The sequence below is a fragment of the Streptomyces sp. NPDC042364 genome (assembly GCF_056437585.1).
This window is the reverse complement of sequence record NZ_JBWKAJ010000009.1, coordinates 115,344-230,686: the sequence shown is the minus strand read 5'-3', so window position 1 is coordinate 230,686 and position 115,343 is coordinate 115,344. Positions and strand designations below refer to the sequence as shown.

Annotated in this window: 104 protein-coding genes and 5 tRNA genes (2 of these 109 cut by a window edge); 81 read left to right on the top strand and 28 right to left on the bottom strand. The window is 71.1% G+C overall.

Annotated features, from left to right (window positions below):
- On the bottom strand, nt 1–1,282 hold the 5' portion of the coding sequence (locus tag AC067N_RS20380) for a purple acid phosphatase family protein (protein ID WP_478680283.1). It extends 320 nt beyond the left edge of the window; only the first 1,282 of its 1,602 coding nucleotides appear in the window; it begins with the start codon at nt 1,280–1,282; its stop codon lies off the left edge, out of view.
- 144 nt (nt 1,283–1,426) lie between these two features.
- Between AC067N_RS20380 and AC067N_RS20375 the strand changes: the two genes are divergently transcribed.
- The 9 genes from AC067N_RS20375 to AC067N_RS20335 all read left to right on the top strand — a co-directional run bounded on the left by AC067N_RS20375 (nt 1,427) and on the right by AC067N_RS20335 (nt 12,584).
- The gene (locus tag AC067N_RS20375) at nt 1,427–2,470 is read left to right on the top strand and encodes a 3-isopropylmalate dehydrogenase (RefSeq protein ID WP_478680282.1); all 1,044 of its coding nucleotides are present in this window, start codon (nt 1,427–1,429) and stop codon (nt 2,468–2,470) included.
- A 317-nt stretch (nt 2,471–2,787) separates the two neighbouring features.
- A complete protein-coding gene (locus AC067N_RS20370) occupies nt 2,788–3,876 on the top strand; it encodes a branched-chain amino acid aminotransferase (protein ID WP_478680281.1) in 1,089 nt (362 codons plus the stop codon).
- 189 nt (nt 3,877–4,065) lie between these two features.
- Nucleotides 4,066–4,746 carry an urease subunit gamma gene (gene ureA / locus AC067N_RS20365; protein ID WP_478680280.1) on the top strand — a complete coding sequence of 227 codons (681 nt, stop codon included), beginning with the start codon at nt 4,066–4,068 and terminating at the stop codon, nt 4,744–4,746.
- Complete coding sequence (locus AC067N_RS20360; protein WP_478680279.1) at nt 4,743–6,449, top strand: urease subunit alpha; 1,707 nt, start codon at nt 4,743–4,745, stop codon at nt 6,447–6,449. The genes ureA and AC067N_RS20360 overlap by 4 nt, the downstream gene beginning before the upstream one ends.
- 12 nt (nt 6,450–6,461) lie before the next feature.
- Nucleotides 6,462–7,523, top strand: coding sequence for an agmatine deiminase family protein (locus tag AC067N_RS20355; RefSeq protein WP_478680278.1), 1,062 nt, complete (start codon nt 6,462–6,464; stop codon nt 7,521–7,523).
- Nucleotides 7,520–8,038, top strand: coding sequence for a hypothetical protein (locus AC067N_RS20350; protein WP_478680277.1), 519 nt, complete (start codon nt 7,520–7,522; stop codon nt 8,036–8,038). The genes AC067N_RS20355 and AC067N_RS20350 overlap by 4 nt, the downstream gene beginning before the upstream one ends.
- Nucleotides 8,039–8,088: 50 nt before the next feature.
- On the top strand, nt 8,089–8,625 hold the full coding sequence (locus AC067N_RS20345; protein WP_478680381.1) for a TetR/AcrR family transcriptional regulator: 537 nt from the start codon (nt 8,089–8,091) through the stop codon (nt 8,623–8,625).
- Between the two features lie 420 nt (nt 8,626–9,045).
- Entirely contained in the window at nt 9,046–10,650 is a 1,605-nt protein-coding gene (cimA, locus tag AC067N_RS20340; protein WP_478680276.1) for a citramalate synthase, read from the top strand.
- A 554-nt stretch (nt 10,651–11,204) separates the two neighbouring features.
- Nucleotides 11,205–12,584: a hypothetical protein gene (locus AC067N_RS20335; RefSeq protein ID WP_478680275.1), complete on the top strand. Its 1,380-nt coding sequence runs from the start codon at nt 11,205–11,207 to the stop codon at nt 12,582–12,584.
- A gap of 179 nt (nt 12,585–12,763) precedes the next feature.
- On the opposite strand, the gene AC067N_RS20330 is transcribed toward AC067N_RS20335, so the two are convergent.
- On the bottom strand, nt 12,764–13,549 hold the full coding sequence (locus tag AC067N_RS20330; RefSeq protein ID WP_478680274.1) for a S1 family peptidase: 786 nt from the start codon (nt 13,547–13,549) through the stop codon (nt 12,764–12,766).
- A gap of 248 nt (nt 13,550–13,797) precedes the next feature.
- Between AC067N_RS20330 and AC067N_RS20325 the strand changes: the two genes are divergently transcribed.
- Complete coding sequence (locus AC067N_RS20325; protein WP_478680273.1) at nt 13,798–14,409, top strand: YdeI/OmpD-associated family protein; 612 nt, start codon at nt 13,798–13,800, stop codon at nt 14,407–14,409.
- Between the two features lie 50 nt (nt 14,410–14,459).
- On the opposite strand, the gene AC067N_RS20320 is transcribed toward AC067N_RS20325, so the two are convergent.
- Nucleotides 14,460–15,080, bottom strand: coding sequence for a YceI family protein (locus AC067N_RS20320; RefSeq protein ID WP_478680272.1), 621 nt, complete (start codon nt 15,078–15,080; stop codon nt 14,460–14,462).
- Nucleotides 15,081–15,227: 147 nt separating this feature from the next.
- Between AC067N_RS20320 and AC067N_RS20315 the strand changes: the two genes are divergently transcribed.
- The 3 genes from AC067N_RS20315 to AC067N_RS20305 all read left to right on the top strand — a co-directional run bounded on the left by AC067N_RS20315 (nt 15,228) and on the right by AC067N_RS20305 (nt 19,558).
- On the top strand, nt 15,228–17,561 hold the full coding sequence (locus tag AC067N_RS20315) for a polysaccharide lyase 8 family protein (protein WP_478680271.1): 2,334 nt from the start codon (nt 15,228–15,230) through the stop codon (nt 17,559–17,561).
- A 164-nt stretch (nt 17,562–17,725) separates the two neighbouring features.
- On the top strand, nt 17,726–19,309 hold the full coding sequence (locus AC067N_RS20310) for an acyl-CoA carboxylase subunit beta (RefSeq protein WP_478680270.1): 1,584 nt from the start codon (nt 17,726–17,728) through the stop codon (nt 19,307–19,309).
- A 57-nt stretch (nt 19,310–19,366) separates the two neighbouring features.
- A complete protein-coding gene (locus tag AC067N_RS20305) occupies nt 19,367–19,558 on the top strand; it encodes an acyl-CoA carboxylase subunit epsilon (RefSeq protein ID WP_478680269.1) in 192 nt (63 codons plus the stop codon).
- A 313-nt stretch (nt 19,559–19,871) separates the two neighbouring features.
- Here the strand turns inward: AC067N_RS20305 and AC067N_RS20300 are convergent, their stop codons facing one another.
- From AC067N_RS20300 to AC067N_RS20265, 8 genes are all read right to left on the bottom strand, one after another.
- The gene (locus AC067N_RS20300) at nt 19,872–20,453 is read right to left on the bottom strand and encodes a GTP-binding protein (protein ID WP_009314218.1); all 582 of its coding nucleotides are present in this window, start codon (nt 20,451–20,453) and stop codon (nt 19,872–19,874) included.
- Nucleotides 20,434–21,003 (bottom strand): DUF742 domain-containing protein, encoded by a 570-nt coding sequence (locus tag AC067N_RS20295; protein WP_478680268.1) that lies wholly within the window; start codon nt 21,001–21,003, stop codon nt 20,434–20,436. Before AC067N_RS20295 ends, AC067N_RS20300 begins: the two co-directional genes overlap by 20 nt.
- A gap of 98 nt (nt 21,004–21,101) precedes the next feature.
- Complete coding sequence (locus AC067N_RS20290; RefSeq protein WP_004983065.1) at nt 21,102–21,515, bottom strand: roadblock/LC7 domain-containing protein; 414 nt, start codon at nt 21,513–21,515, stop codon at nt 21,102–21,104.
- A gap of 10 nt (nt 21,516–21,525) precedes the next feature.
- Nucleotides 21,526–24,738, bottom strand: coding sequence for a sensor histidine kinase (locus tag AC067N_RS20285; protein WP_478680267.1), 3,213 nt, complete (start codon nt 24,736–24,738; stop codon nt 21,526–21,528).
- 398 nt (nt 24,739–25,136) lie between these two features.
- Nucleotides 25,137–25,712 (bottom strand): GTP-binding protein, encoded by a 576-nt coding sequence (locus AC067N_RS20280; RefSeq protein ID WP_055714096.1) that lies wholly within the window; start codon nt 25,710–25,712, stop codon nt 25,137–25,139.
- Nucleotides 25,693–26,091, bottom strand: coding sequence for a DUF742 domain-containing protein (locus AC067N_RS20275; protein WP_009314205.1), 399 nt, complete (start codon nt 26,089–26,091; stop codon nt 25,693–25,695). The genes AC067N_RS20280 and AC067N_RS20275 overlap by 20 nt, the downstream gene beginning before the upstream one ends.
- A gap of 111 nt (nt 26,092–26,202) precedes the next feature.
- A complete protein-coding gene (locus AC067N_RS20270; RefSeq protein ID WP_003973453.1) occupies nt 26,203–26,616 on the bottom strand; it encodes a roadblock/LC7 domain-containing protein in 414 nt (137 codons plus the stop codon).
- Nucleotides 26,617–26,625: 9 nt separating this feature from the next.
- Complete coding sequence (locus AC067N_RS20265) at nt 26,626–30,504, bottom strand: sensor histidine kinase (protein WP_478680266.1); 3,879 nt, start codon at nt 30,502–30,504, stop codon at nt 26,626–26,628.
- Nucleotides 30,505–31,107: 603 nt separating this feature from the next.
- Here AC067N_RS20265 and AC067N_RS20260 point away from each other — a divergent pair.
- From AC067N_RS20260 to AC067N_RS20220, 9 genes are all read left to right on the top strand, one after another.
- Entirely contained in the window at nt 31,108–31,287 is a 180-nt protein-coding gene (locus AC067N_RS20260) for a hypothetical protein (protein ID WP_478680265.1), read from the top strand.
- 232 nt (nt 31,288–31,519) lie between these two features.
- On the top strand, nt 31,520–32,314 hold the full coding sequence (locus AC067N_RS20255; protein WP_478680264.1) for a fumarylacetoacetate hydrolase family protein: 795 nt from the start codon (nt 31,520–31,522) through the stop codon (nt 32,312–32,314).
- Nucleotides 32,307–33,782, top strand: coding sequence for a glutamate--tRNA ligase (gene gltX, locus AC067N_RS20250; RefSeq protein WP_478680263.1), 1,476 nt, complete (start codon nt 32,307–32,309; stop codon nt 33,780–33,782). Before AC067N_RS20255 ends, gltX begins: the two co-directional genes overlap by 8 nt.
- A 93-nt stretch (nt 33,783–33,875) precedes the next feature.
- Nucleotides 33,876–34,604, top strand: coding sequence for an HAD family hydrolase (locus AC067N_RS20245; RefSeq protein WP_478680262.1), 729 nt, complete (start codon nt 33,876–33,878; stop codon nt 34,602–34,604).
- A gap of 90 nt (nt 34,605–34,694) precedes the next feature.
- Nucleotides 34,695–34,766: transfer RNA gene (locus AC067N_RS20240), tRNA-Gln, on the top strand.
- A gap of 39 nt (nt 34,767–34,805) precedes the next feature.
- Nucleotides 34,806–34,878: transfer RNA gene (locus AC067N_RS20235), tRNA-Glu, on the top strand.
- Nucleotides 34,879–34,940: 62 nt separating this feature from the next.
- Nucleotides 34,941–35,013: transfer RNA gene (locus tag AC067N_RS20230), tRNA-Glu, on the top strand.
- Nucleotides 35,014–35,033: 20 nt separating this feature from the next.
- Nucleotides 35,034–35,105 (top strand) — tRNA-Gln (locus AC067N_RS20225).
- A 44-nt stretch (nt 35,106–35,149) separates the two neighbouring features.
- A tRNA-Glu gene (locus AC067N_RS20220) sits at nt 35,150–35,222 on the top strand.
- Between the two features lie 99 nt (nt 35,223–35,321).
- Here AC067N_RS20220 and AC067N_RS20215 read toward each other — a convergent pair.
- Nucleotides 35,322–35,966: a MerR family transcriptional regulator gene (locus tag AC067N_RS20215; RefSeq protein ID WP_478680261.1), complete on the bottom strand. Its 645-nt coding sequence runs from the start codon at nt 35,964–35,966 to the stop codon at nt 35,322–35,324.
- Nucleotides 35,967–36,048: 82 nt separating this feature from the next.
- On the opposite strand from AC067N_RS20215, the gene AC067N_RS20210 reads away from it, so the two are divergent.
- A complete protein-coding gene (locus tag AC067N_RS20210; protein ID WP_478680380.1) occupies nt 36,049–36,555 on the top strand; it encodes a DUF4188 domain-containing protein in 507 nt (168 codons plus the stop codon).
- A 112-nt stretch (nt 36,556–36,667) separates the two neighbouring features.
- Here AC067N_RS20210 and ndgR read toward each other — a convergent pair whose 3' ends face one another.
- The gene (gene ndgR, locus AC067N_RS20205; protein WP_009320373.1) at nt 36,668–37,384 is read right to left on the bottom strand and encodes an IclR family transcriptional regulator NdgR; all 717 of its coding nucleotides are present in this window, start codon (nt 37,382–37,384) and stop codon (nt 36,668–36,670) included.
- 200 nt (nt 37,385–37,584) lie between these two features.
- Here ndgR and leuC point away from each other — a divergent pair, with 200 nt between their 5' ends.
- From leuC to AC067N_RS20185, 4 genes are all read left to right on the top strand, one after another.
- A complete protein-coding gene (gene leuC, locus AC067N_RS20200; RefSeq protein WP_478680260.1) occupies nt 37,585–39,009 on the top strand; it encodes a 3-isopropylmalate dehydratase large subunit in 1,425 nt (474 codons plus the stop codon).
- A gap of 5 nt (nt 39,010–39,014) precedes the next feature.
- A complete protein-coding gene (gene leuD / locus AC067N_RS20195) occupies nt 39,015–39,608 on the top strand; it encodes a 3-isopropylmalate dehydratase small subunit (RefSeq protein ID WP_478680259.1) in 594 nt (197 codons plus the stop codon).
- A gap of 287 nt (nt 39,609–39,895) precedes the next feature.
- Nucleotides 39,896–40,126, top strand: a complete 231-nt coding sequence (locus AC067N_RS20190) for an SCO5555 family protein (protein ID WP_478680258.1) — start codon at nt 39,896–39,898, stop codon at nt 40,124–40,126.
- A 137-nt stretch (nt 40,127–40,263) separates the two neighbouring features.
- Nucleotides 40,264–40,911: an HU family DNA-binding protein gene (locus tag AC067N_RS20185; RefSeq protein WP_478680257.1), complete on the top strand. Its 648-nt coding sequence runs from the start codon at nt 40,264–40,266 to the stop codon at nt 40,909–40,911.
- Nucleotides 40,912–41,104: 193 nt separating this feature from the next.
- Here AC067N_RS20185 and AC067N_RS20180 read toward each other — a convergent pair whose 3' ends face one another.
- Together AC067N_RS20180 and cofC are read right to left on the bottom strand one after the other, a co-directional pair.
- On the bottom strand, nt 41,105–41,308 hold the full coding sequence (locus AC067N_RS20180) for a hypothetical protein (protein WP_478680256.1): 204 nt from the start codon (nt 41,306–41,308) through the stop codon (nt 41,105–41,107).
- 9 nt (nt 41,309–41,317) lie between these two features.
- The gene (gene cofC, locus AC067N_RS20175) at nt 41,318–41,968 is read right to left on the bottom strand and encodes a 2-phospho-L-lactate guanylyltransferase (RefSeq protein ID WP_478680255.1); all 651 of its coding nucleotides are present in this window, start codon (nt 41,966–41,968) and stop codon (nt 41,318–41,320) included.
- A 161-nt stretch (nt 41,969–42,129) separates the two neighbouring features.
- Here cofC and AC067N_RS20170 point away from each other — a divergent pair, with 161 nt between their 5' ends.
- Genes AC067N_RS20170 through AC067N_RS20160 form a run of 3 tightly spaced genes read left to right on the top strand, consistent with a single transcriptional unit; the run spans nt 42,130 to nt 45,166 of the window.
- Entirely contained in the window at nt 42,130–42,942 is an 813-nt protein-coding gene (locus AC067N_RS20170) for a lysophospholipid acyltransferase family protein (protein ID WP_478680254.1), read from the top strand.
- Entirely contained in the window at nt 42,939–43,949 is a 1,011-nt protein-coding gene (locus AC067N_RS20165) for an NAD(P)H-dependent glycerol-3-phosphate dehydrogenase (protein ID WP_478680253.1), read from the top strand. Before AC067N_RS20170 ends, AC067N_RS20165 begins: the two co-directional genes overlap by 4 nt.
- 59 nt (nt 43,950–44,008) lie before the next feature.
- Nucleotides 44,009–45,166 carry a D-alanine--D-alanine ligase family protein gene (locus tag AC067N_RS20160; RefSeq protein ID WP_478680252.1) on the top strand — a complete coding sequence of 386 codons (1,158 nt, stop codon included), beginning with the start codon at nt 44,009–44,011 and terminating at the stop codon, nt 45,164–45,166.
- A gap of 71 nt (nt 45,167–45,237) precedes the next feature.
- Here AC067N_RS20160 and AC067N_RS20155 read toward each other — a convergent pair whose 3' ends face one another.
- Together AC067N_RS20155 and AC067N_RS20150 are read right to left on the bottom strand one after the other, a co-directional pair.
- A complete protein-coding gene (locus tag AC067N_RS20155; protein ID WP_478680251.1) occupies nt 45,238–45,759 on the bottom strand; it encodes a DUF3515 domain-containing protein in 522 nt (173 codons plus the stop codon).
- 20 nt (nt 45,760–45,779) lie between these two features.
- Nucleotides 45,780–46,013, bottom strand: a complete 234-nt coding sequence (locus AC067N_RS20150; protein WP_055512560.1) for an Lrp/AsnC family transcriptional regulator — start codon at nt 46,011–46,013, stop codon at nt 45,780–45,782.
- A gap of 218 nt (nt 46,014–46,231) precedes the next feature.
- Here AC067N_RS20150 and AC067N_RS20145 point away from each other — a divergent pair, with 218 nt between their 5' ends.
- Nucleotides 46,232–47,197 carry a thiamine-phosphate kinase gene (locus AC067N_RS20145; RefSeq protein ID WP_478680250.1) on the top strand — a complete coding sequence of 322 codons (966 nt, stop codon included), beginning with the start codon at nt 46,232–46,234 and terminating at the stop codon, nt 47,195–47,197.
- On the top strand, nt 47,194–48,012 hold the full coding sequence (gene thiD, locus AC067N_RS20140) for a bifunctional hydroxymethylpyrimidine kinase/phosphomethylpyrimidine kinase (RefSeq protein ID WP_478680249.1): 819 nt from the start codon (nt 47,194–47,196) through the stop codon (nt 48,010–48,012). Before AC067N_RS20145 ends, thiD begins: the two co-directional genes overlap by 4 nt.
- Before the next feature lie 602 nt (nt 48,013–48,614).
- Here the strand turns inward: thiD and rpmB are convergent.
- A complete protein-coding gene (rpmB, locus tag AC067N_RS20135) occupies nt 48,615–48,800 on the bottom strand; it encodes a 50S ribosomal protein L28 (protein ID WP_003993230.1) in 186 nt (61 codons plus the stop codon).
- Between the two features lie 296 nt (nt 48,801–49,096).
- Here rpmB and AC067N_RS20130 point away from each other — a divergent pair, with 296 nt between their 5' ends.
- Nucleotides 49,097–50,872, top strand: coding sequence for a DAK2 domain-containing protein (locus AC067N_RS20130; protein ID WP_478680248.1), 1,776 nt, complete (start codon nt 49,097–49,099; stop codon nt 50,870–50,872).
- Nucleotides 50,873–51,072: 200 nt separating this feature from the next.
- On the opposite strand, the gene AC067N_RS20125 is transcribed toward AC067N_RS20130, so the two are convergent.
- Both AC067N_RS20125 and AC067N_RS20120 read right to left on the bottom strand, forming a co-directional pair.
- A complete protein-coding gene (locus AC067N_RS20125) occupies nt 51,073–54,039 on the bottom strand; it encodes a tetratricopeptide repeat protein (protein ID WP_478680379.1) in 2,967 nt (988 codons plus the stop codon).
- Between the two features lie 8 nt (nt 54,040–54,047).
- Nucleotides 54,048–55,892, bottom strand: a complete 1,845-nt coding sequence (locus AC067N_RS20120; protein ID WP_478680247.1) for an HSP90 family protein — start codon at nt 55,890–55,892, stop codon at nt 54,048–54,050.
- A gap of 201 nt (nt 55,893–56,093) precedes the next feature.
- Here AC067N_RS20120 and recG point away from each other — a divergent pair, with 201 nt between their 5' ends.
- The 8 genes from recG (at nt 56,094) to mutM (ending at nt 63,694) form a co-directional block, all read left to right on the top strand.
- Nucleotides 56,094–58,307: an ATP-dependent DNA helicase RecG gene (gene recG, locus AC067N_RS20115; protein WP_478680246.1), complete on the top strand. Its 2,214-nt coding sequence runs from the start codon at nt 56,094–56,096 to the stop codon at nt 58,305–58,307.
- A 104-nt stretch (nt 58,308–58,411) separates the two neighbouring features.
- Nucleotides 58,412–58,999 carry a 16S rRNA (guanine(966)-N(2))-methyltransferase RsmD gene (rsmD, locus tag AC067N_RS20110; RefSeq protein ID WP_478680245.1) on the top strand — a complete coding sequence of 196 codons (588 nt, stop codon included), beginning with the start codon at nt 58,412–58,414 and terminating at the stop codon, nt 58,997–58,999.
- A gap of 26 nt (nt 59,000–59,025) precedes the next feature.
- Nucleotides 59,026–59,505 carry a pantetheine-phosphate adenylyltransferase gene (gene coaD, locus AC067N_RS20105; protein WP_468082169.1) on the top strand — a complete coding sequence of 160 codons (480 nt, stop codon included), beginning with the start codon at nt 59,026–59,028 and terminating at the stop codon, nt 59,503–59,505.
- Between the two features lie 133 nt (nt 59,506–59,638).
- A complete protein-coding gene (locus AC067N_RS20100) occupies nt 59,639–60,742 on the top strand; it encodes a cell division initiation protein (protein ID WP_478680378.1) in 1,104 nt (367 codons plus the stop codon).
- 149 nt (nt 60,743–60,891) lie between these two features.
- The gene (locus AC067N_RS20095) at nt 60,892–61,545 is read left to right on the top strand and encodes a YceD family protein (protein ID WP_478680244.1); all 654 of its coding nucleotides are present in this window, start codon (nt 60,892–60,894) and stop codon (nt 61,543–61,545) included.
- A 2-nt stretch (nt 61,546–61,547) separates the two neighbouring features.
- Nucleotides 61,548–61,721, top strand: a complete 174-nt coding sequence (gene rpmF / locus AC067N_RS20090) for a 50S ribosomal protein L32 (protein WP_003951102.1) — start codon at nt 61,548–61,550, stop codon at nt 61,719–61,721.
- A 19-nt stretch (nt 61,722–61,740) separates the two neighbouring features.
- The gene (gene rnc, locus AC067N_RS20085) at nt 61,741–62,583 is read left to right on the top strand and encodes a ribonuclease III (RefSeq protein ID WP_478680243.1); all 843 of its coding nucleotides are present in this window, start codon (nt 61,741–61,743) and stop codon (nt 62,581–62,583) included.
- A gap of 250 nt (nt 62,584–62,833) precedes the next feature.
- Nucleotides 62,834–63,694 carry a bifunctional DNA-formamidopyrimidine glycosylase/DNA-(apurinic or apyrimidinic site) lyase gene (mutM, locus tag AC067N_RS20080; RefSeq protein WP_478680242.1) on the top strand — a complete coding sequence of 287 codons (861 nt, stop codon included), beginning with the start codon at nt 62,834–62,836 and terminating at the stop codon, nt 63,692–63,694.
- On the opposite strand, the gene AC067N_RS20075 is transcribed toward mutM, so the two are convergent.
- Together AC067N_RS20075 and AC067N_RS20070 are read right to left on the bottom strand one after the other, a co-directional pair.
- The gene (locus AC067N_RS20075) at nt 63,667–64,116 is read right to left on the bottom strand and encodes a winged helix-turn-helix transcriptional regulator (RefSeq protein WP_478680241.1); all 450 of its coding nucleotides are present in this window, start codon (nt 64,114–64,116) and stop codon (nt 63,667–63,669) included. The genes mutM and AC067N_RS20075 overlap by 28 nt on opposite strands.
- Before the next feature lie 94 nt (nt 64,117–64,210).
- Nucleotides 64,211–65,179, bottom strand: a complete 969-nt coding sequence (locus AC067N_RS20070) for a CAP domain-containing protein (protein ID WP_478680240.1) — start codon at nt 65,177–65,179, stop codon at nt 64,211–64,213.
- Between the two features lie 191 nt (nt 65,180–65,370).
- On the opposite strand from AC067N_RS20070, the gene AC067N_RS20065 reads away from it, so the two are divergent.
- From AC067N_RS20065 to AC067N_RS20050, 4 genes are all read left to right on the top strand, one after another.
- Nucleotides 65,371–65,652, top strand: a complete 282-nt coding sequence (locus tag AC067N_RS20065) for an acylphosphatase (protein WP_478680239.1) — start codon at nt 65,371–65,373, stop codon at nt 65,650–65,652.
- 399 nt (nt 65,653–66,051) lie between these two features.
- Nucleotides 66,052–66,255, top strand: a complete 204-nt coding sequence (locus AC067N_RS20060) for a hypothetical protein (protein WP_009327638.1) — start codon at nt 66,052–66,054, stop codon at nt 66,253–66,255.
- Between the two features lie 225 nt (nt 66,256–66,480).
- Nucleotides 66,481–70,089 (top strand): chromosome segregation protein SMC, encoded by a 3,609-nt coding sequence (gene smc, locus AC067N_RS20055; RefSeq protein ID WP_478680238.1) that lies wholly within the window; start codon nt 66,481–66,483, stop codon nt 70,087–70,089.
- Nucleotides 70,090–70,309: 220 nt separating this feature from the next.
- On the top strand, nt 70,310–71,728 hold the full coding sequence (locus AC067N_RS20050; RefSeq protein ID WP_478680237.1) for a sugar porter family MFS transporter: 1,419 nt from the start codon (nt 70,310–70,312) through the stop codon (nt 71,726–71,728).
- A 124-nt stretch (nt 71,729–71,852) separates the two neighbouring features.
- Here the strand turns inward: AC067N_RS20050 and AC067N_RS20045 are convergent, their stop codons facing one another.
- Nucleotides 71,853–72,824, bottom strand: a complete 972-nt coding sequence (locus AC067N_RS20045; protein WP_478680236.1) for an LLM class flavin-dependent oxidoreductase — start codon at nt 72,822–72,824, stop codon at nt 71,853–71,855.
- A 282-nt stretch (nt 72,825–73,106) separates the two neighbouring features.
- On the opposite strand from AC067N_RS20045, the gene ftsY reads away from it, so the two are divergent.
- Complete coding sequence (ftsY, locus tag AC067N_RS20040; RefSeq protein ID WP_478680235.1) at nt 73,107–74,315, top strand: signal recognition particle-docking protein FtsY; 1,209 nt, start codon at nt 73,107–73,109, stop codon at nt 74,313–74,315.
- A 270-nt stretch (nt 74,316–74,585) separates the two neighbouring features.
- Here the strand turns inward: ftsY and AC067N_RS20035 are convergent, their stop codons facing one another.
- On the bottom strand, nt 74,586–75,236 hold the full coding sequence (locus AC067N_RS20035) for a bifunctional DNA primase/polymerase (protein WP_478680234.1): 651 nt from the start codon (nt 75,234–75,236) through the stop codon (nt 74,586–74,588).
- Between the two features lie 426 nt (nt 75,237–75,662).
- On the opposite strand from AC067N_RS20035, the gene nsdA reads away from it, so the two are divergent.
- From nsdA to ffh, 5 genes are all read left to right on the top strand, one after another.
- On the top strand, nt 75,663–77,138 hold the full coding sequence (gene nsdA, locus AC067N_RS20030) for a transcriptional repressor NsdA (RefSeq protein ID WP_478680233.1): 1,476 nt from the start codon (nt 75,663–75,665) through the stop codon (nt 77,136–77,138).
- A 517-nt stretch (nt 77,139–77,655) separates the two neighbouring features.
- Complete coding sequence (locus AC067N_RS20025; protein WP_478680232.1) at nt 77,656–78,951, top strand: ammonium transporter; 1,296 nt, start codon at nt 77,656–77,658, stop codon at nt 78,949–78,951.
- Entirely contained in the window at nt 78,948–79,286 is a 339-nt protein-coding gene (locus AC067N_RS20020) for a P-II family nitrogen regulator (RefSeq protein WP_003997576.1), read from the top strand. Before AC067N_RS20025 ends, AC067N_RS20020 begins: the two co-directional genes overlap by 4 nt.
- A gap of 26 nt (nt 79,287–79,312) precedes the next feature.
- Entirely contained in the window at nt 79,313–81,790 is a 2,478-nt protein-coding gene (locus AC067N_RS20015; protein ID WP_478680231.1) for a [protein-PII] uridylyltransferase, read from the top strand.
- Between the two features lie 142 nt (nt 81,791–81,932).
- On the top strand, nt 81,933–83,483 hold the full coding sequence (ffh, locus tag AC067N_RS20010; protein WP_478680230.1) for a signal recognition particle protein: 1,551 nt from the start codon (nt 81,933–81,935) through the stop codon (nt 83,481–83,483).
- Between the two features lie 357 nt (nt 83,484–83,840).
- On the opposite strand, the gene AC067N_RS20005 is transcribed toward ffh, so the two are convergent.
- Entirely contained in the window at nt 83,841–84,701 is an 861-nt protein-coding gene (locus tag AC067N_RS20005; protein WP_478680229.1) for a class I SAM-dependent methyltransferase, read from the bottom strand.
- A gap of 202 nt (nt 84,702–84,903) precedes the next feature.
- On the opposite strand from AC067N_RS20005, the gene proS reads away from it, so the two are divergent.
- The 18 genes from proS to AC067N_RS19915 all read left to right on the top strand — a co-directional run bounded on the left by proS (nt 84,904) and on the right by AC067N_RS19915 (nt 100,100).
- Entirely contained in the window at nt 84,904–86,319 is a 1,416-nt protein-coding gene (gene proS, locus AC067N_RS20000; protein WP_478680228.1) for a proline--tRNA ligase, read from the top strand.
- 276 nt (nt 86,320–86,595) lie between these two features.
- Entirely contained in the window at nt 86,596–87,192 is a 597-nt protein-coding gene (locus AC067N_RS19995) for a hypothetical protein (protein WP_055541811.1), read from the top strand.
- 348 nt (nt 87,193–87,540) lie between these two features.
- A complete protein-coding gene (gene rpsP / locus AC067N_RS19990) occupies nt 87,541–87,969 on the top strand; it encodes a 30S ribosomal protein S16 (RefSeq protein WP_468078786.1) in 429 nt (142 codons plus the stop codon).
- A gap of 2 nt (nt 87,970–87,971) precedes the next feature.
- Entirely contained in the window at nt 87,972–88,211 is a 240-nt protein-coding gene (locus tag AC067N_RS19985; protein ID WP_003973401.1) for an RNA-binding protein, read from the top strand.
- Between the two features lie 103 nt (nt 88,212–88,314).
- Complete coding sequence (gene rimM, locus AC067N_RS19980; protein ID WP_478680227.1) at nt 88,315–88,857, top strand: ribosome maturation factor RimM; 543 nt, start codon at nt 88,315–88,317, stop codon at nt 88,855–88,857.
- Nucleotides 88,857–89,690 (top strand): tRNA (guanosine(37)-N1)-methyltransferase TrmD, encoded by an 834-nt coding sequence (trmD, locus tag AC067N_RS19975; RefSeq protein ID WP_478680226.1) that lies wholly within the window; start codon nt 88,857–88,859, stop codon nt 89,688–89,690. The genes rimM and trmD overlap by 1 nt, the downstream gene beginning before the upstream one ends.
- 134 nt (nt 89,691–89,824) lie before the next feature.
- Nucleotides 89,825–90,175: a 50S ribosomal protein L19 gene (rplS, locus tag AC067N_RS19970; protein WP_053848457.1), complete on the top strand. Its 351-nt coding sequence runs from the start codon at nt 89,825–89,827 to the stop codon at nt 90,173–90,175.
- Nucleotides 90,176–90,221: 46 nt separating this feature from the next.
- The gene (gene lepB / locus AC067N_RS19965; protein WP_478680225.1) at nt 90,222–90,968 is read left to right on the top strand and encodes a signal peptidase I; all 747 of its coding nucleotides are present in this window, start codon (nt 90,222–90,224) and stop codon (nt 90,966–90,968) included.
- Nucleotides 90,961–92,079 carry a signal peptidase I gene (gene lepB, locus AC067N_RS19960; protein WP_478680224.1) on the top strand — a complete coding sequence of 373 codons (1,119 nt, stop codon included), beginning with the start codon at nt 90,961–90,963 and terminating at the stop codon, nt 92,077–92,079. The genes lepB (AC067N_RS19965) and lepB (AC067N_RS19960) overlap by 8 nt, the downstream gene beginning before the upstream one ends.
- Nucleotides 92,045–92,932, top strand: a complete 888-nt coding sequence (gene lepB, locus AC067N_RS19955) for a signal peptidase I (protein ID WP_478680223.1) — start codon at nt 92,045–92,047, stop codon at nt 92,930–92,932. Before lepB (AC067N_RS19960) ends, lepB (AC067N_RS19955) begins: the two co-directional genes overlap by 35 nt.
- Before the next feature lie 81 nt (nt 92,933–93,013).
- Nucleotides 93,014–93,757 (top strand): signal peptidase I, encoded by a 744-nt coding sequence (gene lepB, locus AC067N_RS19950; protein ID WP_478680222.1) that lies wholly within the window; start codon nt 93,014–93,016, stop codon nt 93,755–93,757.
- 148 nt (nt 93,758–93,905) lie between these two features.
- Complete coding sequence (locus tag AC067N_RS19945; RefSeq protein WP_478680377.1) at nt 93,906–94,391, top strand: NUDIX hydrolase; 486 nt, start codon at nt 93,906–93,908, stop codon at nt 94,389–94,391.
- Between the two features lie 56 nt (nt 94,392–94,447).
- Complete coding sequence (locus AC067N_RS19940; protein ID WP_005311352.1) at nt 94,448–94,756, top strand: DUF2469 domain-containing protein; 309 nt, start codon at nt 94,448–94,450, stop codon at nt 94,754–94,756.
- Nucleotides 94,757–94,926: 170 nt separating this feature from the next.
- Entirely contained in the window at nt 94,927–95,292 is a 366-nt protein-coding gene (locus tag AC067N_RS19935; protein WP_478680221.1) for a YraN family protein, read from the top strand.
- Nucleotides 95,292–96,914 carry a YifB family Mg chelatase-like AAA ATPase gene (locus tag AC067N_RS19930; protein WP_478680220.1) on the top strand — a complete coding sequence of 541 codons (1,623 nt, stop codon included), beginning with the start codon at nt 95,292–95,294 and terminating at the stop codon, nt 96,912–96,914. The genes AC067N_RS19935 and AC067N_RS19930 overlap by 1 nt, the downstream gene beginning before the upstream one ends.
- A 34-nt stretch (nt 96,915–96,948) precedes the next feature.
- The gene (dprA, locus tag AC067N_RS19925; protein WP_478680219.1) at nt 96,949–98,109 is read left to right on the top strand and encodes a DNA-processing protein DprA; all 1,161 of its coding nucleotides are present in this window, start codon (nt 96,949–96,951) and stop codon (nt 98,107–98,109) included.
- A gap of 272 nt (nt 98,110–98,381) precedes the next feature.
- Nucleotides 98,382–99,218 (top strand): RNA polymerase sigma factor WhiG, encoded by an 837-nt coding sequence (gene whiG, locus AC067N_RS19920; RefSeq protein ID WP_478680218.1) that lies wholly within the window; start codon nt 98,382–98,384, stop codon nt 99,216–99,218.
- Between the two features lie 324 nt (nt 99,219–99,542).
- Nucleotides 99,543–100,100: a TetR/AcrR family transcriptional regulator gene (locus AC067N_RS19915; protein ID WP_478680376.1), complete on the top strand. Its 558-nt coding sequence runs from the start codon at nt 99,543–99,545 to the stop codon at nt 100,098–100,100.
- Between the two features lie 332 nt (nt 100,101–100,432).
- Here AC067N_RS19915 and AC067N_RS19910 read toward each other — a convergent pair whose 3' ends face one another.
- Nucleotides 100,433–100,963: a murein hydrolase activator EnvC family protein gene (locus AC067N_RS19910; protein WP_478680375.1), complete on the bottom strand. Its 531-nt coding sequence runs from the start codon at nt 100,961–100,963 to the stop codon at nt 100,433–100,435.
- Between the two features lie 652 nt (nt 100,964–101,615).
- Between AC067N_RS19910 and rpsB the strand changes: the two genes are divergently transcribed.
- From rpsB to AC067N_RS19850, 12 genes are all read left to right on the top strand, one after another.
- Entirely contained in the window at nt 101,616–102,503 is an 888-nt protein-coding gene (gene rpsB, locus AC067N_RS19905) for a 30S ribosomal protein S2 (RefSeq protein ID WP_478680217.1), read from the top strand.
- 180 nt (nt 102,504–102,683) lie between these two features.
- Nucleotides 102,684–103,520, top strand: coding sequence for a translation elongation factor Ts (gene tsf / locus AC067N_RS19900; RefSeq protein ID WP_478680216.1), 837 nt, complete (start codon nt 102,684–102,686; stop codon nt 103,518–103,520).
- A 190-nt stretch (nt 103,521–103,710) separates the two neighbouring features.
- A complete protein-coding gene (gene pyrH / locus AC067N_RS19895; protein ID WP_055517171.1) occupies nt 103,711–104,469 on the top strand; it encodes a UMP kinase in 759 nt (252 codons plus the stop codon).
- A 155-nt stretch (nt 104,470–104,624) separates the two neighbouring features.
- On the top strand, nt 104,625–105,182 hold the full coding sequence (gene frr, locus AC067N_RS19890; RefSeq protein ID WP_055517210.1) for a ribosome recycling factor: 558 nt from the start codon (nt 104,625–104,627) through the stop codon (nt 105,180–105,182).
- Nucleotides 105,182–106,309, top strand: a complete 1,128-nt coding sequence (locus AC067N_RS19885) for a phosphatidate cytidylyltransferase (protein ID WP_478680215.1) — start codon at nt 105,182–105,184, stop codon at nt 106,307–106,309. The genes frr and AC067N_RS19885 overlap by 1 nt, the downstream gene beginning before the upstream one ends.
- A 169-nt stretch (nt 106,310–106,478) precedes the next feature.
- Nucleotides 106,479–106,928 (top strand): SRPBCC family protein, encoded by a 450-nt coding sequence (locus AC067N_RS19880; protein ID WP_478680214.1) that lies wholly within the window; start codon nt 106,479–106,481, stop codon nt 106,926–106,928.
- 218 nt (nt 106,929–107,146) lie between these two features.
- Entirely contained in the window at nt 107,147–107,773 is a 627-nt protein-coding gene (locus tag AC067N_RS19875) for a hypothetical protein (protein ID WP_478680213.1), read from the top strand.
- Between the two features lie 98 nt (nt 107,774–107,871).
- Nucleotides 107,872–108,978 carry a dual-specificity RNA methyltransferase RlmN gene (gene rlmN / locus AC067N_RS19870; protein ID WP_478680212.1) on the top strand — a complete coding sequence of 369 codons (1,107 nt, stop codon included), beginning with the start codon at nt 107,872–107,874 and terminating at the stop codon, nt 108,976–108,978.
- Nucleotides 108,979–109,254: 276 nt separating this feature from the next.
- Nucleotides 109,255–110,334, top strand: coding sequence for a thiamine ABC transporter substrate-binding protein (locus AC067N_RS19865; RefSeq protein WP_478680211.1), 1,080 nt, complete (start codon nt 109,255–109,257; stop codon nt 110,332–110,334).
- Entirely contained in the window at nt 110,310–112,052 is a 1,743-nt protein-coding gene (locus tag AC067N_RS19860) for an ABC transporter permease (protein WP_478680210.1), read from the top strand. Before AC067N_RS19865 ends, AC067N_RS19860 begins: the two co-directional genes overlap by 25 nt.
- The gene (locus AC067N_RS19855) at nt 112,052–113,086 is read left to right on the top strand and encodes an ABC transporter ATP-binding protein (protein ID WP_478680209.1); all 1,035 of its coding nucleotides are present in this window, start codon (nt 112,052–112,054) and stop codon (nt 113,084–113,086) included. The genes AC067N_RS19860 and AC067N_RS19855 overlap by 1 nt, the downstream gene beginning before the upstream one ends.
- An 11-nt stretch (nt 113,087–113,097) precedes the next feature.
- Nucleotides 113,098–113,913: a maleylpyruvate isomerase family mycothiol-dependent enzyme gene (locus AC067N_RS19850; RefSeq protein ID WP_478680208.1), complete on the top strand. Its 816-nt coding sequence runs from the start codon at nt 113,098–113,100 to the stop codon at nt 113,911–113,913.
- Nucleotides 113,914–114,025: 112 nt separating this feature from the next.
- Here the strand turns inward: AC067N_RS19850 and AC067N_RS19845 are convergent, their stop codons facing one another.
- Both AC067N_RS19845 and AC067N_RS19840 read right to left on the bottom strand, forming a co-directional pair.
- Complete coding sequence (locus AC067N_RS19845) at nt 114,026–114,718, bottom strand: LAETG motif-containing sortase-dependent surface protein (RefSeq protein WP_478680207.1); 693 nt, start codon at nt 114,716–114,718, stop codon at nt 114,026–114,028.
- Nucleotides 114,719–114,912: 194 nt separating this feature from the next.
- On the bottom strand, nt 114,913–115,343 hold the final stretch of the coding sequence (locus AC067N_RS19840) for an LOG family protein (protein WP_478680206.1). The gene runs 694 nt beyond the window's last position; only the last 431 of its 1,125 coding nucleotides appear in the window; the start codon falls outside the window, past its right edge; the stop codon is at nt 114,913–114,915.

Genomic DNA, 115,343 nt, shown 5'->3' with positions numbered 1-115,343 from the left:
CGATCGGCACCGGCTTGCCGACCCCGCCGTTCTTGATGGCGTCGGTCCGCTCGTACGCGTGGTTGTGCCCGTTGATCACCAGGTCCACCTGGTGCTTGGCGAACAGGGGCACCCACTCGGCGCGCACACCCCCGTCGGACGCGTGGCGCGAGGTGGAGTACGCGCAGTGGTGGAAGTAGACGACGACGAAGTCGACCGACTTGTCGGCCCGCAGCTCGCCGAGCCGCTTGTCCAGCCACTTGGTCTGCCTCCCGTCCGTGTAGCCCAGGTTGGCCGGGATCTCGTACGAGACGTCGTTCGCGTCGAGCGCGACCACGCCGACGTTGCCGTAGACGAACGAGTAGACGCCCGGCGCCCCGCGCGGGTCGAAACCGCTGTCCGGGAGCGACCAGCGGGCCACCTGGCCGCCGTACCCGTCCGGTGAGTACCAGGCCTCCATGTCGTGGTTGCCGGTCGTCACCATCCACGGCACCGACTTCGCCACCAGCTCGTTCTGCTTGAGGAACAGGTCCCAGAAGCCGGGGTCGTAGGAGTCCGACTTCTCGCCGTGTCCGGTGGTGTCCGCGTAGCAGATGTCGCCGGCGTGGAGATGGAAGGCGGGGCTCTCCCGCAGCAGCACATGGTCGTTGGCGAGCGCGTCCTTGCCGACGCCCTGGTCGCCGAAGGCGGTGAACACGAACCGTTCCGGGCGGGCGGGGGCCGTACGGAAGGACGTGATCGTCTTGCGGTGGTCCGGCGCGGCCGGGTCGAAGCCCTCGTGACCGACGCCGTAGTAGTACGTCGTGCCGGGCTTCAGGCCGTCCAGGGCCGCGTGCACGTAGTACTGCTCGAACGCCGGGCGCACACCCTGGAGTTCCGGGGTGTGCAGATCGCGGATCTCGGCGTCGACGCGCCGGCTCAGCTCCTCGGGCCGCAGCCCCACCCGCACGAACGGCTTCCTGACGGCCGCCGGCAGCTGCCAGGAGATCCGCATCTGGGTCTTGGGATCGGCGCCGAAGGCGAGATGGCGGCCGAAGGGGACGACGGCCGAGGCGGGCACCCGCCCGGTGGCCGTGACGGAGGGGGAGGCGGACCGCCGCCCGGTCGTCGTGTCCGAACGGGAGCAGCCGGTCAGCAACCCGCCGGCCACCGCCCCGGCGGTCACCAGCGTGCGCCGCCGCGTCAGCTTGGCGTGCAGGTACTCGTACTGTTCCGGCATGCTGAGACGGCGGGCCAGCCGCTCGGGAATGCCGACATCGGGGACGGGGAGCCCGGGGGGCGTCCCCCTGGATGGCGCAGTCATGGTGGGCAACTTCCCAGCAGAGGCCAACTCCCCGCAAACACACGGGTGAACGCCGGTCAACGGATCGGTGCCGAGGTCACCCCGACACGTCCATATCGCGGACAGCCCGTGTCATCCCGTGGGACAAGGAGTACGGTGCCGCACATGTCTCGCAGCCTCAATCTCGCAGTGATCCCCGGTGACGGCATCGGTCAGGAAGTCGTGGCCCAGGGTCTCAAGATCCTCTCCGCCGTCCTTCCGCAGGATGTGAAGCTGGAGACCAAGGAGTACGACTTCGGCGCCAAGCGCTACCACGCCACCGGTGAGACCCTCACCGACGCCGACCTCGACGCGCTGAAGCAGCACGACGCGATCCTGCTGGGCGCGATCGGCGACCCGAGCGTCCCCTCCGGCGTCCTGGAGCGCGGCTTCCTGCTCAAGCTCCGCTTCGCCTTCGACCACCATGTGAACCTGCGTCCGTCGAAGCTGCTGCCGGGTGTCGCCACCCCGCTCGCCGGCCAGCCGGAGATCGACTTCGTGGTGGTCCGCGAGGGCACCGAGGGCCCGTACACCGGCAACGGCGGCACCATCCGCAAGGGCACCCCGCAGGAGGTCGCCACCGAGGTCTCCGTGAACACGGCCTTCGGTGTCGAGCGCGTGGTCCGCGACGCCTTCGCCCGCGCCCAGGCCCGCCCCCGCAAGAAGCTCACGCTGGTCCACAAGAACAACGTGCTGACCTTCGCGGGCCACCTGTGGACGAACATCTTCAACCGGGTGGCCGAGGAGTTCCCCGAGGTCAGCACCGACTACATCCACGTCGACGCCGCGACCATCTACCTGGTCACCGACCCCGGCCGCTTCGACGTGATCGTCACCGACAACCTCTTCGGTGACATCATCACCGACCTCGCCGCGGCCGTCTCCGGCGGCATCGGCGTCGCCGCCTCCGGCAACATCAACCCGTCCGGCGAGTTCCCGTCCATGTTCGAGCCCGTCCACGGCTCGGCTCCGGACATCGCCGGCCAGGGCAAGGCCGACCCGTCCGCCACGGTCCTGTCCGTCGCCCTGCTCCTGCGCCACCTCGGCTACGAGGCCGAGGCCGCGCGCATCGAGGAGGCCGTCTCCGCCGACCTCGCGGAGCGCGTGGGCAAGCCCGCCCGTACGACGGACGAGATCGGCGACGCCCTCGCCGTACGAGTAGCCGGCTGACCCGCCGAGCACTCGAAACCTCCCCAGGACCCGGAGCCCCCGCGGCCTCGGTCCACCAGGGGAGTCCTTCGAAAGCCGCCGGGTCGCATCGCACCCGGCGGCTTCCGCATGTTCCCGCCGGGTGTCACCATCATCCCCTGGGCCGCATCGCACCGTTTTCGTCCACGGTCATCCACGTTTCGTCCCCGCCCTCCCCCGGGCGATAATCGAACGAGGTGCCGCGGATTGAGGGAATGCTCGGACGTCCTAACACTGGCCACTGGCAGTGCGGGACGTGAGCGCGGCCCGTCACACACAACCGGTGAAGGACATCACTCATGACGACGCCCACGATCGAGCTGAAGCCGTCCGCCCGTCCGCTCTCGGATGCCGAGCGCGAGGCGATCCTGGCCAACCCCGGCTTCGGCCGCCACTTCACCGACCACATGGTGACGATCAAGTGGACCGAGGGCCGCGGCTGGCACGACGGTCAGCTCGTGCCGTACGGCCCGCTCTCCCTCGACCCCGCGAACATGACCCTGCACTACGCGCAGGAGATCTTCGAGGGGCTCAAGGCGTACCGCCGGCCCGACGGCTCCGTGGCCACGTTCCGCCCGGAGATGAACGCCGGGCGCTTCCAGAAGTCCGCCCGGCGCCTCGCGATGCCCGAGCTACCGGTGGAGACCTTCATCGAGGCGTGCGACCTGCTGGTCCGGCAGGACAAGGCATGGGTGCCCGCGCACGGCGGCGAGGAGTCCCTCTACCTGCGCCCCTTCATGATCGCCACCGAGGTCGGCCTGGGCGTGAAGCCGGCCAACGAGTACCTCTTCCTGGTCATCGCCTCCCCGGCCGGCGCCTACTTCCCCGGCGGCGTCAAGCCCGTCTCCATCTGGGTCTCCGAGGACCACGTCCGCGCCGTCCCCGGCGGCATGGGCGACGCCAAGACCGGCGGCAACTACGCCGCGTCCCTGCTGGCCCAGGCCGAGGCCGCCGCCGAGGGCTGCGCCCAGGTCTGCTACCTCGACGCGGTCGAGCGCAAGTGGGTCGAGGAACTCGGCGGCATGAACCTGTACTTCGTGTACGGCGACCGCATCGTCACCCCGTCCCTCACCGGCTCGATCCTGGAGGGCGTCACCCGTGACTCCCTGCTGGCCGTCGCCGCCGACCTCGGCTTCGCCGCCGAGGAGGGCCGTATCTCCATCGACCAGTGGCAGGCCGACGCCGAGAGCGGCGCCCTCACCGAGGTCTTCGCCTGTGGCACCGCCGCGGTCATCACCCCCGTGGGCACGGTCAAGCGCACCGGCGCCGCCTGGCAGCAGTCCGGCGGCGAGCCGGGCCCCGTCACCCTCAAGCTCCGCGAGGCGCTGCTCGACATCCAGCGCGGCACGGTCGAGGACAAGCACGGCTGGATGCACGTCCTGGCCTGACACCCACACCGGCTCGGCCCAGGGGCCGCCGCGGACCACGCGTCCGCGGCGGCCCCTTTCGTATGCCGACCCCGGCGCGATTTTGAATGATGCTCAAAAGTAATTCATTAGATGAGATGAAGGCTTCCCCTGTCTTTCCTCCTGCATTTAGAGTGACGCTCTAAATCCGTCCCGCAGAAGGTGCCGCCCATGCGACTCACCCCCACCGAGCGCGACCGACTGCTGCTCTTCGGCGCCGCGGAGCTTGCCCGGGCCCGGCGGGCGCGGGGTCTCCGGCTGAACGTGCCCGAGGCGACCGCGCTCGTCGCGGACACCGTCTGCGAGGCCGCGCGGGACGGGGCGCGGCTCGACGAGGCGATCGCACGGGCGCGGGCGGTGCTCGGGCCGGACGACGTCCTGCCCGGCGTCGCGGACGTCGTCACCGAGGTGCAGGTCGAAGCGGTCTTCGACGACGGTTCCCGGCTCGCGGTGGTCGCGGACCCGATCGGCGGCGGTCTCGGCGAGCGGGCGCCGGGCGCGCTGCTCCCGGGGCCCGCGCACGCCGACCCCGGGGCGGTCGCGCGGCTGACGGTGACCAACACGGCCACCGTGCCCGTCTCCGTCACCTCCCACTTCCACTTCTTCGAGGCCAACCCGCGCCTGGACTTCGCGCGGGCCGCGGCGTACGGGATGCGGCTGGCCGTGCCCGCCGGGTCGTCGGTGCGGTTCGGGCCGGGGGAGAGCGTCGAGGTGGGGCTGCTGCCCATCGGCGGTGAGCGGATCGCGATCGGCTTCGCCGGACTCGTCGACGGGCCCCTCGACGCGCCCGGAGCGAAGGAAGAGGCCCTGCGCAGGGCCGCCGCCTGCGGATACCTGGGAGCCACGCGATGAACCCGTCCACGAGCGGCCCGGCCGGCTCCCCGGTCGACCCTCACGCGTACGCCGCCACCCACGGCCCCCGCGCCGGGGACCGGCTCCGGCTCGGCGACTCGGGCCTCGTGATCCGGGTCGAGTCCGACGCCCAGCGGTACGGCGACGAGTTCCTCGCCGGTTTCGGCAAGACCGCGCGGGACGGGCTGCACCTCAAGGCGGCGGCGGTCCGGGACACCTGTGACGTCGTCATCAGCAACGTCGTCGTGATCGACGCGGTGCTGGGCATCCGGAAGGTCTCGATCGGCATCCGGGAGGGGCGGATCCACGCCGTCGGGCGGGCCGGGAACCCGGACACGCTCGACGGGGTCGACGTCGTGGTCGGCACGGGCACCTCCATCGTGTCCGGCGAGGGACTGATCGCCACCGCAGGGGCGGTGGACACGCACGTCCATCTGCTGTCGCCACGGATCATGGAGGCCTCGCTGGCCTCCGGGGTGACCACGGTCATCGGGCAGGAGTTCGGGCCGGTGTGGGGCGTCGGGGTCAACTCGCCGTGGGCGCTGCGGCACGCGTTCGCCGCGTTCGACGCCTGGCCGGTCAACATCGGTTTCCTCGGCCGGGGTTCGTCGTCGCACGAGGCCCCGCTGGTCGAGGCCCTCGCCGAGGGCGGCGCCTGCGGTTTCAAGGTGCACGAGGACATGGGCGCCCACACCCGCGCGCTGGACACGGCGTTGCGCGTCGCCGAGGAGCACGACGTCCAGGTGGCCCTGCACAGCGACGGGTTGAACGAGTGCCTGTCGGTCGAGGACACCCTGCGCGTGCTGGAGGGCCGTACGATCCACGCCTTCCACATCGAGGGCTGCGGCGGCGGCCATGTGCCCAACGTGCTGAAGATGGCCGGGGTGCCGAACGTCATCGGCTCCTCCACCAACCCGACCCTGCCCTTCGGCCGGGACGCCGTCGCCGAGCACTTCGGGATGATCGTCTCCGCCCACGGCCTCAAGACGGACCTGCCCGGTGACGCCGCCCTGGCCCGCGAGCGCATCCGCGCCGGGACGATGGGCGCCGAGGACGTGCTGCACGATCTGGGCGTCATCGGCATCACCTCGTCCGACGCGCAGGGCATGGGGCGCGCGGGCGAGACCGTGCGCCGGACCTTCGCCATGGCCGGGAAGATGAAGGCCGAGTCGGGCGCCCCGGACGACCACGACAACGAGCGCGTCCTGCGCTACATCGCCAAACTCACCGTCAACCCGGCCATCGCACACGGCCTCGCCCATGAGATCGGCTCGCTGGAGGTCGGCAAGCTCGCCGACATCGTGCTCTGGCGCCCGGAGTACTTCGGCGCCAAACCCCAGCTGGTGCTGAAGTCCGGCTTCCCGGCGTACGGCGTCGTCGGTGACCCGAACGCGGCCACCGACGCCTGTGAACCCCTCGTGCTGGGCCCGCAGTTCGGGGCGCACGGGGCGACGGCCGCCGACCTCTCCGTCGCGTTCGTGGCGCGCGCCGCGCTCGACGCGGGTGCCGACCGGCTGCCGACCCGCCGCCGCAGGGTCGCCGTGCGCGGCACCCGGGGCATCGGCCCCGCCGACCTGGTCCGCAACTCCCGTACCGGCTCGGTCGACGTGGACCCGCGCACCGGCCTGGTCACCCTCGACGGGGAGCCGCTCCGCTCCGAGCCGGCCGACTCCGTCTCCCTCAACCGGCTGTACTTCCTCTGAGAGGCCCTTGTGATGTCCGCTGCCGCCGACGGCTTCCGCATGCCCGCCGAGTGGGCCCCGCACGAGCGCACCTGGATGGCGTGGCCCGGCCCCAACCCCACCTTCGAGGACCCCGGCGACCTCGCCGCCGCCCGGACCGCCTGGGCCTCGGTCGCCCGCGCCGTCCGCCGCTTCGAACCGGTGACGGTGGTGTGCGGGCCGGGTCAGGCCGCCGAGGCCGCGGCCCTCCTCGGCCCCGGCGTCGACACCGTCGAACGCGACCTGGACGACGCCTGGATGCGCGACATCGGCCCCACCTTCCTGACCGACGGCCGGGGCCGGCTGGCCGCCGTCGACTGGCGGTTCAACGGCTGGGGCGCACAGCAGTGGGCCCGCTGGGAGCACGACGCCAGGATCGCCGCGTCCGTGGCGGACCTCGCCGGGGCCCGGACGTACGCCTCCACGCTCGTCAACGAGGGCGGCGCGATCCACGTCGACGGCGAGGGCACCGTCCTGCTGACGGAGACCGTGCAACTCGGGCCCGAACGCAACCCCGGCTGGACCCGTGAGGAGGTCGAGGCCGAGATCCACGCCCAGCTCGGCACCCGCAGGGCGATCTGGCTGCCGCGCGGTCTCACCGGCGACTATCCGCCCGGCGGCTTCGGCACCCTGGGCCACGTCGACATCGTCGCCGCGTTCGCGCGCCCCGGCGTGGTCGTCGCCCACTCCCAGCCGGACCCCGCCCACCCCGACCACGAGATCAGCAAGGAGATCATCGGACTGCTGCGGGCCCAGACCGACGCGCACGGACGGCGCCTGGAGGTCGTCGAGGTCCCCGCACCGACCGAGCTGGAGGCGGACGGCCGCTGGTCCGACCACTCCTACATCAACCACTACCTCTGCAACGGCGGAGTGGTCCTCTGCGGCTTCGACGACCCGCGCGACGAGGATGCCGCCGCGATCTTCCGCCGGCTGTTCCCCGACCGTACGGTCACCCTGGTCGACGCCCGCACGATCTTCGCCGGCGGGGGCGGCATCCACTGCATCACCCAGCAGCAGCCCAGGGCCCGGCGTCAGGTAGAAACGTACGGATGACCACACCACCGAGCGTCCCCGAGCGCGTCCTGAGCTGCGCCGCCTGCGACCGGCCCCTCACCGGGCCGCTGCGCCTGCTGCCCGAGGTGCCCGAGCGTCCGCTCTACGACGGGCGGAAGAACCCGGACGGCTCGCGGGGCGCCCCGTCGACGATGCCGCTCGGGACGTACGCGGTGGATCCGCTGCCGTGCGGGGCACCGTACGTTCCGCACCCCGATCCCGAGTGGATGGACGTCGCCCACCCCGGCAACGCGGTGACCCTGGACCCCGACGGGCCGGGCTGTCTGATGTCCGCCGGGCCGCGCGACACCCTGGTCGTGCACCCCGAGGACACCCGGCGGTACCTGTCCCCCGACCCGGCCGTGCAGGAGCCCGGATGCTGCGAGGTGGGACGCGCGGGGCCCAACGAGCTGTGCGGAGGGTGCGGCGCGGTGGTCGCGACGCTGTTCGCCGGCTGCACCGGCCCCTACGAGACCCACTTCCTGCCCGACGCCGTCCGCGTGGCCGCCCCGTGACCCGCCGCCGCAACACCGCTCCGCCCCGCGAGGAGGTCCTCGGCGCTGCCATGGCCATGATCGCCGAGCGGGGTCTGGAGAAGCTCACCATGGCGGCGCTCGGCCGCGAGGTCGGCATGAGCAGCGGCCATCTCCTCTACTACTTCCACTCCAAGGACGAGCTGCTGCTCGAGACCCTGGAGTGGAGCGAGGGCCGGCTCGGCGCCGAGCGCGCCCGGCTCCTCACCCGGACCGTCCCGGCCCGCGAACGCCTGGACGCGTACGTCGACCTGTACGTCCCCGACGGCCACCGCGACCCCCACTGGACGCTCTGGCTGGAGGTCTGGAACCGCTCGCAGAACGCCGACGACGAGGCCCGCGACCGCCAGGCCGCTATCGAGGGAGCCTGGCACCGCGACCTGGTGGCGCTGCTCGCCGAGGGCATGTCGCGCGGCGAGTTCCGGACCGTCGACCCCGACCGGTTCGCCGCCCGGCTGCGCGCCCTGCTCGACGGCTTCTCCATCAACGTGGCCGTCGGGCTGCGCGGAGCGGACCGCGGCCGGATCCTGTCCCATGTACGGGAGTTCCTGGACGACTCACTGGGCTGAACGCGGCGTTCGGGGTCCCGTCGCGCAGAGCCGCGCACACCACGGCCACGGACGTCGAGACGCCGCGCACCGATCGGGTGGTGCGGCAGGTGTCCTGATTGACGCGGGGCCGGACAGCGCACTGCTCGCATCCTGAGACGGACGGTGAGCACCGGGACGGTATGTGCCAGACTGCCCCCGTGCTCTCGTTCGCCATGATTATTGGCAGCAGGCGCGCCGGTCCGCAGTGACCGCCACGTACGACCACGTACGGGCGGACACCGTCGTCCTCGACCCGCGCGCAGACCTCTCGCACCCGCGAGAGGTTTTTCGCATTTCTGGCCCACCCCCAGCCGGGAACGCAGCGCGCGGGATGATGGGAGGACGGTGGAGCCGGTCATTCCGGTACAGACCGAGATCTGACATCAGGAGCCGAACACCATGACGGAAACCAGCGAACTCGACGACTCGTTCCACGTCTTCGACACCACCTTGCGAGACGGCGCCCAGCGCGAGGGCATCAACCTCACCGTCGCGGACAAGCTGGCCATCGCTCGGCACCTGGACGACTTCGGAGTGGGCTTCATCGAGGGCGGCTGGCCGGGCGCCAACCCGAGGGACACCGAGTTCTTCGCCCGCGCCCAGAAGGAGATCGACTTCAGGCACGCCCGGCTCGTCGCGTTCGGCGCCACCCGCCGCGCCGGCGGCAGAGCGAGCGAGGACCCCCAGGTCAAGGCGCTCCTCGACTCCGGCGCCCCGGTCATCACCCTGGTCGCCAAGTCCCACGACCGGCATGTGGAGCTGGCGCTGCGCACCACGCTGGAGGAGAACCTGGAGATGGTCCGCGACACCGTCTCCCACCTCCGTGAGCAGGGCCGCCGGGTCTTCGTCGACTGCGAGCACTTCTTCGACGGCTACCGCGCCAACCCCGAGTACGCCAAGTCCGTCGTCCGCACCGCCGCCGAGGCCGGCGCCGACGTCGTGATCCTCTGCGACACCAACGGCGGCATGCTCCCCGCCCAGGTCCAGGCGGTCGTCTCCACCGTCCTCGCCGACACCGGCGCCCGGCTCGGCATCCACGCCCAGGACGACACCGGCTGCGCCGTCGCCAACACCCTCGCCGCCGTGGACGCGGGCGCCACCCACGTCCAGTGCACGGCCAACGGCTACGGCGAGCGCGTCGGCAACTCCAACCTCTTCCCGGTCGTCGCCGCCCTGGAGCTGAAGTACGGCAAGAAGGTCCTCCCCGACGGCGCCCTGCGCGAGATGACCCGCATCTCCCACGCCATCGCCGAGGTCGTCAACCTCACCCCGTCCACGCACCAGCCGTACGTCGGCGTCTCCGCCTTCGCGCACAAGGCCGGTCTGCACGCCTCCGCCATCAAGGTCGACCCCGACCTGTACCAGCACATCGACCCCGAGCAGGTCGGCAACACCATGCGGATGCTGGTCTCCGACATGGCCGGCCGCGCCTCCATCGAGCTCAAGGGCAAGGAGCTGGGCGTCGACCTCGGCGGCGACCGCGAGCTGATCGGCCGGGTCGTCGAACGGGTCAAGGAGCGCGAACTCAAGGGCTACACGTACGAGGCGGCGGACGCGTCGTTCGAACTGCTGCTCCGCGAGGAGGTGGCCGGCAAGCCGCTGCGCTACTTCAGCACCGAGTCCTGGCGCGCCATCGTCGAGGACCGGCCCGACGGCAGCCACGCCAACGAGGCCACCGTCAAACTGTGGGCCAAGAGCGAGCGCATCGTCGCCACCGCCGAGGGCAACGGCCCGGTCAACGCCCTCGACCGCGCCCTGCGCGTCGCCCTGGAGCGGATCTACCCCCAGCTCGCCAAGATGGAGCTGGTCGACTACAAGGTCCGCATCCTGGAGGGCAAGCACGGCACCAACTCCACGACCCGTGTGCTGATCTCCACCACCGACGGCACCGGCGAGTGGTCCACGGTGGGCGTCGCGGAGAACGTCATCGCCGCCTCCTGGCAGGCCCTGGAGGACGCCTACACCTACGGCCTGCTCCGGGCCGGGGTCGAGCCGGCGGAGTGACCTCCCGGCCGGGTCGGCGCGAGTCCTCGGCGAGTTCCTCGAACCCGTCGAGGCTCACGGCCCGGGCACGGGACCGGACCTGACCGGGCCGCGGCCCGGAGATCCCCGCCGTGGTGATGCCGACGACCGTCGCCTGCCTGCCTGCCCGTCGTCCGCCCGCCTGCCTGCCTGCCCGTCGTCCGCCCGCCGCCCGACTGTCGCCTGCCCGTCCGTCGTCCGCCCGCCGACCGCCCGTCGTCCGTCCGCCCGCCAGCCCCCGACCGTCGTCCGGGTAGGCCCGGCCCCGGACGAACAGGCCGTCAGAGGTCCCGCCGAACCCTCCGCCACCCGGGACCGCCTCCCCCTCCCCGCCGCAGCACGTGGCCAGCAGACCTCCCGAACATCCGTACAGGCGATCCCGGCGCCTTGTGGAGCCGACCGGCGACTCCTGAGCGCTGATCCCCGGCGGCCGACCGCCCCGTCCACCGTCGGCGGCGGCAAGCCGAACCCTCAGGTTCCGGCTTCCCGTCGGTCCGATTGTCCGTTTTTACGGCGATAGCGGTAGCTTCGAAGATATGAAGGGCGCACCGGTCCGACCCCTGACCCGTCTTCTGATCGTGCCGCTCATCGCAGCAGCCCTGGCGGTGCTGTCGATCGGCGCGCCCGGAGCCCACGCGGCCACCGATCTGTCGACGGTGGCCGCGTCCCTGCGCGAGAGCCCCGTCTACGTCGACCCGGCCGCCTCCGACCTGCTCTCCGCGTCGGACGCCGAAGCCCTCGCCGACAAGATCGTGGACGCGGACGAGCCGATCCTCGTCGCCGTCCTCCCGGCCGACTACCCCACCCAGGGCCTCTTCCGGAACCTCCGCACGGAGACCGGCATCACCGGCCTGTACGCCGTCCGCCTCGGCGACCGCTTCGACGCGAGGGCCGACAGCGGCGTCCTGAGCGAGCAGGCGGTGTCGAACCTGGTCGCGGCGGCGCAGGGCGCGGGCGACGCCAAGGCCCAGCTCAACGACTTCGTGGACGACGCCCTGCGCAGCAACCCGGGCGGCACGGCCCCGTCGAGCTGGAGCGGCGGCGGAGGCGACGAGGGCGTCGACGCCGGCGCCCTGGCCGCCGCCGGCGCGGTGGTGGTGGCGGGTGGTGTCGGGGCCTACGCCCTGGTGCGCCGTCGGCGCCGCCGGGAGGAGGCGGAGCGCCGCGAGGCCCTGGAGAAGCTCCGCGTGGTGGTCGACGAGGACATCACCGCCTTCGGCGAGGAACTCGACCGGCTCGACTTCCACCCCGCGGAGGCGGGCGCGGACGACGCGATGCGCGCCGACTACGAGCGGGCCCTCGACGCGTACGAGAGGGCGAAGTCGCTCATGGCGGCGGCCGTCCGCCCCGAGGACGTGCGCGCGGTCACCCAGGCCCTGGAGGACGGCCGCTTCTCCCTCGTCCTGCTGGCCGCCCGCCGGGAGGGCCGCCCGCTGCCCGAACGCCGTGCCCCCTGCTTCTTCGACCCCCGCCACGGCCCCTCGGTCGCCGACGTCCTGTGGACCCCGCCGCTGGGCGGCGCGTCCCGCGAGGTCCCGGTGTGCGCGGCGGACCAGGCCCGGCTGGCGGACGGCCGGGAGCCCATGGTCCGCGAGGTGGAGACCGTCTCCGGCGCCCGCCGCCCGTACTGGGACGCGGGCCCCGCCTATGGCCCCTGGGCGGGCGGCTACTTCGGCGGCGGCATCCTCCCCGGCCTCCTCGTCGGCACCATGCTCGGCAGCATGATGGCCACCCCCTCCTACGCGGCCGTCTACGGCGCCGGCTACGGCGACTTCGGCGCGGGCAGCGGCTACGACGGCGGTGACGTCTCCGGCGGCGACTTCGACACCGACGACTTCTCCGGCGGCTTCGGCGGCGGGGACTTCGGCGGCGGGGGCGACTTCGGAGGCGGCGGGGACTTCGGCGGCGGCTTCTGAGCGGCCGTCCGGACCCCCGGCCGACGCGTCGACGCACGGACCCGGACCCGGACGGCCCCGGACCCTGACTTGGGCTCGGGCCGGGCTCGGGCCGGACCCGGACTCGAACCACGCGCACGGGCCCGGCGCGGGAAGCGCCGGGCCCGTGGATGTCGTACGAGGTGGTGCGGGGCTCCCGGTCAGAGCGTGGCGGCGGCCGACGCTATCTGGGAGGCGAACGTCGAGACCTCGGTGTAGACGCCGGGGGCGTTGGGCCGGGCGCAGCCGTCGCCCCAGCTGACGATGCCGACCTGGATCCAGGCGCCGGCGTTGTCACGGCGGAACATCGGACCGCCCGAGTCGCCCTGGCAGGTGTCGACCCCGCCCGCGGCGAACCCGGCGCAGATCTCCTCGCCGGAGACGAGGCCGCTGTAGAGGCCGCCGTAGGCGCGGCAGGTCGCGTCACTGATGAACGGGACCGTCGCCTTGAGCATGTAGCGCTGCTGGGACCCGCCCTCGCGAGCCGCTCCCCAGCCGGCGACGGTGAAGTCACCGGTGTTGTACTGCGTGTTGGTGGCGATCTTCAGAGTGGGCAGGTTGATCGGCTGGGCGAGCTTGATGAGGGCCCAGTCCTTGCCGGTGCCGTTGTATCCGGGGGCCCGGTACACCTTGGTGGAGCGGACCTGGACCCGGCCGCTGGTGCTCTGGAGGTCCACGACGCCGGCCGTGGCGGTGATGCTCGTGTTGTTCCCGGTCGCGCCGACGCAGTGGGCGGCCGTGAGGACGATCTGCTGCGTGTACAGCGCGCCTCCACAGCCCATCGACAGCCGGACCATGAACGGGAACTCGCCCTGTGCCGCTCGCGTGCCGCCGACGACGGGCGACGGGGCGGCCTCGGCGGCCGAGACCGGCTGGAGGCTGGCGATCGCGAGCGCGGCGGCGCCGACGGCGGCGCATCTCTTCAGGGCGGTGATGAGTCGCTTCAAGGTGATGCCTTCCGTGGGGGGTTGACATGCGGGGACTCGTGCAACCGAAGCCCGATTTGACGAGAACATGTCAAATCAGACATCACATGGGGAATGTGCTGTCTGCTGGCATGCTCAAATCAATTTCGGTTGCTGGATTATGGGAACGCCGAAACCCCTCACACAAGAGGTACGAACCAGCCAGCTTCCTTCCCGCGCAGCCCGCCTGTAGGACGGAACCTGTCCTACAGGCGTCCTAGCTTGGCTTCATGGCCACCCACCACACTGCTGAAGCCCCCGTAGCCGTCGAAGACCACCAGGCCGCCGACGCCCGGGCGTTCGAGGACGCCGGTCAACTCGACGCCTGGCTCGGCGCTCACCCCGCGCCGCACCCCGGTCTGTGGGTCAAGGTCGCCAAGAAGGGGAGCGGCATCCCGTCCGTCGGCGCCGGGGAGGTCAATGACGTCGCCCTCTGCCACGGCTGGATCACCGGGCACCGACGCCGGTTCGACGAGTTCCACTACCTGCAGCGGATCACACCGCGCAGACCGCGCAGCGACTGGTCGGCGGTGAATGTGCGCAGAGTGGAGCAGCTGACCGCGCAGGGCCGCATGCGGCCCGGCGGTCTCGCGGAGGTCGACGCGGCGAAGGCCGACGGGCGCTGGGCGTCGGCGTACGCGTCCCAGAAGGAGGCCGCCGTGCCGGAGGATTTGGCGGCCGCTCTCGCCCGCAGCCCTCGCGCCCGGCAGGCGTTCGAACGGCTCGGGAGGACGGACCGGTACCTCGTCATCCTGACCCTGCTGAAGGCCCGTACGCCCCGCACGCGTGCCGCCCGTCTGAGGACGGCGCTGGACGGGCTGGAAGGGGGCCACACGCGGTGAGAACCGGCCGGTCCTCACCGCGTGTGGCCCCCTGCTCTCACTCGCCCGGGTCACTCGGCGTTGCGGATCGCCGAGATGTCGAAGCGCAGCTTGATCTTGTCGGAGACCAGCACGCCGCCCGTCTCCAGCGCGGCGTTCCACGTCAGGCCCCACTCGGAGCGCAGGATCTCCGCCTTGCCCTCGAAGCCGACGCGCTCGTTGCCGAAGGGGTCCTTGGCTGCGCCGTTGAACTCCAGGTCGATGGTGAGCGGCTTGGTGGTGCCGAGGATGGAGAGGTCGCCGGTGATGCGGTAGTCGTCGCCGCCGAGGGCCTCCGCCGAGGTGGAGCGGAAGGTCATCGTCGGGAACTCGTCCGTCCTGAAGAAGTCCGCGCTCTTCAGGTGACCGTCCCGGTCGGCGTTGCCGGTGTCGATGCTGTCCATCCTGACGTCGAGGGAAGCGGTGGAGCGGGACGGGTCCGTCCCGTCGAGGTGCAGCGAGCCGGAGAAGTCGAGGAAGCCGCCCTTGACGTTGGTGACCATCGCGTGCCGGGCCACGAAGCCGATGGTCGTGTGCGACGGGTCGATCGTGTAGTCACCGGTCAGCGCGGCCTGCTCGGGGTTCACCGAGGAGGCGGTCGCCACGGCGCTCTCGGAGGCGGTGGTCTCGTTCTTGCGGCCGAAGATGCTCATGACGTACTCCCTGGAGGTAATGTCGTTCAACGTTCAATTAACTGAACACGGCCCACCGTAGACCTATTCCGTTCAACTTTCAACCGTGTCGGTCGGGTGATCATCGCGTTACGCAACGTTGATCTTCGTGTGGGGAACTGGTACGGCATGGGCATGACCCCCACGCGCCGTACCTTCCTCCTCGCCGCGACCCTCGCGGCGGCCACCCCGACCGCCGAGCAGCCCGACGAGTTCGCCGCCCTCCGCCACCGCTGGCTCGACATCGCCCTCGGCACCGGCTACGACCCCACGGCCGAGCCCTACGCCTCCCGGCTCCGGGAGACCGGCGAGCTGGGCCGGCGCTTCCGGGCGGCCATGGCGCCCGATGCCCGCTCCCTCTGGCCGGACCGCCCCTTCGACCCGCCCTCAGGCATCACCCAGAGCTACAGCCGGCTGTGGACGATGACCCGGGCGTACCTCCAGCCTGGCACCGGCTCGACGGGCGACGCCACCCTCCTCGCGGACATCACCCGCGGCCTCGACCATCTCTCCGCGACCGTCTACAACCCCACGACCACCCGCTACGGCAACTGGTGGGAATGGCAGATCGGCAGCCCCCGCCTCCTGACGGACACCGTCGCGGCCCTGCACGACGAGCTGACGCCCGCCCGGAGGGCCGCCGCCTGCGCGGCGATCGACCACTTCATCCCCGACGCGGCGCTGCGCGAGTACACCGGCACATCCACCGGCGCCAACCGGGTCGACCTCTGCCGCTCCGTCGCCCTGCGCGGCATCCTCGGCCGGGCCCCCGAGAAGATCGCCCTCGCCCGCGACGCCCTCTCGCCCGTCTTCCCTCACGTCACCCAGGGGGACGGGCTCTACGCCGACGGTTCCTTCGTGCAGCACACCTGGGTCGCCTACTCGGGGACGTACGGGCAGGTGATGCTCGACGGGCTCGGGCGGCTGTTCGCCCTGCTGGCCGGGTCCACCTGGCATGTCACCGACCCGGGCAGGCGGATCGTCCTCGACAGCGTCGAGCGGGCGTACGCGCCCCTCGTCCATGACGGCCTGGTCATGGACACCGTCAACGGCCGCGCCATCAGCCGGGGGTACCTGAAGAGCGACGACCGGCACCTCCTGCGCGGCGACCACTTCCACGGACAGGCGCTCATCGCGGCGATCGCCCTCCTCGCGCTCGGCGCGGGTACCGCCGAGCGCGACCGGTGGCACGGGCGTATCAAGGGGTGGATCGAGCGCGACACGGTGGCGCCGATCCTCACCGCCGGACAGTTCGGCGTCGCGGACCTGGTCCGGCTCCACGCCGTCGCCGCGTCCCCGGCTCCGCCCGCTCCCGACCCCGTCGGCCACCACCTCTTCGCCGCCATGGACCGCGTCGTGCACCGCCGCCCGGGCTTCGTGCTCACCCTCGCCATGGCCTCCGACCGCATCGCCCACTACGAGTGCGGCAACGGCGAGAACCCGCGCGGCTGGCACACCGGAGCCGGGATGACGCTGTGGTGGTCCAAGGGACGCGGCGGCCGCACCGATCAGTACACCGACTGGTTCTGGCCGACCGTCGACTGGTACCGGCTCCCCGGCACGACCGTCTCCACCAAGCGCCTCGCCGACCAGGAGGGCGGCGAGTGGGGCACCCCCAAGCCCGCCGTGCGATGGGTCGGCGGGACCACCGACGGCGAGTACGCGGCGATCGGCCAGCACCTCGAAGGTCTCGGATCCACCCTGCGGGCCCACAAGTCGTGGTTCTGCGTCGACGACTCCGTCATCTGCCTCGGCGCGGGGATCAGCTGCACGGACGGCGTACCGGTCGAGACCGTCGTCGACAACCGCAATCTGGGCCACCCCGACGACAGCGGGCCCCGCACCTTCGTCCGGGGCCCGGGCTGGGCCCATCTGGCGGGCCACGGCGGCTGGGTCCTCCCCGGTCGCCGCACACGAGCGGACCTGCGCACCCTCCGCGAGGACCGCACCGGCGCCTGGTCCGACATCAACACCGACGGCACCACCGAACGCCGCACCCGGCGTTGGCAGACCCTCTGGCTGGACCACGGCACCGACCCCGCCGACGCCGCCTATGTCTACGTCCTGATGCCCGGGGCGTCGCGTCACGCCGTCGCCGCCCGCGCCGCCGACCGGCGCTGGTTGTCGGTCCTCGCCAACGACAGCGCGTGCCAGGCGGTCCACGTCGCCCCGCTGGGCCTGACGGCGGCGAACTTCTGGAAGGCCGGGCGGGCGGGGCCGCTCACCGCCTCGGCCGGGGCGAGCGTCCTGGTCCGCCGCCGGGGTCGCACCGCTACGCTCTGCGTGAGCGAACCACCGCGCACGGGCGGGCCGATCGAGATCACCTGGAACGGCCCGGTCCGCTCGGTGGCCCGGACCGACGCCTCCGTCCAGGTGCTGGAGGGGACGGGCCGCCGACTACGGCTCCGGGTGACCCCCGGCACCGCCTGCGCCACCCACACCTGTGAGGTGACTCTCGTCTGAGCCGACCCCACGCCTTTGTGAGACACCCACAAGCCGCACACCCCCTGAGCAGTCGGATCGGCTGCATGCCCGGACGGTTCTGTTCAGGGGTACCAGGAAAACGCGCCGGAGACTGTACGGAGTCAACGGCCCGGTTTTCTTGTTCGACTTCGTAAGGTCGCTACATGACCGTTTTGGATGAGGCGCCGGGTGAGCCGACGGACGCGCGCGGGCGAGTGGCCGAACTGCACGAGATCCGTGCCCAGGCGATCGCCGGCCCGAGTGAGAAGGCGACCGAGGCGCAGCACGCCAAGGGCAAGCTGACCTCCCGGGAGCGCATCGAGCTGCTGCTGGACCCGGGCTCCTTCAACGAGGTCGAGCAGCTGCGCCGGCACCGGGCCACCGGCTTCGGTCTGGAGGCCAAGAAGCCGTACACCGACGGTGTCGTCACCGGCTGGGGCACGGTGGAGGGCCGCACGGTCTTCGTCTACGCCCATGACTTCCGCATCTTCGGCGGCGCCCTCGGCGAGGCCCACGCCACCAAGATCCACAAGATCATGGACATGGCCATCGCGGCCGGTGCCCCGCTGGTCTCCCTCAACGACGGCGCGGGCGCCCGTATCCAGGAGGGCGTCTCCGCGCTCGCCGGCTACGGCGGCATCTTCCAGCGCAACACCAAGGCGTCCGGTGTCATCCCGCAGATCAGCGTGATGCTCGGCCCCTGCGCGGGCGGCGCGGCCTACAGCCCCGCCCTGACGGACTTCGTGTTCATGGTCCGCGAGACCTCGCAGATGTTCATCACCGGCCCGGACGTCGTCAAGGCCGTCACCGGCGAGGAGATCACCCAGAACGGCCTCGGCGGCGCGGACGTGCACGCCGAGACGAGCGGTGTCGCCCACTTCGCGTACGACGACGAGGAGACGTGCATCGCCGAGGTGCGCTACCTCCTGTCGATGCTCCCGCAGAACAACCGCGAGAACCCGCCGCGCGCTGAGGCCTCCGACCCGGTGGACCGCCGCAGCGACGTCCTCCTCGACCTGGTCCCGGCGGACGGCAACCGGCCGTACGACATGGCCAAGGTCATCGAGGAGATCGTCGACGACGGCGACTACCTGGAGGTCCACGAGCGCTGGGCCCGCAACATCATCTGCGCGCTGGGCCGGCTCGACGGCCAGGTGGTCGGCATCGTCGCCAACCAGCCGCAGACGCTGGCCGGTGTCCTGGACATCGAGGCCTCGGAGAAGGCCGCGCGTTTCGTGCAGATGTGCGACGCCTTCAACATCCCGATCGTCACTCTGTTGGACGTCCCCGGCTTCCTCCCTGGTGTAGACCAGGAGCACGGTGGAATCATCCGCCACGGCGCGAAGCTGCTGTACGCCTACTGCAACGCGACCGTGCCGAGGATCTCCCTGATCCTTCGGAAGGCCTACGGAGGTGCGTACATCGTCATGGACAGCCAGTCCATCGGTGCGGACCTCACCTACGCGTGGCCCACCAACGAGATCGCGGTGATGGGTGCCGAGGGCGCAGCCAACGTCATCTTCCGCCGCCAGATCGCCGAGGCCGAGGACCCCGAGGCGATGCGGGTCCGGATGGTCAAGGAGTACAAGGCCGAGCTGATGCACCCGTACTACGCGGCCGAGCGCGGCCTCGTGGACGACGTCATCGACCCCGCGGAGACCCGCTCGGTGCTCATCCGCTCCCTGGCGATGCTCCACACGAAGCACGCCGACCTGCCCTCCCGCAAGCACGGCAACCCGCCGCAGTAACCCACCGGTTCCTTCGCGGTACCCCTGCGGAAACCTCATCCACGGAGACTGACATCCATGAAGCTGCCTGATATTCGCGTCGAGAAGGGCCACGCCGAACCCGAGGAAGTGGCCGCGATCACCGCGCTGATCCTCGCCCGCGCGGCCGCCCGGCCCACCGAGGCCCCGGCCCACCGCGGCCGCGCCCGTGCCGGCTGGCGCCGTCTGGAGCGCGAGCCCGGCTTCCGCGCCCCGCACAGCTGGCGGTGACCTCGCGGCACCCGCCCGTCCGAAGGCCCCGGCGCCCCCGAACAGGGAGCGACCGGGGCCTTCGCGTGCGCAGGGTGAGCGAACTGGTCACCCTGCACCCCCGAGTCGGAGGTCCACCCCGGCCCGGGCTCGATCCAACGGCTCCCCGGAACCGCCGACGGCCTCTGGGGGCGCGGGGACCGCGCGAACAGCCCCGGCGGACCCGCGGGCGCCGAACCGGGCCCGCCCCCCCACGGCGAAGCGGCGGGCCCGGCAACACGAGAGGGGCCCCTCTCGGCGAGGGGCCCCTCTCGTACGGCTGAACGTCCCAGACCTACCGCAGGCGCGCCATCAGCGCGTGCTCGACCAGAGTGATCAGCGCCGACTTCGCGTCGGCCCGGTGCCGCGCGTCGGTCGTGATGATCGGGGTGTCGGGCCCGATCTGCAGCGCCTCCCGGACCTCGTCCGGGTTGTACGGCTGCTGCCCGTCGAAGCCGTTGAGGGCGATGACGAACGGCAGCCCGCTGTTCTCGAAGTAGTCCACCGCCGGGAAGCAGTCGGCCAGCCGCCGGGTGTCGACGAGGACGATCGCTCCGATGGCGCCGCGGACCAGGTCGTCCCACATGAACCAGAACCGGTCCTGGCCGGGGGTGCCGAACAGGTACAGGATCAGGTCCTGGTCCAGGGTGATACGGCCGAAGTCCATGGCGACGGTCGTCGTCGTCTTGTCTCCGGTGTGGGTGAGGTCGTCGATGCCCGCGGAAGCGGACGTCATCACGGCCTCGGTACGCAGCGGGTTGATCTCCGAGACGGCCCCGACGAACGTGGTCTTGCCCACGCCGAAGCCACCCGCCACCACGATCTTCGCTGAGGTGGTGGAGCGGGAAGGACCGCCGCTAGAGCTTGCGAAGTCCACTGAGCACCCTTTCGAGCAGTGTCACGTCTGGCTGGCCACCGGCGTTCTCGTCGCCGCCGGGCTGATGGATGGCGACCAGGCCCGCCTCCGCCAAGTCGGCGACGAGGATCCTGGCCACGCCGAGAGGGATCGTCAGCAGGGCCGAGATCTCGGCCACCGACTTGATCTCCCGGCAGAGGTTGCAGATCCGCTGATGCTCGGGCAGCTGGCCCTGCATCTGGTGCGGCTGCGCGGTGGTGTGCACCAGCGCCTCGATGGCGAGCTGGTAGCGCGGCCTGGTGCGGCCGCCCGTCATGGCGTACGGGCGCACCAGGGGGTTGCTCGCCGCCCCCGCGGGCGACGGCTCGGGGGTGCGGCGATGCGGCTGAACCGGCTGGATGCGCGGCGCAGGCGGCTGGTCGTACGGCGAAGGGCCGGGGCCCTGCGGTGCGTACGGCTGCTGACGGCTCGGTGCGGAGGGGAAGTTGTACCGGTTCTGGTCACCCTGGCCCGGCCCCTGGCCAGGGTAGGACCAGTTGCCCGACGATGAACCGCCTGGGGGTGTTGCCACGTTCTCTCCTCCTCCGACCGTGCTGGCATCCATGGCTCATTGGAAGCCGCGTCCCGAAACCTTACGGCCCCGGGACGCCAAAACGCACCGTCTGACCGTTAGTTGAGCAGGCTGCCCTGGAGCTCCGCACGAAGATCGGGCGTCAGGACCGTGCCGGCCCGGTCCACCAGAAGGGCCATCTCGTACCCGATGAGGCCGATGTCGGCTTCCGGATGTGCGAGAACGGCGAGTGAGGAACCGTCGGAAATGGACATGATGAACAGGAATCCCCGCTCCATCTCCACAACCGTCTGATTGACGCTGCCGCCTTCGAAAATGCGGGAGGCACCCGCGGTCAGAGAGGTCAGACCCGACGCGACGGCCGCCAGCTGGTCGGCTCGGTCGCGCGGAAACCCTTCGGACATCGCCAGAAGGAGTCCGTCGGCGGAGACCACCACCGTGTGGGACACCCCGGGGGTGTTGTCCACGAAGTTGGTGATCAACCAGTTCAGGTTCTGTGCCGCCTGGCTCATCGGGCTCACACTAACGCTCCTGGTTGTAGGTGCTGTCAGGACCGAAGCCCTGGCCGTTCGTTTCACTGCCTGCGTTGCGCCCTCGCTGGACACCCCGGCGCAGGTTGCTCAGCCTGCCCCGGACGTCCTCGGGAGCGCGGGAGATCTGTGGACCTCCCTGCGGGGTCGCCGTGGCGGCCCCCTCGACCAGATTGGCCTTGGGTACCCGCCGCGGCAGGCCGGAGGAGGTGACCCCGCCCGCCTTCGGCTTCTTCAACTGGGACGCCTGCTGCCAGCGCTCGTCGTTGGCCGAGCGCCAGTCGCCGTTCGGCCCCCCGGTCGTCGGCTGGTCCCGGGACACATCCTGTCGTCCGTTCACGGCGCCCGCGCTCGTGCCGCCCGCGCTCGCGGTGGACCCGCGGCGGGGGAGACCGGCGTCGGTCAGCGCGTGGCCGGCGGAGGGGTTGGATCCCGGTCGGTCGAAGCCTACGCCGTCCGGCTCCTTCACGTCAGCGGCCTGCGAAGATTCCGGTTCCGGAGCGTACTCGGAGCGGTAGGAGCTCTGGTAGTCCTGCTGCTGCGGCCAGTCGTCCTGATAGGACGACTCCTCGAAGCCCGGGTAGCTCTCCGGGGCAGTCGGGGCGTGCTCCTCCTGCGCGGGCTCCGCATAGGCGGGCTCCGGGTAACCACCGGTCGCGGAGAACGTGTCGTTCCCGCCCGGCACGTGCCCGTTGCCGTTCTGCGCGGCGCCGCCCTGCCCGAAGTACGCCTCGTCGTACGACGGCTGCTGCGGCTCCTCGTACGCCGTCTGCTGGTCGTAGGCCCGCTGCTGGTCCACATAGGCCGTCGCGCCGTTGTCGTAGGACGGCTCGGGCGCCTGGAAGTCGTCGCCGTAGCGGGGGGCCTCGATGGCCGCCTGCGGGTGCGCCTGGGCCTCCAGGGCCGCACGACGCTCCTCGCGCATCAGGGAGCGGCCCACCGGGTCCAGCTCGCGGATGTCGTCGGGTATCTCGTAGCGGCTGTCGTCGAAGCCCAGCTCCGCGGCGGTGCGCATCGGGGCGCCCTGCTGCTGGAACGAGTGCTGCTCCGGGATGATCTGGGAGACCGTGAACTGGTCCGCCGGCTGATGCTCGCCACCGCCACCGTGGGTGATGACGTCCGGGAGCATGACCAGCGAGGTCGTACCGGCCTGCTCGCCCGAGGGACGCAGCTGGACGCGGATGCCGTGCCGGTCGGAGAGCCGGCCGACCACGAACAGGCCCATGCGCTGCGAGATCGCGGCGTCCACGGTCGGCGGGTTGGCCAGCTTGTGGTTGATGTCGGCGAAGTCCTCGGCGGTGAGGCCGATGCCCTTGTCGTGGATCTCGATCATGACGCGGCCGTCGGGCAGACGGGTCGCGGTGACGCGGACCTTGGTCTGCGGGGAGGAGAACGTCGTCGCGTTCTCCAGCAGCTCGGCCAGCAGGTGCACGAGGTCGGTGACGGCGCGGCCGTGGATCTCGGCCTCCGGGACACCCGACAGCTCGATGCGCTCGTACTGCTCCACCTCGGAGGAGGCGGCGCGCAGCACGTCGACCAGCGGGACCGGCTGGTCCCAGCGGCGGCCGGGCTCCTCGCCGGCGAGGACCAGGAGGTTCTCGCCGTTGCGGCGCATACGGGTCGCGAGGTGGTCCAGCTTGAAGAGGTTCTCCAGCTGGTCCGGGTCGGCCTCGTTGTTCTCCAGGTCGGTGATGAGGGTCAGCTGGCCCTCGATCAGCGACTGGTTGCGGCGCGAGAGGTTGGTGAAGATCGCGTTGATGTTGCCCCGGAGCAGGGCCTGCTCGGCGGCGAGCCGGACGGCCTCGCGGTGGACCTGGTCGAACGCGCGGGCGACCTCGCCGATCTCGTCGGTGGAGGTGATCGGGATCGGCGCGACCCGGGTGTCGACCCGGCCGGGGTCGGTGCGCGAGAGCTGGTCGACCAGCATCGGCAGCCGCTGCTCGGCGATGCCGAAGGCGGCGTTGCGCAGCTGGCGCATCGAGCGGCTCATCTGGCGGGCCATGATCCCGGCGATGATGAACGCCGCGAGCAGGGCGACCACCACGATCGCGCCGTTGACGTAGGCGTCGCGCTGGGCGTCGGAGGCGATCGTTCCGGCCTCGTCCACCGCGCGGTTGATCAGCTCGGTCTCGACCTCGCTGTACCCCTCGAACTTGAGGGTGGAGGCGGCCATCCAGGTGGACGGGGTGATGCCCTGGTCGGCGAGACCGGCGAGTTCCTCGGGACTGGTGACGCCGCCGATGGCCTGGATCATCTTCAGCATGGAGGAGGGCGGCGGGGTGAAGTCCTGCCCCTTGGCCTTGGCCGCGGCCGCGGCGTCGGTGACCTGCTTCTTCCCCTCCTCCTCCTTCTGCTCGAGGACCTGCTGGAGCCGGGCGGCGTCCGCCGCGGTACCACCGGAGACGTACTCCTGGATGGCGACGTTCTCGAGGTAGGCGTACGAGGTGAACGCGGTGACCTGCCGGCGGAAGGTCGCCGCGTCCTCGCTGGGGCGGACCAGCAGGTGCATGCCGATCGCGCGCTGGAGGGAGGAGGCGCCCTTGGCCAGGGCGATGGCGTAGACGGTACGGCCGTAGGCGGTGACGTTGCCGGTGCCGAGGCCGAGCTCGTTGGAGAACTCCATCAGGAGGTGCTCGACGGCGACGTAGCCCTCTTCGGTCTGCACGGGGTCGGCGGCCCGGGTGAAGGCGGTCTGCCGGAGCTTGTCTAGCTGCGGCTCGGCCTCCTCGACCAGGCGGAGACGGCGCTCCAGGCCATCGTCGGAGGGCATTCCCTCGACCTCGGTGTGGAAGAGGTCGGCCTTCTCGTCGGTGAAGGCGCGGGCGTCCTTGACGATGTCGCTGTCCCGCTTGCCCTGCAGCAGCGGCTCGGCGGAGAGGTCACGCTCGTTGAGCAGGGCCTCCGCGTAGGCGCCGGCGGCGGCGACGATCTTGGCCACCTTCTCGGCGTCGCGGGCCTCCTGCCAGGTGTTGATCGAGCTCTTCACCTGGAAGCCGCCCATGACGAGGCCGACCAGCACGGGTATGAGCAGGATCGCGTTCAGACGGGTGGGCACCCGCCAGTTGCGAGGGGAGAGACGACTTCCGCTGGGCGCGGGAGCTGCCGTCGGCTCCGGTCCGGTCACTTGTGCGGGTGCCGCTCCGCGCGGCGGCGGGGTGAAGTTGCCCCGCGCCGACGGCTCGGGACCTTTCTTGCTTCGCCTCACTCGACCAACAACCTCTCGGCGCCGGCACCTACGTCGTGCCGCGGGTGACTCCACGCCCTAGTACGTCTTTGACTATTGGGCAGTTCAGGCATTCCAGCACGCCATGTTGCGCACTTCCAAACACTGGAAGGCAACGATTCCGCGTGATGTAAGTCCCAGATAAAACGGTCAAACAGAACGAGGCCCGGCAAAAAGCGGGGCCATCGTGAGCGCAGCGGTACCGATCGACCGCGACGCGTGGTCGTACCACCCTATTTCTCTGTCGAAACGTTATGAACACCGACGCCGACCGTGTCAAACGACACAGTCGGCATCGGTGTATCTACGACAACTGCCGTATGAAGTTGTGGACTTGCGTCGTATTTTCGGCTCAGGTCCGGTGTTTCCGCGCCGTGTCCCTACCTCAGCCGGGCCATGAGCGCGTGCTCGACGAGCGTGATCAGCGCGCTCTTGGCGTCCGCGCGATGACGGGCGTCCGTGGTGATGATCGGGGTGTCGGGCCCGATCTGCAGCGCCTCCCGGACCTCGTCCGGCGTGTACGGCTGCTGTCCGTCGAAGCCGTTGAGGGCGATGACGAACGGCAGCCCGCTGTTCTCGAAGTAGTCGACCGCCGGGAAGCAGTCGGCGAGACGGCGGGTGTCCACCAGGACCACGGCGCCGATGGCGCCGCGGACCAGGTCGTCCCACATGAACCAGAACCGGTCCTGGCCGGGCGTGCCGAACAGGTACAGGATCAGGTCCTGGTCGAGCGTGATACGGCCGAAGTCCATGGCCACCGTGGTGGTGGTCTTGTCCCCGGTGTGGGTCAGATCGTCGATACCCGCGGACGCCGAGGTCATGACGGCCTCGGTGCGCAGCGGGTTGATCTCGGAGACGGCACCCACGAACGTGGTCTTGCCGACGCCGAAGCCACCGGCCACCACGATCTTCGCGGAGGTGGTGGCCCGACCCTGTTCAGAGCTTGCGAAGTCCACTGAGCACCCTTTCCAGCAGAGTCACGTCCGGCGCGCCACCGGCGTTCTCGTCGCCACCGGGCTGGTGGATCGCGACGAGTCCGGCCTCCGCGAGGTCCGCGACGAGGATCCGTGCCACACCGAGCGGCATGGACAGCAGGGCCGACACCTCGGCCACCGACTTCACCTCGTGGCACAGGTGGCAGATCCGCTGGTGCTCGGGAAGCAGCCCCATCAGGTGCGCGGGGTCTGCCGTCGTGCTGATCAGCGCCTCGAGGGCGAGTTGGTAGCGCGGCCGCGTCCGGCCACCGGTCATGGCGTACGGCCGAACCAGCGGCTGGTCGCCCTCGTCTCCGTACGGCTCTGCGTACGGATCGTGAGGAGCGGTGGGCGGGGTCATTGATCCTCCGAGCGGGACAGCAAGTCGGTCAGTCGTGCCGTCTGACGGGGGCCGGTGGGGGGACTGTGTCGGCCGGACGTTGATTTGGTGAGTTCTGTGGATCCGCAGGCGTCAGTGGAGCAGACTGCCTTGGAGTTCGGCGCGCAGGTCGGGTGTGAGCACGGCGCCCGCACGGTCGACGAGCAGCGCCATCTCGTAACCGACGAGGCCGATGTCGCACTCGGGGTGGGCCAGGACGGCCAGGGACGAGCCGTCCGAGACGGACATGAGGAAGAGGAATCCGCGTTCCATCTCCACCACCGTCTGGGCCACGTTCCCGCCCTCGAAGATCCGGGAGGCCCCGGCCGTGAGGGAGGTGAGCCCGGAGGCGACGGCGGCGAGCTGGTCGGCACGGTCGCGCGGGAACCCTTCCGACATCGCCAGGAGGAGTCCGTCGGCGGACACGACGACGGTGTGGGACACCCCGGGGGTGTTGTCCACGAAGTTGGTGATCAACCAGTTGAGGTTCTGTGCCGCCTGGCTCATCTGGCTCAACTAACGCTCCTGCTGGTGAGTGGGGTTCGGGAAGCTGCCGGTCTGGCCGTTGCCGACCTGACGACCCTGCGCGATACCCCGACGGAGATTGGTCAGCCGGCCGCGTACGTCGTCGGGCGCACGCGAGACCTGCGGACCGCTTTGGTGCTGTTGCTGCTGAGCCGTGCCCGGCACGAGGTTGGCGCGCGGGACGCGACGAGGCAGGCCGGAGGTGGTGACCCCGCCCGCCGACGGCTGACGGACACGTTCGGCCTGGCGGACCAGGTCGTCATTGGGGGTGCTGCGCCAGGCCGTGGAGGCCGGCGCGGCGGGGGCCGCCGGCCGCTGGGGGGCGGCCGGAGTCTCGGGGGCCTGGACGGGCCGTTGCTGCGGAGCGACGCCGTTGCCCGGCTGCCGCTGCTGGCCACCTTGGCCGTTCTGGCCGTTCTGGCCGCCCTGACCGTGGAACCAGTTGGTCTCCAGCGTGTCGTAGAGCGGGGTACGGCCGTCGCCGGGGCCCGTGGCCGGCGGCAGCGCCTCCGGCTCCTGCGGGCGCCCGGGGCGCTGCGGGGGCATCGGGGGACGCTGCGGCCGGCGGGACCCGCCGAAGTTCTCGCCGTTGACCTGCGGACGCTCGAACTGACCGGTGTCCTGCGGGCTCTGCCGACCGGACGGGTCGTACTGCCCGGCGCCCTGGCCGTTCTGCCGTCCGAGGACGCCGAACTGACCGGTGTCCTGTCCGTTCGCCCGGTCCGGGGCGTCGTACTGACCGGTGTTCTGCGGGTTCTGCGGGCTCGGCACGGGGAACTGACCCGTGCCGGAGCCGTCGTAGCCCTGCGTGGCGAACCGGCCGGTGGACGAGGGGTCCTCGGAGCCGCCGCGGGACGGGCCGGCCTGCGCCGGCGGGGCACCGGCCCCGCCGAACACGTCGGAGCGCAGGAAGGAGTCGGTGCCGTTCTGTCCGGCGGCCGGGGCGTCGTAGTCGGGGCGCGGGAACTGCGAGGTCGCGGCCGGACCCTGGTTCGGGTCGACCCGCGGCATCGGCGCCGTCACATCCGGCTGCTCGTCGTGGCCGCGCGGGGCGTCCAGCGAGGCGCGGGGCGCCGACGGCTGGGCGTTCTCGTCGCTCCAGCTCGGCGTGCGCGGGGCGTTGCCACCGGGCAGCTCGGCGCGCGGGCCGCCGCGGCCGGGGAGCTGCGGACGGCGCCTGCCGGCACGCTCCTTGCCCGGCTTCGGCGGTACGGCACCGGGACGGCCGTCACCGGAGCCGCTCTGACGCGGCGCACCGCCGTCGCCGAAGCTGCCGCCCGGACGAAGACCCGAGCCGCCGCCGGCGAAGCCGCCCTGGCGTCCGGTGTCGTTGAAGTTCTCGAAGCTCCTGGTGTCGGGACCACCGGTGCCCGAGGCCTGGAGACCCTGCGGGGCACTCGGGGCCTGACCGCCGCCGAACGCACCGGCACCGGCACCCGCGGGGGCGGGCCGGCCGCCCTGCGGAGGCATCGGCGGACCGCCCTGCGGCCCACGCTGACCACCCGGGTTGCCGGGCAGCGCCGCGCGGGGGCCCTGACCGGCTCCGACCTGCCCGCGCTGCGGGGCGCCACCGAGCAGACCGCCACCGGAGGGGCCACCGCCGAGCTGCGGACCCGACTGGCCTGCCTGGCGACGCGCTGCGGCGGCACCGGCCGCGGCCTGCGCGGCGGCGGGGCCACCGGTGGAGGGAGCACCCTGGCCGGGCTTGCCCGGGGCAGGCTTCTTGTTGCCCTGCGCCACGTCCACGGGAAGCATGACCAGTGCGGTCGTACCGCCGGAGTCCGAAGGGCGCAGCTGGATGCGGATGCCGTGGCGCTGCGACAGACGACCGACCACGAACAGACCCATGCGCCGGGAGACCGACACGTCCACGGTGGGCGGCGAGGCGAGCCGCTCGTTGATCGCGGCGAGGTCCTCGGGGGAGAGGCCGATGCCGGTGTCGTGGATCTCGATCAGCACCCGCCCGTCGGGCAGCGCGTGACCGGTGACCTTGACCTTGGTCTGCGGCGAGGAGAAGGAGGTCGCGTTCTCGAGCAGCTCGGCGAGGAGGTGCACGAGGTCGTTGACCACGCGGCCGGCCACCTCGGTGGTCGGCACGGCGGCCAGCTCGATGCGCTCGTACTGCTCCACCTCGGAGGCGGCGGCACGGAGCACGTCGACCAGCGGGACCGGGCGGGTCCAGCGACGGCCGGGCTCTTCACCGGCGAGGACGAGGAGGTTCTCACCGTTACGGCGCATGCGGGTGGCGAGGTGGTCGAGTTTGAACAGCGAGGACAGCTGGTCCGGGTCGGCCTCGCGGGACTCCAGTTCGGAGATGAGCGACAGCTGACGCTGGATGAGGCCCTGGGAGCGACGCGAGAGGTTGGTGAACATCGCGTTGACGTTGCCCCGGAGGAGGGCCTGCTCGGCGGCGAGGCGGACCGCCTCGCGGTGCACGTCGTCGAAGGCCGCGGCCACCTTGCCGATCTCGTCCCGCGAGTGCACACCGACGGACTCGACGGAGGTGTCGACGTCCTGCGGGTCCGACTCCGACAGCTGCTTGACCAGCTCGGGCAGCCGGTCCTGGGCGACCCTGGTCGCCGTGTCCTGCAGCCGGCGCAGTGAACGGATCATGGACCGGGCCACGACGAACGCGCCGACCAGGGAGACACCGAGGACGAGCAGGATCAGCGCACCGGAGATGATCGCCTCTTGCTCGGCGTCCGCACGCAGCGCACGCGCGGTCTGCTCCATCTCCTCGAGCAGGGTGCCCTCGATCTTGTCCATGCGCTCGATCTTGGCGGAGGAGCTGTCCACCCAGTCCTTGTACGAGCGCTTGTCCTGGCCGCGCAGACCGTTGTTGCTGGCGAGCACCCGGTCCGCATAGAGGTCGGACGCCTCGATGGTGGGGCTCGCGTCGTCGATCGGCTTGGTCAGTTCCTCGGCGCCGTCGCCGTAGATGTCGGCGAAGGCCGTGAGCTCGGACTCCTCGTTGTCCAGCGCCGAGTCCGCGTAGAGACGGTCGTTCTCGGAGAGGGTGCCGAACTTGTCCTTGTTCTCTGGCAGCGCCGCCGCGATGACCGCGCGCTGCACCGAGGCGTACTCCTTGGCCGAGGAGAACGCCGCCAGGGCGCGGGTGCGCTTGATCATGTCCGGGTTGCTGGTGGCCTCCGCCATGTCCTGGGAGAGTTCCAGCAGCTGGGTGATCAGACGGTGGTAGGCCTCGACCGTCTGGGTGGAGTTCTTCGGGTCGGCGTAGGCCTTGTTGCGGATGCTGTTGAGGTTGCCCAGCTCGCGCACGACCCGGACGAGGCTGTCGCGGACGCCGGGGAGGTTCTCGGTGGTGCTCGAGTTGTCGGCGTCCTGGGTCGCGTCGCTGAACTGCACGCGGGCCTGGTCGGTCTTCTGGCGGGTGCCCTTGACCGTGAAGTCGGAGGCGTTGAGACCGTGCGCGAGAGGACCTGCGGAGAGGTCGCGCTCGTTCTGCAGCGCGTTGGCGAGCTCGGTCGCCTGCTTGGTCATGTCGGTCAGCAGCCGCATGTTGTCGAGCTGCTGGATGTCGTCCACGTTGTCGCCGATGCGCAGCGCGCCGAGCGAGGTCGCCGCCACCACGGGGAGCGCGAGCAGCGAGACGAGACGAGTCGAGATGCGCCAGTTGCGCAGGGCTACTCGTGAACCGGGACCGGGCGCTCCGGTCTTGTCGCCGCCCTTGGGCTTGCCGGGCGGCACGGGGGGAACAGACGCGCCGGTGCGCCCGGAGCGCTCACCGCCGTCGCCGATCTCCGCCGGACCCGGGTTCTGGGCGTGCTGGGGGGAGGAACCGTTACCGGTTCCGTTGTGTGGCTCCGGCTCCGCCGAAGCGCTGCCATCCCTCTTGAAACGTCCCTGCACTAGCGTCGCAACCTCTGGACCAGGCGCCCCGCCGAATGAACGGCGGGACGGTGTCGGCGTCTTGGGGGCGCCCTGAATTACGTCCCCTGTTTGTGGTCGTGAGTGACCGGCGCTGGCTCCCCCTTCCGCCGCCGCCCGGCGCTGCTTTGCGCCCCTGCGCGCCGGCACGATCCTGCGGCGGTCCGTGGAATTCCAGCACAGTGCCGGATCTGCAACAAGGCCAACGGATAACGGTCTGTTCACAGTCACGGTGGGTGAAGGGCAGGTCACCGGATGTGGAAGCAGATTCGCAGCAAAGCGGGCAAACCCCCGCGATACAGGGGTGGGGAGGGGGTGTCCTAGTCGCCATGATCAGGAGCGGAATGCCTGCTTCAGGTGGCTGATGTCCGCTTTGTCAGGGTGGGTGGAGAATCCGGATTGTCGGATTTGCCCATGAGTAGGTGAGCAAACTCACACGGTGATCATGCCTTCTTCGCACCCTCGCCCGGGAACCGGATGTTTAGCCTGACGCTTTACAGGGATGGCGAATCCGACAACCCGCGCTTGTGGGGCGGTCCTTGCGGACCGGCCCGGCGCCCGCTCACGACGAGGTCCTGGACAACAGTGAAGACGACGACGATGTTCCGCACGATAGCCAACCCCCGGCGCACCACGCTGGCCCACCTCGCCGACGCCGAGGACCTGCGCACGCCGGAACAGGAGCACTCCGTCGACCTCCCCTCCCAGACCGCCAACCCCCGCCGGACGGTCCTGGTGAGGGTCCCTGCCCAGGCCGCCGAGTAGTTGCACCCTCAAGTACGCGCGGAATCCGTCCCGTGCTCAACACGGATCCGGTGCATGAGGGAAGACGGCTCCGTCAGTACGCGGACAAAGGGCGCCCGGCATCACGACCAGGGCGCCCTTTCCCATGGGCGCGGTGGGCCGCGCCCCGTTAATGCGCGAGGCGGGCCCCCCTTGCCGCGTTAGCCTGGAGCGTCAGACTCCAGCCAGCTCAGTTAAGGGGCGCGAGGATCCCGTGCGCATCGCCAGGTTCTCCATCGACGGGAACGTAGCCTTCGGAGCGGTCGAGGGCGACAAGCCGGACGAGCTCGTCCTCGACATCATCAAGGGCATCCCGTTCGCGGACTTCGAGCTCTCCGGCACGAAGGTCCCGCTGGCCTCTCTTGATTCAAGGACAAGGGTCAGGCTGCTGCCGCCGGTGCTCCCCAACAAGGTCGTGGCCTTCGGCCGCAACTACGCCGAACACGCCCGGGAACTCGGCAACGAGGTCCCCGACGCCCCGTTCGCCTTCTTCAAGCCGGCCACCTCGGTGATCGGCCCCGGCGACGAGATCCAGTACCCCGCCTTCTCGCAGGAGCTCCACCACGAGGCCGAGCTCGCCGTGGTCATCGGCCGTATGTGCCGCGAGGTCCCGCGCGAACGCGTCAAGGACGTGATCTTCGGCTACACCTGCGCCAACGACATCACCGCCCGTGACGTCCAGCGCCGCGAGAAGCAGTGGGCGAGGGCCAAGGGCTTCGACACGTCCTGCCCCCTCGGCCCCTGGGTCGAGACCGAGCTGGACCCCTCGGACCTGACCATCCAGCTCACGGTCAACGGCGCGCAGCGCCAGCTCGGCCGCACGAGCGAGATGATCCACTCCATCGAGGACCTGATCGTCAACATCACCGAGGCGATGACGCTGCTCCCCGGCGACGTCGTCCTCACGGGCACCCCGGCAGGGGTCGGCCCCCTCAACGTCGGCGACGAGGTCGCCGTCACCATCGAAGGCATCGGCACTCTCACCAACAAGGTGATCAAGCGTGGCTAACGGCTCCGTCCGCGTACGTTTCTGTCCGTCCCCGACCGGCAACCCCCACGTGGGCCTGGTCCGCACGGCCCTCTTCAACTGGGCGTTCGCCCGCCACACCGGCGGCACGTTCGTCTTCCGCATCGAGGACACCGACGCGGCCCGCGACTCCGAGGAGTCCTACGAGCAGCTCCTGGACTCGCTGCGCTGGCTGGGCTTCACCTGGGACGAGGGCCCCGAGGTCGGCGGCCCGCACGCGCCGTACCGCCAGTCGCAGCGCATGGAGACGTACAAGGAGGTGGCCGAGAAACTCAAGGACGCCGGCCACGCCTACTACTGCTACTGCACCGCCTCCGAGCTGGAGGAGCGCCGTGACGCCGCCCGCGCCGCGGGCCGGCCCTCCGGGTACGACGGCAAGTGCCGCGAGGTCACGCCGGAGCAGAAGGCCCGGTACGAGGCCGAGGGCCGTGAGCCGATCGTCCGCTTCCGGATGCCCGACGAGCCGATCACCTTCACCGACCTGGTCCGCGGCGAGCTGACCTTCACCCCGGAGAACGTGCCGGACTACGGCATCGTCCGCGCCAACGGCGCCCCGCTCTACACGCTGGTCAACCCGGTCGACGACGCCCTGATGGAGATCACCCACGTCCTGCGCGGCGAGGACCTGCTCTCCTCGACACCCCGTCAGATCGCGCTCTACAAGGCACTGATCGATCTGGGTATCGCCAAGGAGATCCCGTCCTTCGGCCACCTGCCGTACGTGATGGGCGAGGGCAACAAGAAGCTGTCCAAGCGCGACCCGCAGTCGAGCCTGAACCTCTACCGGGAGCGCGGCTTCCTCCCCGAGGGCCTGCTGAACTACCTCTCGCTCCTCGGCTGGTCGCTCTCCGCGGACAAGGACATCTTCACGATCGAGGAGATGGTCGCCGCCTTCGACGTCGCCGACGTGAACCCCAACCCGGCCCGCTTCGACCTGAAGAAGGCCGAGGCGATCAACGCGGACCACATCCGCATGCTGAGCGTGACGGAGTTCACCGAGCGCTGCGCCCCCTGGCTGAAGGCCCCCTTCGCCCCCTGGGCCCCGGAGGACTTCGACGAGGTCAAGTGGCAGGCCATCGCCCCGCACGCGCAGACCCGCCTGAAGGTCCTGTCGGAGATCACCGACAACGTCGACTTCCTGTTCCTGCCGGAGCCGGCCGACGACGAGGCGTCCTGGACGAAGGCGATGAAGGAGGGCTCCGACGCGCTGCTGCGCACCGCGAAGGAGAAGCTGGAGTCGGCCGATTGGACGTCGGCCGAGTCCCTCAAGGAGGCCGTCCTGGCCGCCGGCGAGGCCCACGGCCTCAAGCTCGGCAAGGCCCAGGCCCCCGTCCGCGTGGCCGTCACCGGCCGCACGGTCGGCCTGCCCCTCTTCGAGTCCCTGGAGATCCTGGGCAGGGAGAAGACCCTGGCGCGCATCGACGCGGCCCTGGCCAGGCTGGCCGCGTAACACCCGTACGTGAGGGGCGGCACCCGGAACCCCGGGTGCCGCCCCTTCGCCATCCGCCGGACAGGGCGGCCGGCCTCGGGCTACCGTCGGACCATGAACATCAAGGCCGTGGTCTGGGACGTCGACGACACCCTCTTCGACTACACCACGGCCGACCGCACCGGCATGCGGGCGCATCTGTCGGCCGAGGGCCTGCGCCGGTACGGCTCGGTCGACGAGGCCCTCGACCGCTGGCGCGAACTCACGAGCCTGCACTGGCGGCGGTACGCCGCAGGTCAGGGCGACTGGGAGGCCACCCGGCGCGACCGGGTGCGGGACTTCCACGGCGAACCGCTGACCGACGCCGAGGCCGACGCCTGGTTCGACCGCTACATCGTCCACTACGAGCGGGCCTGGGCGCTCTTCCCGGATGTCCTGCCCGTCCTCGACGCGCTCGCCGGGACGCACCGGCACGCGGTCCTGTCCAACTCCAGCCTCCCCGTGCAGGAGCGCAAGCTGCGCACCCTCGGTGTGTGGGACCGCTTCGAGACCGTTCTGTGCGCCGAGCAGCTGGGTGTCCACAAGCCGGCCGTCGCGGCCTTCCACGCCGCCTGCGAGGCCCTCGACCTGCCCCCGCAGCAGGTCGCCTACGTCGGCGATCACCCCGAGATCGACGGACAGGGCGCCGCCGAGGCGGGCCTGCTGTCGGTCTGGCTCGATCGCGGCGGCCTGCACGCGACCGTCGACCCGCCGGTCGGACCGCACCGCATCGCCACCCTCGCCGAACTCCCCGCGATCCTCGGCTCGGATACTCGTTTTGGAGCGCCGTCCACCTTCGGGTAATGTTCTTTCTGCGCCGCCGGGGAGCGGGCCGAAAGGCCGGAACCGGAAGCGCAAACTAGAACAAGAACCCCTCAGGGGCTTGCGTTCCAGTGGCCTATGGTGTAATTGGCAGCACGACTGATTCTGGTTCAGTTAGTCTTGGTTCGAGTCCAGGTAGGCCAGCTCGCAGAGCTTATCTGCGCCCGCGGATCACATCCGCAAGCCCCCGTTGTGTAGCGGCCTAGCACGCTGCCCTCTCAAGGCAGTAGCGCCGGTTCGAATCCGGTCGGGGGTACAGATCCTTCCCGCGAGGAGAGTTCGGGTCGCACCCTCTCACCTCGATGCAGGATCGCTAGGGCCCCCGTTGTGTAGCGGCCTAGCACGCCGCCCTCTCAAGGCGGTAGCGCCGGTTCGAATCCGGTCGGGGGTACTGACTGGTCTAAACCACATTGGTCTATGGTGTAATTGGCAGCACGACTGATTCTGGTTCAGTTAGTCTTGGTTCGAGTCCAGGTAGACCAGCTCGGACCTGCGGCGCTGTAGTACTGAACGCCAGCAGGCTCCACGCCCCCGTTGTGTAGCGGCCTAGCACGCCGCCCTCTCAAGGCGGTAGCGCCGGTTCGAATCCGGTCGGGGGTACGTCACAGAAGGCCCTTCGCTTCGGCGGAGGGCCTTCGTCGTGCCCGGAGGCCGAGGCGGGGCGCCCGGGACCGTGCCGTACGTCCCGGCCCCTCCCGCTCACTCGAGGCCGTACCGCCGCGCCGACTCCTCCTCCTGGGCCAGCCGGTGCAGTGCCCGCAGCACCGGCTCGAACAGCACCGCCGACGACACCGCCGACTCGACCATCTCCGTGTCGGACTCGTATGTCTCCATCCGGTCCAGATCCCGCGCCGCCGCCTGGTGCATCAACTCGGCGTACGGAGCCATGGTTTCTGCGTCGCACGGATAACCGAGCCGGATCTGCGTGGCCACCAGCGCCACCAGGGAGCGGTGCACCGGGGAGAGCGCGCCGATCTCCCGCGCAGCGTCCCAGCCCAGCCGCCTCAGCAGCCGGTCCACCTCCGCGGACGCCGCGGCCGTGGCCGGGTCGTCGTCGTCCGGGTCGGGGGCCTGGGGGAGCGCCCACAAGGCCGCGCCCAGGCGGATGGTGCGGCCCAGCGACTCGTCGTCGACGTGCTTGAGCACCTCCCTGGCGCTCGCCACCGGGACCCGCCCCACCTGGATCAACGCCCGCACCAGCCGGAGCCGGCGCAGATGGCCCTCGTCGTACTCCGCCGTCGTCGCGTTGACCTGCCGGCCCGGCGCCAACAGCCCTTCGCGCAGGTAGTACTTGATCGTCGCGGTGGACACCCCGCTGCGTGCGCTCAACTCCGCCAGCCGCATCTCTCTTGCGCCCCTCCTTGGGAAGTGGCACTATCCAAGCATGAGTGGTCGGATAGTGTCGCTCACCAACAAGGGGGAGTTCATGTCGGGGAATCCGGTCGTCGCAGGACGGACCACCGCTGCCGCCGAGGGCGATGTCGTGGTCCTGCTCATCGGCGTGCGCATCAACCACTTCTGGGCCGTCCACCACTGGCTGCCGGTGCTGGCCGCGATGCCCCGGATGCTGCGCGAACTGCGCAAGGACCCGGGCCGAGGGCTGCTGAACGCCGTCCTGCTCACGGCCTCACCGCGGACGTACTACGTCGTCCAGTACTGGGAGTCCAAGGAGAAGCTCTACGGATACGCGCACGCGGCCGACGCCTTCCACCGAGTGGCGTGGGCGGCGATGAACCGCAAGGAGCGGAAGGGGAGGAGCCGCGGTCATGTCGGGCTCTGGCACGAGACCTACGTGGTGCCGGAGGGGTCGTACGAGTCGATCTACGCCGACATGCCGGCCTTCGGTCTCGCGGCGGCCACGGGGGTGCTGCCGATCGAGAAGCGGGGCAGGTCGGCGAAGGAGCGGTTCGCCCATCGGCGGGTGCGTGCCTGACGAGGGCGCGCGACGTGGCCGGCCGCACGGGAAGGGCCGGGCGACCGCATGAGAAAAGGCCTGCCGCGGCGTTGAGGCAGGCCTTTTTCGTGGTCGGACGGTTTCGGAGGGGTCAGCCCGAGCGGCGCAGGGCTTCGGAGAGGCGGGCCGCGGCGTCGATCACCGCTTGGGCGTGCATGCGGCCGGGGTGGCGGGTCAGGCGCTCGATGGGGCCGGAGACCGAGACCGCGGCGACCACGCGGTTGGAGGGGCCGCGGACCGGCGCCGAGACCGAGGCGACGCCCGGCTCGCGCTCGCCGATCGACTGGGCCCAGCCACGGCGGCGCACCCCGGAGAGCGCGGTCGCGGTGAACCGGGCGCCCTGGAGGCCGCGGTGCAGGCGCTCGGGCTCCTCCCAGGCCATGAGGATCTGGGCGGAGGAGCCGGCCTTCATCGTGAGCGTCGAGCCGACCGGGACCGTGTCCCGCAGGCCGGACAGCCGCTCCGCCGCGGCGACGCAGATGCGCATGTCGCCCTGGCGGCGGTAGAGCTGCGCGCTCTCGCCCGTCACGTCCCTCAGATGTGTGAGCACCGGGCCCGCCGTGGCGAGGAGCCGGTCCTCACCGGCGGCCGCGGCCAGCTCGGCCAGCCTCGGACCGAGGATGAACCGGCCCTGCATGTCCCGTGCCACCATGCGGTGGTGTTCCAGAGCCACGGCCAGGCGGTGGGCCGTGGGCCGTGCGAGTCCGGTGGCTCCGACCAGACCCGCGAGGGTGGCCGGACCGGACTCCAGAGCGCTCAGGACCAGGGCCGCCTTGTCCAGAACGCCGACGCCGCTACTGTTGTCCATGCAACGATACTCGCGTCTCACTCTGTGAAACGCAAGTTCAATTTCACGTGGACCTTGCCACTCTGGAAGCAGAACAACAGTGGCTCGCGGACCGACGAGCCCGGCGGCCGGCGCGCGCGACGAGGGGATGCGCACGCGCTCGCCACCTCCGATATCTCTAGTTGGGCCGACGCGCTGCCGCGTCGGCCGGAGGGAAAGCGATGGGTAGGACACTCGCGGAGAAGGTCTGGGACGACCATGTCGTCCGGCGCGCCGAGGGCGAGCCCGACCTCCTCTTCATCGACTTGCACCTGCTGCACGAGGTGACCAGCCCCCAGGCCTTCGACGGTCTCCGCAAGAGCGGGCGGAAGGTCCGCCGGCTCGACCTGACCATCGCGACCGAGGACCACAACACCCCCACCCTCGACATCGACAAGCCCATCGCGGACCCCGTCTCCCGCGTCCAACTGGAGACGCTGCGGAACAACGCCGCCGAGTTCGGCGTGCGGCTGCACCCGCTGGGCGACGTCGAGCAGGGGGTCGTCCACGTCGTCGGCCCGCAGCTGGGTCTGACCCAGCCCGGTATGACGGTCGTCTGCGGTGACTCCCACACCTCCACGCACGGCGCCTTCGGCGGTCTGGCGTTCGGCATCGGCACCTCCCAGGTGGAGCACGTGCTGGCCACCCAGACGCTGCCCATGGCCCGCCCGAAGACCATGGCCATCACCGTCAACGGCGAGCTGCCCGACGGCGTCACCGCCAAGGACCTGATCCTGGCGATCATCGCCAGGATCGGCACCGGCGGCGGGCAGGGCTACATCCTGGAGTACCGCGGCTCCGCCATCGAGAAGCTCTCGATGGAGGCCCGCATGACCATCTGCAACATGTCGATCGAGGCCGGCGCCCGCGCGGGCATGATCGCCCCCGACGAGACCACCTTCGAGTACCTCAAGGGCCGCCCGCACGCCCCCCGGGGCGAGGACTGGGACGCCGCCGTCGCGTACTGGAAGACCCTCAGGACGGACGAGGACGCCGAGTTCGACGCCGAGGTCGTGATCGAGGCGGCCGAGCTGTCGCCGTTCGTCACCTGGGGCACCAACCCCGGCCAGGGCGCGCCGCTTTCCGCGGACGTCCCCGACCCGGCTTCGTACGAAGACGCTTCGGAGCGTCTGGCCGCCGAAAAGGCCCTGGAGTACATGGGGTTGGAGGCGGGGCAGCCGCTGCGCTCGATCAAGGTGGACACCGTCTTCGTAGGTTCCTGCACCAACGGCCGCATCGAGGACCTGCGCGCCGCCGCCGATCTCCTCAAGGGCCGCAAAGTCGCCGACGGCGTACGGATGCTGGTCGTCCCCGGCTCCGCGCGGGTCGGTCTGCAGGCCGTCTCCGAGGGCCTGGACGTCGTCTTCAAGGAGGCCGGCGCCGAGTGGCGGCACGCGGGCTGCTCCATGTGCCTGGGCATGAACCCGGACCAGCTGGCCCCCGGTGAGCGCTCCGCGTCCACCTCCAACCGCAACTTCGAGGGCCGGCAGGGCAAGGGCGGCCGTACGCACCTGGTCTCGCCGCAGGTCGCCGCCGCGACCGCCGTGCTGGGCCACCTGGCCTCGCCCGCCGACCTGTCCGACGCCCCCGCGCCCGCTGGAGTCTGAGAGTCATGGAAGCATTCACCAAGCACACCGGCCGGGCCGTCCCGCTGCGCCGCAGCAACGTCGACACCGACCAGATCATCCCCGCCCACTGGCTCAAGAAGGTGACCAGGGACGGCTTCGAGGACGGACTGTTCGAGGCCTGGCGCAAGGACGAGACCTTCATCCTCAACCAGCCGGAGCGGCAGGGCGCCACGGTCCTGGTCGCCGGCCCCGACTTCGGCACCGGCTCGTCCCGTGAGCACGCCGTGTGGGCGCTGCAGAACTACGGCTTCAAGGCCGTGATCTCCTCCCGGTTCGCCGATATCTTCCGCGGCAACTCGCTCAAGAACGGCCTGCTCACGGTCGTGCTGGAGCAGAAGATCGTGGACGCGCTGTGGGAGCTCACCGAGAAGGACCCCCAGGCCGAGGTGACGGTCGACCTGGAGACCCGGGAGGTGCGTGCCGAGGGCATCACCGCCTCCTTCGAGCTGGACGAGAATTCCCGCTGGCGGCTGCTGAACGGGCTGGACGACATCTCCATCACCCTCCAGAACGAGGCCGACATCGCCGCGTACGAGGCCAAGCGGCCGTCGTACAAGCCGCGGACGCTGCCGGTCTGATCCACCTCGCGGGCCACCCCCCGGGGCGGCCCGCGCAAGACGGATTCCAGCCACCGCCACACCCCCCTGTACCCCCAATCGTGCACGGTTGGGGGTACAGCCATGTCTGGAGTGGCGCACCTTGGAAGTGGGGTGCAGAAAGGTTTCAACTCCCCTAGTTACAAAGGCGTTTGCCGGGGTACGCGCATCATCGTGTGGCATCGGATGGGGGTGCTCGACAGGCCCCCGGGAGACGGCAGTTGCCCCCTGGGCAGGCGACAACTCGCCCCAGATGGCACAATCTGTGCATGGAACACGACGGCCAACTCGAGCTCTATACGGCGGTCGCGGGCCAACTCAAGGAAGCGCACGCAAGGGTGCGCGCACTGCAAGTCCCGGAGGGCGTACGGATGGCGCTGACCCGGAAGCTGCTGGTCATTACGGCGGTGGCCAAGCACGATCTCGCCGACGCGGCAAGGCGTCTGGAGAGCTTCACGGCGGACCTCGACGAGGGGCGAATGCCCACCGGGGATCGCTGAAGGAACTCCGTGACAGCCGAGTTCGTTGCGGCACAAGGGTGATAAGCCCGTTTCGTGTTTGATTTGCGGTATATATCTGCCTAACGTGCGAAAAGCTTGAACACTTTCGTTCTGGCGATGTCTCCGAAGGGGAAGACGTGAACAAGGCGCAGCTCGTAGAAGCGATTGCGGACAAGCTCGGTGGCCGTCAGCAGGCCGCCGACGCGGTGGACGCCGTCCTGGACGCCATCGTCCGGGCGACGGTCGCGGGTGAGAGGGTCTCGGTCACCGGCTTCGGTTCGTTCGAGAAGGTCGAGCGTCCCGCCCGTTACGCCCGCAACCCGCAGACGGGTGAGCGGGTTCGGGTGAAGAAGACCTCCGTGCCCCGCTTCCGCGCAGGTCAGGGCTTCAAGGACCTGGTGAGCGGCTCCAAGAAGCTGCCCCGGGGTGGCGAGGTCGCCGTCAAGAAGGCGCCCAAGGGCAGCCTGAGCGGTGGCGCTTCGGCGACGGTCAAGAAGGCGGCAGCGAAGAAGACGACCGCGAAGAAGGCGACGACGGCCCGCAAGGCCGCGCCCGCCAAGAAGACCACGGCGGCGGCGAAGAAGACGACGGCGAAGAAGACCACCGCGAAGAAGACCACGGCGACGAAGTCGACCGCGGCGAAGAAGACCACGGCCGCGAAGTCGACCGCGGCGAAGAAGACCACCGCTGCGAAGGCTCCGGCCAAGAAGGCCACCGCGAAGAAGGCTCCGGCCAAGAAGTCGTCGGCACGAAAGACCACGGCGAAGAAGACTGCCGCCCGCTAGCAGGGGGGCGCTGGGTACTCACACGCGCCGGGCCGGGCTCCTTGTCGGAGCCCGGCCCGCGGCGTTTCCGGAAGTAAGGGTCGGTTGAGAATGTCGATTCGCCGCGGGGATCGCCTCGCGGGTGGACACGGGCCGTTCGTGTTCGCTCCCACGGTTCCCCGGGCCGCTTCCGCCTGGTCGTGGCCCGGCCGCCTCAGAAGGTCTGCAGAGTGATCAAAGTGATGCGGAGGGCCTCGTCCGCGCCCTCCGTCTCGATGCGGACGCGCTGGCCGGGGCGGAGGAGGCGCAGGCCGCCCGCGTCGAAGGCCGGGGCGTCGAAGGGGACGGGGGTGCCGTCGTCGAGGAGGACCTGGCCCGAGCGGGTGGCCGGGTCGTAGGTGTATGCGGTGGCCTGCATGGACGCAGCCTACTGGCCGGGTATCAGCAGGCGCGCGGCCGCGGCGGCCGTACGGGGGCCCACGCCCAGGGACAGGGCGGTGCGCAGGTCGTCGCCGGTGTCGACGTCCTGGCGCACGGAGTCGACGGCGTCGAGCGCCAGTTCCACGGCGCCGGAGCGGCGGTGGGCCGCCCGGGAGCAGGGGCCGAACGCCGGGCGGAGCGCCCGCCCCGGAGCGGCGGCGAGCAGGGTGGTGCCGGTGCCGGCGGCGTCCGCGAGGAACGCGCGCGGGAACGCGGCGGCGGCGTCCAGGACGCGGGAGAGTTCCGCCGGACGCAGGGCCGGCAGATCGGCGTTCAGGGCGGCCACCGGGGCGCATGGCCGGGCGCCGCTCGCGAGGGCCGCCGCGTGTCGCAGCGCGGCGTTCAGGCCGTCCGCCGGGTCGGCCGCCGGATCGTCGGGGACGGTCCGGGCACCGAGCGCCGCCAGCTCGCGCGCGGCGAGCGGGTCGTCCGTGACGACCACCACATCGTGCACCGCCGCGCAGGCCAGGGCAGCGGCCACCGTGTCCTGGGCGAAGGCGAGGGCCAGACCCGGGCGCACGCCGTCGTGGGCGGTGTCCGAGAGCCTGCTCTTGGCCCGCGCCAAGGGCTTCAGGGGTACGACCAGGGTCCACTGCACGGATGTTCCGTCCCTCTCTTGTCGCCGTCATTCTCACCTGGGGGCAGGGGAAGTCCGCAGGGCGGGGCGTACGGTGTCCTCGACAGACCGGCGGTCCGGGGCGACACTTGTGCGGCTCCCCGGGCGAGGAGCCCCCTGGCCCCCTAGAGGAAGGTGTCCGAGTGTCCCGCCGCAGAATCGGCTTCTGGTACCGCTTCGCCGCGGTCCTGTGCAAACCGCCGCTGGTGATTCTGATCAAGCGGGACTGGCGCGGAATGGAGAACATTCCGGCCGACGGCGGATTTATCACCGCGGTGAACCACAATTCGCACCTCGACCCCTTCGCGTACGCGCACTTTCAGTACAACAGCGGCCGAGTTCCGCGATTCCTCGCGAAGAGCGGTCTTTTCAAGAAGGGATTCGTGGGCGCCGCGATGCGCGGCACCGGACAGATCCCCGTCTACCGCGAGACCACGGACGCGCTGAGCGCCTTCCGCGCCGCGATCGACGCCGTGGAGCGCGGTGAGTGCGTCGCCTTCTACCCGGAGGGCACCCTCACCCGCGACCCGGACCAGTGGCCCATGACCGGCAAGACCGGCGCCGCGCGGGTCGCCCTCCAGACCAGGTGCCCGGTGATCCCCGTGGCCCAGTGGGGCGCCAACGAACTGCTGCCCCCGTACGCCAAGAAGCCCAGCCTCCTGCCGCGCAAGACGCACCGTGTGCTCGCGGGACCGCCCGTCGACCTCTCGCGCTTCTACGACAAGGAGATGACCCCCGAGCTGCTGAAGGACGCCACGGAGGTCATCATGGCCGCCATCACCCGCCAGCTGGAGGAGATCCGCGGCGAGAAGGCGCCCGAGACGCCCTACGACCCGAAGCGGGAGCGCATCGAGCAGCGGCGCCGGAGCGCGGCGGCGGTCGAGCACCGGCGGCCCGGTCAGCACAATGGAGCCCTGCGGGAACAGGAACGTCAGGAAGAGGGGCAGGGCAAGTGAGCAAGCCGGTCAAGGCGGCCGTGTTCAGCGCCGGTTCGTGGGGCACGGCCTTCGGCATGGTGCTCGCCGACGCGGGGTGCGAGGTCACGCTGTGGGCGCGTCGCGCGGAGGTCGCCGACGCCATCAACTCCACCCGGACCAACGCGGACTACCTGCCGGGCCTGGAGCTCCCGGAGAACGTGCGCGCCACCACGGACCCGGCCGAGGCCGCCGCCGGAGCCGATTTCACCGTGCTGTCCGTCCCCTCCCAGACGCTGCGCGCCAACCTCGCCGCATGGGTGCCGCTGCTGGCCCCCGACACCGTCCTCGTCTCGCTCATGAAGGGCGTCGAGCTCGGTTCCGCCATGCGGATGAGCGAGGTCATCGGGGATGTCGCCAAGGTCGGGCAGGACCGTATCGCCGTCGTCACCGGCCCCAATCTGGCACGCGAGATCGCCTCCCGCATGCCGGCCGCCTCCGTGGTCGCCTGCACCGACGAGGCCGTCGCCCAGCGGCTCCAGGCCGCCTGCCACACCCCGTACTTCCGCCCGTACACCAACACCGACGTGGTCGGCTGTGAACTGGGCGGTGCCGTCAAGAACGTCATCGGTCTCGCCGTCGGCATCGCGGACGGCATGGGCCTCGGCGACAACGCCAAGGGGTCGCTCATCACCCGCGGCCTCGCCGAGACCACCCGCCTGGGCCTGGCCATGGGCGCCGACCCGCTGACCTTCTCGGGGCTCGCGGGCCTCGGCGACCTGGTGGCGACCTGCTCCTCGCCGCTCTCCCGCAACCACACCTTCGGCACCAACCTGGGCAGGGGCATGACCCTCCAGGAGACCATCGCGGTCACCAGGCAGACCGCCGAGGGCGTCAAGTCCTGTGAGTCCGTGGCGGACTTGGCGCGCCGGCACGGAGTCGACATGCCCATCACCGAGACGGTCGTCGACATCGTGCACGAGGGCAAGCCGCCCGTGGTCGCCCTCAAGGAGCTGATGTCGCGCTCCGCCAAGTCGGAGCGACGCTGAGCGACAGCGGCCGTACGGGCGCTGACGACCGCACTACCAACGGGTACTCTCAACGCGATATGAGCACCGAGAACCTCCCCCAGAGCCCTGAGCAGCCGTCCCGCAAGCCGCGCGTGGCCGTCGTCTTCGGCGGCCGCAGCTCGGAACACGGGATCTCCGTGGTCACGGCCGGCGCCGTCCTGCGTGCCATCGACCGGACGAAGTACGACGTCCTGCCGATCGGCATCACCAGGGACGGCCGTTGGGCGCTCACCGCCGACGAACCGGAGCGCATGGCGATCACCGACCGCCGCACGCCCACCGTCGACGAGCTCGCCGATTCGCAGGAGGGCGGCGTGGTGCTCCCCGTCGACCCTGCCAACCGGGAGGTCGTCTACAGCGAGCCCGGCTCGGTGCCCAAGGCGCTCGGCGAGGTCGACGTCGTCTTCCCCGTCCTGCACGGCCCGTACGGCGAGGACGGCACCCTCCAGGGCCTGCTGGAGCTGTCCGGCGTCCCGTACGTCGGCTCGGGCGTCCTCGCCTCGGCCGTCGGCCAGGACAAGGAGTACATGAAGCGGGTGTTCACCTCCTTCGGGCTGCGGGTCGGCCCGTACGTGGTGATCCGGCCGCGTGAGTGGCAGCTCGACGAGTCCGCCGCCCGCAAGAAGATCATCGACTTCGCCGGTGAGCACGGCTGGCCGCTCTTCGTGAAGCCGGCCCGCGCGGGCTCCTCCATCGGCATCACCAAGGTCGACGACCTGACCGGTCTGGACGAGGCGATCGCCGAGGCCCAGAGCCACGACCCGAAGATCCTCGTCGAGGCCGCCCTGCGGGGCCGCGAGATCGAGTGCGGCGTCCTGGAGTTCGAGGACGGCCCCCGCGCCTCCGTCCCGGCCGAGATCCCGCCGCCCGAGGCCCACGCCTACTACGACTTCGAGGCCAAGTACATCGACTCGACCCCGGGCATCGTCCCGGCGCCGCTGACCGACGAGGAGACCGCCGAGGTCCGGCGCCTCGCCGTCGACGCCTTCGAGGCGGCCTCCTGCGAGGGCCTGGTCCGCGCGGACTTCTTCCTCACCGAGGACGGCCACTTCGTCATCAACGAGATCAACACGCTCCCCGGCTTCACCCCGATCTCGATGTACCCGGCGATGTGGCAGGCGAGCGGCATCGCGTACCCGGAGCTGGTGGACCGCCTGATCCAGGCGGCACTGCGCAGGCCGACCGGCCTTCGCTGAGGCACTCGGGGGGAACCGCGCAACCGGCCCCGCACGGCCCGCACCCCCCGGCGGCCCTCCCAGGCAGCTCCTCAGGAGGCGATCCCCTCGGGAATCGCCTCCTTGATGGCGGGCGCCAGCCCCACGAGGACCGGAGAGGTGTCCTCCCCGGCCCTCTCCGCCGGCACCGTCACCTCCACATACGCCGAGCGGTTCGCCGTGGTGAAGCGGTACGACCCGTCGTCCCGCTTCTCCATCAGCCAGTCCACGCCGTCCACCGCACCGGCCACCGCGTCGGCGTCCCTCCCCTCGGCCACCGCCGGGTCGGTCATCTTCGGCGGCCGGGGTACACCGCAGCGCAGTATGATCGCCGGGCTGCCCCAGCCCGCCGTCAGCGGCGAGGCGGGGTCGGGGTCCCGGCGGCCGAGACCGTCCACCTTCCGCGGCAACGCCCCGTCCAGGTTCCGGCACAGCTTCGTGACGGTCGCGTCCGGGCTGGGAACCGCCGCAGATCCGCCGTCGTCTGCTGAGGAGCAGCCCGCGACGGCGATCAACGACACGACCAGGACGGGCAGCCCGAGACGAGCGGGGTGCCGGTGACGCGAGGAGTACACCGGCCAAGGGTAGACGGGGGCTAGAGGTGCACCACCGGGCAGGTCAGGGTGCGGGTGATGCCGTCCACTTGCTGGACCTTGGCGACCACCAGCCGGCCGAGATCGTCCACGGTGTCGGCCTGGGCGCGGACGATGACGTCATAGGGACCCGTCACGTCCTCGGCCTGGATGACTCCAGGGATCTTGCTGATCGTGTCGGCGACGGTCGACGCCTTGCCGACCTCCGTCTGGATCAGGATGTACGCCTGTACCACGGAACCTCCAGGGCGGCCACGAGGATCATGTGGGGAAAAGGAACGCCACGGTATCGCGTAGTCGCGCGCCACGGGGAGACCCGCACAGGCCGCGCCGCGCACTCCGGGGCGCGGGGAGCGCGGAAGTTGACCGTCGACTCGACCGTACCGAGGGCGAGGACCGCTCGCGACCGGGCGCGGGCGACACTGGAAGCGGCACAAGAAGGGGCGATACGACGATGAAGGGCACCGTGGGAGAGCTGGGGGAGTTCGGGCTCATCAGGGAGCTCACCTCCCGGCTCACCACCACCCCGGCGGTCCGGGTCGGCCCCGGCGACGACGCCGCCGTGGTGGCCGCGCCGGACCGCCGGGTCGTGGCGAGCACCGACCTCCTGCTGGAGGGGCGGCACTTCCGCCGCGACTGGTCCACGGCGTACGACGTCGGTCGCAAGGCGGCCGCGCAGAACCTCGCCGACATCGCCGCCATGGGCGCCGTGCCCACCGCGCTGCTCCTCGGCCTGGTCGCGCCCGTCGATCTCCCGGTGACCTGGGCGACGGAGCTGATGGACGGCCTGCGTGACGAGTGCCAGGTCGCCGGGGCGGCCGTCGTGGGCGGTGACGTCGTCCGCGGCGACACCATCATGATCTCCATCACCGCGCTCGGTGATCTGCGCAACCACGAGCCGGTGACCCGGGGCGGGGCCCAGCCCGGGGACGTCGTGGCCGTCACCGGCTGGCTCGGCTGGTCCGCCGCCGGGCACGCGGTCCTCTCCCGCGGCTTCCGCTCGCCGCGCGCCTTCGTGGAGGCCCACCGGCGCCCCGAGCCGCCGTACCACGCGGGCCCCGCCGCCGCCGATCTGGGTGCCACGGCGATGTGTGACGTGAGCGACGGGCTGATCGCGGACCTCGGGCACATCGCGGAGGCCAGCAACTGCCGGATCGACATCCGCTCCGGCGCGATCGACATCCCGTCCCAGATGAACGACATCGGGCAGGCCGTCGGCGTCGACCCCATCCAGTGGGTGCTCACCGGCGGTGAGGACCACGCGATCGTGGCGACCTTCCCGCCGGACGTGAAGCTGCCCGCCCGCTGGAAGGTGATCGGCGAGGTCCTCAACCCGTCGGTGCTGCCGCAGGTCACCGTCGACGGAGCGCCCTGGACCAACAAGGGCGGCTGGGACCACTTCGCGGACATAGAGTCATGACCGGTGCACGGAGCGCGCCGCCCACGGTGCTCACGGTCGCCGGCTCCGACTCCGGGGGCGGGGCCGGCATCCAGGCCGACCTCAAGACCATGCTGGCGCTCGGCGTGCACGGCATGAGCGTCGTCACGGCCGTCACCGCGCAGAACTCCCTCGGGGTGCAGGGCGCTTGGGAGCTTCCGGTGGAGGCCGTCCGCGCCCAGTACCGCAGCGTCGTCGACGACATCGGCGTCCGGGCCGTCAAGACCGGCATGCTCGCCTCCGCCGAACTCGTCGAGACGGTCGCCGAGTTGCTCGCCGCCACGGACGCGCCCGTGGTCGTCGACCCGGTCGGTGTCTCCAAGCACGGCGACCCGCTGCTCGCCGCGTCCGCCCTGGACTCCGTTCGCGAGCGGCTGCTGCCCACGGCGACCGTCGCCACTCCCAACCTCGACGAGGTCGCCCAACTCACCGGTGTACGCGTCGAGTCGGAAGCCGGGATGCGCGAGGCGGCCGAGGCCGTGCTGGCGTACGGGCCCCGCTGGGTGGTGATCAAGGGCGGGCATCTCTCGGGGGACGCCGTCGACCTGCTCACCGACGGTTCCGAGGAGCACTGGCTGCGGGCACCGAGGTACGACAACCGGCACACGCACGGCACGGGCTGCACCCTCGCCTCCGCGATCGCGTCACGGCTCGCGCAGGGGCTGGGCGTGCCGGAGGCCGTGGCAGCGGCCAAGGAGTACGTCACGGGGGCCATCGCCGCCGGGTTCGCGCTCGGCGGCGGTATCGGACCCGTGGACCACGGGTGGGCGCTCACGAGGGGTGCTCCGGCGGCCTGAAGTGCGTCGCCGGCCTCTCGGTGAGCCGCTGGATGAAGGACGCCTGGATGATTCATCGCGCACGGCGCGTACGACGGCGAGATGGTGGGGCGGCGCCGCGCGCGGTGCCCGGCCCCGGCCGGGGCTTCGCGCGTCACCCGGCCGAGCGCCCAGGTGGTCGGCCGGCCCTGCCACCGGAGGGCGTTGGCGGTTCAGGTGGGCGGCGCGGACCCGTACGTCCCGGTGGGCGGCGCGGACCCGTACAGCCCGCCGGTCAGGCGCCGGGCGGACCGTGCGGCCCCTGCCGGGGAGCGGCAGCGTCAGAGGGGCGCGGGGGTTGTGGGGCCGGGGGCCGCCAGGGGCCAGGGGGGGTGCCGTCGTCGCCGCGTGCTTCGAGGGGGCCGAGGATGCCGAAGGGCTTTCACCGGATTCCGGCAGGGGCACACGCGTGTGGACCCGCCTCTTGTCCGCGAGGCGTCCGGGAGAGGCGCGGCACGCACCCGCGGGCCCGTGGGAGGAGTGCGCGGGACCGGGGTCCGCGAGGGCACGGCAAAAAGCCGGCCCACCCATCGGTGGACCGGCTCTGTGCAGCGAACCAACAGTGGCCGCGCGCTAGCTGAGCGTCAGCGCGAGACCTTGCCGGCCTTGATGCACGAGGTGCAAGCGTTCACGCGCTTCGGCGTCCCGCCCACCACGGTACGCACACGCTGGATGTTCGGGTTCCAGCGGCGGGACGTACGGCGGTGCGAGTGCGAGATGTTGTTGCCGAAGCCCGGCCCCTTGCCGCAGACGTCGCAGTTGGCAGCCACGGGTCACTCCAAAGACTTCAGATGCACTTACGGTTGATCCCGGCATGCCGGGATCACGATCCCGAGACCGGGATCCGAGTGGCGTTGCCAGGGGGAAAGCCCGGCCTGGATCGGTGATCCGGATCGGGCAACCGGAGCAGCATACAACGACTGCGTCCGTACAACGAAACTACCATGGCTGGTCGGGGCCTCGCCCCGGCCCTCTTACCGGCGGTCATGGCTGCGGGTCTACGCTGCCTGCGGCGTGCGGCGTCCCCACCCCACGTCCAGCAGCCAAGCAGCTCAAGGAGGCGCAGGTGCCGCAGGTGCCGCAGACATTCTTCGATGCTCTCGCGGTGCGCACCTGGTGCGGGCTCGCGCTGGCCGCACTGGGGCGGGCGCGCGAGGAGATCGACGCGATCAACGTCTATCCGGTGGCCGACGGCGACACCGGGACGAACCTCTACCTGACGATGGAGTCGGCGGCGGCCGCCGTGGAGGCGGTGTTCACCGGCCACGAGACCGGGGCGGCGCCCCGCTCCGCGGGAGGGGCCGGAGGCGCTCCGGGCGGGACCGCCGCCAGGCACCCCACGCTCGCCGAGGCCGCGCGGGCCATGGCGCACGGGGCACTCATAGGTGCCCGGGGAAACTCGGGGACGATCCTCGCGCAGCTCCTGAGGGGAATGGCGCAGGTGCTCGCGGACGGCGGTGAGGCCGCCCACACCGACGGGCGGGGACTCCGTCTCGCCCTCCGGCACGCCGCGGACTCCGCACGCGAGGCGGTGGCGCATCCGGTGGAGGGCACCGTTCTCACGGTCGCCTCCGCGGCCGCAGACGCGGTGGCCGCCGCCGAGGGCGACTGCGGCATGGTGGCCCGCGCCGCCTACGAGGGCGCCGGCACGGCCCTCGCGGCGACCACCGGGCAACTGGCGGCGCTGGCCCGCGCGGGGGTCGTGGACGCGGGCGGGCGTGGACTGGTGGCGGTGCTGGCCGCGCTGGTGGAGACGTTCACGGGGGAGGCGCCGAGGACGCGGGTCACCGCGGCCGTCGGTTCGTCCGGCCTCCCGGCGGCGCACGCGCGCGTGACCGGCGCCGGTGCCGGCGCCCGGCCCGGTGCGCGGGACGCCGGGCCCGAGGCGTGCGCCGACGACCGGCCGGCCGCCGACGGGCCCGCCTTCGAGGTGATCTACCTCCTGGAGGCGGACGACGCGGCCGTGGCCCGGTTGCGCCGTCGCCTGGACGAACTGGGCGACTCGCTCGTCGTGGTCGGCGGGGACGGACTGTGGAACGTCCATGTGCACGTCGACGACGCCGGTGCCGCCGTGGAGGCTGGGGTCGAGGCCGGGCGGCCGTACCGGATCCGGATCACGCACTTCGGGGCCGAGGACGCGCACATGGCCGGTGCGGCCGGACGGCAGCCGCGCGAGCGGGCCCAGCGCGCCGTCGTGGCCGTCGTCCCGGGGGAGGGCCTGGCCGGGCTGTACGCCGAGGCCGGCGCGACCACGGTGCTGGCCCGCCCGGGCGAGCCGCCCGCAAGCGGGGAACTCGTGGAGGCCGTACGGCGCGCCCACGCGCGCGAGGTGGTGCTCCTGCCCAACGACGCGGAGCTGCGCCACACGGCGGCCGCGGCGGCGGAACAGGCCCGTGCCGAGGGTGTCCGGGTGGCCCTGATCCCCACCCGCTCGGCCGTCCAGGGCATCGCCGCCCTCGCCGTGCACGAGCCCGGACGCCGCTTCGACGAGGACGTCGTCTCCATGACCTCCGCGGCCGGCGCCACCCGCTACGCCGAGGTCGTCATCGCCGAGCGGCAGTCCTGGACCATGGCCGGCATCTGCCAGGCCGGCGACGTACTCGGTCTCATCGACGGCGATGTCGCCGTCATCGGCGACGACGTCACCGCGACCGCCGCCACGGTCGTCGACCGCATGCTCGCCGCCGGCGGCGAAATGGTCACCCTGGTCCTCGGAGACGACGCCCCCGCGGGCGTCGCCGACCATGTGGAGACCAGGCTGCGCGAGTCCCACCTGGGCGTGGACACGGTGGTCTACCGGGGCGGCCGCCAGGGAGCACTCCTGCTGATCGGCGTCGAGTAGCACGGACAGGGCGCAGCCCTGCCCCGTTCCCCGGGGCCGCGGAGCACCGGGCGCAGCTTGAAGACGCGGGCAACGGCCCGCCGACCACGCACGTCCCCGAGCCACCGGGCGCCCAACGGGGTCGAAGGGGCAGCGGCCCACGGGGACGGGACGGTCAGGGGCGGCGGGGGCGAGACCCAGGGGACCCGCCCCCACCCGGTCTAGCCGTCCCCCACGTTCCCCACCTCGCCCAAGCCCTCCACGAGCCCCAACAACCGCTCCGCCTCCGCTCGGCGCGCCACCGCCGTCTCGTCCTCCCGGCCGCCGTCGCCATGGGTATCACCGCCGTCGCCGTACGCGGCCAGCACACTCCGCGCCCGTCCCGCCGCGTCCGCCGCCCGCCGGAGGTCCGCCTCCAGCCACCCGGCCGCCAGCTCAGCGCCGGTCCGCGCGTCGAGGAAGCCGGCCCCGAGGGCGCCGTACACCGCCACGGCCCGCTCCACGAGGGCGAGCGCCTCCTCGAAGACCGCCCGGTACGAGGCGAGTTCGGCGTCCGCGGCGACGGACCGGGCGAGCAGGTCACCGAACTGCCGGTACGTCTCGCCGAGTTCGGCGTGGATCCGCAGCCGGTTCTCCTCGCCGGTCACGTCCGACAGGGCCGCCTCGCACCCGACCACCGCGTCGCCCATCAGCCCCCGGGCGGCGTCGAGCCCCGCGCCCTCCCGCGCCGCGTACCAGGCCCGCGCCCGCAGCGCCCGCACATACCCGTGGACGTTCCCGAGCTCTCCCCAGAGGTCGCCCGCGCGCTCGTACGCCCGGTCCGCCTCGGCGGGCAGCCCCGCGCGGGCGAGGGCCTCGGCGGCGAGGTGGGCGAGCACGGCATGGTCACGCTGTTCGGGCCAGTGCCGGGTGATGTCGGCGGCCCGCAGCCAGCGGTCGGCCGCCTCGCGGTGCTCGCCCATCTCGGTGTGGCAGTCGCCGAGCCACCACAGGGTCTGGGCGATGGCCCCGTCCCCGTGGATCTCGGCGGTCAGATCCAGGAGGGCCGACTCCAGTACCTCCGCGGCCTCCGCACATCGCCCCTGCCGCAGCAGGAACCCGCCGAGCAGATGCCGGGCCCAGGAGCCGAGCGTCCGGCTCTCACCGGCCTCGTCGGCCCAGTGCGCCGCCTCCAGCGCGTGCTCGGCGCCCGGCTCGACCCGGTCGGCGGCACCCAGGAGTTCGGCCAGCTGGACGTGGAGCTGGGCGTGACCCATCGGTTCCAGATCCGTACCGCCGTGCTCCAGCGCCGCGCGGGCCGCCCGCTCGGCCCGCTCCAGGTCCCCGAGCTGCTGCGCGATCCCGGCGAGCCGGGCCTCGTACTGCACCGCGAACCACGGCGCCCCGGCCGTCACATACCGCTCCGCGGCCTCCTCGAACAGGGCCGCGGCGGCCTCCGCGTCCCCGCCGCGCTCGGCCAGCTCCCCGAGCATGGCCCGCGCCTCCGCGGCCCGTGAGGCCAGCCGCACATCCTGCGCGCGGTGCGGTTCGACGAACTCCGCCAGCTCCCGCACGGCCGCCTCGGCGGCCGACACCGCGCTCTCGCCCTGGTCCGCCTCCTCCAGCCGCTGCATGAGTATCCGAGCCCGCCCCACCAGCACGGACGCCGTCTGCCGCAGGCCCGTGCCGCCACCGGCGTGGAGGGCGAGGGCCTTCTCGTACGGCTCGGAGAGCAGCTCCAGCGCTTCCTCGGTGTGGCCGTTCAGGGCGTGGACGGTCGCCGCACGCGCGCGTGCGGCCAGCGCCTCGCCCGGGTCACCGGCCTCCTCGTACAGCTCGGCCGCGTGCTCGAACAGGGTGCGCCCCTCGGGCCCGAGGCCGATCGCCCGGTGGTCGACGATCTCCGCCCGGTCGTGGGCCTCCAGCTCCGCGCCGTCCGCCTCGGCGGCACGCGCCACGGCGGCCCAGGCGCCCACGGAGTCCGGGTGCAGGGACTCGGACAGCCGCCGCGCCTCGGCGAGGAGCGCGGGCAGGTCGTCCGGCGCCGGAGCCGGCTCCGTCCGCTCCACGGCGGGGGGCTGCCGGGGCGCCGGGACCGGCACCGTGCGCGTCGAGCGCACGCCCAGCGGCAGCCGGTCCACCAGCGGCGGCCGGTCCATGCGCTCCCGGACCTGCGTGCTGACGTACGCCGTGCCGTTGCGCTCGTCGAACCGGGCGGCCAGGGAAAGCGCCTCGGCGCGCGCGTGGCAGGCCAGTTCGCCGGCGGTCCAGGTACGGCCGGCGGGGCCCGGGACCGTCTGGTCGGCCAACCCGCGGGCGACCAGACGGTCCATGAGGAGGGCAACCACGGCCAGGAAGTCCAGTCCGCTGCGCGGGTCCCCGGAGTCCGTGAAGTACGCCGGACGCTCGGCCAGCAGCTCCAGGCCGCGCGCCTCGTTGCCGGTCAGGGCGCAGAACTCCACGTGGTCCGCGTACGCGCCCCGCATGCTCTCCATGGCCCGCACCAGCCGGAAGCCGCGCAGATGGTGGGCGCGCGCCTCGTCCGGGCGGCCCAGCCGCAGCAGCGGCAGCAGGGACGACGCCAGGACGGTGTGCGGTTCATGGGCGCAGGTGTACTCGCCCTCCAGCACCGGCGCCCACAGCCGCAGCGCCTCGGCGTCCCGCCGCTGCCGCGCCTGCCACCAGCCCTGGCCGTGCAGCTCGCACGCGTGGCAGTCCGCCATGCTGTCCCGGTCGGCGGCCAGCCACGCCTCGTACGCGCGCTCGGCCCGCGCCAGGTCACCGATGTGCGCGGCCACACTGAACTCGGCGCTGCGCACGGCCCGTTCCGAGTGCCCGGCGAGCCGGTAGCGGTGCTCCATCTCGCCGAGCCACTTCTCGATGGAGGCGAGCGGCACATGCGGCTGGTTGAGCATGCCGGCCGACATCCACTTGAACACCCAGTGCAGTGAGTGGACCTCGTACTCGTCGAAGTCCTCGGGGCGTTCGTCCCACATGCGCAGCAGGCGCGCGAACGGGACGAACATCTTGTCCTTCTCGGAGCTGTAGTTGTAGACCTTCAGCTGGTGTCCGAGCGCCTCGATCACGGCGAGCGGGATGTTCAGCCTCTCGGCCTCGGAGAGCAGCCGCTCCGCGCGCGCGTTGCGGGCGGGGCCCTCCGGCTGCTCGTAGTTCTCCGCCATGGCCCGGCGCAGTTCGTCGAAGTCCATGACGTCCCTCACGGTCGGCCGCCCTCCCCGGACCCGGTCTCACTGTGCGTGGCCCACTCGAGGAGGCCTATGAACGCGCGGTTCAGGAGAGCCGAGTCCGCCGGCCTGAGCGGCCGCTGCGCCATCAGCAGGGCCTGCCCGTACAGGGACTCGGTGGCGGTCCCGATCAGCTCGGGATCGTGCAGGGAACCGATTCGCCGGATGAGTGGATTGAGATGGTTGAGGACCAGCCGCGCGCGCGGGGCACTGCCGCGCAGCGAGCCGAGGATGCCCGCCCACAGGTCGTCGGCCTGCTCCTCGGCCTCCGCGCGGGCCTGCTCGTGCCGTGAGGAACGGTCGTCCAGGTGCAGCGCGGGCACCGACAGCGGATGGAACGCCCGCAGCACGACATCACATCCCAGCGGGTCGAGCTTCGCCCGCGCGGCCGACAGGAAGCCCGCCAGCGCCAGCTCCTCGTCCGGGTCGGGCGCGTCCAGATGCGCGGTCACCGTGTCGGCGTCCAGCTCGGCGACGACCGTGCCCGGCCGCACCGACGGCAGCGCCTCTACCAGTTCGCTGTCGTACGTGTAGCCGCCGTTGATCACCCCGACGCCCTGCGCGGAGGCGATCGGCGCGACCTGGCGGTACTCCTCCACCGTCCGCGTGAAGTGCACCACCGGGTGCCGCTGCGCGAACTCCTCCAGGGACAGCCGCCCGTCGGTCGTCTCGAAGGGCAGCCACGGCAGCATCGTGCGCAGCATCTCCTTGTCGTGCCGCGCCAGGGACTTCACCCCCAGGTAGTGCACCGACAGGAAGGCCGCGAGCCGCTCCGGATCGCCCGCGGCGAGACCGGTGAGCCAACCGCGTATCCGGTCGCCCAGCGCCTCCCGCACGGCCGCGAGGGTCTCGTCCTCGTACAGCGACTCGCGCGACGCCGTGGGCCGCAGACTGTCCGTGTCCAGCACACAGCGCACGAAGAACGCCCACTCCGGCAGCAGCTGTTCGGCCCGCTCGGTGAGCAGCATGCCCTTCAGGTGCACCCGGTGGCCCGCCCGCTGTGCCGGACTGACCGCGGACGGCAGCACGTACGCCACGCCCCTGATCCCGGCCAGCGGCACGTCCAGTTCTATCGCGTCCAGCGGGGTGAACCCGAACAGGTCGTGGCAGTGCCGCGCGAGGGCCACCCGCCGGGTGGCGGGGGAGGGGTACGGGCGGTCCCAGGGCGCCGGCAGGTCCGTGACCGCCTCCTCGCCCACCCGGACGTCGTACGGCAGCAGCGAGCCGAAGTCCCGCGCCAGCGACAGCACGCGCGCGTGCGAGAGCCAGTCCGCGGCCCCCGGCCGCGCGACCAGATGCACGGTCGTCCCCGGTTCGGGGCGCGCCTCGTCCGGCAGTGTCCGCACGGTGTACGAGCCGTCGTCGGTCGCCGTCCACTCCACGGGCGGCGCGCCGGGAGTACGGGCACTGCGGCTGACGACCCGGATGCGCTCGGCGACCACGAAGCAGGCCAGCAACCCGATGCCGAACTGCCCGAGGAAGTCCGAGCGGACCTCCTGCAGCCCGTCCGCCCGCTTGGAGCTGCGGCCGATCGTGGCGAGGAGGCTGTGCACGTCGGACTCGGTGAGCCCCACGCCGGAGTCCTCCACCCGCAGCGCGCCGCCCTCCGCGAACAGCCGCACCCGGGCGGGCGCGTCGGGCTCCTCGGCCCGCCGCGCGGTGATCGCGTCCACCGCGTTCTGCAGCAGCTCGCGCAGGTAGACCTTCGGACTGGAATAGAGGTGGTGCGAGAGCAGATCCACCAGGCCACGCAGATCGACCTGGAACGTATGAGGTGACTGTGGAGTCTGGGATGCCTGGGATGACTGTGAGGTCATTGAGTCCATCGTCGCAGCGCCGGTGGGGTGGGGGTCGGGCGACGGCGCGGGGTAGGGCGGTCCCGCGAGACGGTGACCGCGGACGGGAGGCGGCACGGGCCTTCGCTACAGGCCCGGGAGTGCGCCATCCTAGGCGCGAACGACCCGCCTGACCAGCGGATTTCAAGCACGTATACGGGATTGTCAGTGCCGTGGTGTGCAATGGATCCCGTGCCCGCGCTCGAAGAACCGCTCAAGAACACGCTCGGCGCCGCCACCGCGAGGGTGATGGCCGAGCACCTCGGCCTGCACACCGTCGGAGACCTGCTGCACCACTATCCCCGCAGGTACGAGGAGCGCGGGCAGCTCACCCACCTCGCCGACCTCCCCATGGACGAGCACGTCACGGTGGTCGCCCAGGTCGCCGACGCCCGCCTGCACAGCTTCGCCTCCGCCAAGGCCCCCCGGGGCAAGGGCCAGCGCCTCGAAGTCACCATCACCGACGGCAGCGGCCGCCTCCAGCTCGTCTTCTTCGGCAACGGCGTGCACAAGCCCCACAAGGAGCTCCTCCCCGGCACCCGCGCGCTCTTCGCCGGCAAGGTCTCCGTCTTCAACCGCCGCCTCCAGCTGGCCCATCCCGCATACGAGCTGCTGCGCGGCGAAGACGTGTCGGAGACGGTCGACAGCTGGGCCGGCGCCCTCATCCCGATCTACCCGGCCACCGCCAAGCTGGAGTCCTGGAAGATCGCCAAGGCGGTGCAGACGGTCCTGCCGAGCGCCCGGGAGGCCGTCGACCCCCTCCCCGACTCCCTGCGCGCGGGCCGGGGCCTGGTCTCCCTCCCCGAGGCCCTCCTGAAGATCCACCGCCCCCACACCAAGGCGGACGTCGAGGGCGCCCGGGACCGCCTCAAGTGGGACGAGGCCTTCGTCCTCCAGGTCGCCCTCGCCCGCCGCCGGCACGCCGACGCCCAACTCCCCGCCGTCGCCCGCCGCCCCACCCCTGACGGCCTCCTCACCGCCTTCGACGCCCGCCTCCCGTTCACCCTCACCGAGGGCCAGCGGAAGGTCTCCAGGGAGATCTTCGACGACCTCGCCACCGAACACCCGATGCACCGCCTGCTCCAGGGCGAAGTGGGCTCGGGCAAGACACTGGTGGCCCTGCGCGCCATGCTCGCCGTGGTCGACTCCGGTGGCCAGGCGGCCATGCTCGCGCCGACCGAGGTGCTCGCCCAGCAGCACCACCGGTCGGTGACGGAGATGATGGGCGAGCTGGCCGAGGGCGGCATGCTGGGCGGCGCCGAGCACGCCACCAAGGTGGTGCTGCTCACCGGCTCGATGGGCGCGGCCGCCCGCCGTCAGGCGCTGCTCGACCTGGTCACCGGCGAGGCCGGCATCGTCATCGGCACGCACGCGCTGATCGAGGACAAGGTGCAGTTCCACGACCTGGGCCTGGTCGTCGTCGACGAACAGCACCGCTTCGGCGTGGAGCAGCGCGACGCCCTGCGGGGCAAGGGCAAGCAGCCGCCGCACCTCCTCGTCATGACCGCCACCCCCATCCCGCGCACGGTCGCCATGACCGTCTTCGGCGACCTGGAGACCTCGGTCCTCGACCAACTCCCCGCGGGCCGCTCGCCGATCGCCAGCCATGTCGTCCCCGCCGCCGACAAACCCCACTTCCTCGCCCGCGCCTGGGAGCGGGTCCGCGAGGAGGTGGAGAACGGCCACCAGGCGTACGTCGTCTGCCCCCGCATCGGCGACGACATCGACGAACAGACCGGCCCCGGAAAGAACAAGAAATCCCCGGAGGACGAGGCCGAGAAGCGCCCGCCGCTCGCCGTCCTCGACATCGCCGACCAGCTCACCCAGGGCCCTCTGCGCGGCCTCCGGGTCGAGGTCCTGCACGGCCGTATGCACCCGGACGACAAGGACGCGGTGATGCGCCGCTTCGCCGCCGGCGAGACCAAGGTCCTGGTGGCTACCACGGTCATCGAGGTCGGCGTCAACGTCCCGAACGCCACGGCGATGGTCATCATGGACGCCGACCGCTTCGGCGTCTCCCAGCTCCACCAGCTCCGCGGCCGCGTCGGCCGGGGTTCCGCGCCCGGCCTCTGCCTCCTCGTCACGGAGATGCCCGAGGCCAGCCCCGCCCGCCGGCGCCTGGGCGCCGTCGCCTCCACCCTCGACGGCTTCGAACTCTCCCGCATCGACCTCGAACAGCGCCGCGAGGGCGACGTCCTCGGCCAGGCCCAGTCCGGCGCCCGCACCAGCCTGCGCATGCTCACCGTGATCGACGACGAGGAGATCATCGCGGAGGCGAGGGAGGAAGCGGCGTCGGTGGTCGCCGCCGACCCGGAGCTGGAATCCTTCCCGGGCCTGAGAACGGCTTTGGACGCCCTGCTGGACGAGGAGAGGGAGCAGTACCTGGACAAGGGCTGACCGTCACCACGGTCCGCGGCGGTCGAACGGACACGAGGCACCCTCCTCCCGCGCCTGCCAGACTGAACCGTGAAGCCGCCCATGACCACCAAGAAGGACCCAAGATGACCCGCGTGATCGCCGGCGCAGCCGGCGGACGCCGCCTGGCCGTCCCGCCGGGGAACGGCACCCGCCCCACCTCCGATCGCGCACGCGAGGGCCTCTTCTCCACCTGGCAGGCCCTCCTCGGCGGCCCCCTCGACGGGGAACGCGTCCTCGACCTCTACGCCGGCTCCGGAGCCGTGGGCCTGGAGGCCCTGTCCCGCGGCGCCGCCCACACCCTCCTCGTCGAGGCCGACGCCCGCGCCGCCCGGACGGTCCGCGACAACGTCAGGACGCTCGGCCTCCCCGGCGCCGAGGTGAGGTCGGGCAAAGCGGAGCAGATCGCCCAGGGCCCGGCCCCCGACAAGCCGTACGACATCGTCTTCCTCGACCCCCCGTACGCCGTCCCGGACGACGATCTTCGGGAGATTCTGCTCACACTCCGCACCGGAGGCTGGCTCGCCGAGGAAGCCCTCGTCACCGTGGAGCGCAGCACCAGAGGCGGTGAATTCGCCTGGCCGACCGGTTTCGAAGCGCTCCGGGCCCGTCGTTACGGCGAGGGAACGTTTTGGTACGGTCGCGCCGCCTCTACGTGCGAAGACGCACGATGACCGGACCGGAGAGCGAGGGATCCCAAGTGCGCCGCGCCGTCTGTCCCGGGTCGTTCGACCCCATCACCAATGGACACCTCGACATCATTGGCCGCGCCTCCAAGCTGTACGACGAGGTCTATGTCGCGGTGATGATCAACAAGTCGAAGAAGGGCCTGTTCGAGGTGGAGGAGCGGATCGACCTGATCCGCCAGGTCACCGCCGAGTACGCCAACGTCCGCGTCGAGGCCTTCCACGGTCTCCTCGTCGACTTCTGCAAGCAGCGCGACATCCCCGCCATCGTCAAGGGCCTGCGAGCCGTCAGCGACTTCGACTACGAGCTGCAGATGGCGCAGATGAACATCGGCCTCTCGGGCGTGGAAACCCTCTTCGTGCCCACCAACCCGACCTACAGCTTCCTGTCGTCGTCCCTGGTCAAGGAGGTGGCCACCTGGGGCGGCGACGTCTCCCACCTGGTGCCCCCCGTCGTCCTCGAAGCCCTGGCCGAACGCCTGCGCCGCGACTGAGGGCCCGCCGCGGAGGGGGGACCGGGCCCGGTCCCTACCACCCGGTGTCCGACGGTCGTCCACTGGCCGTACAGTCGACCCGACCGTCTCCAACACAGCTGTAGAGAGTGGCGAGCACACGGTGGACCACACGGTGGACGTGCAGAAGAAGCTCGACGAGATCGTCTCGGTGGTCTCCGGCGCCCGATCCATGCCCATGTCGGCCTCGTGCGTGGTCAACCGCGCCGAACTGCTCTCGCTGCTCGAAGAGGTGCGCGCGGCCCTGCCCGACTCCCTCGCCCAGGCGCAGGAGTTGATCGGGGACCGCGACCACATGGTCGAGCGGGCCCGCCAGGAGGCCGAGCGGATCATCGAGTCGGCCCACGCCGAGCGCGGCTCACTGATCTCCGACACCGAGGTCGCCCGCCGTTCCCGGAACGAGGCCGACCGCATCCTCGCCGAGGCCCGCCAGGAGGCCGAGGACATCCGCGCCGAGGCCGACGACTACGTCGACTCCAAGCTCGCCAACTTCGAGGTCGTCCTCACCAAGACCCTCGGTTCGGTGGGTCGCGGCCGCGAGAAGCTCCTCGGCACCGGCCCGGGCATCGGCGAGCAGGGCTACGTGGACCCCGAGGAAGACGACGCCCCCGAGCGCAGCCACGACCCCGAGACCCTCCGCCGCGACGCGGACGCCTATGTGGACGCCAAGCTCGGCGCCTTCGAGGCGGTCCTCGCCAAGACCCTGGAGGCCGTCGGCCGCGGCCGCCAGAAGCTGCACGGCCGGATCGCCACCGACGACCTCGGCGCCCTCGCCCTGAACGACGACGGCACCTCCCCGACGCCCACCAGCGACGCGGACTACCTGGCCGAGCTGGCCGCCCTCTCGCAGACCCCCGCCGACCCGTCCCGCGCGGTCCCGGACCAGTCGTCGTACGTCCCGCAGCAGGACTCCTACGGGGCGACGGCCTACCAGCAGGACCAGTACGGCGGCTACCAGCAGCAGTACGCCCAGCCCCAGCAGGCGGCGGACCCCTACGGCTACCAGCAGGCCGACCCGTACGCCGTGGGCTATCCACAGCAGCCCTCGTACGACCCGAACCAGCAGCACTTCGACCAGCAGCTGGATCAGCAACACCAGGACCAGCAGGGGCACCAGGGGTACGCGCAGTCCCCGGCGAACGCCCTCGACGAGACCAGTCTCTTCGACACCACCATGATCACCGCGGAGCAGTTGCGCCGCTACGAGCAGGGCCGCTGACAGCGGATTGGGCCGATAGCGAAAGGTCCAGTATCCTGGCTCTTCGGTCGCGCGTGCGTTCATGCTGTCTGGCGGAAGACGCCCGCGACCGTGCGCTGCCCGGAACACCGGGGCGGCGCCTCCCCCGGATTCGAAGATCGAAAGTTGACATGGCTCTGAACGCCCGTCTCGACCACCGCAACCCCCTCGTGTTCGACACGCACGAGCTGGGCCGGCGGCCGGGTGCGATGCAGCGCCTGACGCGTTCGGTCGACGCTCCCAAGGACCTGGGGATCAAGAGCGTCATCGGAGTGCCGGAAGGCGCCCCGCTGGAGCTCGAACTCCGCCTGGAGTCGGTCATGGAAGGGGTGCTCGTCACAGGCACCGCCCGTGCCAAGGCCCAGGGGGAGTGCGTAAGGTGTCTGGAGCCGCTGGAGCTTGAGCTCGAAGCGGACTTCCAGGAGATGTTCTCGTACCCCGACGCCGACGAGCGGGGCCGCGTGATCGCGGAGCCCGACACCGACGCCGAGGACGACGAGGACAGGCTCTTCCTCGAGGACGGCCTGTTCGACCTCGAGCCCGTGCTGCGTGACGCGGTGGTGCTCGCACTGCCGATGCAGCCGGTGTGCCAGGACGACTGCCCCGGCCTGTGCTCCGAATGCGGAGCCCGGCTCGCGGACGACCCGGACCACCACCATGACGCCGTCGACATCCGTTGGGCGGCACTGCAGGGACTCGCCGGTTCACTCGAAGATGGCGAGAAGGACGAGATGAGCGGCGGCGCGCCTCAGTCAGCACGCGCCGACGAGAAGCAGGAGAAGTAGCCGTGGCTGTTCCGAAGCGGAAGATGTCGCGCAGCAACACGCGCCACCGCCGGTCGCAGTGGAAGGCTGCGGTCCCCACCCTGGTTGCGTGCGAGCGCTGCCACGAGCCCAAGCAGCAGCACATCGCGTGCCCGTCTTGCGGCACCTACAACAAGCGCCAGGTCCTCGAGGTCTGAGCGGCTGGTGAGAGGCTCCATGTCTGACGCCAAGGCGGAGACCAACGCCAAGAAAAAGGCGGACACCACAGCCTCGTCCCACACGCTTCTGGAAGGGCGGCTCGGCTACAAGCTCGAGTCCGCCCTTCTGGTGCGCGCACTCACCCACCGTTCGTACGCGTACGAGAACGGCGGTCTGCCCACCAACGAGCGCCTGGAGTTCCTCGGGGACTCCGTCCTCGGCCTCGTGGTCACGGACACGCTGTACCGCACCCACCCCGACCTGCCCGAAGGCCAGCTGGCCAAGCTGCGGGCCGCGGTGGTCAACTCTCGTGCGCTGGCGGAGGTGGGCCGTGGGCTCGACCTCGGCTCCTTCATCCGGCTCGGCCGCGGTGAAGAGGGCACAGGCGGCCGGGACAAGGCGTCCATCCTCGCCGACACCCTCGAAGCGGTGATCGGTGCGGTCTATCTCGACCAGGGACTGGACTCGGCGGCGGAGCTGGTGCACCGCCTGTTCGACCCGCTGATCGAGAAGTCCTCGAACCTCGGTGCCGGCCTGGACTGGAAGACCAGTCTCCAGGAACTCACCGCGACGGAAGGGCTCGGCGTACCCGAGTACCTGGTCACGGAGACCGGTCCCGACCACGAGAAGACCTTCACCGCTGCCGCCCGCGTCGGAGGCGTCTCGTACGGCACCGGCACCGGCCGCAGCAAGAAGGAAGCGGAGCAGCAGGCGGCCGAGTCCGCCTGGCGTGCGATCCGCGCCGCGGCGGACGAGCGGGCGAAGGCCGCTGCGGAGGCCACGGAGGCCGCGGAGGCCGCGGAAGCCGCCGCGCGGGCCGCCGAGCCCGAGGGCGCGCCCTCGGACGCCGCGTCGGCCTGACTGTTCGGTCCCCCTCCTTCGGGGGCTGCCGCCCCCGTACCCCCGCCGGGGTGAGGGGGCGGCTTCCGTACGCCGTCGTGTGCGGGCCGTCCTCGGGCTGGTCGCGCAGTTCCCCCACGCCCCTGAGAAGCCGGGGGTCACCCGGTGGTTCTCGGGGGCTGGGGGAACTGCGCGAGCAACCACAACGCCCCACAGCCGCCCCACAAGATCACCCACCCCCCACCCCCTCGGCGAACCTCCGGAGGACCCCGTGCCAGAACTGCCCGAGGTCGAGGTCGTCCGGCGGGGCCTCCAGCGGTGGGTCGCCCACCGGACCGTCGCCGACGTCGAGGTGCTGCACCCGCGGGCGATCCGGCGCCATCTGGCCGGTCCCGAGGACTTCGCGCACCGGCTCAAGGGACACCGCATCGGTGAGCCGAGCCGGCGCGGCAAGTATCTGTGGCTGCCCGTGGCCGACACCGGTACCGCCGTCCTCGCCCACCTCGGGATGAGCGGCCAGCTCCTCGTGCAACCCCACGACGCGGCCGACGAGAAGCACCTCAGGATCCGGGTCCGCTTCGCGGACGACCTGGGCACCGAACTCCGCTTCGTGGACCAACGCACCTTCGGCGGCCTGTCGTTGCACGACACGACCCCCGACGGCCTGCCGGACGTCATCGCGCACATCGCCCGTGATCCCCTGGACCCACTCTTCGACGCCGAGGCGTTCCACCAGGCGCTGCGCCGGAAGCGTACGACCATCAAACGGGCCCTGCTCGACCAGTCCTTGATCAGTGGAGTCGGCAACATCTACGCGGACGAGGCGCTGTGGCGCGCGCGGATCCACTACGAGCGCCCGACCGCCGGTTTCACCCGACCCCGCACCACCGAACTCCTCGGCCACGTACGGGACGTGATGAACGCGGCCCTGGCGGTGGGCGGCACGAGCTTCGACAGCCTCTACGTCAACGTCAACGGAGAGTCGGGTTACTTCGACCGCTCCCTGGACGCGTACGGGCGTGAGGGGCTGCCCTGCCGCCGCTGCGGTACACCGATGCGACGGCGTCCCTGGATGAACCGGTCCAGCTACTTCTGCCCGACGTGTCAGCGGGCCCCGCGGGTCTCGTCGTAGCGCGCCCGGGCCCGCAGCACGTCCTCCATGCGCTCCTCCACGCAGACGATGAGGGAGAGCAGCCGTTCGGAGACCGCTTGGCCGAGCGGAGTGAGGGTGTAGTCCACGCGGGGAGGATTGGTGGGCTGGGCCTCGCGGTGGACCAGCCCGTCGCGCTCCAGCGCGTGCAGGGTCTGGGAGAGCATCTTCTCGCTGACACCGTCGACGCGCCGCCGCAGCTCGTTGAAGCGCAGGGAGCCCTCGTGCAGCGCGCCAAGCGTGAGCGCGCCCCAGCGGCCGGTGACATGCTCCAGGGTGCCCCGTGAGGGACAGTTCCTGGCGAACACGTCGAAAGCCAGGTCGTCGAAGTCACCGCCGTCCCGGCCGCCCGCATCCGCGGAGGCCTGCGCGGGCGTCACGGCGGTCTGCGCGGCTGATTCCATACGCCGAGAATACTCCGAAGCAGCGCTAACCATAAGGTTGCACTAACCCAAGGTTAGCGCTCCGCCGGGTCTGCGGACGGGACGGGGGTACGGCTCAGTAGCCGAAGTCCTGCGTCCACCACGGGCCGCCGTCGCCCAGGTGCACACCCACGCCCAGCGTCTTGAAGTCGCAGTTCAGGATGTTCGCGCGGTGGCCGGGGCTGTTCATCCAGGCCTCCATGACCGCCTCGGCGGTCGCCTGGCCGCGGGCTATGTTCTCGCCGCCGAGACCGGTTACCCCGAGGGCGGCGGCGCGGTCCCAGGGGTCCTCGCCGTCGGGGTTGGTGTGGTCGAAGAAGCTGCGCAGGGCCATGTCCGCGCTGAACGCCTCGGCCAGCTTCGCCAGCGAGCTGTTCGCCGCGACCGGGCTGCAGCCGGCCTTGGCCCGCTCCTCGTTGACCAGCTGGAGGACGGCCGCCTCGGCCTGGGCCTCCGCGGAGATCTGCCCCGGAGGAACGCTCTTCTCCTCCTTCTCCTTGGGGGGCTTGGCGGACGGCTCCTTGGTCTTCTTCGAGCCCGAGTCCTTCTCCGGCTTCTTGTCGGGCTTCTCGGAGGGCGTCTTCGACGGGGACGGCGTCGCCGACGGCGAGGCCTCGCGCTCGGCGTCACGGCTGGTGGACTGGTCCTCGCGCTGCTGCTGCGCGGCACCGTCCGTACCGCCCTGCTGGGCCGGCGCGCCGGTGGGCGAGCCGGCGGGCACCACGGCGTCGGGGCTGCTGCCGCCGCTGACCGTGTACTTGTCGCCGCCCGGCAGGACTCCGGTGGCCACCGCGGCGGTGCCGATCGCGACGGCCGCGGAGACGCCGAGCAGGCCCGTCTTCACGGGCGTGGCGGCCTTCTTCTTACGGCGACGCGAGCCGCTCCCGCGTGACGCGGCCTTCGCGTCGGCCTCCAGGACCGCGGCGAACCCGTACAGGTTCTCCGGACCGTAGTGCGGCTCCTCGGCGGCGAATCCCGTGTTCGTGACCTCGGTGGCGCGGCCCCTGGCGGCGCGGCCGGCGGCGGAGCGTCGGTGGCGTCCCATGTCCTGGCCTTCCTCGTCCTTGCGATGTCCCTGCGTCGACGTTCGTGCACGCTGTCAACGTTGTGATCGTCGTCTTCACGAATCTCACACGAAGGAGTGAGTTTCATATGAGATTCATTGGGTGGGGACGGTACAGCATGGCGCCAGGGGAGGGAGAGACCCGGGAGACATTGGCCCGTTAGCGTGCACTCATGAGCGAGGATGTACGGCTGGTCGTCTGGGTGCGCGGACGGGTGCAAGGTGTGGGTTTCCGCTGGTTCACGCGGGCCAGGGCCCTGGAGATCGGCGGCCTGAGTGGTTTTGCTCTCAATTTGGCCGACGGGCGGGTGCAGGTGGTCGCCGAGGGCCCCCGTGGGGCGTGTCAAGGGCTGCTCGAGTGGCTCCAGAGTGACGACACGCCCGGGCGCGTGGACGGTGTCACCGAGATCTGGGACACACCCCGGGGTGGCTACGACGGCTTCGCCATCCGCTGAGGCCGACCGCGAAGCGGGGTGGCCGAGAGGGCCCAGGCGCGCCACAGGCATATGTCGGATGCATGTACAGAACCGAAATGTGCAGGTGGTTGCCAAGAAAGCGTCGTCATGGCAAGCTCCGCGACAAGGATGATCCCCCCGCCTCCGAAGGCCAGGAGGGGCCCCGGAACGCCGCAGCGCCGCCCGTTGAGGGCCGCGCGCCGCCGGGATGCCCGCCAATACGGGGCGTGATCGTGTTGACCGTCAAACTTTTTGGTGAGACGCTGAAAGCCCCGCGCACCTTAGCTGTTTGGCATGGAGAACGGCAGCAAAAACTCAACAGTGCCAAGCACCTCGGGTGCGATTCCCTCACGACCCACACCGCTTCGGGCGGTCACTCAGTGTGGAGGACCATCCATCATGGCAAAGGCGCTTCTCGGTTACGTCGGCGGCTCCGACCCGCGACTCCTTGCCGAGATGCGACGGCTCCAGCAGCGCGTCCAGGACCTGGAATCCGAGCTCGTACGGATCCAGGCGGAGAACGACGCGCTGACGGCTGCCGCTTCTCACGACTCGCTTATGGAGAGCATCGACGCACACCAGGCGGAGCCTGCGCTCACCTGATCACTGCATCGCATCGCACCACTACGACAGCAGTGGTTGGGCTGCCCGTATCAACCGCTAAGTTGTCAGATCTGCAAGGGACGCCTTCCCGAGGCGTCCCTTCTTTCTTCCCCCCGCGCTTCGGTGTTCCCCCCACACTCTTAACGTCTGATGTGCCCTGCACGTTCATGGGCGAAACCGCGCGCTCATGGAGTGAGACAAGGCCGAGAGGTAAAGTCCAGCGCCGTGCACCTCAAGGCCCTGACCCTCCGCGGGTTCAAGTCGTTCGCCTCGGCCACCACGCTCCGGTTCGAGCCGGGCATCACGTGCGTCGTCGGGCCGAACGGTTCGGGCAAGTCCAACGTGGTGGACGCGCTCAGCTGGGTCATGGGCGAGCAGGGCGCGAAGTCGCTGCGTGGCGGGAAGATGGAGGACGTCATCTTCGCCGGCACCACCGGGCGGCCCCCGCTCGGCCGCGCCGAGGTGTCCCTGACCATCGACAACTCCGACGGGGCCCTCCCCATCGAGTACTCCGAGGTCACCATCACGCGGATCATGTTCCGCAACGGCGGCAGCGAGTACCAGATCAACGGTGACACCTGCCGCCTCCTCGACATCCAGGAACTGCTCTCCGACTCCGGCATCGGCCGCGAGATGCACGTCATCGTCGGCCAGGGCCGGCTCGACTCCGTACTGCACGCCGATCCCATGGGCCGCCGCGCCTTCATCGAGGAAGCAGCCGGCGTCCTCAAGCACCGCAAGCGCAAGGAGAAGGCACTCCGGAAGCTGGACGCCATGCAGGCCAACCTGGCCCGGGTCCAGGACCTCACCGACGAACTCCGCCGCCAGCTCAAACCCCTCGGCCGCCAGGCCGCCGTCGCCCGCCGCGCCGCCGTCATCCAGGCCGACCTGCGCGACGCCCGCCTCCGCCTCCTCGCCGACGACCTCGTACGACTGCGTCAGGCGCTCAGGAACGAGATCGCCGACGAGGCCGCGCTCAAACAGCGCAAGGAGGCCGCCGAGACCGAGCTGAAGAAGGCGCTCCAGCGGGAGGCGCTCCTGGAGGACGAGGTACGACGGCTCACCCCGCGCCTCCAGCAGGCCCAGGAGACCTGGTACGAGCTGTCGCGGCTCGCCGAGCGAGTGCGCGGCACGATCTCCCTCGCCGACGCGCGCGTCAAGAGCGCCACCTCCGCCCCGCCCGAGGAACGACGCGGCCGCGACCCCGAGGACATGGAGCGCGAGGCCGCCCGAATCCGGGAGCAGGAGGCCGAACTCGAAGCGGCCCTCGAGGCCGCCGAGCGCGCCCTGGAGGACACGGTCGCCCACCGGGCCGACCTGGAGCGCGAGCTGGCCGCCGAGGAACGGCGCCTGAAGGACGTCGCCCGCTCCATCGCCGACCGTCGCGAGAGCCTCGCCCGCCTGGGCGGCCAGGTCAACGCCGCCCGTTCCCGCGCCGCCTCGGCCCGGGCCGAGATCGACCGGCTCGCCGCCGCCCGCGACGAGGCACAGGAACGTGCCGTCGCCGCCCAGGAGGAGTACGAGGCGCTGAAGGCCGAGGTCGACGGCCTCGACGCCGACGACACCGAACTCGCCGAGCAGCATGAGGCCGCCAAGCGCGCACTCGCCGAGGCGGAGTCCGCCCTCACTGCCGCCCGTGAGGCGGCCACCGCCGCCGAGCGCCACCGCGCCGCCACCCAGGCCCGCCACGAGGCCCTCGCCCTGGGCCTGCGCCGCAAGGACGGCACGGGCGCCCTGCTCGCCGCCAAGGACCGGCTCGGCGGAGTGCTGGGTCCGGCCGCGGAGCTGCTGACGGTGACTCCCGGCCATGAGGTCGCCCTGGCGGCCGCGTTCGGCGCGGCGGCCGACGCCATCGCCGTGACCAGCCCCGTCTCCGCCGCCGAGGCCATCCGGCTGCTCCGCAAGCAGGACGCCGGCCGCGCGGCCCTGCTGCTGGCGGGAGCCCCGGAGGAACCCGGTTCCCCAAGGGGCGAGGGCAACAGCGCGACCGGCCCCGACGCGGACCACACCCGGCCGCTCGCGGCACCCCCCTCCGGCCAGTTCGCCGCCGACCTGGTCCGGGGCCCCGCGGAGCTGATGCCCGCCGTACGCCGCCTGCTCCACCGCATCGTCGTGGTGGGCACCCTGGAGGACGCCGAGGACCTCGTCTACGCCCGCCCCGACCTCACCGCCGTCACCGCCGAGGGAGACCTGCTCGGCGCGCACTTCGCGCACGGCGGTTCCGCGGGGGCGCCCAGCCTTCTGGAGGTACAGGCCTCCGTCGACGAGGCGGCGGCGGAGCTGGAGGAGCTGGCCGTACGGTGCGAGGAGCTGGCCGAGGCCCAGCGGGCCGCGGCCGAACTGCGCCGGGAGCGGGCCGCACTCGTGGAGGAGCTGGGGGAGCGGCGCCGGGCGGCCGAGCGGGAGAAGTCGGCGGTGGCCCAGCAGCTCGGGCGGCTCGCCGGGCAGGCGCGGGGTGCCGCGGGGGAGGCCGAGCGGTCCACCGCCGCTGCCGCGCGGGCCCAGGAGGCGCTCGACAGGGCCGTCGAGGAAGCCGAGGAGCTGGCCGAGCGGCTGGCCGTGGCCGAGGAGATGCCGGTCGAGGAGGAGCCCGACACCTCCGTACGGGACCGGCTCGCGGCGGACGGGGCGAACGCGCGGCAGACCGAGATGGAGGCCCGGCTCCAGGTGCGCACGCACGAGGAGCGGGTCAAGGGACTGGCCGGACGCGCCGACTCGCTCGACCGGGCCGCGCGCGCCGAGCGGGAGGCGCGGGCCAGGGCCGAGGAGCGCAGGGCGCGGCTGCGGCACGAGGCGGCCGTGGCCGAGGCCGTCGCCTCCGGTGCCCGGCAGCTCCTCGCGCACGTCGAGGTCTCCCTCGTCCGCGCCGAGGCGGAACGTGCCGCCGCCGACACCGCCAAGGCGCGCCGGGAGCAGGAGCTGGCGCAGGCGCGCACCGAGGGGCGCGATCTCAAGGCCGAGCTGGACAAGCTGACCGACTCGGTGCACCGGGGCGAGGTGCTCGGCGCCGAGAAGCGGCTGCGGATAGAGCAGCTGGAGACCAGGGCGCTGGAGGAGCTGGGCGTCGAACCGGAGGGCCTGGTCGCGGAGTACGGCCCCGACCAGCTCGTACCGCCGTCACCGCCCGCAGAGGGCGAGGTGCTCCCGGAGGACCCGGAGCATCCCCGCAACCAGCCCAGGACGTTCCACCGCGCCGAGCAGGAGAAGCGGCTCAGGGCGGCCGAGCGGGCGTACCAGCAGCTCGGCAAGGTGAATCCGCTGGCGCTTGAGGAGTTCGCGGCGCTGGAGGAACGCCACAAGTTCCTCAGCGAGCAGCTGGACGACCTGAAGAAGACCCGCGCCGATCTCCTCCAGGTGGTGAAGGAGGTCGACGAGCGGGTCGAGCAGGTCTTCACCGAGGCATACCGGGACACCGCGCGGGAGTTCGAGGGCGTCTTCAGCCGGTTGTTCCCGGGCGGCGAGGGGCGCCTTGTCCTCACCGACCCCGACAACATGCTCACCACCGGCGTCGACGTCGAGGCCCGTCCGCCCGGCAAGAAGGTCAAGCGGCTGTCGCTGCTCTCCGGTGGCGAGCGCTCCCTGACCGCGGTCGCCATGCTGGTGTCGATCTTCAAGGCGCGGCCCAGTCCGTTCTATGTGATGGACGAGGTCGAGGCGGCGCTCGACGACACCAACCTCCAGCGGCTGATCCGGATCATGCAGGAGCTGCAGGAGGCGTCCCAGCTGATCGTGATCACGCACCAGAAGCGGACGATGGAGGTCGCCGACGCGCTGTACGGCGTGTCGATGCAGGGCGACGGTGTGTCGAAGGTCATCAGCCAGCGACTGCGTTAACGGTTTTCAGGTCGGGGTAGACGGGGTCCGGGCGCGTGGTTGCCCCGGGCCCCTAACTCTGCTGTCGCAGTTGCCACTTCTTCAATACTTGAACTCAATCTCCTTACTTGGCGTCCACTCGCGTAGTAATCGCTTGCACTCACCCCCCTCTTGACTTCGATACTTGAAGGCATAGTCTCTGCAAAGTCGTTCTTACCTTCAGAGCGGAAGGTCCCCCCACGTGACCAGCACAGCGCAGGCATCCACGGCAGGAGCCCGGGCAGCCCATCCCGAGCATCTCTCGCACGTGATCTTCATCGCGGCGGCAGCCGCGATGGGCGGCTTCCTCTTCGGCTACGACAGCGCCGTGATCAACGGCGCCGTCGAGGCGATCAGGGACCGCTACGACATCGGCTCCACAGCACTGGCCCAGGTGATCGCCATCGCGCTGATCGGCTGCGCCGTCGGCGCGGCCACCGCCGGCCGCATAGCCGACCGCATCGGCCGCATCCGCTGCATGCAGATCGCGGCGGTCCTGTTCACGGTAAGTGCCGTCGGCTCCGCACTGCCCTTCGCGCTGTGGGACCTCGCCTTGTGGCGCGTCGTCGGCGGCTTCGCCATCGGCATGGCCTCGGTGATCGGCCCCGCCTACATCGCCGAGGTCGCCCCGGCCGCCTACCGGGGACGGCTCGGCTCGTTCCAGCAGGCCGCGATCGTCGTCGGTATCGCCGTGTCGCAGCTGGTCAACTGGGGAATCCTCAACGCGGCCGACGGCGACCAGCGCGGTCGACTGCTGGGCCTGGAGGCCTGGCAGGTCATGCTCGGCGTCATGGTCGTCCCGGCCGTCCTCTACGGCCTGCTCTCCTTCGCCATCCCCGAGTCCCCGCGCTTCCTGATCTCCGTGGGCAAGCGCGAGCGCGCCCGTGAGGTGCTCGCCGAGGTCGAGGGCGACGGCACCGACCTGGACGCCCGGGTCGCCGAGATCGAGTCGGCGATGCGCAGCGAGCACAAGTCGTCCTTCAGGGACCTGCTCGGCGGCAGCCTCCTGTTCAAGCCGATCGTCTGGATCGGTATCGGCCTGTCTGTGTTTCAGCAGTTCGTCGGCATCAACGTCGCCTTCTACTACTCCGCGACGCTGTGGCAGTCCGTCGGCGTCGACCCGACCGAGTCGTTCTTCTACTCCTTCACGACGTCGATCATCAACATCGTCGGCACGGTCATCGCGATGATCTTCGTGGACCGTGTCGGCCGCAAGCCGCTCGCCCTCATCGGCTCCCTCGGCATGACGCTCGGTCTCGCCCTGGAGGCCTGGGCCTTCTCCTCCGACCTCGTCGACGGCAAGCTCCCGGCGACCCAGGGCTGGGTCGCCCTGATCGCCGCACATGTCTTCGTGCTCTTCTTCGCCCTGTCCTGGGGTGTGGTCGTCTGGGTCATGCTCGGCGAGATGTTCCCGAACAGGATCCGCGCCGCCGCGCTGGGCGTGGCAGCCTCCGCGCAGTGGATCGCCAACTGGGCCATCACCGCGAGTTTCCCGTCCCTGGCCGACTGGAACCTCTCCCTGACCTATGTGATCTACACGGTCTTCGCCGCGCTCTCCATCCCGTTCGTCCTGAAGTTCGTGCAGGAGACGAAGGGCAAGGCCCTGGAGGAAATGGGCTGACCCGGCCCCCGAACCCGAGGAGCAGGGCCAAGTCCCCGCTGCCCCGCTCCTCGTACCCCACCGCCGCCCCGGCCCGACCACTGAGCGGACCGGGGCGGCGGTGTACCCGCTGCAGGCGGGGCCGTCAGCCGTCCAGCCGGGGCAGCACCCGCTCGGCGAACAGCCGGAGCCCCCGCCAGCCCTCCTCCACGGGCATCCCGCCCGCCAGCGGATGCAGGACGTAGCTGTCGAGGCCCAGCGTCACGCACTCGTCCGGCGTCACGATCCGGTACACGCCCTCCGCGCGCAGTTCGTCCACCGTCGTCGCCCCCGACCGGACGGCCGACCGGATCCCCGGCGACTGCCACGAGGCGTACGTCCGCGCCTCGTGCAGGAAGTGCCCGCCGTACTCGGCCCACGCGCGGTCCGGATCCTCCGCCACGTGCAGCAACGGCGTCTCGGCCGCGGGCATCATCGTCCAGCCGGAGGTGCCGTACTCCACGAGCCGCTCCTTGTAGTACGCCTCCAGCTCCGGCAGGTGCGCGCTCGGGAAGAACGGCAGCCCGAGCCGGGCCGCCCGCCGGGCCGCGGCCTTCGACGAACCGCCGACCAGCAGCAACGGATGCGGCTCGGTGGCCGGCCGCGGGGTGACACGGACCGTGCGGCCCCGGAAGGTGAAAGGCTCCCCGGTCCAGGCCCGAAGCAGGGTCTCCAGCACCTCGTCCTGGAGCCTGCCCCTGCTCTTCCAGTCCACGTCGAACTGGGCGTACTCCTCCGGCCGGTACCCGATCCCCGCCACCGTCACCAGCCGCCCGCCGCTCACCAGGTCCAGCACGGCGATCTCCTCCGCCAGCCGCAAAGGGTCGTGGAGCGGCCCGATCACCGCCGACACGGTCACCGCGATCCGCCGCGTCGCCCCGAACACCGCGCCCGCGAACACGAACGGCACCGGCAGCCAGTTGTTCTCGACCCCGTGGTGCTCCTCCGTCTGCACGGTGCCGATGCCCCGCTCGTCGGCGTACGCCGCCATCTCCACGGCCGCCCGGTACCGGGCCCCCAGAGAAGCGGGCGTGGCACCGGGTTCGACCAGATTGAAACGGACGACCGTGACGGGCATGGGAGACCCCCTTCGGGCGGCTGTGGAGGGGGACGTTAGCTGACGAGGTGTCAGGTTTCCAGGGGAGAGTGTGCGACGGCCCACTGCATGGGCCGTCACACATCCGGGGGACGCTTCTCTGCGCACCCGACGGACCCCTTCGCATACTGGTCCCGTTGTGACTCCGCCCCTCAGGGGCTTTCGCCCGACGAGATGCCGGGCGGCGAGCCGGCCCGGCCCGTGGGGTAACCCCGACGTGCCCAGCGAACCGCCGGATGGGAGGTCGCGCATACTGGCCTAGTTATGGAAATCCTCATCCTTGCTGTAGTCATCGCCGTGGTCGTGCTCGGCGTGCTGGGCGGGCTCGTCGTCGGCAGCCGCAGGAAGAAGCCGCTGCCGCCGGCGCCCCCCACCACACCCGACATCACCGCGCCCCCGGCCGAGCCGCACGTCGGCGACGAGGCCGAGACCCCGCGCGACGAACCGCGCCGAACGATCGAGGAGGTGGACCTCCCGGACGCCTCGGCGACGGCGCCCGTCGCCGTCGAGGAACCCCCGGTCGTGGAGGTTCCCCCGATCGAGGTCCCGGAGCCGACCGCCGGCCGTCTGGTACGGCTGCGCGCCCGGCTCTCCCGCTCGCAGAACGCGCTCGGCAAGGGGCTGCTCACCCTGCTGTCGCGCGAGCACCTCGACGAGGAGACCTGGGAGGAGATCGAGGACACCCTCCTCACCGCCGACGTCGGTGTCCAGCCCACCCAGGAGCTGGTCGAACGACTGCGTGAACGCGTCAGGGTGCTCGGCACCCGGACCCCGGCCGAGCTGCGCGCCCTGCTGCGCGAGGAACTGCTCACGATCCTCGTCCCCGAGTTCGACCGCGCGGTCAACACCGACTCGCCGCTCGACACCCCGGGCATCGTGATGGTCGTCGGCGTCAACGGCACCGGCAAGACCACCACCACCGGCAAGCTGGCCCGGGTCCTCGTCGCCGACGGCAAGAACGTCGTCCTCGGCGCCGCCGACACCTTCCGTGCCGCCGCCGCCGACCAGCTCCAGACCTGGGGTGAGCGCGTCGGAGCGCGTACGGTGCGCGGTCCGGAGGGCGGCGACCCGGCCTCCATCGCCTTCGACGCCGTCAAGGAGGGCATCGAGGAGGGCGCCGACGCCGTTCTCATCGACACCGCCGGCCGGCTGCACACCAAGACCGGTCTGATGGACGAGCTCGGCAAGGTCAAGCGGGTCGTCGAGAAGCACGCCCCGCTCGACGAGGTGCTGCTCGTCCTCGACGCCACCACCGGCCAGAACGGCCTGGTCCAGGCCCGGGTCTTCGCCGAGGTCGTCGACATCACCGGCATCGTCCTCACCAAGCTGGACGGCACCGCCAAGGGCGGCATCGTCATCGCGGTCCAGCGTGAGCTGGGCGTGCCCGTCAAGCTCGTCGGCCTGGGAGAGGGCCCGGACGACCTCGCGCCGTTCGAGCCGGAGGCGTTTGTTGACGCCCTTATCGGCGACTGACCACCACCTGTCACAGAGGCCCGTGGGAGACGAGGAGCGCCCGCCCCCGAGACCGCAGAGGGGGGACGGGCGCTTCGTGGTGTACGGGGTGCCTGGGCTTCTGGTGCCGCGGCAGGCAACGTTTGCCCGTCAAGGAGCGGCGTCTGGTGCGTGCTCTCGGCGTGCCGGGCGCAAGCCCTCGTACTGGACCGTACTCGGGCTTGTGCCCGGTGCGGCGAGAGTGCGTGCAGGGCGTCGCGACGGGGCGAACGCCGCCTGTTGCGGCACTAGCTAGGCCCGCGACCGGTGTGCCACGTACGCCAGGGTGCCCAGCAGCAGCCGCGCGGCCGGCGGCCTCGTCGCCGAGTCGAGCGCGGGGGAGCGGAGCCAGCGGACCGGGCCGAGGCCGCCCCGGTCGGAGGGCGGGGCGGTGATGTGGGTGCCGGGACCGAGACCATGCAGATCGAGGGCGGACGGGTCGTCCCAGCCCATGCGGTACAGCAGCTCCGGCAGCTCGGCGGCGGCACCGGGGGCGACGAGGAAGTGGGCGCGACCCTGGGGGGTGGCGATCACGGGGCCGAGCGGCAGACCCATGCGTTCGAGCCGGACGAGCGCGTGCCGCCCGGCGGACTCGGCGACCTCGATCACGTCGAACGAGCGGCCGACCGGCAGCATGATCGAGGCGCCGGGGTGCTCGGCCCACGCTTCGGTCACCTCGTCGAGCGTGGCACCCGCGGGAACCGGGGGAGCGAAGCCGAGAGGATGCGCGCCGGGCGCGTCACAGGTCGTCGTGCCGCATGAGCACGCGCCCGAGGCCGCCCGTGCGCCGGGGGCGACGTCCCACCCCCACAGGCCGGTGAACTCGGCCACCGCCGTGCAGTCCGAGGAACGGCCGCGCCGCCCCGATCGCAACTCGCGAATGCCGCCGATCGTGAAGCCCATGCCCCCTCCAACGGGTCCGGCGCGCCGGTGGTTACGCCGCGGAAGTGATACGTGACGCTCTGTTTCCGCCGGGGCGGCGCACCGCGGCACCCGGCGGTGGTGCGGTCGTGGCGCGCGCCCTTGAGTGCATCGCTCCGCCTACCGCCGGCCGTCATGTGTCAAGTGAATCGCGCCCGGGCGACCGTTAGTTCATTCGAAGGGGTGGCGAATGGTGGCGTTTCTGGAATCACCGTGGCCGGACGCGTGATCGTGGGATTACTTTGAGTGCACGAATTCTGGGGATGCACGCGCTCGTGGGTATGCCGGAGGCAAGTCGTCTTTCCGTTCGACGGGTGACAACGGACGGACGTACGGCGCGGTAACCGGCATTCTGGTAGGGCTTGGCGCACACAGCGCACAAGTGGTTTCAGGGATGGGGGCGTTCCAGTGGGCGGCAACGGCGGAAGCGGCACGAACGCTGAGAAGCGCCCGAACGAACTGCTGGGCTCGTGGTTCGTCCGCAGCGGCTGGTCCAAGGGCGAACTCGCCCGCCAGGTGAACCGCCGCGCCCGCCAGCTCGGGGCCAACCACATCTCCACCGACACCTCGCGCGTACGGCGCTGGCTCGACGGGGAGAACCCGCGTGAGCCGATCCCGCGGATCCTGTCCGAGCTGTTCTCCGAGCGGTTCGGCTGCGTCGTCGCCGTCGAGGACCTGGGGCTGCGCGCGGCGCACCGGGCGCCGTCCGTGTCCGGCGTGGACCTGCCCTGGACGGGCCCGCAGACCGTGGCGCTGATCAGTGAGTTCTCGCGCAGCGACCTGATGCTGGCCCGGCGCGGCTTCCTCGGGAACTCACTGGCCCTGGCCGCCGGCCCGGCCCTCATCGAGCCGATGCAGCGCTGGCTCGTCCCCACGCTGCCCGCCCCGCGCGAGGAGCCCGAGCCGTCCCCCGCCGCGCGCCGCGGCGGCCGTCTCTCCAAACCCGAGCTGGACCTCCTGGAGTCCACCACGGTGATGTTCCGTCAGTGGGACGCCCAGTGCGGGGGCGGCCTGCGGCGCAAGGCGGTCGTCGGCCAGCTGCACGAGGTCACGGACCTCCTCCAGGAGCCCCAGCCCGAGGCCACCAACAGGCGTCTGTTCAAGGTCGCCGCGGAGCTGGCGGAGCTGGCCGGCTGGATGAGCTACGACATCGGCCTGCAGCCCACCGCCCAGAAGTACTTCGTCCTCGCCCTCCATGCGGCGAAGGAAGCGGGCGACAAGCCCCTCGGCTCCTATGTGCTGTCCAGCATGAGCCGCCAGATGATCCACCTCGGCAGGCCCGACGACGCGCTCGAACTGATCCACCTCGCCCAGTACGGCAGCCGCGACTGCGCGAGCCCGCGCACCCAGGCGATGCTGTATGCGATGGAGGCCCGCGCCTACGCCAACATGGGACAGCCCGGCAAGTGCAAGAGGGCCGTAAGGATGGCGGAGGACACCTTCGCCGACGCCGAGGAATGGGACGAGCCGGACCCCGACTGGATCCGCTTCTTCACCGAGGCCGAACTGCACGGCGAGAACTCGCACTCCTACCGCGACCTCGCCTACGTCGCCGGCCGCAGCCCCACGTACGCCTCCCTGGCGGAACCCGTGATGAGCCGCGCGGTCGAGCTCTTCGCGAAGGACACCGATCACCAGCGGTCGTACGCGCTGAATCTCATCGGCATGGCCACGGTCCATCTGCTCCAGCGTGAACCCGAGCAGGGTGCCGAGCTGGCCCAGCAGGCCATGGCCGTCGCCAGGAAGGTCCGATCGGAGCGCCTCAACACCCGCATCCGCAAGACCGTCGACACGGCGGTACGCGATTTCGGCGACCTCGCCGAGGTCGTCGAACTCAGCGACCAGCTCGCCCTCCACCTCCCGGAGACCGCCGAGGCGGTCTGACCCGGCCCGGCCCGCCTACCCCGAGGGCCCCCGACTCCGGCCACGGCCGGTCATCCCTACTGCCCGACTCGGCTCCCCCATGCCAGGTCATCGGATGGCCGCCGTGGCCGGTCCCTTTGCATGACAACGGGATGGCCGGCGGGTGCGACGTGCTCCGACGCGCTCACCGCGCCGACGCGACCGGCGAGCCGCCGGTACGGCCCGCGCCGGGCGGGGCCGGGTGCACACGCTCGCCCCAGGGCGTCGGCCGGCTCGTTGCCCGAAGTTCCATCGGATACGAAGCCCGCCCCCGCTGAGCCGCCCGCAAGGGCCGGGCCCCGCGCGGCCTCAATCCGCCGTGACCTGCGATTCACGCGCTCGTAACGCGACATGCGGGTTCGTCACGTGCGGGAAACAATTCCAATCTCCCCGTGAAACGGTGCTGCGCCAATCTCCTGAGCACAGTCGGCCCTCCCCGATAGCTCCCCCAAGCTTCAGCATCCGCACGGGCCGTTCCGACCACGAGGAGATACCGGCATTGAACGGCACAGATACCGGATTCGTATTGATCAGTGCGGCGCTCGTCATGGTGATGACACCGGGCCTCGCGCTCTTCTACGGCGGCATGGTCCGGGCCAAGAGCGTGCTGAACATGCTGATGATGTCCTTCATCTCGCTGGGCATCGTCAGCATCCTGTGGGTGCTCTACGGCTACTCACTGACCTTCAGCGGTGACCAGGGCGGCTTCATCGGCAACCTGGACGCGATCGGCCTGAAGGGCATCGACATCGCGAGCACCGTCGACAGCTTCGTCGTCGGCGCCAACGACAAGCCGCACCAGATCGCCGCGTTCGCGTTCATCCTCTTCCAGATGCTGTTCGCGGTGATCACCCCCGCCCTGATGAGCGGCGCGCTCGCCGACCGCGTCAAGTTCAGCGCCTGGATGATCTTCATCGCGCTCTGGGTCACCCTGGTGTACTTCCCGGTCGCCCACTGGGTCTGGGCGACCGACGGCTGGCTCTTCAAGATGGGCGTCATCGACTTCGCCGGTGGTACCGCGGTCCACATCAACGCCGGTATCGGCGCGCTCGCCGCGGTCCTCGTCGTGGGCAAGCGGATCGGCTTCAAGAAGGACCCGATGCGGCCGCACAGCCTGCCGCTGGTCCTGATCGGTGCCGCCCTGCTGTGGTTCGGCTGGTTCGGCTTCAACGCCGGCTCGTGGCTCGGTGTCGACGGCACCACCGCCCGCATGGCGATCAACACCCAGATCGCGACCGCCGCGGCCATCATCGGCTGGCTGATCTACGAGCGCATCCGCCACGGCGCGTTCACCACCCTCGGTGCCTGCTCCGGCGCCGTCGCCGGCCTCGTCGCGATCACCCCGTCAGGCGGTCACGTCAACGCCTTCGGCGCCATCCTCATCGGCGTCGTCGCCGGTGCCGTCTGCTCCTGGGCGGTCAGCCTCAAGTACAAGCTCGGCTACGACGACTCCCTCGACGTCGTCGGCGTTCACCTGGTCGGCGGTGTCCTCGGCACCCTGATGGTCGGCTTCCTGGCCACCGACGGTGTGGGCGGCCTCGACCAGTTCGGCAAGCAGGCCACGGGCGCCTTCTCCGTCATGGGCTACACCTTCGTGGTGACCTGGATCATCGCCTTCGCCATCCAGAAGACGATCGGCTTCCGCGCCTCCGAGGAGGACGAGGTCACGGGTGTCGACCAGGCCCTGCACGCCGAGACCGCGTACGACTTCAGCTCGGCCGCCGGTTCGCACATCTCCGCCAGCGCCACGAGCACCGTGGCCGCCGCCACCCAGAGCAAGAAGGTCGAGGCATGAAGCTGATCACCGCCGTCGTCAAGCCCCACCGGCTCGACGAGATCAAGGAAGCGCTGCAGGCCTTCGGGGTGCACGGACTTACGGTCACCGAGGCCAGTGGATACGGTCGGCAGCGGGGACACACCGAGGTGTACCGCGGCGCCGAGTACACGGTCGACCTGGTTCCCAAGATCCGGATCGAGGTGCTGGCCGAGGACGACGACGCCGAGCAGCTGATCGACGTCATCGTCAAGGCCGCCCGCACCGGCAAGATCGGTGACGGCAAGGTCTGGTCCCTCCCGGTCGAGACGGCCGTACGGGTCCGGACGGGCGAGCGCGGCCCGGACGCGCTCTGACCGAACAGAAGAACAGGAGTCACTGGGTGACGAGTACGGACGAACGTACGGATGCAGAGGACTCGGGACCCAGCGGCTACGCGGCGGCCCGGCTGCGCCTCCTCCAGGAGGGGGCGCGGTCCGGGCCGCCGCGCCGTGCTGCCCTCGCCGAGCTGACCGACGACTGGCTCGCCGGACTCTTCGGCGCGGGCGCCGGCGAACTGCGCGGTGTCTCCCTCGTCGCCGTCGGGGGATACGGGCGCGGCGAGCTCTCGCCCCGCAGCGACCTCGATCTGCTGCTCCTGCACGACGGGTCCGACGAGAAGGCCGTGGCCGCCCTCGCCGACCGCATCTGGTACCCGGTCTGGGACCTGGGGCTGGCCCTGGACCACTCGGTCCGCACCCCCGCGGAGGCCCGCAAGACCGCCGCCGAGGACCTCAAGGTGCAGTTGGGGCTGCTGGACGCCCGACACCTCGCCGGTGACCTCGGACTCACCGCCGGACTGCGCACCGCCGTCCTCGCCGACTGGCGCAACCAGGCGCCCAAACGCCTCCCCGAGCTCCAGGAGCTGTGCGCCGAGCGCGCCGAGCGGCAGGGGGAGCTGCAGTACCTCCTCGAACCCGACCTGAAGGAGGCGCGCGGCGGGTTGCGCGACGCCACCGCCCTCCGCGCGGTCGCCGCCTCCTGGCTCGCCGACGCCCCGCGCGAGGGGCTCGCCGACGCCCGGCGCCGCCTCCTCGACGTACGGGACGCGCTGCACCTCACCACCGGGCGCGCGACCGACCGGCTCGCGCTCCAGGAACAGGACCAGGTCGCGGCCGACCTGGGGCTGCTGGACGCCGACACCCTGCTGCGCCAGGTGTACGAGGCCGCGCGGGTCATCTCCTACGCCAGCGACGTCACCTGGCGCGAAGTGGGGCGCGTGCTGCGTTCGCGCGCCGTGCGGCCCCGGCTGCGCGCCATGTTGGGTGGGGGCAAGTCGGTCGCGGAGCGGTCACCGCTGGCCGAGGGTGTGGTCGAACAGGACGGCGAGGTCGTGCTCGCGCGTGCCGCCCGGCCCGAACGTGACCCGGTGCTGCCGCTGCGCGCCGCCGCCGCTGCCGCCCAGGCCGGACTGCCGCTGTCCCTGCACGCCGTACGGCGGCTCGCGGCCACCGCCCGCCCGCTGCCCACGCCCTGGCCCGCCGAGGCCAGGGAGCAGCTCGTCACGCTGCTGGGTTCCGGACGGCCGACCGTCGACGTCTGGGAGGCCCTGGAGGCCGAGGGGCTCATCACACGACTGCTGCCGGACTGGGAGCGGGTCCGCTGCCGCCCGCAGCGCAACGCCGTCCACATCTGGACCGTCGACCGGCACCTCATCGAGACGGCCGTCCGCGCCGCCGCGCTGACCCGCCGGGTCCACCGACCCGACCTCCTCCTGGTCGCCGCGCTGCTGCACGACATCGGCAAGGGCTGGCCCGGCGACCACTCCGTGGCGGGGGAGATCATCGCCAAGGACGTGGCGGCCAGGATCGGCTTCGACCGCGAGGACGTGGCCGTGCTCTCCACTCTCGTCCGCCATCACCTGCTGCTCGTCGACACGGCAACCCGGCGTGACCTGGAGGACCCGGCCACCGTGCGGTCCGTGGCCGAGGCCGTCGGTTCGCCGGGCACCCTCGAACTGCTGCACGCCCTCACCGAGTCCGACGCCCTGGCCACCGGGCCGGCCGCCTGGTCGGCGTGGCGGGCCTCGCTCGTGTCCGACCTGGTCCAGCGGGTCGCCGCGCTGTTCGCCGGGGACGTCCCGGAGGAGCCGGAGCCCGCCGCGCCCACCGCCGAACAGGAGCGGCTCGCCGTCGAGGCGTTCCGCACCGGCGGGCCCGTGCTGTCGCTGCGCGCGCGGCCGGAGGTCGTGGCCGTGGCGAGCGAGGAGAAGGACGAGAAGGACGAGAAGGCCGAGAAGGCCGACCCGGAGCCGCTCGGTGTCGAGCTGCTCATCGCCGTACCCGACCAGCCGGGCGTCCTGCCCGCCGTCGCCGGCGTCCTCGCCATGCACCGGCTCACGGTGCGCACGGCGGAGCTCCGGGCACTCGACCTGCCGGACGGTGTCGAGGGCTCCGTCCTGCTGCTGGACTGGCGGGTCGCCGCCGAGTACGGCTCGCTGCCCCAGGCGGCCCGGCTCCGCGCCGACCTCGTACGGGCGCTGGAGGGCTCGCTGGACATCGCGGGGCGGCTCGCCGAGCGCGACGCCGCCTACCCGCGGCGCCGGGGCGTGGTCGCGCCCCCGCCGCGCGTGACGGTGGCCGCGGCCGCCTCCCGGCACGCGACCGTGATCGAGGTCCGAGCCCAGGACGCCCCCGGCCTGCTGCACCGCATCGGGCGGGCGCTGGAGGACGCGCGGGTGCGGGTGCGCAGCGCCCATGTGAGTACGCTCGGGGCCAACGCGGTGGACGCCTTCTACGTCACCGGCCGTGACGGCGCCCCCCTTCCGGGCGACGAGGCGGCCTCGCTGGCACGGAAGATGGAGGAGACGCTCCGCGGCTGAACCACGGGGTCACGGGGCCGGCTCCGCCCCCGTGGCCCCGGGTCGGGCACCGTTGTCCACAGGGGTGGAGACCCGACCACACCCAGACAGATACCCTGGAGGGCACGTCAGACTGCCCCCGACTCCGAGGACCGACACCGCCGTGTTCGATACGCTCTCCGATCGCCTCTCAGCGACTTTCAAGAACCTGCGGGGTAAGGGACGCCTCTCCGAGGCGGACATCGACGCCACGGCACGCGAGATCCGCATCGCGCTCCTCGAGGCGGACGTGGCCCTGCCGGTCGTCCGGGGCTTCATCAAGAACGTCAAGGAGCGCGCCCTCGGCGCCGAGGTCTCCAAGGCGCTGAACCCCGCCCAGCAGGTCCTCAAGATCGTCAACGAGGAGCTGGTCGGGATCCTCGGCGGCGAGACCCGCCGTCTCCGCTTCGCCAAGAACCCGCCGACCGTGATCATGCTGGCGGGTCTCCAGGGTGCCGGTAAGACGACTCTCGCGGGCAAGCTCGGCCGGTGGCTGAAGGAGCAGGGTCACTCCCCGCTGCTGGTCGCGTGCGACCTCCAGCGGCCGAACGCGGTGAACCAGCTGAGCGTCGTCGCCGAGCGCGCGGGTGTGGCGGTCTACGCCCCCGAGCCGGGCAACGGGGTGGGCGACCCGGTGAAGGTCGCCAAGGACTCCATCGAGTTCGCGAAGTCGAAGGTCCACGACATCGTGGTCGTCGACACCGCCGGCCGCCTGGGCATCGACCAGGAGATGATGCAGCAGGCGGCGGACATCCGGGACGCCGTCTCCCCGGACGAGATCCTCTTCGTCGTCGACGCGATGATCGGTCAGGACGCGGTGAACACCGCCGAGGCCTTCCGCGACGGTGTCGGCTTCGACGGCGTGGTGCTCTCCAAGCTCGACGGCGACGCCCGCGGCGGTGCCGCCCTGTCGATCCGCCAGGTCACCGGCAAGCCGATCATGTTCGCGTCGAACGGCGAGAAGCTCGACGAGTTCGACCAGTTCCACCCGGACCGGATGGCCTCCCGCATCCTCGACATGGGTGACCTGCTCACCCTGATCGAGCAGGCGGAGAAGACCTTCAGCCAGGAAGAGGCCGCCAAGATGGCCTCCAAGCTGGCGTCCAAGAAGGGGCAGGACTTCACCCTCGACGACTTCCTGGCCCAGATGGAGCAGGTCAGGAAGATGGGCAGCATCAGCAAGCTGCTCGGCATGCTGCCCGGCATGGGCCAGATCAAGGACCAGATCAACAACATCGACGAGCGCGACGTCGACCGTACCGCCGCGATCATCAAGTCGATGACCCCGGGCGAGCGCCAGGACCCGACGATCATCAACGGCTCCCGCCGGGCCCGTATCGCCAAGGGTTCCGGTGTCGAGGTCAGCGCCGTGAAGAACCTGGTCGAGCGGTTCTTCGAGGCCCGCAAGATGATGTCCCGCATGGCTCAGGGCGGCGGCATGCCCGGGATGCCGGGCATGCCTGGTATGGGCGGCGGCCCCGGCCGGTCCAAGAAGCAGCCCAGGAAGGCCAAGGGCAAGCAGCGCTCCGGCAACCCGATGAAGCGCAAGCAGCAGGAGCAGGAGGAGGCCGCCCGCCGGGCAGCCGCCGCCCAGGGCGGTGCCTTGGGCCTGCCGGGCCAGCAGGGCGGACCGGACTTCGAACTGCCGGACGAGTTCAAGAAGTTCATGGGCTGACCGGTCCGCCCGGGTCCGCGTTCGCGGCCGTATACGGCTCGGGTCCACGCACGCCACTGGGGGCGCCCTCCTCGCGGAGGGCGCCCCCAGTGGCGTGTCAGGTGTGGCGGCGGGCGCCGCGCGGTCGGCCGGGGGGTGTGGCCTGGCTGCGCGGCGCCCGGCCGTGCGTGGACGGCGATTCAGTGGTTGTCGGCATCCGGGTGCGTGCCCGGACGGTGCGCCAGGCTATGGGGATCGTCCTTCACCTGGCGAAGTGAGAGGCGTGCTGTCCCGCTTTCTCCACACCATTCACACGTGCATCGGCCGAAAGTGTCGAAGACCTTCTCAGCGCACCCATCCCGGGGCCGTTCACGCTTCTCAGGGCGTCCGGGCGATCAGATACCGGAACACGTTCGGCATCCATACCGTCCCGTCCTGGCGGCGGTACGGGTGCAGGGCCTCCGCGACTTCCTTGTTCACCTGCATCTGGTCCGTGGCCGCGATCGCCGTGTCGAACAGCCCCGTCGACAGCAGCCCCCTTACCGCGTTGTCCACGTTCGCGTACCCGAAGGGGCAGGCCACGCGTCCGGAGCCGTCCGGCCGCAGGCCGGCCCGCTGGGCGACCTCCTCCAGGTCGTCCCGCAGCGCGAGGCGCCAGCCATCGGCGCCACGCACGGGATCGGCCGGCTTGGTGGCGACCCGGAGCACCGTGGACGTCGTGCAGCGCTCCGGGGGCCCCCACCCCACGAGGACGACCGGGGCGCCGCGCTCCGCGAGCGGGGTGGCGCAGGCCAGCAGTTCGGCCAGGCCCTCCGAGTCACCGGCAAGGCAGCCGATCGGCTCGAAGGCCGTCACCAGGTTGTACCGCGGGACACCGGCGGCCCCGGCCGCTTCCTCGGGAGCGCCCTCCACCACCCGTGCGTCGGCACGGGTGCGGGCGCCCCATCCCTCCGGAAGCAGCCGCTCCCGCGCGAGAGCCGTTCTCTCGGGTGACGAGGCGTCGACCCCGGTGACCGCGGCGCCCCGCGACGCCGCCACCACCAGCGCCAGCCCCGACCCGCAGCCGAGCCCCAGCATCCGGGTACCGGCGCCCACGTCGAGCCGGCGGTAGACCGCCTCGTAGAGGGGGACCAGCATCCGTTCCTGGATCTCGGCCCAGTCACGCGCGCGTGCACACCGGTCCACCCGGGGCGCGGCCCCCGGGCGAGGCAGTTGCTGCCGCACGAGCGTAGGTGTCATATCGAAAGCGCCCCAATCCGCCGAGAGTCGTCTCTGTGCCCGTTTTCAGGGCCCCCGTGACAGTGCGCTCGCACTCCCCCCGTATGCCAGATAACTCCGCACCCGGCGCGCCGTCCAGGGGTCTCGGACACCGGCTTGCGGACTGTCTGTGCGCGGGCAAAAGAATTCACATCCCCGCAACGCGGCCCCGTACGATCGCGCCATGGCAAAAGCACCCGTTCTCACGCCGCGGGCGGACGACTTCCCGCGCTGGTACCAGGACCTGATCACCAAGGCGGAACTGGCCGACAACGGTCCGGTGCGCGGCACCATGGTGATCCGGCCGTACGGGTACGGGCTGTGGGAGCGGATGCAGCAGGAGATGGACGCCCGGATCAAGGAGACGGGCACGCAGAACGCGTACTTCCCCCTCCTGATCCCCCAGTCGTACCTGACCAGGGAGGCCGAACACGTCGAGGGCTTCGCGCCCGAACTGGCCGTGGTGACGCACGGCGGCGGCAAGGACCTCGAAGAGCCCGCGGTGGTCCGCCCCACCTCAGAGATGATCATCAACGACTACTTCTCCAAGTGGGTCCAGAGCTACCGCGACCTCCCCCTGCTGATCAACCAGTGGGCCAACGTGGTCCGTTGGGAGCTGCGGCCCCGCCTGTTCCTCCGCACCACGGAGTTCCTCTGGCAGGAGGGCCACACGGCGCACGCGACGTACGAGGAGGCGCGCGACTTCGCCGCGCACATCCACCGGCAGGTCTACGAGGACTTCATGGTGAACGTCCTCGCGATGGACGTCGTCCCCGGCCGCAAGACCGTCAGGGAGCGCTTCGCGGGCGCCGTCAACACCCTCACCCTCGAAGGCATGATGGGCGACGGCAAGGCCCTCCAGATGGCCACCAGCCATGAGTTGGGCCAGAACTTCGCCAAGGCCTTCAACACCCGTTACCTCTCGAAGGAGGGCAGGCAGGAACTCGTCTGGCAGACCTCCTGGGGCTCCACCACCCGCATGATCGGCGCCCTGGTGATGATGCACGGCGACGACAACGGCCTGCGGGTCCCGCCCCGTCTCGCCCACGTCCAGGCCGTCGTCCTCGCGATCAAGGGCGACGACGCGGTTCTGGCCAAGGTCCGCGAACTCGGCGACCGGCTGAAGGCTGCGGGCGTACGCGTCCATGTGGACGACCGCACGGACGTCCCGTTCGGCCGCCGTGCCGTCGACTGGGAACTCAAGGGCGTCCCCGTACGCATCGAGATCGGCCCCCGCGACCTGGAGGACGGCACCGCGATGCTCGCCCGCCGCATCCCCGGCGGCAAGGAAGCGGTCCCCGTCGACTCCCTCGTGGGGCTGCTGCCCACGGTCCTCGAAGAGGACCAGGCGCTGCTCCTGGAACAGTCGCGTGAGCGGCGGGAGTCCCGCACGACCGAGGTGTCGACGATCGGTGAGGCCGTCGAGGCCGCCGGTGCCGGCGGCTGGGCGCGCATTCCCTGGTCGACCCTCGGCGAGGAGGGCGAGGCCGGGCTCGCCGAGCACGCCGCGACCGTACGGTGTCTCGTCGCCGAGGACGGGTCGGTGCCCGACTCCTATGACGCACCCGGTAACGTCGCGGTCGTGGCGCGCGCTTACTAGAGCGACGCGCGCTAACTAGAGCGATCCGTTCCGTCGCGAGCGACCGAAACGCCCCTTGCGCATCCGACGACCACAGGTGTCCCGGCGCCCGGACCTTGTCTACGCGCCGGGGCTACGTGTTACTACGTACCGCCTTGCGTGGAGCTGCGAGGCTTCTCCGCAGATCAGCGCACCCGCCCTCGTCGGGACGCACTAGCGGCAACTGACGGGTACGTGCAAATTATTTGGGATGGCCCGGAATCGGAACACACGGGCACTCAGGCTCGTTCTCATTACGTGAGCACGACACAGACACCACCCGTTCTCGCCGCAGAGCTGGCGCAGGCGTGGGCCGACATTCAGCGGTACCACCCCGAGCTGCCGGATCTTGCCGCTCCCGAGTCCCTGATCGGAGAGTCGTCGTCCGCCTGCGGGCACGAGCTCTCCTTCGAGCGACTGCTCCATGAGGCAGTCCACGGCATCGCCGCCGCCCGCGGGGTCCGCGACACCTCCCGCGCCGGCCGCTACCACAACCGGAGATTCCTCGCGATCGCCGAGGAACTGGGCCTGGACCATCCCGAGGAACCGCACCCCAGCAGCGGCTTCTCGCTGGTCACCCTCAACCCCGAGGCGAAGCGTCGCTACCGCCCCACCATCGAGAAACTGCAGCGCGCCCTGAAGGCCCACACGGCGGCCACCTCCGCCGACACGGCCCGCAGCTTCCGGGGCCCGGCCGCCCGCCACGGCTCCTCCGGCGGCGGCGTCCGGGTCAAGGCGGTCTGCGACTGCGGCCGCAACGTCCGGGTCGTCCCCTCCGTACTCGCCCAGGCCCCCATCGTCTGCGGCGGCTGCGGAAAGCCCTTCCGTATCCCGGAGGTCGTGGGCGCGGCGTGACGCGACGACGAACTGAACGGACGGCTGCTCGTGGCGGCCGTACCAGTGAGTCGTACGTCGAGCCGCGCGTCGAATGGGCAGTGGAGGGTGCCGTCCCCGCGGCATCCTCCACGCGGCGCTGAGCGCACACGCACCCCCGACGCGGGGTGCCGCTCAGTCATGGCCGCACGCGCCCCCCTCGCGGCAACCGCGACCCGTGAGGTGTGGCAGAATGGCTAGCTGTACTCGACAGCCGCACAGGACCCCTCTCTCCTCCGGCTGACGCGTCCATCGGGCACTCGGGTACCGCAACCCCACGCGGCATTTCCGCCGTGCCCAACCACGTCAAATCCAGGAGAACCCACTCCCGTGGCAGTCAAGATCAAGCTGAAGCGTCTGGGCAAGATCCGTTCGCCTCACTACCGCATCGTCGTCGCCGACTCCCGTACCCGTCGTGACGGTCGTGCGATCGAGGAGATCGGCAAGTACCACCCGACGTACAACCCGTCGGTCATCGAGGTCGACGCGGACCGTGTCGCCTACTGGCTGGGTGTCGGCGCGCAGCCGACCGAGCCCGTGCTCGCCATCCTGAAGAAGACCGGCGACTGGCAGAAGTTCAAGGGCGAGCCCGCCCCGGCGCCGCTCCTCGTCGCCGAGCCGAAGTCCACGCGTCCGTCGTTCGAGTCCCTCGGCGGCGACGACGAGGGCAAGGGTGAGGCCATCACCCAGAAGAAGAAGGCTGAGAAGAAGGACGAGGCCGCCGCCGAGTCTTCTTCGTCTGAGTCGACCGAGGCCTGAGCATGCTCGAGGAGGCTCTCGAGCACCTCGTCAAGGGCATCGTCGACAACCCCGACGACGTACAGGTCGCCTCGCGCAACCTGCGCCGCGGGCGCGTCCTCGAGGTCCGGGTCCACCCCGACGACCTCGGCAAGGTGATCGGCCGCAACGGCCGTACCGCCCGCGCCCTGCGCACCGTCGTGGGCGCCATCGGCGGCCGCGGAGTCCGTGTCGACCTGGTCGACGTGGACCACGTCCGCTGACGCAGTTCGCAGCACCGGCTCGGGCCGGGGAAGGCCATCGAGCCGTCCCCGGCCCGATGTCGTACGGTCGGCCGGACCGTCCGATGACAGGAGATCAAGCACAGTGCAGCTGGTAGTCGCACGGATCGGCCGCGCCCACGGCATCAAGGGCGAGGTCACCGTCGAGGTACGTACCGACGAGCCGGAGCTGAGGCTCGCGCCCGGCGCCGTACTGGCCACCGACCCCGCCTCGGCGGGGCCCCTCACCATCGAGACCGGCCGGGTGCACAGCGGCCGCCTCCTGCTGCGCTTCGAAGGTGTGAAGGACCGCAACGCCGCCGAGGCGCTGCGCAACACCCTCCTGATCGCCGAGGTGGACCCGGACGAACTGCCCGAGGAAGAGGACGAGTACTACGACCACCAGCTGATCGACCTCGACGTGGTCACGAAGGACGGGGTCGAGGTCGGCCGGATCACGGAGATCTCCCACCTGCCCTCCCAGGACCTCTTCATCGTCGAGCGGCCCGACGGCAGCGAGGTGATGATCCCCTTCGTGGAGGAGATCGTCACCGAGATCGACCTCCAGGAGCAGCGCGCGGTCATCGCCCCGCCGCCGGGACTGATCGACGACCGCGCGGAGATCGCGTCGTCCCGGGACGAGGCCTGATGCGGCTCGACGTCGTCACGATCTTCCCCGAGTACCTCGACCCCCTGAACGTCTCCCTCGTCGGGAAGGCACGCGCGCGTGGACAGCTGAACGTGCACGTGCATGATCTGCGCTCCTGGACGTACGACCGGCACAACACCGTCGACGACACGCCGTACGGTGGCGGCCCCGGCATGGTCATGAAGACCGAACCCTGGGGCGACGCACTGGACTCCGTCCTCGCCGACGGCTACGAGACCGGTGCCCGGCGGCCCGCCCTCATCGTCCCCACCCCGAGCGGCCGCCCCTTCACCCAGACCCTCGCCGTCGAACTCTCCGAGCGGCCCTGGCTGGTCTTCACCCCGGCCCGCTACGAGGGCATCGACCGCCGTGTCATCGACGAGTACGCCACGCGGATGCCCGTGTACGAGGTCTCCATCGGCGACTACGTGCTCGCCGGAGGAGAGGCGGCCGTCCTCGTCATCACGGAGGCCGTGGCCCGTCTGCTCCCCGGTGTCCTCGGCAACGCCGAGTCCCACCAGGACGACTCCTTCGCGCCCGGCGCCATGGCCAACCTCCTGGAGGGGCCGGTCTACACGAAGCCGCCGGAGTGGCGCGGCCGGGACATCCCCGAGGTGCTGCTCAGCGGCCACCACGGGAGGATCGCGCGCTGGCGCCGGGACGAGGCACTGAGGCGTACGACGGCCAACCGGCCCGACCTCGTCGAGCGCTGCGACCCCAGGGCCTTCGACAAGAAGGACCGCGAGATGCTCTCCATCCTGGGCTGGGCCCCTGATCCGGAGGGCGAGCCCTACGGCCGATTTTGGCGTCGGCTGGAGGGCGTGGAAGAATAGGCCGCTGTTGTGCGTCGTCCGGCGTGCGCCCCTGCCACAGGGGGACACGACGCCCGCCCCGACACGGACAGCATCCTCCTGGAAAACCTAGCTCCCGCCTATGACCTGTGGCATGGGCGAAGAAAGCAGACGCAATGTCTCACCTGCTCGACTCCGTCGACTCCGCGTCGCTGCGCAGCGACATCCCGGCCTTCCGTCCGGGTGACACCGTCAACGTCCACGTCCGCGTCATCGAGGGCAACCGCTCCCGTGTGCAGCAGTTCAAGGGCGTGGTGATCCGCCGCCAGGGCGCCGGTGTCCGCGAGACCTTCACGGTCCGCAAGGTCTCGTTCTCCGTCGGCGTCGAGCGCACCTTCCCGGTGCACACCCCGATCGTCGAGAAGATCGAGCTCGTCACCCGCGGTGACGTCCGTCGCGCCAAGCTGTACTACCTGCGCGAGCTGCGCGGCAAGGCGGCGAAGATCAAGGAGAAGCGCGAGAACTGAGCGCGCGCTCACGTGTCACAGAGGGGCCGGATACGATCTGGCCCCGATGGACACCGAGGCACAGCAGTACAAGGAGCGCGACCGCTCCCCCCGCCCTTCCGAAGCCGGGACGTCATCCGTCCCGGCCGGTTCCGAGGAGACCTCGGACACGGAGCGGCCGGAGGGGCGGTCGCGTTTCGCGTGGGCCGGCCGGGCCACCGAGTCCGTTCCGGGTGGGCGATACACCCTTGCCGTACTGATCTGCCTGCTTTTTCTGACGCTCTTCAGCAACTTCGTGATGCAGCCGTTCCAGATTCCCAGCAGCTCAATGGAGCGTTCATTGAGGATCGGGGACCGCGTTCTCGTAAATAAGTTGGCGTACGGTTTCGGTTCTGAGCCGCGGCGCGGTGACGTCGTCGTCTTCGACGGCACCGGCTACTTCGGGAACGCCGACTACATCAAGCGCGTTGTCGGCGTGGGGGGAGATCGGGTGGTCTGCTGCGACCAGGAGGGGAGGCTTGAGGTGAACGGCCGGTCGGTCGACGAGTCGTCGTTTCTGTACCCGGGGGACAGCCCGTCGACGGTGCCCTTCGACGTGGTCGTACCCGAGGGGCGCCTGTTCCTCCTCGGCGACCACCGCGGCGACTCCAGCGACTCCCGCAACCACCTGGGATCCCCGGGCGGCGGCATGATCCCCCTCGACGCCGTGATCGGCAGGGCCGACTGGATCGCCTGGCCCGCGGACCACTGGACGCGTCTGCACCGCCCCGACGCCTACGCGCGCGTGCCCGCCGGCGGCGGTGCGCATGGGTAACCGTGGCAGGCCCCGGGGCGCCCCCAGCGCCCCGTCCGAGAATCTGCTGCCCACCGGCACCCGGCGGGCCGGCGGGGCCGCCCGGCCGAGCCGGGTCGAACGGCGCAAGCTCGCCCGCAAGATCAAACGTCGCAGGCGCCGCTCGGCGGTCAAGGAGATCCCGCTCCTGGTCGGCGTCGCCGTCGTGATAGCGCTGGTCCTCAAGACCTTCCTCGTGCAGGCGTTCGTGATCCCGTCGGGCTCCATGGAGCAGACGATCCAGATCGGCGACCGCGTCCTGGTCGACAAGCTCACCCCGTGGTTCGGCTCGAAACCGACCCGGGGGGACGTGGTCGTCTTCAAGGACCCCGGCGGCTGGCTGGAGGACGAGCAGACCACGCCCGCGACCGAGGACCCCATCGTCATCAAGCAGATCAAGGAGGGTTTGCAGTTCATCGGACTGCTCCCGTCCGATGACGAGAAGGATCTGATCAAGCGGGTCGTCGCGGTCGGCGGCGACACCGTCAAGTGCTGTGACCTCCAGGGCCGCGTGACCGTCAACGGCATGCCGCTGGACGAGACGGCCTACATCCACCCGGGCAACAAGCCCTCCACCCAGGAGTTCCAGGTCACCGTGCCCCAGGGACGGCTCTGGGTTATGGGCGACCACCGGGAGGACTCGGCCGATTCACGCGCCCATCAGTCTGACGACTCCAAGACGGCCCGGTTCAGCGGTACGGTCCCCGAGGACGCCGTCGTCGGCAGGGCCGTGGTCATCGCCTGGCCGGTCGGCCACTGGGGGCAGTTGGAGGAGCCGGACACGTTCTCCGCCGTGCCGAGCGGGTCGACCACCGCCCTCGGCGCTTCGCATAGGGTGGCCCCCGCGGATCGAAACGGATTGATCCCCCTCCCGACCCCTGCGGAACTCCCGCTCGTTATGGGAGTGGTGGGCCTGCACCGGATGTGGCGCGGGCGGCGGTACGGCGTGAGGAGTGGATGTGGGGGATTTGGCGGTCGGCGCACGGTCCGGACACGGTGGTTCCGAGGAACGGCCCGAGCAGTCCGACGAGGCGGCTTCCCCGGCCGCGGAGAACGTCGTGCGTTCCGAGGGTTCCGTGTCCGACGGGAGTGACCACCCGGACGGGGCGGACGGGGAAGGCGCCCGGACCTCGACGGACGACGGCGAGCAGAACCGGACACCCAAGAAGAAGCAGCGCTCCTTCTGGAAGGAGCTGCCGATCCTGATCGGGATCGCGCTGGTCCTCGCGCTGCTGATCAAGACCTTCCTCGTGCAGGCGTTCTCGATCCCGTCGGACTCGATGCAGAACACCCTCCAGGAGGGCGACCGGGTCCTGGTCGACAAACTCACCCCCTGGTTCGGTTCCGAGCCGGAGCGCGGCGAGGTCGTCGTCTTCCACGACCCGGCCGGTTGGCTGAACGGCGAGCCCACCCTGGAGCCCAACCCCGTGCAGCGGGTCCTCGGCTGGATCGGCCTGATGCCGTCCGCCGAGGAGAAGGACCTCATCAAGCGGGTCATCGGCGTCGCCGGCGACACGGTGGAGTGCAAGGGCACGGGCCCCCTGAAGGTCAACGGCAAGGCGCTGAACGAGCCGTACGTGTACCCGGGCAACACCCCCTGCACCGTCGACGACACCGGCGGTCAGTTCAAGGTGAAGGTACCCAAGGGCAAAATCTGGGTCATGGGCGACCACCGTCAGAATTCGTTGGACTCCCGCTATCACCAGAGCGACAAGAACCGCGGGATGGTCCCCGTGGACAACGTCGTCGGCCGCGCCATCGTGGTCGCCTGGCCGCCCACCCGCTGGTCCACGCTGCCGGTTCCGGACACCTTCGACCAGAACCTCAGTGCCGCCGCGCCCGGCGCACTCGGTCTCGCGGGCGCGGTTCCGCTGGTGCTGTGGCGCCGGCGCCGCCTCCTCGCGGCCGAGAGCCCGAGGGTTTCTGGCGCGGGTACCGCCGGGTAGGGTGCCGTCCCAGATCGCCGATCATCCGCGGCTCCGAACGACGCCCGGGCGATCGAATCTCCGAACTGGGGGAGCACTGGGATGAGCGGGACGACAGGCCGTACGGACGAGGGCCGCGGACGGCTCGGCAGCAAGCTGTCGGGGCTGGCCGTGGCCCTCGGCTGCGTGCTCTTCCTCGGCGGCTTCCTGTGGGGTGCCGTCGTCTACCAGCCCTACACCGTGCCGACCGACTCCATGGCCCCCACCATCACCTCCGGGGACCGCATCCTGGCCCAGCGGATCGACGGCGCCGACATCGAGCGCGGTGACGTCGTGGTCTTCCGGGAGGAGGCCTGGGGCAACTCGCCCATGGTCAAGCGGGTCGTCGCGGTCGGCGGGGACACGGTCGCCTGCTGCACCGACGGCAAGCTGACCGTCAACGGCAAGAAGATCGACGAGGCGTATCTGCCGAAGGGGCAGGACGCCGAGCTGACCGGCATCCCCGAGATCACCGTCCCGAAGGGCCGGCTCTTCCTGCTCGGCGACGAGCGCAGCGGCTCCCTGGACTCCACCGCGCACCTCACCGAGGCCGGCCAGGGCACGGTGCCGCGGGGCAACGTCGACGCGCGCGTGGACGCCGTCGTCTGGCCCATGGACGGCATGCTGGCCCGCCCCACGGGCTTCGAGAAGCTGGGCGCGCTGTCCTCTCCCGGCCCGCTGCGGCTGATCACCGCCGCGCTGGTCGTGGGCATGCTGCTCGTGCTGGGCGGCGCGGCCTACGGGCCCGTGGCCAAGCGGCTCGGCGGCCGTGACCGGGTGCGGACGGAGCCCGCCGGTGTCGGCTGAGCCGCCGCGCGAGCCGTCGTACGGTGCGTCGTCGGAGCCGCCGCCGCGCACCCAGTCTCCGGCTTCGTCGAACGGGGCCTCCTACAGCCCGTACGACGGCGGTGCCCGGGATGCCGGGGAGGCGGCCGAGGACACCTACGAGGGCGGACTGCGCAAGGTGGCGCGGGTGATCCTGCTGGATCCGCAGGATCGGATCCTGCTGCTGCACGGCCACGAACCGGACGATCCCTCGGACGACTGGTGGTTCACCCCCGGCGGTGGCGTCGAGGGCGCGGAGACCTTGGAGGAGGCCGCGCTGCGGGAGCTCGCCGAGGAGACCGGGATCACGGACGCCGAGCTCGGCCAGGTCCTCTGGCGGCGGAGGTGTTCCTTCCCCTTCGCCGGGCGCCGCTGGGACCAGGACGAGTGGTACTACCTGGCCCGTACGGCGGTCGCGCACCGGCCGCTGCCCGGGCCGGCGGGTCTGACCCGACTGGAACTGCGCAGCGTCGCGGGAGCACGCTGGTGGACGTGCGGGGAACTCACCCGCACGCATGAGACTGTGTACCCGACCAGACTCGCCGAACTGCTGCGCACGCTGCTCGACGAGGGTCCCCCGGCCCGTCCCGTGGTCCTCGAGACCGAAATTGTCTAGAGGCGTGCGGGGCTGGCGCACAATGGTGGGATCGCACGGCTGAAGGGGAACATGCCATGAGCGCCGAGGACCTCGAGAAGTACGAGACCGAGATGGAGCTGAAGCTCTACCGGGAGTACCGCGATGTCGTCGGTCTGTTCAAATACGTGATCGAGACCGAGCGGCGCTTCTATCTCACCAATGACTACGAGATGCAGGTGCACTCGGTGCAGGGCGAGGTGTTCTTCGAGGTGTCCATGGCGGACGCCTGGGTGTGGGACATGTATCGGCCGGCCCGGTTCGTGAAGCAGGTGCGGGTGCTCACGTTCAAGGACGTGAACATCGAGGAGCTGAACAAGAGCGATCTGGAACTGCCGGGCAGCTGAGGCCGTGGTGAGGCGGTGGCCTCCGCCGTCCTCCGCCGTCCTCCAACGGTCGCCCTCCGCCGGCCGTCATCCCGGCGGGTGACGAGGTTGTCCACAATCGTCGACTTTTCCACCGAGATCCAATAGCGGGCCGGGATGACCTGAGTGTGGGTGCCGGAGGTGGTGCCGACATGGGCAACGCACGAGGAGCACTCGGCAGGTACGGCGAGGAGCTGGCCGCGCGGCGGCTGGCCGAGGCCGGGATGACGGTCATGGAGCGCAACTGGCGCTGCGGCAGGACCGGTGAGATCGACATCGTGGCCCGGGACGGGGACGCCCTGGTCGTCTGCGAGGTCAAGACCCGAAGGGCCGGCCCTTTCGAACACCCGATGGCCGCCGTCACGACCACCAAGGCGGGACGTCTGCGCGCTCTCGCCGAACGGTGGCTCCAGGAACACGGAGGGGCCCCGCCGGGCGGGGTCCGCATCGATGTCGTCGGAGTCCTCCTGCCCCACCGCGGCGCACCCGTGGTGGAACACGTACGGGGGGTGGCCTGATGGGATTCGCCCGCACCTGCTCCGTGGCACTCGTGGGCGTGGAAGGCGTCGTCGTCGAGGTCCAGGCGGACCTCGAGCCGGGCGTGGCCGCGTTCACGCTGGTGGGGCTGCCGGACAAGAGCCTGACGGAGAGCAAGGACCGGGTCAGGGCGGCCGTGGTGAACTCCGGCGCCGAGTGGCCGCAGAAGAAACTGACGGTCGGGCTCAGCCCCGCGTCGGTACCCAAGGCCGGCAGCGGCTTCGACCTCGCGGTCGCCAGCGCGGTCCTGGGCGCCTCCGAGCGGATCGATCCGCGCGTGCTCTGCGACATCGTGATGATCGGTGAGCTGGGACTCGACGGGAGGGTCCGCCCGGTGCGTGGCATCCTGCCCGCCGTACTGGCCGCCGCCGAGGCCGGATACGAACAGGTCGTCGTGCCGGAGTGCGCGGCCGCGGAGGCGTCCTTGGTGCCCGGCGTGTCCGTCCTGGGCGTTCGCACCCTGCGGCAGCTGATCGCGGTCCTCGCCGACGAGCCCGTGCCGGACGAGGAGCCCGATGAGGGACGTCCGGATCCCCTGCTGGCGGGGCTGCGCATGCCGGGCACGGGCGCGGCCACCGGTATGCACACCACGGGCGCCGCGCAGCAGGACCTGGGGCACGACCTGGCCGATGTCGTCGGGCAGCTCGCGGCGCGGACGGCCGTGGAGGTGGCGGCGGCCGGCGGGCACCACCTCTTCCTGGAAGGTCCACCGGGAGCGGGCAAGACGATGCTCGCGGAGCGGCTTCCGGCCATCCTGCCGAGACTGGGCAGGGAGGAGTCCCTGGAGGTCACGGCGGTCCACTCGATCGCCGGTCTGCTGCCGGTGGGGAAGCCGCTGGTGGATGCGGCGCCCTACTGCGCGCCGCATCACTCGGCGACGATGCAGGCCCTGGTCGGGGGCGGTCAGGGCGTCGCGCGGCCCGGCGCGGTGTCGCTGGCCCACCGCGGGGTGCTCTTCCTCGACGAGACTCCCGAGTTCAGCGGCCAGGCGCTGGATGCCCTGCGCCAGCCGTTGGAGGCGGGCCACGTGGTGATCGCGCGCAGTGCCGGGGTCGTCCGCTTCCCGGCGAGGTTCCTGATGGTGCTCGCGGCCAATCCGTGCCCGTGCGGCCGTTTCTCGCGGACCGACGACCTGTGCGAGTGTTCCCCCGCCTTGATCCGCCGTTATCAGTCCAGGCTGTCCGGGCCGCTGCTGGACCGGGTCGATCTCCGCGTCGAGGTCGACCGTGTCGGCCGGTCCGAGCTCACCCAGCGAGGCGCCCGGGGCGAGTCCACGGCGACGGTGGCCGACCGTGTGCGGGCCGCCAGGGAACGAGCCGCACTGCGGCTGGCCGGCACGCCCTGGCGCACGAACAGCGAGATCCCCGGGCGTGAGCTGCGCAGTAGGTGGCATGCGGCGCCGGGTGCCATGGACGAGGCCGAGCGGAGTCTGGAGCGGGGCATTCTGACCGCACGGGGACTGGACCGGGTCCTGCGGGTCGCCTGGACGATCTCGGACCTCGTCGGCCACGAGCGTCCCGACGCGGCGGACGTCAATCTGGCTCTGCAACTGCGCACCGGCGTTCCGCGTGGAGTGCCGATGGCGATCGGAGCCCTGGCATGAGGCCGGAGCGGTGCGACATGTCGGTGGGTGGGTCATGACCGGTGGCGGTGCGCCGGACGCCGAGCGGATCGACCGGGCCTTCCTTGCCCGTGTCATCGAACCCGGGGACGAGCTAGCCGGGCGGTGGCTGCGGGAACTCGGCGCCGGGGAGACGGCGCGGCGGCTCTCCGGGAGCGGTGGTCCGCTGCCGGGCGCGTCGGAGAAACGGTGGGCGGGGCTGCGGTCCCGGGCCGACCGCGCCGATCCGGAGGGCGACCTGGCCGAGGCGCGAGCGGCCGGGGTCAGGTTTCTGGTGCCCGGGGACGCGGAGTGGCCCGGACAGCTGGATGATCTCGGGGACGGGAGACCGGTCGGGCTCTGGGTGCGAGGGCAGGCCCATACGCGGATGTGGGCCCTGCGGTCCGTGGCCGTCGTAGGGGCGAGGGCGTGCACGGAGTACGGGGCGCACATGGCGGCCCTCCTGGGGGCGGGGCTGGCGGAGCGGGGCTGGGTGGTGGTGTCCGGCGGGGCCTACGGCGTGGACGGGGCCGCTCACCGAGGTGTGCTCGGGGTCGGCGGGGCCACCGTCGCCGTGCTGGCCTGCGGGGTGGACCGGCCCTATCCCCGGGGCCATACCCAGTTGATCAACAGGATCGCCGAACAAGGGCTCGTGGTGGGCGAGTTGCCGCCGGGGGAGCATCCCACCCAGAGCCGCTTCATCCTGCGCAACAGGGTCATCGCCGCTCTCACCAGGGGCACCGTGGTCGTCGAGGCGGCGCACCGCAGCGGAGCCCTGGTCACGGCGCGGGCCGCGCAGCGGCTGGGGCGGTTCACGATGGGTGTGCCCGGACCGGCGACCTCGGCCCTGTCGGCGGGGGTGCACGAGCTGCTGCGGGGCGACGCCGTGCTCGTGTCGGACGCCGCGGAAGTCGTCGAGCTGGTAGGTGACATGGGTGAGTTCGCGCCCGACAAGCGGGGCCCGATCCTCCCTCGTGACCTGCTCGAACCCGGCGCGCGACAGGTGCTCGCGGCGCTGCCGGGACGGGGCGCGGCGGCCGTCGACGCGGTGGCCAGAGGAGCGGGGACGACCGTGGACGACGCGGTCGGGAGACTGTACGAACTCCGCGCACTTGGTTACGTCGAACGACACGGCGACAGCTGGAAGTTGACACGCCAGGCGATGATCTCCGTTTCTTCGGATCGGAGGCCAAGTTGACCGAGGGTGTTCGGCCGTCCGGGGGAACGTCGACAGCCTTGCGGTTTCCGGTAGTTGGGCACCGCACGCCCGTCACGCAGTGCGACCGCCGCCACCCTGGAGTGCTCCCAGCGGAACGTATCTGCGCCCGGGTGATCCCTCGATGTTCGCGCACTGCGACACCCCAGTCACGCTACGCTCACGAGGATTCCGAATCAGGCAGGCATCTCGACATCAGACCGACAGCTCACCCAGGCATCCCCAGTTCACGGCAGAACGGCACAAGGCGACGAATGCCCCAGCACACCTCCGGGTCTGACCGGGCGGCGGTACCGTCCGCCGCTCGCGGCACCGTGCGCCCGCCCGCCCCCTCGACACTCGACGAGCTGTGGCGGACGTACAAGACGACGAACGACGAACGACTGCGCGAGCAGCTGATCCTCCACTACTCACCCCTGGTGAAGTACGTCGCGGGCCGGGTGAGCGTGGGCCTGCCGGCCAACGTCGAACAGGCGGACTTCGTCTCCTCCGGGGTCTTCGGGCTCATCGACGCGATCGAGAAGTTCGACATCGACCGGGAGATCAAGTTCGAGACCTACGCGATCACCCGGATCCGGGGCGCAATGATCGACGAACTGCGCGCGCTGGACTGGATCCCACGCTCCGTGCGGCAGAAGGCCCGCAACGTGGAGCGGGCGTACGCCACTCTGGAGTCCCGCCTCAGACGTACCCCCTCCGAGGGGGAGGTCGCCGCGGAGATGGGTATCCAGGTCGACGAACTCCACGCCGTCTTCAGTCAGTTGTCCCTGGCCAATGTGGTGGCACTGGAAGAGCTGCTGCATGTCGGGGGTGAGGGTGGTGACCGTCTGAGTCTGATGGACACGCTGGAGGACACCGCCGCGGACAACCCGGTCGAGGTGGCGGAGGACCGGGAGCTGCGGAGGTTCCTGGCGCGGGCCATCAACACTCTGCCCGAGCGCGAGAAGACCGTCGTCACGCTGTATTACTACGAGGGGCTCACACTCGCCGAGATCGGCAACGTGCTCGGGGTCACCGAGAGCCGGGTGAGCCAGATCCACACGAAGTCGGTGCTGCAGCTGCGGGCGAAGCTGGCGAGTTTCGGCCGTTGAGCCGGAGTGGCGAGGGCCGGGGGACGGGTCGGCCCTGGCCTGGAGCGGCTCGGGCCGGGCAGCCGGATGCGGGAGCGGTCGTGACAGCTGCGGCCGGCCGTGGCCGGCGTATCAGCAGTGGGACGCCGTGGGTTCGCGGCGGTGGTGCGAGTGGGGTCTGCGGTGAGTGTCGTGGCGGATGCGGTGCGGTGTGCCGGCGGTTGCCCGGGGCGCGTGTCACGGTGAGGGCCCGGGGCTGAGCGACGGCCGGTCGGGGGAAGGCACTCCCGTGGGTGGCGGTCCGTCCGTACAGTGGTCGACGTGCCAAGGATTCGAGCGGCCTCCGTGGCCGAGCACCGGTCGATGCAGCGAGCCGCCCTGCTGGACGCGGCTCGGTCCCTGCTGTCCGAGGGCGGGACGGAGGCGTTGACGTTCCCGGCCCTCGCCGAACGCACGGGGCTGGCGCGATCGTCCGTCTACGAGTACTTCCGGTCCAGGGCGGCCGTGGTCGAGGAGCTGTGCGAGGTCGACTTCCCCCTCTGGGCGGCGGAGGTCGAGGCGGCGATGGCGGCCGCCGACCGGCCCGAGGAGAAGGTCGAGGCCTACGTCCGCAAACAGCTGGCGCTGGTCGGGGACCGGCGGCATCGGGCCGTGGTGGCGATCTCGGCGAGCGAGCTGGACGCGGGTGCCCGGGAGAAGATCCGGGCCGCGCACGGCGGGCTGGTCGCGATGATCGTCGAGGCGCTGGCGGCGTTGGGGCAGGCGGAGCCCCGGTTGGCGGCGATGTTGCTCCAGGGCGTCGTGGACGCGGCTGTGCGGCGGATCGAGCTGGGAGCGGCGGAGGAGCCGGACGCCATCACCGACGCGGCGGTCGCGATGGCCCTGCGAGGAGTCCGGGGCTGACCGCGCCGCCCCACCCGCCGGGGGCCGCCCGGCGTTGCGGAAGGGCCGGGTGATTCGTCGGCCGGCTCCGGGACGGGGCTGCGTCCGCGCGCGACCAGGCGCGACCAGGCGCGACCGCGCGCGACGAGGGTACGGCCGTGCGAGGCGAGGGTACGGCCGTGCGAGGCGAGGGTACGGCCGGACGGTTGCCGTGCCCAGCGCGGCGGTGCCCCGGCCCGGCTTCGCGCGGTGCGGCCGGTGGCAGCGGGGCCCGCTGGAACGGGCCTCCCCGGTGGCCGCCGCCGCGCCTCCGAATGGCCCCGGCGCCGGTGGGATGCCCTCCTCGGGAACCGCTACGCCGGTACCGGGAGCAGGCGGGACGGGCCTCTGCGGAGTAGCCAGGGTGGGAGCAGGGACAAAGGGTTCAGGTAGGCGTCGGCTCTGCGCAGACCCCAGTGGAGACAGGACGTGGGGCAGTGGGAAGGGGAGGCTTCCAGGGTGCCCAGGATGTCTCCCGGTGCCACCTCGTCGCCCTCGCGTACGGATGCCCGTACCGGTTCATAGGTCGTCCGCAGTGGTGGGGCGCCCGTGTTCCCCAGTTCGACCGAGATGACTCCTCGGCCTGCCACCCGGCCCGCGAAGGACACCACGCCCGGGGCGACGGCCCGTACGGGGGAACCTGCGGGGGCCCACAGGTCGACGCCTCGGTGCCCCCGGGCGTAGGTGGTCGGCGGCGGCTCCCAGGTCCGCACCACCGGCGGCCGCAGGCCCACGGGCCATGCCCGGGCTACCGCGGGGACCGTGTCCGCCCCGCCCGCCCCGGCGGAGTCGCCGGATGGGTCCGGTGTGCCCGGTGCGGCCCGCGGCGCCGATGTCCAGGCCATGGCCAGCAGCACAGTCAGCAGACCGGTCACGACCGTCGAACGGCCCGCCCCCCATCGCCGCGATGACCAGCCCTGCCCCACCGACCCGCCCGGCCGCGTAAGCCCACGTGCCCGCATCGCCCCGCCTGGCTGCCCCCGCCGACCCACCAGCCCCGAACGGCCTGATCCCTCTGGCCCAACCGACCCGCCCACCCTTCCTGCTCTCCTCACCCGTCCAACCCGTCCAACCTGCCCCACCCGCCCCAATCGGGCCCGCCAGCCCCACCAGACAGGCCTGCCTGGCCCGCCTGGCCCGCACGGGCATCCGGGCCACACCGGCCGCCCCGCCCGGCCCGGACCCCTTCGGCGGATTTCTCGCTTGCTTCGCTCGTCAGACATGCCCGAAGCGTCCCGCGAGTGGCGCGACCACGGCCGGGATCTGTGGAGTACTGGCCGGTTGTGGATATCGGCGTCACCCGGCGCCTCGCGGGTCCCGTACACTTCTGAAGGCGATCCGGGTCACCGGGTCGACTTCGCACGCCCCGGTACGAGGCCCCCCGCGGGTCCGTATCAGCGCCCCTCGGTCCTTAGCGGCAACGGCGCATCGCGGGCGTCAGGCGCGGATGCCGTCCGGTTTCCGCGGCACAACCGAGAAAAATCAAGGAGAACGGCCATGGCCGTCGTCACGATGCGGGAGCTGCTGGAGAGCGGCGTCCACTTCGGTCACCAGACCCGTCGCTGGAACCCGAAGATGAAGCGCTTCATCTTCACCGAGCGCAACGGCATCTACATCATCGACCTGCTCCAGTCGCTGTCGTACATCGACCGCGCCTACGAGTTCGTCAAGGAGACCGTGGCCCACGGCGGCACGGTCATGTTCGTCGGCACGAAGAAGCAGGCGCAGGAGGCCATCGCCGAGCAGGCCACCCGCGTCGGCATGCCCTACGTCAACCAGCGCTGGCTGGGCGGCATGCTCACCAACTTCTCGACCGTCTACAAGCGTCTGCAGCGCCTCAAGGAGCTCGAGCAGATCGACTTCGAGGACGTCGCGTCGTCGGGTCTGACCAAGAAGGAGCTCCTGGTCCTCTCGCGTGAGAAGGCCAAGCTGGAGAAGACCCTCGGCGGTATCCGCGAGATGCAGAAGGTGCCCAGCGCCGTCTGGATCGTGGACACCAAGAAGGAGCACATCGCGGTCGGCGAGGCCCGGAAGCTCAACATCCCGGTCGTCGCCATCCTCGACACCAACTGCGACCCCGACGAGGTCGACTACAAGATCCCGGGCAACGACGACGCGATCCGCTCCGTCACCCTGCTCACCCGTGTGATCGCCGACGCCGTCGCCGAGGGCCTCATCGCCCGTTCCGGCGTCGCCACCGGCGACAAGGGCGAGAAGGCCGCGGGCGAGCCGCTCGCCGAGTGGGAGCGCGACCTGCTCGAGGGCGAGAAGAAGGCGGAGGAGGCTCCGGCCGCCGCCGAGGCTCCGGCTGAGGCTCCGGCCGCCGCCGAAGCCCCCGCCGAGGCTGCTGCCGAGGCCCCGGCCGGCGAGGCCGAGCAGGCCTGACCCGGTCAGCGTCCGTCGTGTTGACGGCGGGAGCGGTGACATGAACTCCGCTCCCGCCGTTCACCCGTAGGTCGGCGCAGAGTCGGATACCCGCAGCCGGATGAGTACCGACATCCGGATGCGGATCGCAGACCGCGCGGATCTCCGATCTCCCAGACTTCGAGAAGGACTCACAGACTCATGGCGAACTACACCGCCGCCGACGTCAAGAAGCTCCGCGAGCTCACCGGCGCCGGCATGATGGACTGCAAGAAGGCGCTGGACGAGGCCGAGGGCAACGTCGACAAGGCCGTCGAGGCGCTCCGCATCAAGGGCCAGAAGGGCGTCGCCAAGCGCGAGGGCCGCTCCGCCGAGAACGGCGCCGTGGTCTCCCTCATCGCCGACGACAACACCTCCGGTGTCCTGGTCGAGCTGAAGTGCGAGACGGACTTCGTCGCCAAGGGCGACAAGTTCCAGGCCGCCGCCAACGCGATCGCCGCGCACGTCGCCGCGACCTCCCCCGCCGACATCGAGGCCCTGCTCGCCTCCGAGATCGAGGCCGGCAAGACCGTCCAGGCGTTCGTGGACGAGGCCAACGCCAACCTCGGCGAGAAGATCGTCCTGGACCGCTTCGCGCAGTTCGCCGACGGTTTCGTCTACGCCTACATGCACCGCACCATGCCCGACCTGCCCCCGCAGATCGGTGTCCTGGTCGAGCTGGACAAGGCCGACGCCGACCTCGCCAAGGGTGTGGCCCAGCACATCGCCGCCTTCGCGCCGAAGTACCTCTCCAAGGAGGACGTGCCGGCCGAGGTCGTCGAGTCCGAGCGCCGCGTCGCCGAGGAGACCACCCGCGCCGAGGGCAAGCCCGAGGCCGCCCTGCCGAAGATCGTCGAGGGTCGCCTCAACGGCTTCTTCAAGGACGTCACGCTGCTCGGTCAGCCGTACGCGCTCGACAACAAGAAGTCCGTCCAGAAGGTTCTGGACGAGGCCGGTGTCACCCTGAAGCGCTTCACGCGCATCAAGGTCGGCATCTGAGTCCGTACCGCGACGGACGCCCGGTCCCGATAGGGTCGGAAGCAGTCGTTCGCGTACGCCGTCGCACGCGCGCGTGTGACGGACGACAGCAGATCTGACGAGGAGGCCATTGCCGCGCATGGGATGCGAACATCACCCCACCGGCAATGGCCTTCTTCGTATGTGCGACACGTAAAGAGGCGAGATCTCCATGACCACCAAGCCCGAGAAGAGCGACGACGGCAAAGTACACGGCCGGTTTCTGCTGAAGCTGTCCGGAGAGGCGTTCTCCGGGGGCGGTGGCCTCGGCGTGGACCCGGACGTGGTGCACGCCATCGCCCGGGAGATCGCGGCCGTGGTCCGTGACGGCGCGGAGATCGCGGTCGTCATCGGCGGCGGCAACTTCTTCCGCGGCGCCGAACTCCAGCAGCGCGGCATGGACCGGGCCCGCTCCGACTACATGGGCATGCTCGGCACGGTCATGAACTGCCTCGCCCTCCAGGACTTCCTGGAGAAGGAAGGCATCGACAGCCGGGTCCAGACCGCCATCACCATGGGCCAGGTCGCCGAGCCCTACATCCCGCTGCGCGCCGTGCGCCACCTGGAGAAGGGCCGCGTGGTCATCTTCGGCGCCGGCATGGGCATGCCGTACTTCTCCACCGACACCACCGCCGCCCAGCGCGCCCTCGAGATCGACGCCCAGGCGCTGCTGATGGGGAAGAACGGGGTGGACGGGGTCTACGACTCCGACCCCAAGACCAACCCGGACGCGGTCAAGTTCGACTCCCTCGGCTACGGCGAGGTCATCACCCGCGAGCTCAAGGTCGCGGACGCCACCGCCATCACGCTCTGCCGTGACAACAAGCTCCCGATCCTCGTGTTCGAGCTTCTCAAGGAGGGCAATATCGCGCGGGCCGTCAAGGGTGAGAAGATCGGCACTCTCGTGGGTGATCAGGGAAGCCGGGCCTGACCGGGTCCCTCCCCTGCCCGGGGGACGGAGCCTGACCGGGGGATGGACAATGTCCTGCCGGTCGGGAACCGTGCAGGAACAAGACGCGACGCAGCCGGCCGCCGACGTGACCACGTACAGCAGCCGGGCCTACTCAAGACACGCAGGAGCAAGTGGTGATCGAAGAGACCCTCCTCGAGGCCGAGGAGAAGATGGAGAAGGCCGTCGTGGTCGCCAAGGACGACTTCGCCGCGATCCGCACCGGTCGTGCGCACCCGGCGATGTTCAACAAGATCGTGGCCGACTACTACGGCGCGCTGACGCCGATCAACCAGCTGGCCTCGTTCTCCGTGCCGGAGCCGCGCATGGCCGTGGTGACCCCGTTCGACAAGACCGCGCTGCGCAACATCGAGCAGGCGATCCGCGACTCCGACCTGGGCGTCAACCCCAGCAATGACGGCAACATCATCCGCGTGGTGTTCCCCGAGCTCACCGAGGAGCGCCGCCGCGAGTTCATCAAGGTCGCCAAGACCAAGGGCGAGGACGCAAAGGTCTCCATCCGTTCCGTGCGCCGCAAGGCCAAGGACGCCATCGACAAGCTCGTCAAGGACGGCGAGGTCGGCGAGGACGAGGGCCGCCGTGCGGAGAAGGAGCTCGACGACACCACCGCGAAGTACGTCGCCCAGGTGGACGAGCTGCTCAAGCACAAGGAAGCCGAGCTCCTCGAGGTCTGATGAACGACTCTTCCTGGGGAGCGCCGCCACAAGCCGGGTACTGGGCGCCGACCGACCGGGGACCTGTCCAGGGGCACGCCCCGGCGGGTCCCCCGTACGATGCGCCTGAGGGCCGGCATCAGATGCAGACTCAGCCCATGCCCATCGTGCCCGACGTGCCCGCGCATGGCGGGAACCAGGACGACGACCGGGGGGCCGCTCGGCAGGCCGGCCCCCTGTTCCGCGACGAGATGCCGTCGGCGCACCCCCACGGGGAGGCGCCGCAGAAGCCGGAGCCCATGCCCCACGCCCCTCAGCCCGCCCCGCAGAAGAAGAGCGCGGGCCGTGACCTGAGCGCCGCCATAGGGGTCGGTGTCGGGCTCGGCGCGGTCATCGTCGCGTCGCTGTTCATCGTCAAGGCCGTCTTCGTCGGCGTCATAGCGGTCGCCGTCGTGGTCGGACTGTGGGAGCTGACCTCGCGCCTGCAGGAACGCAAGGGCATCAAGGCGCCGCTCGTACCGCTCGCGGTCGGCGGCGCCGCCATGGTCGTCGCCGGATATGTGCGCGGCCCGGAGGGTGCCTGGGTGGCCATGGCGCTGACCGCGCTCGCCGTCCTCGTGTGGCGGATGACGGAACCGCCGGAGAACTACCTCAAGGACGTCACGGCGGGCGTCTTCGCCGCGTTCTACGTGCCGTTCCTCGCCACCTTCGTCGCGCTGATGCTCACCGCGGACGACGGACCGCAGCGGGTCCTCACGTTCCTGGTGCTGACCGTGGTCAGCGACACGGGCGCCTACGCCGTCGGCTGGCGCTTCGGCAAGCACAAGCTCGCCCCGCGCATCAGCCCCGGCAAGACCCGTGAGGGACTGCTCGGCGCGGTCGCCTTCGCCATGATCGCGGGCGCTCTGCTCATGCAGTTCGTCATCGACGACGGCGCGTGGTGGCAGGGCCTGCTCCTGGGCCTCGCGGTCGCCGCCACTGCCACCCTCGGTGACCTCGGCGAGTCGATGATCAAGCGGGACCTCGGCATCAAGGACATGGGCACGCTGCTGCCGGGCCACGGCGGGATCATGGACCGGCTGGACTCGCTGCTGCCGACGGCTCCGCTGGTCTGGCTGCTGCTGGTGGTGTTCGTGGGCTCCGGCTGACCGGAACGCCCCACGGGCACGCGGTGTACGCGGGCCCCCGCCCTGGAGGACATGGAGGACAGGGCGGGGGCCCGCAGCCGTCTGCCCGCGATCGGGCGAGCCGTGGCCATGTGGGCGGTCGAGTGGGACGATTTCTCCAGGGGGATCACGCTGAAAGGGGGCGGGCTTCATGTCCGACTTCCGTGAATCGATCGACATCGACTGCCGCCCGGAGGACGTCTGGGCGTATGTCAGCGACCTCTCCCATCTGCCCGAGTGGCAGGAGAGCGCGGTCGCCAGCGAGCCGCTGGACGCCGGCCCGGTCGGTGTCGGCTCCCGGGTGCGCGTCACCCGGCACTTCGGCCGCCGGAACGTTCCGATGACCATGCGGTTCACCGAGTACGAGCCGCCGCGTGCCTGGAGTCTCGAGAGCACCGACGGCCCCGTCCACAGCCATGTGCACGGGGAGATCACCCCGCTGGACGACGGCCGCCGCTCCCGCGTCACCGTCGAGGTCGGCTTCGACGGCCGGGGCATCGGCAAGGTCCTTGTCCCCCTCGTCGTCCGCCCCCAGATCCGCAAGGAGCTGCCGCGCAACGAGATGCATCTGAAGGACCTCCTGGAACACACATCGGCGTAGCCGCCGGCGAAGGCGGCGGGAACCCGGACGATCGCGGTCCCACGCCCCGGCGCTGCTCCAGTCAGGGCAGGGCGCGGACCCGGCCCGGTCCCGGTTGGTGTGACGGCCGGGCAGGGGCACGCACCCGCACGGCCCTGGCCGGATCGCCCCCTTGTACGCGCTCCGTGTACGTGTCACACAGTTCAGAGGCGGGACGGGACCCGGGGGAGGGGCGCTGTATGTCGGTGTGGGGTGGCCATCCGGTCAGGCCGTCGGCCTGGGCCGTCGAGCGGTTCGGGCGGCATGCCGGCGCGCTGGCCGCCGCGGTTCCGGTGCAACTGGCCAAGGCGCACGGGAAGGCTCATGCCGCGCACCTTGCCGCGGGGCTGAAGAAGCGGAGTCCCTACGGTGTCGCCCTTGCGGGCGTGGTGCGCGAGAACCTCGCGGAAACGGCGCGCGAGCTGGGGGAAGCCGTCCGTGACGTACGCGGATACGAGTATGCGGTGATCAACGATCACGCCCTCTTCCCCTTCCGGTACGCGGACAGGCCGAAGCCACTGGACAGGGCCCGGCTGCCCGCCAACGCGTCGCCCACTCGGCACCGGCTGTTCCGGGCGCACGGCCCGCAGCCTCCGGAGGCCCTGTTCGACGTCGATGGAGACCTGGCGACCGAGGAGTACCTGGGGCTGCACCAAGCGTTCGAGGAGCTGGGGGCGTCCACCAGGCTGGTCTGCGTGTTCTACACGGCCGACGTCGAGAACGGCGTCCATGCCATCCACTGGGGGGACGCCCACCTCGAACCCGACCGCACCTTCACATGGCCCTACAGAGAACGGCTCCCGGTCGCTCCCGTGCAGCTGGAGTGATCGAGGCCGGCCGACGCCGCCAGTAGGCACCCACGGATGACCACCCCATTTCGCTCCGGCCCGGGCCACCGGAGTTGATCTGCGACACTGGGAGGGTTATGCCTGCACCCGGAGAACTCACATTCGTCGCCCCTCGCGGAGCCAAGAAGCCGCCGCGGCACCTTGCCGATCTCACGCCCGCCGAGCGCAAGGACGCGGTGGCGGCGATCGGGGAGAAGCCGTTTCGTGCCAAACAGCTCTCGCAGCACTACTTCGCGCGGTACGCGTACGCCCCGGAGCAGTGGACCGACATCCCCGCCGGTGCGCGCACCAAGCTCCAGGAGGCGCTGCTTCCGGAGTTGATGACGGTCGTCCGGCATCTGTCGACGGACCAGGACACCACCCGCAAGACGCTGTGGCGGCTGTTCGACGGGACGCTCGTCGAGTCGGTGCTGATGCGGTACCCGGACCGGGTCACCATGTGCATCAGCTCGCAGGCCGGGTGCGGTATGAACTGCCCGTTCTGCGCCACCGGGCAGGCCGGGCTCGACCGGAACCTGTCCACCGCCGAGATCGTCCACCAGATCGTGGACGGGATGCGGGCGCTCCGCGACGGGGAGATCCCCGGCGGGCCCGCTCGGCTCTCCAACATCGTCTTCATGGGTATGGGCGAGCCGCTGGCGAACTACAACCGGGTCGTCGGCGCCATCCGCCGGCTCACCGACCCGGAGCCGGACGGGCTCGGGCTCTCGCAGCGCGGGATCACCGTGTCGACGGTCGGGCTGGTGCCGGCCATCCACCGGTTCGCCGACGAGGGCTTCAAGTGCCGACTCGCGATCTCGCTGCACGCCCCCGACGACGAGCTGCGCGACACCCTCGTACCGGTCAACACCCGGTGGAAGGTGCGCGAGGTCCTCGACGCCGGATGGGAGTACACCGCGAGGTCCGGGCGGCGGCTGTCCATCGAGTACGCGCTGATCCGGGACATCAACGACCAGGCGTGGCGGGGTGACCGGCTGGGCCGGCTGCTCAAGGGCAGGCCGGTGCACGTCAACCTCATCCCGCTGAACCCGACGCCCGGCTCGAAGTGGACCGCGTCGCGGCCCGAGGACGAGAAGGCGTTCGTGGAGGCCATCGCCGCCCACGGGGTACCGGTGACCATCCGGGACACCCGGGGCCAGGAGATCGACGGGGCCTGCGGCCAGCTCGCGGCCACCGAGCGGTAGCCGGCCCTTACGGGGCAGCGCCGGCGGCCGGGACCGGCAGGAGTCGGAATCCGGCCACGGGGTAGGGTGACCTTCGTACACATCTTCATATTCCGACAGGGGAGCGCCACAGCGCTGAGAGTGCGGCATCCAGGCCGCAGACCCTCTGAACCTCGCCCAGGTCATTCTGGGTAGGAAGTTCGGTCTTCACTCAAGCTGTTGCGCCCTGCCCGGGAACCCGCCGAGGAGTCCCGGGCAGGGCCGCGTCTCTTCCTGGTCACCCCCAGGAGGACATCAGTGCACATCAGAACGTTCGTCGCCGCGGCCGTCGGCCTCGGGATCGTCACGCTGTCCGCGTGCGGTTCGTCGTCGTCCGGCGACACAGCGTCGGGCGGCTCCAAGACCGTCACCCTCGTCAGCCACGGCTCCTTCGGCTATTCCAAGGACGTGCTGAAGGCGTTCGAGAAGGAGTCCGGCTACAAGGTCAAGGTCCTCGACGGCGGGGACGCCGGCCAGGCCGTCAACCAGGCGATTCTCACCAAGGACAACCCGCAGGGCGACGTCTTCTTCGGTGTCGACAACACGCTGCTGTCCCGCGCGCTCGACAACGGCCTCTTCCAGCCCTACGAGGCGAAGGGGCTCGACAAGGTCGGCGCCGTGTACCAGCTCGACAAGGACGAGCACCGGGTCACGCCGATCGACTTCGGTGACATCTGCGTCAACTACGACAAGGCGTACTTCAGCGAGAAGAAGATCGAGCCGCCCCAGTCGTTCGACGACCTGATCAAGCCCGAGTACAAGGACCTGCTCGTCACCGAGAACGCCTCCACCTCCTCGCCCGGCCTCGGATTCGTCCTCGGTACGGCCGCGCAGTACGGCGATGGGGGCTGGCAGAGTTACTGGAAGAAGCTCAAGGCCAACGGCGTCAAGGTCGTCGACGGCTGGGAGCAGGCCTACTACCAGGAGTTCTCCGGCTCCACCGACGGCAAGAAGGCCGGCGGCGACCGGCCGCTCGTCGTGTCGTACGCCTCCTCGCCGCCCGCCGAGGTCATCTACGCCAAGCCGCGCCCGAAGACCGCGCCCACCGGCGTCGCCACCGGCACCTGCTTCCGGCAGGTCGAGTTCGCGGGGCTGCTGAGCAACGCGCGGAACGCCGAGGGCGGCAAGGCGCTCATCGACTTCCTGATCTCGAAGAGGTTCCAGGAGGACATGCCGCTCAACATGTTCGTGTACCCGGTCCTCGAAGGCGCGTCCGTGCCCGCCGAGTTCACGGAGTACGGCCCGGCCGCGAAGGACCCGGAGACCATGGCGCCGGCGAAGATCGCCGAGAACCGTGACGAATGGGTCAAGTCATGGACCTCGCTCGTACTGAAGTAGTGAAGGAGCATCCCGGGCCGGCGAAAGCCGTGCCCCGGCGGGGACCCCGTAGGGGGAGCGCGGCGCGGCTCGGGCTGATGGCCCTGCCCGTCGCGTTCTTCGGGGTGTTCTTCGCCTACCCCGTCGCCGCGATCGTCGTACGGGGACTGAAGAGCGAGGACCGCGGGGGAGGCTGGCAGTTCGGGCGGATCGCGGAGGTACTGGGGGACTCCGGGATCCGGCACGTGCTGTGGTTCACCACCTGGCAGGCGCTGGTCTCGACCGCGCTCACCCTGCTGATCGCGCTCCCCGGCGCGTATGTGTTCGCGCGCTTCGACTTCAGGGGCAAGGATGTGCTGCGGGCGGTCGTGACCGTGCCCTTCGTGCTGCCGACCGTGGTCGTCGGTACGGCGTTCCTGGCACTCGTCGGGCGTGGCGGGCTGCTCGACGAGCTGTGGGGCGTTCGGCTGGACACCACCGTTTGGGCGATTCTGCTCGCACATGTGTTCTTCAACTATGCGGTCGTCGTACGGACCGTCGGGGGTTTGTGGGCGCAGCTCGACCCGCGGCAGGAGGAGGCGGCGCGCATGCTCGGGGCGTCCTCGCTCGCCGCCTGGCGGAAGGTGACCCTGCCGGCTCTCGCCCCCGCCGTGGCCGCCGCCGCCCTGATGGTGTTCCTCTTCACCTTCACCTCGTTCGGTGTGGTGCAGATCCTCGGCGGGCCGACCTTCTCCACGCTCGAAGTGGAGATCTACCGGCAGACCTCGGAGATCTTCGACCTGACGACGGCCGCCGTGCTGACGCTCGTGCAGTTCGTGGCGGTCGGGCTGATCCTCGCCGTGCACGCCTGGACGGTGCGGCGGCGGGAGACCGCGCTCCGGCTGGTCGACGCGTCGCAGACGGCACGGCGGCCCCGCGGGGCCGGGCAGTGGGCACTGCTGGCCGGGGTCCTCACCACGGTGGTCCTGCTGATCCTGCTGCCGCTGGGCGTGCTGGTCCAGCGGTCGCTCGACGCGCCGGGGTTCGGCTACTACCGGGAGCTGACCAACGACGACAGCGGGATCTTCCTGGTGGCGCCGATCGAGGCGATCGGCAACTCGCTCGGTTACGCCTGCGCCGCGACCGCCATCGCCGTCCTCGTGGGCGGGCTCGCGGCGGCAGCCCTCACCCTGCGCTCCCGCCCCCGCGAGAACGGCAGGACCTCCCCGACGGACCGGCTCGTACGAGGCTTCGACGCGCTGCTCATGCTGCCGCTCGGGGTGTCCGCCGTGACCGTCGGCTTCGGTTTCCTGATCACGCTGGACGAACCGCCGCTCGACCTGCGCAGCTCCTGGATCCTGGTACCCCTCGCCCAGGCCCTGGTCGGCGTCCCCTTCGTCGTACGGACCATGCTGCCCGTGCTGCGGGCGGTGGACCAACGGCTGCGGGAGGCGGCGGCCGTGCTCGGGGCGTCGCCGTGGCGGGTGTGGCGCGAGGTCGACCTGCCGCTCGTACGGCGGGCGCTGCTGGTCGCGGCCGGGTTCGCCTTCGCCGTGTCACTCGGTGAGTTCGGGGCGACCGTGTTCATCGCGCGCGCCGACAACCCGACGCTGCCGGTCGCCGTGGCCCGGCTGCTCGGACGGCCCGGCGACCTCAACTACGGCCAGGCCATGGCCCTTTCCACGATTCTGATGGTGGTGTGCGCGGTGGCCCTGCTGGTGCTTGAGCGCCTCCGCACCGATCGCACGGGGGAGTTCTGATGTTGCTGAGGATCGAGGGCGCGACCGTACGGTTCGACGGGCGTGCCGTGCTCGACGGGGTCGATCTGCAGGTGGCCGAGCACGAGATCGTGTGCGTGCTGGGGCCGAGCGGCAGCGGCAAGTCGACCCTGCTGCGGGCGGTCGCCGGGCTCCAGCCCCTCGACGGCGGACGAGTGTCCCTGGACGGGCGCGACCAGTCGGGCGTCCCGGCGCACAAGCGCGGCGTGGGCCTGATGTTCCAGGACCATCAGCTCTTCCCGCAGCGGGACGTCGCCGGCAACGTCGCCTTCGGGCCGCGGATGCACGGCGCCGCCAAGGGCGAACGAGCCGTTCGCGTAAGGGAGTTGCTGGAGCTGGTCGGGCTGCCGGGGGCCGCGCGCCGCCGGGTCGGGGAGCTGTCCGGCGGCGAGCAGCAGCGGGTCGCGCTGGCCCGGGCTCTCGCGCCCCGCCCCCGGCTGCTCATGCTCGACGAACCCCTCGGCCAGTTGGACCGCTCGCTGAGAGAACGACTGGTCGTCGAACTCCGCCAGCTGTTCGCAGAGTTGGGCATGACCGTACTGGCGGTCACGCACGACCAGGGGGAGGCGTTCGCGCTGGCCGACCGGGTCGTGGTGATGCGGGACGGGCGAATCGCCCAGTCCGGTACGCCCCTGGAGGTGTGGCAGCACCCGGCGGACGAGTTCGTGGCCCGTTTCCTCGGCTTCGACAACGTGGTCGACGCGACGGTGTCGGGGCAGGCCGCCGCCACCCCCTGGGGCAAGGTGCCGGTGCCCGAGGGCTCGCCGCAGGGGCCGGGCGCACTGCTGGTGCGGCCCGCCGGGGTACGGCTGGTCGACGCCGCCGACGGGCTGCGCTGCACCGTGGCCGCGCGAACCTTCCGGGGCACCCATGTCGCCGTCCACCTGCAGCCCGAGGGCGCCCCGCGCCTGGAGGCGGCATGCGCGCTGCGCGACGCGCCGGAGCCCGGCGACCAGGTGGGCGTGGCCTTCGACGCCGCCGAAATCCTCGTGCTCGGCGGCTCCCCGGACGCGTAGGGTCCGACGTCATGACGCTGCGTACACAGGATTCCCGGGCCCGCCATGACCGCTACTGCGCCGAGATCGAGCGCCAGGTCAGGCAGTTGAGGGAGGTCGTGACCGCCGGCGCGGACCTGGCGGCGGCCGTGCCGACCTGCCCCGACTGGTCGCTGGAACAGCTCGTCCGGCATACCGGCGGCTCCCTGCGCTGGGTGGAACTCAACGTACGGACCCGGGCGGAGGAAGAAGTGCCCGAGGAGCGGGTGCCGCTGTACGAAGGCCCCGAGAAGCGGGGCGACCCGGCCGCACTGGACGCCTGGCTCGCGGAGTCCGGGGAGGCGCTCCTCGCCACGCTGCGGGAGGCCGGGCCCGAGGCGCCGGTGTGGTCCTGGGGCTGGGAGCGGACCGCGGGGTTCTGGGCCCGCCGGATGACCCATGAGCTGGTCGTCCACCGGGCCGACGCGACGCTCGCCGCCGGGCTGCCGTACGAGGTGGCGCCGGAGATCGCAGCCGACGCGATCGACGAGTGGCTGGAGATCGTCCAGTTCGTCCAGCGAACCATGCCGCACGACGCCGCCGGCGACCTGCGCGGCCGCGGCCACGGCATCCACCTCCACGCCACGGACACCATGGCCGACGTGAACGCCGAGTGGTTCGTCGAGCTCACCGAGGACGGCGTGCGCTGGCGGCGAGGCCACGAGAAGGCGACCGTCACGCTGCGCGGCCCGCTCACCGAGGTGCTGCTCGCCTTCTACCGCCGACTGCCGCCGGACGGCGGTCGGCTGGAGGTGCTGGGCGACCGGGAGCTGCTGGACTTCTGGCTGGAGCGGGCGACGTTCGGGTGAGGTGAGCCGCTGGTCCCAGCCGTGCGGGCGAGCCGTTGGTGTGCGGCTCCCCGACGCGCGTGCGGCCCGCGCCCCTCACCGCGGCGCGGGCCGCACGGCCGTACGGGGCAGGTCAGCGCATGGAGGATCCGCGGCGCCGCGTGCTGTAGTACACGGCGCCTGCGCCGAGGACGGCGAGGGCCGCCGCGCCACCGGCTATGAGACCGGTGGGGGAGCCGGCACCGGTCTCCGCGAGGTTGGAGTCGCCCTCGGGCGAGGGGAGGTTGTCGTCGTCGCCCGAACCCGCGGGCGGGGTGGTCTCCGAGGCCGGCGGTGCGGGGGACCGCCTGGCCTCGGAAGGCTCCTTCTTCGCTGGCTTGTCGGGGCTTTCGGAGGGGGCGGACGGGGCGGACGGCGTGTCGTCCGCCTTCTTGCAGGACTCGTCGGGTGCGACCAGGATCGGCAGGTCGTCGTCGACGTACTTGTCCGCCGTGATGTGGATGCGGTACTCGGCCCTCGGCTTCCACTTCTCGTCGAAGGTGATGGTCACACCCTCGGCGGTCGAGTCCTCGATGACCTGGGTGCCGACCCTGCGCAGGTCGGCACCGTTGTTCTCCAGGTAGACGGTGACCTCTGCCGTGACGCCCAGCGGGTCCACGTCGGTCACGCGGATGACGCCCTTGCCGCCGTCGCACTCCGCCACGGCGGAGAAGTCCTTGATGCTGCTGGCCATGGCATTGCCCGCGACGCCGAGCACGAGCACGGCGGAACCGGAGGCGACACCGAGACAACGCGCTGCGCGCGCGATGCGGGGAGATGTGGACACGTTTGCCCTTCACGGGGAGCACAGGGGAGTGGGGGGTGACGGAGGCGCCGCCGGCGAGGCGGCTTCCCCATGTGCCTCACAGGTTTATAAGCGCGCCATAAGTACTGTCAATCCGAAGAAGTGTCCGAGCCGTTGGCTTTGCCCGGTGCCGAACACCCCACACGTTCGATCCCGGTTCGCCGCGTACCGCACCCTCACCCCTGGAGCCGCTCCAGCGCTTGAGGCGCGTCCTCGATCCGGTCGACCAGGGCGATCCGCGACTCCATGGAACGGGCACGGGCCAGGGAGCGGAGGAGGGGCCAGGTGGGCAGCTTCTCCGTCCAGTGGGCGCGGTCGACGAGGACCATGGGGGTGGGCTCGCCGCGGGACTCGTAGTAGTTGGGGGTGGCGTTGTCGAAGATCTCCTGCACCGTGCCGGCGGCGCCGGGGAGGAAGACGACCCCGTGGTCGCAGCGGGCGAGGAGGCCGTCCTCGCGGGTCGCGTTGGCGAAGTACTTGGCGATGTGGGAGGCGAAGGGGTTCGGCGGCTCATGGCCGTAGAACCAGGTGGGGATGCCCACGGAGGTGCCGCCCCCGGGCCAGCGGGCGCGCACCTCGAAGGCGGCGCTCGCCCATTCGGTGATCG

Coding starts and splice junctions, on each gene's coding strand:
- AC067N_RS20310 (WP_478680270.1), top strand. CDS start 17,726: ATGACCGTTTTGGATGAGGCGCCGGGTGAGCCGACGGACGCGCGCGGG.
- AC067N_RS20350 (WP_478680277.1), top strand. CDS start 7,520: ATGACCACACCACCGAGCGTCCCCGAGCGCGTCCTGAGCTGCGCCGCC.
- AC067N_RS20210 (WP_478680380.1), top strand. CDS start 36,049: ATGTCGGGGAATCCGGTCGTCGCAGGACGGACCACCGCTGCCGCCGAG.
- AC067N_RS20355 (WP_478680278.1), top strand. CDS start 6,462: ATGTCCGCTGCCGCCGACGGCTTCCGCATGCCCGCCGAGTGGGCCCCG.
- pyrH (WP_055517171.1), top strand. CDS start 103,711: ATGACCACCAAGCCCGAGAAGAGCGACGACGGCAAAGTACACGGCCGG.
- AC067N_RS20120 (WP_478680247.1), bottom strand. CDS start 55,892: ATGACCTCACAGTCATCCCAGGCATCCCAGACTCCACAGTCACCTCAT.
- ftsY (WP_478680235.1), top strand. CDS start 73,107: ATGGAAATCCTCATCCTTGCTGTAGTCATCGCCGTGGTCGTGCTCGGC.
- whiG (WP_478680218.1), top strand. CDS start 98,382: ATGCCCCAGCACACCTCCGGGTCTGACCGGGCGGCGGTACCGTCCGCC.
- AC067N_RS20045 (WP_478680236.1), bottom strand. CDS start 72,824: ATGCCCGTCACGGTCGTCCGTTTCAATCTGGTCGAACCCGGTGCCACG.
- AC067N_RS20075 (WP_478680241.1), bottom strand. CDS start 64,116: ATGGAATCAGCCGCGCAGACCGCCGTGACGCCCGCGCAGGCCTCCGCG.
- ndgR (WP_009320373.1), bottom strand. CDS start 37,384: ATGGACAACAGTAGCGGCGTCGGCGTTCTGGACAAGGCGGCCCTGGTC.
- lepB (WP_478680225.1), top strand. CDS start 90,222: ATGGACACCGAGGCACAGCAGTACAAGGAGCGCGACCGCTCCCCCCGC.
- AC067N_RS19855 (WP_478680209.1), top strand. CDS start 112,052: ATGTTGCTGAGGATCGAGGGCGCGACCGTACGGTTCGACGGGCGTGCC.
- cimA (WP_478680276.1), top strand. CDS start 9,046: ATGACGGAAACCAGCGAACTCGACGACTCGTTCCACGTCTTCGACACC.
- AC067N_RS20245 (WP_478680262.1), top strand. CDS start 33,876: ATGAACATCAAGGCCGTGGTCTGGGACGTCGACGACACCCTCTTCGAC.
- proS (WP_478680228.1), top strand. CDS start 84,904: ATGGCAAAAGCACCCGTTCTCACGCCGCGGGCGGACGACTTCCCGCGC.
- AC067N_RS20125 (WP_478680379.1), bottom strand. CDS start 54,039: ATGGACTTCGACGAACTGCGCCGGGCCATGGCGGAGAACTACGAGCAG.
- AC067N_RS20275 (WP_009314205.1), bottom strand. CDS start 26,091: ATGACCCCGCCCACCGCTCCTCACGATCCGTACGCAGAGCCGTACGGA.
- AC067N_RS20190 (WP_478680258.1), top strand. CDS start 39,896: ATGGAACACGACGGCCAACTCGAGCTCTATACGGCGGTCGCGGGCCAA.
- AC067N_RS20070 (WP_478680240.1), bottom strand. CDS start 65,179: ATGGGACGCCACCGACGCTCCGCCGCCGGCCGCGCCGCCAGGGGCCGC.
- AC067N_RS20305 (WP_478680269.1), top strand. CDS start 19,367: ATGAAGCTGCCTGATATTCGCGTCGAGAAGGGCCACGCCGAACCCGAG.
- AC067N_RS19885 (WP_478680215.1), top strand. CDS start 105,182: ATGAACGACTCTTCCTGGGGAGCGCCGCCACAAGCCGGGTACTGGGCG.
- AC067N_RS20095 (WP_478680244.1), top strand. CDS start 60,892: ATGGCTCTGAACGCCCGTCTCGACCACCGCAACCCCCTCGTGTTCGAC.
- AC067N_RS20360 (WP_478680279.1), top strand. CDS start 4,743: ATGAACCCGTCCACGAGCGGCCCGGCCGGCTCCCCGGTCGACCCTCAC.
- tsf (WP_478680216.1), top strand. CDS start 102,684: ATGGCGAACTACACCGCCGCCGACGTCAAGAAGCTCCGCGAGCTCACC.
- rlmN (WP_478680212.1), top strand. CDS start 107,872: ATGCCTGCACCCGGAGAACTCACATTCGTCGCCCCTCGCGGAGCCAAG.
- AC067N_RS20290 (WP_004983065.1), bottom strand. CDS start 21,515: ATGAGCCAGGCGGCACAGAACCTGAACTGGTTGATCACCAACTTCGTG.
- AC067N_RS19910 (WP_478680375.1), bottom strand. CDS start 100,963: ATGGCCTGGACATCGGCGCCGCGGGCCGCACCGGGCACACCGGACCCA.
- AC067N_RS20335 (WP_478680275.1), top strand. CDS start 11,205: ATGAAGGGCGCACCGGTCCGACCCCTGACCCGTCTTCTGATCGTGCCG.
- AC067N_RS20180 (WP_478680256.1), bottom strand. CDS start 41,308: ATGCAGGCCACCGCATACACCTACGACCCGGCCACCCGCTCGGGCCAG.
- leuC (WP_478680260.1), top strand. CDS start 37,585: ATGGGTAGGACACTCGCGGAGAAGGTCTGGGACGACCATGTCGTCCGG.
- leuD (WP_478680259.1), top strand. CDS start 39,015: ATGGAAGCATTCACCAAGCACACCGGCCGGGCCGTCCCGCTGCGCCGC.
- AC067N_RS20370 (WP_478680281.1), top strand. CDS start 2,788: ATGACGACGCCCACGATCGAGCTGAAGCCGTCCGCCCGTCCGCTCTCG.
- AC067N_RS19930 (WP_478680220.1), top strand. CDS start 95,292: ATGGGATTCGCCCGCACCTGCTCCGTGGCACTCGTGGGCGTGGAAGGC.
- AC067N_RS20345 (WP_478680381.1), top strand. CDS start 8,089: ATGGCCATGATCGCCGAGCGGGGTCTGGAGAAGCTCACCATGGCGGCG.
- AC067N_RS19880 (WP_478680214.1), top strand. CDS start 106,479: ATGTCCGACTTCCGTGAATCGATCGACATCGACTGCCGCCCGGAGGAC.
- AC067N_RS20270 (WP_003973453.1), bottom strand. CDS start 26,616: ATGAGCCAGGCGGCACAGAACCTCAACTGGTTGATCACCAACTTCGTG.
- AC067N_RS20145 (WP_478680250.1), top strand. CDS start 46,232: ATGAAGGGCACCGTGGGAGAGCTGGGGGAGTTCGGGCTCATCAGGGAG.
- AC067N_RS20320 (WP_478680272.1), bottom strand. CDS start 15,080: ATGAGCATCTTCGGCCGCAAGAACGAGACCACCGCCTCCGAGAGCGCC.
- AC067N_RS19850 (WP_478680208.1), top strand. CDS start 113,098: ATGACGCTGCGTACACAGGATTCCCGGGCCCGCCATGACCGCTACTGC.
- trmD (WP_478680226.1), top strand. CDS start 88,857: ATGCGGCTCGACGTCGTCACGATCTTCCCCGAGTACCTCGACCCCCTG.
- AC067N_RS20020 (WP_003997576.1), top strand. CDS start 78,948: ATGAAGCTGATCACCGCCGTCGTCAAGCCCCACCGGCTCGACGAGATC.
- AC067N_RS20215 (WP_478680261.1), bottom strand. CDS start 35,966: ATGCGGCTGGCGGAGTTGAGCGCACGCAGCGGGGTGTCCACCGCGACG.
- AC067N_RS19985 (WP_003973401.1), top strand. CDS start 87,972: ATGCTCGAGGAGGCTCTCGAGCACCTCGTCAAGGGCATCGTCGACAAC.
- AC067N_RS20160 (WP_478680252.1), top strand. CDS start 44,009: ATGAGCACCGAGAACCTCCCCCAGAGCCCTGAGCAGCCGTCCCGCAAG.
- rsmD (WP_478680245.1), top strand. CDS start 58,412: ATGACCCGCGTGATCGCCGGCGCAGCCGGCGGACGCCGCCTGGCCGTC.
- AC067N_RS20325 (WP_478680273.1), top strand. CDS start 13,798: ATGGCCACCCACCACACTGCTGAAGCCCCCGTAGCCGTCGAAGACCAC.
- rplS (WP_053848457.1), top strand. CDS start 89,825: ATGTCTCACCTGCTCGACTCCGTCGACTCCGCGTCGCTGCGCAGCGAC.
- dprA (WP_478680219.1), top strand. CDS start 96,949: ATGACCGGTGGCGGTGCGCCGGACGCCGAGCGGATCGACCGGGCCTTC.
- AC067N_RS20065 (WP_478680239.1), top strand. CDS start 65,371: ATGAGCGAGGATGTACGGCTGGTCGTCTGGGTGCGCGGACGGGTGCAA.
- thiD (WP_478680249.1), top strand. CDS start 47,194: ATGACCGGTGCACGGAGCGCGCCGCCCACGGTGCTCACGGTCGCCGGC.
- AC067N_RS20375 (WP_478680282.1), top strand. CDS start 1,427: ATGTCTCGCAGCCTCAATCTCGCAGTGATCCCCGGTGACGGCATCGGT.
- lepB (WP_478680224.1), top strand. CDS start 90,961: ATGGGTAACCGTGGCAGGCCCCGGGGCGCCCCCAGCGCCCCGTCCGAG.
- recG (WP_478680246.1), top strand. CDS start 56,094: ATGGATCCCGTGCCCGCGCTCGAAGAACCGCTCAAGAACACGCTCGGC.
- rpsB (WP_478680217.1), top strand. CDS start 101,616: ATGGCCGTCGTCACGATGCGGGAGCTGCTGGAGAGCGGCGTCCACTTC.
- AC067N_RS20315 (WP_478680271.1), top strand. CDS start 15,228: ATGGGCATGACCCCCACGCGCCGTACCTTCCTCCTCGCCGCGACCCTC.
- AC067N_RS19940 (WP_005311352.1), top strand. CDS start 94,448: ATGAGCGCCGAGGACCTCGAGAAGTACGAGACCGAGATGGAGCTGAAG.
- AC067N_RS19935 (WP_478680221.1), top strand. CDS start 94,927: ATGGGCAACGCACGAGGAGCACTCGGCAGGTACGGCGAGGAGCTGGCC.
- AC067N_RS20035 (WP_478680234.1), bottom strand. CDS start 75,236: ATGGGCTTCACGATCGGCGGCATTCGCGAGTTGCGATCGGGGCGGCGC.
- AC067N_RS19860 (WP_478680210.1), top strand. CDS start 110,310: ATGGACCTCGCTCGTACTGAAGTAGTGAAGGAGCATCCCGGGCCGGCG.
- AC067N_RS19875 (WP_478680213.1), top strand. CDS start 107,147: ATGTCGGTGTGGGGTGGCCATCCGGTCAGGCCGTCGGCCTGGGCCGTC.
- AC067N_RS20005 (WP_478680229.1), bottom strand. CDS start 84,701: ATGACACCTACGCTCGTGCGGCAGCAACTGCCTCGCCCGGGGGCCGCG.
- rnc (WP_478680243.1), top strand. CDS start 61,741: ATGTCTGACGCCAAGGCGGAGACCAACGCCAAGAAAAAGGCGGACACC.
- AC067N_RS20060 (WP_009327638.1), top strand. CDS start 66,052: ATGGCAAAGGCGCTTCTCGGTTACGTCGGCGGCTCCGACCCGCGACTC.
- ureA (WP_478680280.1), top strand. CDS start 4,066: ATGCGACTCACCCCCACCGAGCGCGACCGACTGCTGCTCTTCGGCGCC.
- lepB (WP_478680222.1), top strand. CDS start 93,014: ATGAGCGGGACGACAGGCCGTACGGACGAGGGCCGCGGACGGCTCGGC.